We start from the raw sequence: 115,343 nt of genomic DNA, 5'->3' as shown, positions 1-115,343 counted from the left end.
TTCATTTAACTCATTTACGTAGTCAATAATACCATTGTCATATTGAAATTCCACTTGTGTATTATCACGTAAATCAGTTACTGAAACATAAAGCCCTTTGTTTAAGTGTGCAATTTGTTTAGCATGGTCAATAATTAATTCCTTATCAAAAGGAAGTTCTTCCATAACTAAGTAATCTGGGTGGAATTGAATTTTTGTTCCAGTTTCATTTGTGTTGCATTCACCTATGATGTGAGTTGATTGAATAGTTTTTCCACCATTTGCAAATTCAGCAAAATAGATATTTCCATTTCTCTTAACTCATGCCTTGAATGAATCACTTAAGGCATTTACAACAGAGGCACCAACCCCGTGAAGTCCACCAGAAACTTTATAAGCGTTAGATTCAAACTTACCACCAGCATTTAGTTTTGTTAAAACAACTTCTAGTGCAGAAATTTTAAATCTTTCATGCGTATCAACTGGAATACCACGCCCATTATCTTCAACAATAATAGAGTTATCAGAATTAATTGTAATATCAATTCTAGTAGCAAATCCAGCCATACATTCATCAACTGAGTTATCGACGATTTCTCAAACTAAGTGGTGAAGACCAGATTTTGAAGTAGAACCAATATACATTCCGGGTCTTTTTCTAACGTGTTCAAGTCCTTCTAGAAATTGTATATTACTTGCATTATAGTTATTTTGTTGTTGGTTTTGTTCTGCCATTTTAGCTCCAATTCTAATAAATATTTATATTTATTAGAATTATACCTAAATTTCAACTTTTTCCAAATTTCGCTTATTTTGTCTCTTGAACAAATAAGCCTATATGGTAGATAAAAAAATAGCAAAAATGCTATCTTTTATTTAACATGAAAAACATCATTGATGTTTTCAGCTCAAAATCCTTTTTTCTCACTTTGAGCTTGATTTTGTACCTTAACTATATATTTGTAATATTCTTTTTCAAGCTGCGTTTTTGTGTAAAAAATACTTTTCTTATTTTGATCATCTATATATCAAACACGTGCTAATCCATCTTGCACTTGTCTAACACCAAATTCAGTAGCAAAATCCTTAATTGAATTGGAGAATAAGAAAGTAACCCATCTGCCATAAGGATCAATACCTGTCTTATGGATATAAAATACTCAGTTTTCTTCATTTAAAATTTTAATTAAATTATGTTTAGCTTTTTGAGCGTATTCATTTTCTAAAGGCGCTAATTTGCTATCTTTTTCAGGTTTATTTTTAAATGTTTCAGGTGTATCAATTCCTCTAAAACGTAGGCCTAAAATTTTTCCTAAGTTTTCTTGATGTTTTGCTTCTTTAACAACTAATGGTTCAGATACGCTACTAATGTCTTGGCCATCATTTGGCTGTCCTAAGAAAATATTATAAATAGTATCGCCATCTGCTACACTGTTTTCAAGTAGAACTACATAATCTTTTGGTAAATTCTCTTTCATAAAAAATTTATATTGGTTTATAGCATCATTGTATAGTTGATTAAAATCTTCAGCTGTTTTATTAAGCACAAAATTAAATCTTTTGTCAGCATATTGTTTTTGGATTTCTTGAATAAAATTTTGATATTTTTGCTTACTTGCATCAAGCTTTAAGTCATTATTTAAAATAAAGTTTGATTTTTTAACAATATTATCCAAAGAATGATTAAAGTTCATTCATGCTTCTTTAATTTTAAGATCAAGCGTATTTTCATTTGAAAATACCTTGCTCATAGCTTTAAAGTTAGTTTCCTGTCCTGTGATAAATTCTATAGATTGTGCTTTATTTTGTCCACTATTGTGTGCTAATGCATCAATTTGTTCTACAGAGTGATTAAGATAATCTAATAATGGTTTATATTGAACAATTTCATTATGAGAAAGCAAGTTTGTTCTAGCATATTGAATTGTTTCATTGCTTAGTTGTTTAATTTGATCATTGTTGTTATCTTCTTTACTTGGGGGTATTACAACTGTATCATTATTTGTTTGTGAATGATTGCATTGAGTTGCAACAATAGGCAAGATTCCTAAAGAAACAGCACCAAGTGATAATAGTAATTTCTTAAATTGTTTCATACTTTAATTTTATAGTTTTTCATTAGAAGCAAAAGAAAAAGGCCTAAGCCTTATCTTGTGATCCAAATTCTAAAACTTTTTCTTTAATTACCTTGCACATAGCATCGTAACCAGGTTTATAAAGTTTTCTAGGATCATAATTTTTTCCTTCAAGATCTTTATTTGCAAGAATAAATTCTCTAATTGCTGTGTGGTTAGCAAGTTGAAGTTCTGTATTAACATTAATTTTAGTTACTCCTAGTGAGATTGCTTGAGCAATTTGATCTTTTGGAATTCCACTACCACCATGAAGCACTATTCCAATTCCGGTTTCAGTAGCAAGCTCAGTTAGCACTTCAAAATTAAGTCCTTTTCAATCTTTTGGATAGATTCCATGAATATTTCCAATTCCTGCTGCTAATACTGTAATTCCTTGTCTACTTAGCGCAACAGCTTCTTTTACATTTGCAATTTCACCAGCTCCAATCACACCATCTTCTTCCCCACCAATTGAACCAACTTCGGCTTCAACTGACATATTGCGACTTGCAGCTAGGAACACAAGTTCTTGTGTTAATTCTTTATTTTCTTGAAAAGGTAAATGTGAACCATCAAACATAATAGAAGTGAAAGCTTCTGATTTAATAGCTTCTACACAGCCTTCAAATGATCCGTGGTCTAAATGTAAGGCAACAGGAATTGATATTTTAAAATCTTTTATCATTCCAAGTACCATACCTGAGACAGTTTCAAATCCACCCATGTATTTTAGAGCACCTTCTGAAACTCCTAAAATAACTGGTGATTTTAATTCTTCACATGTAAGTAAGATTGCTTTAGTTCACTCTAAATTATTAATGTTAAAGTGAGGAACAGCATATTTACCTTTTTTTGCTTTTTTAAGCATGTCTTTTGCATTTACTAAAGCCATATTTACCTACTAAAATCCGGTGTTTTTACCTTGTCATTTATCGTTAGCTGTTCTTTGAAATCTCTTATCAACAGTTAAAAGACGATGTAATTCACCCATCTTTGTTTCTCTAACTTTTTCATAAGGTTTTTCTTCAGTAACGAAGCGTTCTTCTCAATCTGATTTTAATTCGTTTTCTACAGTATCAAAGATTTCGAAAAATGTAAATTCTGCTGTAGGATTAGAATTTACTTTATTAATTGCGATTTCTAACATTGTTCTTTTTGACATAATTATCCCCTTAAGTATTTTAATTATACTTGATTATTTTGTTATTACATTGATTTAGGAGCTGAAACACCAATAAGTTTAAGTCCTAATTCTAAAACTATTTGGACAGCTTGAACTAAATAAGCATATGTGCTTTCGTCTTGATGATTTAATAGTTTAGTTTCTGCATAAAAACTATTAAATAATTTAGCTAAGTTAATTAAGTATTGAGTCATTAAGTTAACTTTTGTAGTTGAAATAATAGTTTTGATTAATTCATCAAAGTTATCTAATTCAACTATAACTTTTTTAGCTTTGTCTGTGAATTCAATATTTTTGTTAATTGCATCTAAATTTAGACGTTCTAAAAGTGAAACTGCTCTAGAATGAGCATATTGAACGATAAAGACAGGGTTTTTTGAATCCTGTGAGTTTGCAAAATCAATATCAAAATCAAATTTATTATTGATTTCTCTAGTTAACATCATAAATCTAATAGCATCTGTTGAAGAAACATCCATCAGATCAGCTAATGTCACACTAGTTCCTGCACGTTTAGACATTTTAAATTCTTGACCATCTTTGATTAATCTAACTAATTGAATGGTTAAAATGTTTAAATTATCAGGATTAAATCCTAAATATTGCATAGCTATTTTCATTCTTTGTATATATCCTGAGTGATCAGCACCAAAAATGTTAATTAGGTTTGAACATTTATTAAATTTAATTTGGTGATAAGCAATATCAGGTAGGAAATATGTATAGTCCCCATTTGATTTTACTAATACACGATCTTTATCATCTCCTAAAGCTTCAGTTTTTAAGAATAAAGCCCCATCTTGTAGATATGTAGCATTTTTGAATTTTAAATCTGCTAATGTTTTTTCAATAGCGCCTGATTGTTTGATTGCTTTTTCACTTGAGAAAGTATTAAATGTAACATTAAATTTAGCTAAGTCATCTTTAATTTTTTCAAGCATGATTGCAGTTGCAATAGTAGCAAGTTTTTCACGTTTTGCAGCATCAAGTTCAATAAAGAAATCTCCATATTGATTCTTGATTTGTTGTGCACCTCAAATAATATCACTTCCTCTGTAACAATCTTCTGGCATAGGGTGAGCAATATTGAATAGTTCACAATATCTAACTCAAATTGAATCTGTTAAAACATTGATTTGATTTCCTGCATCATTAACATAATATTCAGCTTCAACATTATATCCTGCATGTCTTAATACTCTAACTAATGAGTCTCCGAATGCAGCACCTCTAGCATGACCCACATGTAAGAAACCTGTTGGGTTAGCTGAAACAAATTCAACATTAAGTTTTTCATCTTTAATATAGTTCCCACCAAAGTTATCTTTTTGTTCAATAACTTGTTCGATAGTTTGGATAAAAGTTTGATCTGCTAAAACAATATTTAAAAATCCAGGGCGAGCTACATCAATTTGCTTAAATAATGAATCTTTAGCTAAGATTTGAGCAATTTTTTCAGCAACTATTAGTGGATTTTTTTCAATTGCATATTGCTTAATAATGAAGGCAACATTAGTTGAAAAATCATATTGTATTTGATCTGTGTTTAAATTTTCAGGTACATTAGGTTGTACAACATTAAAATTTAAATCTTCAATTTGCAATTCAGAATTTAAAAACTTTTCATTTTGCAGTTGTATTAAAGCTTGATTTATTGCAAGCTTCACATTTTGTTTTAATGACATCATACTCCTTAAATATAGGTAAATTAATAATTTTTTATATTATATAAAATTATTAATTTTGTATAGTTTGAAACATTAAAATTTTTATATCTGATATATAGCTTTTTTCAAGTGTAAAAATGTAAATATAATATAATTACATAAATTAAAAAGGAGAATAAATGATTAAAGTTTATACATGTGGACCAACTGTTTATAATGATGTGCATATAGGTAATTTAAGACCTATTTTAACAATGGATCTAATTTTAAAAGCACATAGAGCTCTAGGACACGATTTTAATTTTGTGCATAATATTACAGACATTGATGACAAAATTATTAATAAAGCAATCGAAACAAATCAAAGTGAAAATCAAGTTGCAAGATTTTATGCTGACAAATATTTAGATATTCTAAACAAATTTCATGTTGACACAATTTCTCACTTAGAATATGTCACTGAAAATATAAATTTAATTACTGATTTTATACAAAAATTAATAGACTTAAAAGCTGCATACCAAGACAGTGAAGGAAATGTTTGATTTGATGTGTTAAAATATCAAAATGCCTATGGTACAGTTTCAAACCAAAAAATTGAAAACATGAAATCTGAAGAAAATGAATATAGTAATTTCAAAAAATCTCCATTTGATTTTGCTTTATGAAAGAAAACAAAAGTTGGAATAGTTTATGATTCGCCTTTTGGAAAGGGCAGACCAGGATGACATACTGAGTGTGCTGTGCTTATTTATAAACATTTTAATCAAGAAGGTGTTGATATTCACAGTGGGGGAATGGATTTAACTTTTCCACACCATGAAAACGAAAATATTCAGTTTGTTGCAGCCACTGGAAATGTTATTGCTCAAAATTGACTTAGAACAGGGCAAATTAATTTAAATGGTATGAAAATGTCTAAATCACTTCAAAATGTAATTCTACCAAAAGACTTTTTACAGACTTATAGTCCAGATGTTTTAAAAACTATTTTCCTTCAAAATGGTTTTACTAGTGAAATAAATATTGATGATAATACACTTGAATCAGTAACAGCTTTTATCAACAAAATTAAACGTATTTATTTTAATGCATATTTAGAAAAAGTTGATGAAAATACCTATGACAAAGAGCTATTTGAAATTGCGATGCAAGCAATTGCTAACTTAAGATTCTCTGATTTTAATAAATTAGTCAACGATTTTATCAAGCAAGCAAATAAAACTAAGGAAAGTAAATATTTAGCTACTATAATTAAAATTTTTAATATTTTACAATACGAATTTAATTCAATTGATTTTGAAAAATTTGCTGCTATCTATCACCAATGAAAAGAATTAATTGCAAAAAAAGATTATGCTGCAGCTGATAATTTAAGAGAAATCTTAATGAAGAATAATTTAATATAAGGAATAAAATGAGAAAAGAATTTAATAAAAAATCAAGACCTTTTAATAAAGAACGTCTTGATAACAAAAAACCTATTGAAAAAGGATCTAAAACAAATAATGAAACCTTAATTTGAGGTAAAAATTCTGTTATGGATGCTTTAAATAGCAATCTTAATATTTCAAAAATTTATGTAAACGAAAACTTTAATAATTTTCAAGTTGAAAAACGTAATTTAGCAATTGAATTTGTTTCAAAAGAAGTTTTAGATCAAATGTCTAATTATGCAAATCACCAAGGTTATATAGTAGCAATTAAAAGTGTCAATTATTCAGATGTTGACCAATTAATAAAAAGAAAGCCAAATATCATTTTAGCCTTAGATCATATTGTTGATCCTCAAAATTTAGGTGCAATAATTAGAACTGCTAATGCTGCTGGTATTAAAGATATCTTACTTCCTAAAGACAATGCAGCCGAAGTAAACTCAACTGCATTAAAAGTTTCTTCAGGTGGATTTGTTGGAATGAACTTTTATAAAGTTAATTCATTAAGTGCAGTTTTAACTAAACTTAAAAATAATTCATATTGAGTATATAGCACAACATTACAAGATGGCTCAATTGATTACAGCACTATTTCTTATCCTGAATATACTATTATAGTTATGGGGAATGAAGGTACTGGAGTAAGTAAAAGCGTTTTATCTGTTACGGATCAATTTATTCACATTAATCAATTTGGTACAGTACAATCATTAAATGTATCAGTTGCAACTGGAATTGTACTATTTGGTTATTTAAATTCAAAAAATAAATAAAAAAACACCTACCTTATATAAGGCAGGCTTTTTAAACTCAAATACACTATGTCGATACAAATGGACGGGAAGTATCTTGGATATTATCAAATAATGTATAATAGACATATATGTGTGCAAATGATTTATATCTTTAATATTGTTTATATTAAAGAACATTTCTAAAGGCAAATATTTATTTTGTTAAATATTTGTGAGATAACTTATTTGTTATCTCATTAATATTCTACCATACAACAGACAACAATATTATTTTTTTTAAATTTCCACATTTTTTTGTTTAGTTCCATTTTTTAGAGCTAAATGAGAAAAAAATGTGGAAATTTTTGAAAAATATTTATTTTTTTATTCAGAAAAAATAAATATTTGTTTAATTAGCCAATTTAGTACAATAAAAATATGACAATGAATTTACTTTATATAATAGCAATTATTTTAACTGTTTTACTATTTTATGTGGCTTTTAAAATGTATGGTTATTTCAATTTTATTAAAGCAGGATTTAATATAAATTGAATTCGCCAACAAACTTTTTGAAAATTAGGCTTTAGTAGTGCTTACTTTATAATATTAATTCTTATCTTTATTTTATATGCAACTGGAACTATTCAAATAAAAGTTTGAAATGATAAAGCTTACACTTTACAACTTTTTGATGTACTAGGAGTTTTTGCTCTAATTAGCTATTTTGCATTTGCCTTTTATTTTGTAGCTATCTTATTATCTGCTTTTATTTTATTTAGTAAGAAACCAAGAATTTCAATTACTTGAGAAGATGTGATGAATTTGAATGTTGAATCATTCAATTTAAATATAGATAATACTTATATTAAAAATAGAAGTAGTTATACTATGTTTAAAGATTACATCACAAATTCAATGATGTTTAAAAAATATCCAAAAATATACGCTTCAAAAGTGATTTACTATGCATTAATGTATATATATTCATCTCCAGTTTATGAAAATGCATTTAAAAAACAAGTTGATCTAAATTTAAATCAAAATGAAACAGAAAATGAATTTGATCGCTTGCTAGTAAGTGAACGTCCAATTGCTGAATTATTTAAGGATAATAAGGAATATATCACTTATGTAATTAAGACAGCATACCAAAAAGTTAACAGTTTTTACCCACTTGATGAAAACAGTTTTAAGAACGCAGTAATTAAGGCTTTTAAATAGCCTTTTTTCTTTATTTTTCTCACCTTTTTATAAATTAATATAGTAAAATAAAGCTATGGGTAAAATAGGTTATAAAACAAAACAATCTGCCCAAGAAATCCCCTCATTTCAAAGGTTAAAATATTTAGCCATTCAAGAAGATAAGCAACTTGAAAAAGAAGCGAAATGAATTAATAAGTTTTTTGGATCGGATTTAGTCGAAATAAAACATTTTAACGTCCAAGCTTGTCAAGAATGATGTGATGAGCAATCTTTTATAACCAATAGCAAACCAATAAAACACGTAGAAGAAGAATTAAATAAAATTGAAGTTGAATACTTGAAATTAACAGACTGCTTCATAAATAAATATCCTTTCTATCAAAGTAGTGAAAGAAATAAAATAATTTATGAATTAATAAATTCTCAGCCAAGTAACTCTCAAGTAGGCAGCTTAGAAGCAAAAAGCACAAATACTACTCGAGTTAAGGTGAATAAGCTCGAAATCTAATTTTGTGCATTTTTATTTATTTATTGTAGGAGAAGAAATGAAAGTTAATATTGCAATTGATGGGCCAAGTGGAGCTGGAAAATCTACTATTTCTAAGGAATTAGCAAAACGTTTAGGTTATACATTTATCAACAGTGGAAGTGCATATCGTGCAGTAGCATATAACGCTAATAAGCAAGGAATAGAATCTCATGATACCGAAAAAATAATTCAATCATTAGAACCTGGAATGATTGAATTAAAACCAAATGATGTGACTTTGCTTAGAGGAGTTGACATTTCTCATGATATTAGAGCAGACTATATTTCAAAAATAACACCAACTGTAGCTAAAATTCCTCAAGTTAGAGAATTTGTTGTAGATTTTATTCAACATATGACACTAAAGAGTAAAGGTTATATTATTGATGGTAGAGATACTACTTTCAAAATTATGCCACATGCTGAAGTAAAAATTTTCTTATGAGCTAGTGAAGAAGAACGTGCAAGACGTAGACTGGAACAAAACCAAGCTTTAGGCTACAATACTGATTTCCAAGAAGTGTTATATGAAGTGAAATTAAGAGATGCCCAAGACATGAATAGAGCAATCGACCCTCTTCATAAAACACCAGATGCAATTTATGTTGATTGTACAGAAATGACTTTAGATGAAGTTTTAGATCATATCCTACAAATTATTGATAATAAAATAAAAACCCTACAAGGAGGTAATAATGCGTAATACAGTAGCTATTATAGGAAAGCCAAATGTTGGAAAGAGTACTTTTTTCAATAAACTAATTGGAAGAAAAGTTTCAATCGTTCATGATGAACCCGGAGTTACACGTGATCGTCTTTATGAAAAAATTCATTGAGCAGGAAAAGAATTAAAAATTATTGACACTGGTGGAATTGAAATCGAAAATCGACCTTTCCAAGAGCAAATTCAAATCCAAGCTAAAATTGCTATCGAAGAAGCTGATGTTATTATCTTCTTATTTGATGGAACTAGTGAAATCACAAATGATGATTTATTTATTATGAACATTTTACGTAAAAGTCATAAACCTATTATTGCAGTAGCAAATAAACTTGAAGATAATCAACAATTTGACTACAGCTGATATAAGTTAGGTGTTGAACACATTTTTCCAGTTTCTGCTTTACATGGTGAAGGAATTGGGGATGTACTTAATAGATGCATTGAAGATTTAGACTTTAGCGAAGAAGAAGATGTTGAGACCTTTAATCTAGCTATTATTGGAAAACCAAATGCTGGAAAAAGTTCACTTCTTAACAACTTAGCTAAAGAAGAACGTTCAATTGTTTCTCCAATTGCTGGAACTACAAGAGATTCAGTTAAATCATTAGTTGAAATTGATGGGAAAGTTTATAATGTCATTGATACAGCCGGAATTACTAAAAAATCTAAATTAGTTGAATCTGTTGATCATTATGCTTTAATGAGAGCAATGAATTCATTGGCAGAAGCTGACTTATCATTAATTGTTATTGATGCTACTCAAGAAGAAGTTTCACACTTTGATTCAAGAATTATTGGTTATGCTTTAGAAAATGAAAAACCTATTATTGTAGTTATTAATAAATGAGATCTTGTTGAAAAAGAAACTAACACAATGGCACAATATGAAAAGAAACTTAGAAATAAATTCCACTTTGTACCATGAGTGCCATTTGTGTTTATTTCAGCTAAATATAACCAACGCTTAAATAAATTATATGAAACAATCAATATGGTTAGAACAAATCTTGAAAGAGATATTAAACCATCAATGCTTTCAAACTTAATTATGGAAACTCAACTTATTCAACCTGCTGTTCCATTTAATGGTGGTAGATTAAATATATATTTCGCTCGTCAAGAAAGAGCTAAAATTCCTACATTTACTTTCTTTGTTAATAATAAAAAATACTTACACTTCTCATATCAACGTTACTTAGAAAACCAATTAAGAGCTACGTTTGATTTTAGGGGTTGTCCAATCAAGATGAACTTTAAAAATAAACAAAATGCTATGGAATAAGTTTTATAAGTAACTGAAATAATTATTAATTAAAATCTGGACTAATACAAGTCCAGATTTTTAATATTGAGTATATATGTTATTTCAAATCATCTTTTCTCTCGATATGACTATAAAGTTTAAAATTCAACTGACTAGTGGGAAGAAAAATAAGAAAATAAAAGAAGCCCATAATAACGATTTATTATCAGAACTAACATATGAAGTTAATGAGGCTGTAAAAACTAACATAAGAATAGTAACTATCAAAGTTGCTAAATAAATTGATCCAGAAAACACTCTGAAAATCGTGTCAATTAATCAGAAATTGGCAGTTTGCACAATTATTGAAATTGAAAATCCAGTGGTTATTAAAAAGAGTATTAGATGAATAATGGTAGCAGTTTTTAATTGTTGTAATTTTTTTAGTTTGTTCATAAATCCTCCATTTTGTAATATTATAACAACTTGAGTCTAAAAATAATAAAAAATCAGTCTAAGCTGATTTAATTAAACTGCAATATTTGAAATATTTAGTAAGCTAATTTTATTGCCATTTTCTTTATCTAGAGTAATGAATACACCATTGATTTGAGTGTTATTAGGACTGACCTTGAAACGTTCATGTGCGTTGTAACGCATTTTGTGGTAGACTTCATCAAAATTTGCTCCAATTGCACAATCCATTGGCCCAGTCATTCCAGCATCAGTCACATATGCAGTACCTTTAGGTAAAATACGAGCATCATTAGTTTGTACATGAGTATGTGTACCACAGATTGCGTCTACTTTTCCATCTAGGTATAAGGCAAAAACATTTTTTTCACTTGTGGTTTCAGCGTGGAAATCCACAAAGTGAAAATCAGTTTTTTGCTCAACTTCCAATAATTGATCCATAGCATCAAAGAAGTTATTAGCTTGAGCTTGTTTTCAAGGAGACATCAGTTCATTAAAAGTTATTCCCATAATTGAAGTAACTCTTAAAGTGTGCCCCTTTACCTCAAACACCTTGCTGCCTTGACCTGGATAATCCAAATCGATGTTGTATGGTCTAATAACATTACTGTTATCAATAAAGTTTTCAATATCGCTATTTGCTCAAACATGGTTTCCCATTGTAAAAGCATTAACCCCAGCAAGTGAAAGTCTATCGTAATCGTTTTTATCTAATCCTTTTCTACCAGTTACATTTTCACCTTGTGCAATAGTGAAATCAACTGAAAAATCTTTGATTAGGGTAGGTAGAAATTTTTCTACAGTTTTCACACCTGGTTCTCCAAAAATATCTCCTAAAAATAAGATATTAATTGATTGATTTTTCATATCGTTCTTATTATAACAGCATTATTTAAACTAGTAACAGAATTTCTCTTTTGTCTTAAAAATATAATAAAAACAGCAATTTGACTTGCTGTTAAATATTATTTATCTTTCTTTTTGTCTTCTTCTAGATGTTTATTAATTTTTTCCATTAAGGCATTTATTGTTGCAGTAGCTGATTCTTCTAAAATACGCACTTGTTCTAATGTCTTAGTTTCAGTTTGCACTCTTTCTTTTGAAAAGATCATTTCACCAGCTTTATAATCCTGGTCAAAATATTTTAAGTTAAAGGCAACTTTTTCAGGATTTGCTACATCAATATGGTAAATGCGAGGTGAATCAGTTGAAACTGCATATGATTTAACTTCATCAATAAAACTACGCTCTAAAACATCTCTAACTATTAAAGTAGTTTCATCATTATTGATTTCAGCAATTGTATCAATGGTAAATTTCTTAGTATCCTTAAAAACAGGCTTTCCTTTAATGTTTTTAGGAACATAAGGTAATTTATCAGCTTTTATTTTAACAATTTGGCCATTATTTGAAGCTAAAGCAAGTAGTCCATCACTTGGAATAGTGGTAAAAGCTTGCACTTTATCATTAAGTGAAAGATAAACTCCTTTATTTCCTTTTGCTTTTGGTCCATATTGAGCTAAATCTGTTTCGCTATATCTTGATACACAACCATTTTCAGTCACAATAACTACATCACGTGAGCCATTGCAAATAGTTGCATTAAGTAATTTATCTCCTTTTTCTAATGCAATAGCTGTATAAGAACGATTGATTCTTGAGACAGAAAAGTCTTGTAGCAAGGTCTTTTTGAAATATCCATTCTTTGTTCCTAGCGCTACATAAATTAAAGAATCTCAATTATTAATTTCAAAAACTGACACCACTTCGTCTGCAAGTAAGAAATCAGCAAAATTAGATAAGTGTAAACCTAAGTCTTTTCATTTAGATTCTTGAATCTTATATGCAGGAATAATCATATAGTTTCCTAAAGCTGTGAAGATTAATAAGTTATTAATTGAGTTAACTTTACCAAAGAAAATTAAATTGTCATCATCTTTTAAGTTATATGTTTCAAAGTTATTTGAATCGACAACTCTTTGTGAAAGACGCTTAATATAACCTCCACGTGAAAGACCAATATTAATCATTTCTTCTTTAATAAGATCTGTTTCATTATAACTAAAGTCAAATTCTTCTTCAACAATTTCAGTTTTTCTAGGTTTAGCAAAAAGTAATTTTAGCTGACTTAATTGATCTATAATAAAATCATTAAATTTACTTTCATCACTAAGTAATAGGTTTATACGTTTAATTTCAGATACTAATTCAGCCTTTTCTTTTAAGTAAGCTTCTTTATCTGTTTTACTTAATCTGTAAAGTCTTAATTCAGCAATTGCTGTTGCTTGGTTTTTAGTGAATCCGAAAAAGTTAATTAAGTTTTCAATTACTCCGGCTTTTGATCCTTCACTTTTACGAATAACTTCAATAACTTTGTCTGTAATTTCTGAAACTTTTATAAACCCTTCCACAAGTTCTAAACGTAATTTGTATTTTTCTAAATCATAAACTAAAGTTTTAGTTTTGATGTCTTTAACGTGCAAGATGTAATTATCAATTAATTGGATAATTCCAAGTGTGCGTGGAGAATTTTGCACAATGCAAGTATTATTGTATGAATATGTAACTTGTAAATCAGTTTTTTGGAATAAGTAAGTTAAAATACTTTTTTCACTAGCATTAGCATCTAAAGTAATTAAAATATTAATTCCTTCACGATCTGATTGATCTTTAATTTCTAAAATACCATCAACATCTTTATTGTTAATAATATTATCAATATCGTAAACTAATTTTGATTTAACTACACCATAGGGGATTTCGGTAATTTCAATATATTTATATTTGTCTTTTGAATAAATATTATATTTGGCAAATAATCTAATTTTATCTTTTTGATTTCTTCCAGTATCAAAAGCTTCTAAAATCCCTTTAGTCCCACGAATAATACCACCAGTTGGAAAGTCTGGACCCTTAATAAATCTAACAATATCATAGAAATTAGCATGTGGATTTAGAATGCGATAAATAGTTGCATCAATAATTTCGCCTAAATTATGTGGTGGCATATCTGTTGCCATCCCAATTGCTATCCCCATTGATCCATTAACTAATAAGTTTGGAAATATTGAAGGCAAGACAGTTGGTTCTACTTCTGAATCATCAAAGTTAGGGGCAAATTTAACAGTATCTTTTTTAATATCGCCAATAATAAATTCTGAAATCTTAGATAATCTTACTTCTGTATAACGCATAGCAGCAGCTGGATCGTTGTCAATTGAACCAACATTTCCATGCATATCTAAAAGTGGAAGATTCATTTTTCATCATTGAGACATATTAACCATAGCTTCATAGACTGATGAATCACCATGTGGGTGATATTTACCAATAACATCACCAACTACTCTGGCAGATTTTTTATATTGTTTATCACTAAAAAGACCTAATCCATACATTGCATATAAAATACGACGTTGTACAGGTTTTAAACCATCTCTAACATCAGGTAAGGCTCTTTGCTGAATAACATATTTTGAATATCTTCCGAAACGATCGGCCATAATCCGATCAAGTGTTTCATTAATAATTTTTTCAGTTACTAGTGCTTCTTTTTCTTTTTTCATTTTATCCCCCTATTTTAGTAGTTACCTTTTAATTATAATTTATTTTATTAACATAGTAATAATTAGATTACTATTTAAAAAATAATTTTGATTTTTGCATTGTTGATAAAAAAGAATAAAAAGCAACTAGCTTACATCAATATTTTTTTACCCTTTTTTGAATTCAAAATCTGAATTTTGAATTCAGCAAAACATGAATTATTTGTTACAATTTGATAAGAATCTTATTTTTTATTACTATTTAAGTTGCTTAATAAGTGCTAAAAATATTTTTAAAATTTCAACTTTTATAGTAAAATAAATTCATAATTATTAATAATTAAATGAAAAGGATTAACATGCGTAAAGTAGTTAGATTAAAAAACAAATTACGTGCTGAAGCTCGTGAAAGAAAATTAGCTAAAGAACAAAAGAAAGCTGCTAGAAAAGCTGCTGAAGCTGAAGCTAAATAATAAGTCCATTGGACTTTTTTTATTTATGTTTCATAAAATGTGGAAAATTACTTTTATCCCTATTATTTAGGAATAGAAGTAATTTTTAGAATAATTTTTATTTATTTATATTAGCAATTTTTTTATTTGTTTATAATATAAAACATAGTAAGGAGCAAAATGAGTTACAAGACGTTATATAGAAAATATAGACCTAATACTTTTGAACAAGTTGTCGGCCAAGAACACATCGTTAAAACGCTGCAAAACATTATTCTTTCTGGCAAAGTTGGACATGCTTATTTATTCTGTGGTCCAAAAGGAACTGGAAAAACATCTGTAGCTAAGATTTTTGCTAATGTATTAAACTGTTCGCATAATAATAACAGTGCAATTTCTTGTCAAAATTGCTTATCACATTTCAATGACAGTTTAGATATTATTGAAATGGATGCTGCTTCAAATAATGGAGTAGATGAAATTAGAGATCTTAAAGAAAAAATTGAACAAGCACCAATTAATAGCAAATACAAAATTTATATTATTGATGAGGTGCATATGTTGACCAAAAGTGCCTTTAATGCACTTTTAAAAACTCTTGAAGAACCTCCAGTTCATTCGATTTTTATTCTGGCAACAACTGATGTACAAAAAGTTCCATTAACAATCCGCTCAAGGGTTCAAGCATTTAATTTTAACAGAATGAGTGATAAGGACATCATTCAACACCTAGCTCATGTTTTAAATTTAGAAGGTGCACAATATGAACCAGAAGCTCTTCGCATTATAGCTCGTTTATCAAGTGGTGGGATGCGTGATGCATTATCAATTGCTGATCAAGCTGCTTCTTTTAATGGTGGAAATATCACAGCTGATAGTTTATATGCTAACTTTGGTATTTTATCTACAAGCGAAACTATAGGGTTAATGAACTTAATATTAAATGCTAATGCTTATGAATTAATCAAAAAACTCAATGAATTAGAACAAAAAGGGATTGATCCAAGCCAACTAGTTTTATCTTTATTAAATCTTAATAAAGAAAAGCTGTTATATTTAAAAACTAAATCTAGTGATTTATTAGCTATTTATACTACAGCTGAATTAGAACAAGTTGCAACTTCAATTCATAATTGTTTTATTTTGGCTGATACTTTCTATGATATGTTTGTTAAGGTTCAAAGAAGTCCTTTCCCATTTGAAATTATTGAATTAGGTTTATTAAAGGCTTTACAAGAATTTGAAACAGCTGTTGCTCCATCTGCAACTGTCCAAGTCGAAATTAAGAAACAAGTTGAACCTGAGCCAAAAGTACAAATCAAAGAAGAAATAATATTGCCTTCTGAAGAAACCGAAGAAGAACCTGAGGTATTTATTAATTTAACTCCAGAAATTGAAGAAGAACCTCAAATTCAAAAACCTTCTGAGCAAGAGCTAAATATTCAACATCATACTACAGAAAGTGTTTTAAATTTAGTTTCTGAAAACTTTAAATTTGATATTGGCCCAAGTGTTGACATTGATTTAGTTTCTTCTAATTTAGATGATAATTTAATTGAAAGTAATGCAAGTGATGAATTACAAAATGTAGTTGATCAAAAAGTTCATGACTTTTTAAATGCTCCAGTGCAAGATTCTTTCTTAGCAAATAAGCTAATCAAAGAAGACGATGATACTTATAATCAAATTGACTTGTCATTTTCAAATGCTATTGAGCAAAATAACAAAACTCAAGCAATGGTAAATGAAATGTTAAGTAAAACTCAAGAATTCTTGCTTAATAATAATGATCAAGAAGGGGACATTAAAGATGTCGATTCTGAAATAATTAATGATCAAATAAATACTGGAGAGAAAGAAAATCTTATTTCTACAAGAGAGATAGACATAAACAAAATTCAAGATTTCACTAGTTTAGAATATAATAAAGAAACACCAATCGCCAAGAAAATTCCATACGAGGAATTCTTGAAGAAACGTGGAATTGAAGAATATGTTAATGATGCAAGATGAATTCAAATGAATGCTGAACATAACTTGACATCTATATTTAAAAGTGCACTGTCAAATATAGATTCAGTCTTGCTATCTAAACCAGAATTTAAAGAACAAGTAGCTCTATTTAAGCAACTTGTAATAATGTTTGGTTCAGATCGTTTTATAGTAGTAACATCTAATGACCAGGCTGCATTAGACCAAGTCGCTAAAAAAGGTGATAGTCAATGGCTACAAAGCTTTATTACCTACCTTTTTGGTGAGCCATATAAATATATCTACCCCATTTCACATGCTCGTGTGCAAGAAATTAAACAATATATTAGTAGTCACAATAAAGATGATTTACCACCAATTGTCGAGCCAGAATTTCTTGAAGAAATAGTGGCTGAGAACAATGATGATTGATTTATCAATCGTGCCAACTTATTTAGATAAAAATTAGGAGTATCTTATGAACATGTCACCAGACTTTTTAAGAAGAATTAAAACAATGCAAAAAGAACTTGAAGCTAAACAAAAAGAGCTTGAAGAAAAAGAATTTACTATCGAAAAACAAGGAATTAAACTAGTAATGAAAGGTGATTACTCAATCGTATCACTTGAATTAGATGAATTATTAGTTGATCCTGAAGATAAAGAATTATTACAAGATTTACTTGTAGTTGCTTTTAACGAAGGAATTGATTTAATTAAAGAAGAAACTGAAAAACTAGCTCCAGCAATGCCAGGAATGCCTTTTTAGTTAGCTAATTATGTTTTATACTGATGATATAAATACATTTATAGCTAAGGCTAAAAAAATTCCAGGTATCAGCAAAAAACAAGCTGAGAAAATTGTGTACTGGATACTAGAGTCAGAACAAAATGATGTTTTTGAGTTAAGTAAATTAATTCAAGATATAAAAAATGGAACAAAATTCTGCCCAATTTGCAGTAGTTTAATGCAAGAGGATAATTGTTCAATCTGTCATGATCCAAATCGAAATAATTCTTTATTGGTGATTGAGAATTTACAAGCTATGCAAAAGATTGAAGATGCAGGATTTTACCACGGAAAATACTATATCTTGCCTTTCTTAATTGAGAAAGAAAAAGATGTTGTAAAGTACCAAAAAGAAATTAAAGAGTTTGTTAAATATGCAAGCTCTTTTGATGAAATTATTTTAGCGATTTCACCAACATTAAAGGGTGAAATAACTAATCAAATATTAAAAATTGAATTAAGCAAGGACAAATTAAATGTTACTAAATTAGCCATCGGATTACCACTTGGTGCTTCCCTTGATTATATGGATGAAATAACAATTAAATTTGCACTAAATAATAGACAAAAATAGAGGAGTTGCTATGTTTATATCTTTTGAAGGACTTGATGGGTCAGGTAAAACAACAATCACACAAAAGCTAGTAGTTGAATTAGCTAAAATGCATCCTGAAATTAGTGTGCTTTGAACAAGAGAGCCAGGTGGAAGAGGAATTAGAGAAGCTGAAAAAATAAGAGAAATTATTTTAGATAAAGCTTCTGAGCTTTCACCAGTGGCAGAAGCCTTACTATATACAACTAGTCGTAGAATTCACTTAGAAAAGGTTATTTGACCAGCCTTAGAACAAGGACAAGTTGTAGTTTGTGATAGATACGTTGATAGCTTTTATGCATACCAAGGATATGCTAGAGAACTTGGAATCGAATTTGTTAAAGCTATTACAAATATTGTGATTAACCACACAATGCCAGATATTACAGTATTTTTAAATCTTACACCAGAGCAATCTAAAGAAAGAAGAGAAAGCACTAGACTAGTTGAAGATAGAATGGAACAAGAAAAGTTAGAATTTCATAATTTAGTGTACAAAGGATACTTATCACTAATTAATGAGGATCCAAATCGTTTCATGGTTATTGATGCTACTCAAACAGAAGAAGAAGTTCTTCAAGATATAATTAATAAACTTCACCAACACCCTAAATTCATTGCTTATCTAGAAAAGCATGCTGCAAAATAAAATACTTGAAAATATAAATGATTTAGCTTTAAATGGGAAGTTAAGTCATTTATTTTTATTACAAGGTGAAGAAAATTATCAATTTGATCAAGATTTAATTAATTTTATTAATGCTATTAACAATACCAATCAAGTTACTTCATTAGAATATTTAACTCCAAACGTAATGCTACTAGATGGTAGTGAAGAAAGTATTAAAAAAGATGAATTCGACAATGCTTTTTATGCTTTATCATTTGGAAGTACAACCAAGCAGTTATATAAATATTCAATTCTAGTTATTAAAAATATCGAAAATACTTCTTTAAATGGGTTAAATTCCATTTTAAAATCAATAGAAGAACCTAGTGAAGACTTAATTATTGTTTTAACCACAAATAATATTAATGCATTACTGGATACAATTATTTCACGGGCACAAGTTTTAAGAGTTGAAAGCTTGAGCTATCAAGAAATTTTGGCTACTTGACCTAGCGAACTAGTACAAAAACCTATATCTTTATTATTAGCATATTTATTTAGAAATCCTAATTTAAGTGAAGAAAGTGATTTTTTCCAAGCTGCTGAAGTCGAAATTCAAATGTTAATAAATGCAATTAAACAATCATTAAAACAACCAGAAGCATTGTTTATTTATTTAGATGGTGTGCTAAATAAAGAAGATTTATTAATGAGTAAATTTATTTTATTTACCTTAAAGGCAATGCTTTTAGGTAAAATGCGTTTTTTACCACAAGGAAATGAACTAACAGCTGAATTAAGGGATTTACGTAATAATTGATATAATCATTGTAATAACATTTTGAGCTTTGTGCTAGATATTGATGAATTTATTAATAAGATTAATCGTCAAGCTATCTTTGACTTGCAAAAGCAAATTATGCTAAATAAATTAATGGAGTATTATGGCTAAATTATATATAGTTGGAACACCAATTGGAAACTTAGAAGATATTACTTTAAGAGCTTTACGTATCTTAAATCAAGTAGAATATATTGCTTGTGAAGATACAAGGGTAACGCATAAGCTACTTGAAAAGTATGAAATCAAAAATAAAAAGTTATTAACTTATAATAACTTCACTGAAAAGAGCTCTTCAAAAGGATTATTAGAACTTATTAGAAATGGAAATGACATCGCTCTAGTTTCGGATGCTGGAATGCCTGTGGTTTCTGATCCTGGTTTTGAAGTAATAGCACAAGCAAAAGAAGCAAATATTGAAGTTGAAATTATCCCAGGAGTAAATGCTGCTATTACAGCTTTTGTTGGTTCTAATTTTTCAAATGAATTTACTTTTTTAGGATTTATTAAAGATAAAAGTCAGCAGCGGATTAATCAGCTTTCAACACTGGAAATTGGTACTTATATCTTTTATGTTTCACCACATAAATTATTAGCCACTTTGCAAGATATTGCAACAGTATTTCAAGGCAAAGAAAGAGTTTGTTTAGCTAAAGAATTAACCAAAATGTATGAGCAATGATTTTTTGGAACAGGTCAAGAATTATATGAACAATTTGCTGCATTAGATAGTATTAAAGGTGAATTTACTATGGTTCTTAATATTCCAAAATTAAAACGTGTCAAAGTAAATAAATATAAAAAAGACTAGTAGCTAGCTACTAGTTTTTTATAAAATATTTGAAATTTGTAGTTGAAGCAAAAGAATTATTCTTCTTCAATCACATCAGCATCTTGAATATTAGGTATTTCTTTCATTTTGTGCTCAATTTGAGCTACATCAGTATCATCTTTAATTCCTGATTTTTCATATTCTTTAAGTAGACTAAAGTTTTCAAATTTCTTTGTGAAACGTTTAAATCTACCTTGCAATTCGTTTTCAACAAGATCACGTAAGTTTTTAGTACTATTTTCTAAATTATCAATTTGTTTTAACATCTTATCGATGCTTTCATCAATTAAACGCACATGGAAGTCTTTTAATTCCTTTTTAAATTCTTCGAATTTTTGAAGTAAGACACTTTTAGCTTCAAGATTAATGTCTAAACGATTAAGTCTGCTTTTTTCAATAAATAAACGTTGAAAAATTCTAATCATTTGTGGCAAGGCTTCAAAACGCATTTGAATTAAGTCTTTATATTCAATAATATTTTTAACTAAATAGCTTTCATTTGGTTCTAAAGTAGTAACTAGGAACCCAACGTCAGCTTTATAATTTTTACGATCATTATCTAATTTCTTATAAAAACTAGAATTCTTTTGTTTTCCATCTTCACTTGCTTGATCTTTAGCTTCAATTATAATTTTTCCAATTACTTGTTCAGATTTATCAAAATCAGGATTGAAAAATTCGATTAAGAAATCAGGCTTAGTTCCTTCATCTTTTGCTATCGTATCTTTTCCTTCTTTATTTTTTGATAATGTTGTTTTTGAAAATCTAATATTTTTATCAAAACCAAAGTTTTCATTTAATGAATCCATAATTGATTTTTCGAAATCTTCTCCAAGCTCTTTTGTTGAACGCATATATTTTGCTTGTGTAAGCTTATTATTTTCTTCTTTAAATTTAACAACTTCTGCTTCTAGAGTAGAAATCTTTTCATTTAACTCAGTAATTTTTTGACCAAAAACAGCCTCATCTTTATCTTTTTGTAATTCTTGTCCTTCTGATAAAATTTCTTTTCTTTTCATCTCAAAATTCTTATCAAATTGTTCTTTTAATTCTTTTTCTAAAGCAAGTTTTTGGTTTTCAAGTTCAGTCTTAAATTGATCCTGAAAATTTGATAGTTCAACTTTGTAACCATTTATTTCATTATCTTTTTTCAAAATTTCTTTTGAATATTCTTGGTTAGCATCTTTTGCTTCATTTTCTAAAATATTAATTTTTTCTTTTAATTGAGACATTTCATCACGTAGTTGTTCTTTAACTTTATTGGCTTCGTTTTCTTTGTGTACATTAATATTTTGCTGTAACTGAGCTAATTCAATTTTTTTAGACTCTAGTAATGTTTGAATATTAAATAATTCATTTTTATAGTAATCTTCTTTTTCTCTTATTAGTTTTTGAACTTTTGGTTTATTTTCTAAATCACTTTCATAATCTTTAATCATTTCTTCCTTAATTTTAGTTATAAAAGTGGTGTTTTTTTCCTTGTACTTTTCAAATAAGATTGAAACGTTATTAGAATCTAAATCAAGAAGGGAAATATAATCCCCTATTTTTGCTTCGTTTAAAAGTTCGATTTCTAAATTTTCGAAATCTTTTATTTTAATATTTATTTTTTTACTCATTTATTGCCTCCCGTTATTTGTTTATAATTTAATTTTATCAAATCATAATTTAATGAATAATAAAAGTCGCTTTATCTGCGACTATTTTATTTTGAAATTAAGTTTGCAAACTTGAGCAAGTGCCTCTTCCCCATAAGTAAGAGCAAAGTCTTGAACTTGCTGTTTAACTTGTTTGCTTGCCCCTAGCAAGAAATGAAAATTTCAATTTTTTTCTTGTTCTTGCATATACTCTAATAATTTGTAACGAGCAATAATTGATGCACAAGCAACTGCTAAATGCACATCTTCAGCTTTTTCGATTAGTAAAGTTGGCAAGTCGTATTCAAATAAGTTTGCTCAATTATTTGCAAAAACTTTATTGTGATATTTAAGAATTGAATTTGTAGTTGAATATTTATCAATAATAATTGCATTAGCTTTTGTAGATCCTGCATGATATTGATGCAAGTTTGATAATGCACAAGCATGTGTAAAAAATTTAAGCTCATTATTGTTTAAATTCTTGCTTAATTTATTAAATCCAGCTTGAGACAAAATATAGGCTGAATATGGTAAAAACTCCATTAATTTAGGTGCCAAATCTTTGATTCTAGCATCAGTTAATTTTTTAGAATCCTTAACACCTAAATCTAAAACAAATTTTTTTAAACGATTTGGCAAATATACAGCACATGCTACTAATGGAGTGAAGTAATCACCAACACCGGTCTCATCGACACCAATAACTTCATGTGTTTCTAATTCAAATAACTTAATATCATCAATAAATTTCATGATTATTCTTCCTCAACAGCTTGAACTTTTCTTTTTCTAGCGTTTGATTTTTCAATTTCAGCTTTAGGGTTGTCTAAGAATTTGTGAATGTATTCACCAACTCCACCTTCTTTGTTTGTTTTTGTCATTTTGATTGAAGCATATTTTTTAACATCTTTAGATGCATTTGCCATTGCTACCGAAACGTTAGCAATTTTAAACATAGGCACATCGTTAAAACCATCTCCTAAAGCGATTGTGTTTTCAATTTTAATGTCATAGTAACGGATTAATAAACTTAATGCTTTACCTTTGTTAGCTTGTGTATTTGTAATATCAAATACTGGTGTAAGTCCTTCACCTTTTGATCAGTATGAGAATTCTGCTAAATCTCCATAACGAGTTTTTAAATATCTTCTTAAGAATTCAACATCTGTTGTAGCTTTAACATCAAAGATTACACCTGTTGGCATTAAAGGTAATTTGTGGTAGTCTAATCCGATTTGTAATTTTGAACTTGTTTTAAATCCAAACACTTTTTCTAGTTCTTCATCACGGTGATCAAGTTGAACTCAGTCTGGTCCTTCGATTGCTAAGTTAGTAAGTTCTTTTTGTACTAATGGATCTCCAATAATGTATAAAGCTTCATTTAAGTTTAAGTATTTGATGTAAGGGATAAATTCTTGATTATAAGGGTGGTGAATGTGTGCACCATTAAAGTTTGAAACAATTGTATTTAAACCTAAAGTATCATAGATAAACTTTGTACTTCTTCAAGGTCTTCCTGTAAGAATACATACAACGTGTCCTTCTTCTGTAGCTCTTTTAATAGCTGAAACTGTTCTATCGTGGATAGCACCTGTTGCACTAGATTGTAGTGTAGTACCATCTAAATCGATAGCGAATAAGTATCTTTCTTTTTGTTCCATATTAATAATATCCTTTCGAAATATAATTATTTGTATAACTTGAATAAAAATGGTTTAGGCCATTTTCTGCTAATTGTTATACAATTATAAACATTTTTTTAAAAAACAGAAAAATCCTAAATAATTTCCACATTTTGTTCCACATTTACTTTTTTAGCTTATTTTTACATATTTTTAAACTGTAAAGAAAAGTATTTTTCTTCCTAAAAAATTAAATGTTTATAATTAAATAGCTATTTTAGATTGCTTATAATGATGCGTTTAAGATAAAAAATGATGTTTATAACTATATGTATACAGTAAAAAAAGTAATTAGCATTTCATAACTGGCATATTTTAATATAAAATATAAGCGATAAAAATTAGAGGTGAAAAATGATCAAATATAAAAGAATCTTAATAAAACTTTCTGGAGAAGGTTTTGCAAATAAAGAAAAACATTTAGCAATTGATTATGATTTAGTATCAAAGATTGCTCATCAATTAAAAGAGGTTGTATCTCAAGGAGTTGAGGTATCAATCGTTATTGGTGGAGGTAACTTCTGAAGAGGTGCTTCTGCTGAAAAGAATGGAATCAACAGAAATAGAGCTGACTACATTGGTATGCTTGCAACTATCATGAATGGTCTTGCATTAGGAAGTGGTTTTGAACAAGTTGGATTAAAAGCTAGAGTGCAAAGTTCACTTAACATCGACCAAAGAGTTGCTGAAAACTATGTAAATGAAAAAACTTTAAAATACTTAGAACAAGGTGAAGTTGTAATTTTTGTTGGTGGTACAGGAAGACCATTTTTCACAACCGATACAGCTGCTACACTATATGCTTCTGAAATCGGAGCTCAAGTTATTTTAATGGGAAAAAATGGAACTGATGGAGTTTATGATTCAGATCCTAAAAAGAACCCAAATGCAAAACGTTATGACACTGTAACTTATGATGAAATTCTTGAAAAGAAATTACAAGTTATGGACTTAACAGCCACAAGTATGGCAAGAGACAATAATATTAATTTAATTGTGTTTAACTTACTTGAAGAAAATTCAATAGTAAGAGCACTAGAAGGTACAATTACTCATACGGAGGTAACAAAATAATGGAACTAGAAATGTACTTAATGGAACTTGAAGAAAAGTGTGATAAAGCTATTTCTCACTATCGTTTCGAATTATCTAAAATTTCAACAGGAAGAGCTAACCCTCAAATTATTAAAGGAGTTAGAGTTAACTACTATGACACTTTAACACCACTTGAAGAATTAGCAAACATTAGTGTGCCTGAGCCACAACAATTATTAATTAAACCTTACGACATTACTTCTGTAAGAGAAATTAATAAAGCTTTAGAAAAAGCAAATTTAGGAATTTTACCAGTCGATGAAGGAAGTCAAATTAGACTTACATTCCCAGCTTTAACAACTGAAAGACGTAAGGAAATGACTAAATCACTTGCTAAATTAACAGAAACTGCTAAAGTTGGTGTACGTAATGCACGTCAAGACATTAATAAAGCAATTAAGGCTGATGAAGAATTATCAGAAGATCTTCAAAAGAGCTATTTAGACGCAATTCAAAAAGAAGTTGATAAAGAGATTGCTAAAATTGATGTAATTACAAAAGAAAAGCAAGATGAATTAATGAACAAATAATTAAAAACCAGAGTTTCTTCTGGTTTTTTTATAAAAAATATTTTTGCATTATATTATTGCAGTAAGTGAAAAAAGAGAAATATAAATCATGAATAGTTATAGATTATTAGCATCAATATTTAGAAAATTAAAAATAATAAAGATTTGGAAAATGAGCAAAAAAGGTGTTGATTTTCTCAATAAAGGATTAACTGAAGCACCTTATGTTTGTTTTATTTTGCCAAATACTTTTAAAAGACATTAACACAAAATAAAATAGATCATGAAGCTGAACTAATTTATGAATTAGATTTAGATATTAATAGCTTTTAGTCAGGAATTGAGAATATGATGTAAATTGCGTGTTTCAAATTTGAGCAAATAAAAAAGCACATCATTATTTAAATAATTTAAGAAAAACAGAAAGTGATATAAGAAAATCTCCAGATTTTACAACTTTTATTTATAATAATACAAATAAAACACTAAAGTATTTTGATAAGAAAAAATATAAATGAGATTTTGCTATTGTAAGACTAGGTTTTTATAATTATAATGAGTTTATTTTCGATGAAAAAGACTTAAAAAGAATAGACAATATTTGTTTGTTAAATTAGAAAAACCAGAGTTTATAAAAAAATTTAATTTAATTGATTTTAATAAAATAATCAAAAACAAGACATCAATACCGGGCTTTTCATTATCTGATTTAATAAAGGAATATAACACTATTAAATATAGCGTAACTTTAATAGATGAGATGATTGAAGAACATGATAAGTTAAATAAGAAATAGTTTTGCTATTAATCTATAAGTACTTTCAGCTTTTTTATTATAATTTTAATGAAACTGTATTTAAAAAATTAACTTTTCATATGCATAAATTTGTGACTTCTTCTTTTCTTATACAAATAAATTAGTTTAAATTCATAAATAAAGTATTTACAAATATAAATACTTTTAAAACGAAAAGAAACATCATCATGAATTTCTTGCGCATATGACAATGCTTACTGGAGACAAAATGAATAAAGAAAATAGATTACTTAGAAAACATAAAATTTGAATTATATTATGAACAATAGTATTTAGTATAGTAGTATTGGGAGCAACAATTTCTTATTTAGTTTTATCTGTTGTGTATATAAAACAAAGTTATTCAATAGCTATTGCTTCAATATTATTAATTGTTAGTTTATTCGCAATTTATCAAGCAATGCGCGAAATAACATGAGGATTCCAGTTTTTCTACAAAGATTGTCGGAAGATTGAAAACTATCCCTTTTCTATTGAAACAAACAAAAAATGGATTAATTTTTTTAAGCACTTTTATATGAATAGATGGGATTGAATGAAAAAACAATATTCCAAGAAAAGATCTTAATCTTTTAAACTAGGATATAACTATATAAAGTCGACAATTTCTTGTCGACTTTTTTATAAATAAGAAATATAACTTATTAAAGTGAAACAAAAATACATTAATTATTAAAATGGTGAAGTTAAAAATTAAAAAATATATAAGAGCTACTATAATATAACCCATAAATTTAAGGAAATTACTTTTTATTATTCTAATTTTAAAATGCAAAAACACATTCATAATGAATGTGCTTTTAATATTAATTGTTAGAAATGATTAGTTGGCAAGTCAAAAGAAGTTTTTGAATATAAATAATTTCCTATATTAGAATGTAAACAAAAATATTATTTCAAGAAGAAAACTGATATTTTTATGTATAGCTAAAAATAAGAAAATAGATTATATAGCACTTAACCAAATACAAGTCCTTGCTATAACTAATTTTAAAAATGCAGACATTTCTTATTGATCTAATTGTTTTTCATACTTCAGTAAGTTTTTAATAGCCTTATTTAAAGCATCATAAGCTGCAGAACGTGTTGTAGCTAGTATTTCAGCAACTTCAGCATATGATAAATCTTGTTCATAATATAAACGAAAAACTTGTTGTTGATTTTGGGTAAGTAATTTACCATATTTATCAAATAAAGCTGTATATCTTTCGATATTTTCTATTGATTTATTATTCATGAATTAAATCCTTAGTCATTTCGTAAATAAACATTTCAAGATCAAATTCTTGTAAGTCATCTAGTCCTTCACCTAAACCGACATATTTTACATCAATATCATATTCATCTTTGATTGAAAGAACAATCCCACCTTTAGAAGTACCATCCATTTTGGTTAAAATAATTCCAGTTAAGTTAGCAATATCTTTAAAGTGTTTTGCTTGTGATAAACCATTTTGCCCTGTAGTTGCATCAAGTACTAATAATGATTCATGAGGTGCTGAAGGTTCAAATTTATGAATTACACCAATCATTTTTTCTAGTTCTTTCATTAAATTAACTTTATTTTGTAATCTACCAGCTGTATCAATTATCAGTAAATCATAATGTTCACTTGTAGCCTTATCCATAGCTTTATAAACCACACTAGAAGGATCGGCACCTTCTTTATCTGGTTTAACTATACTTGCACCAATACGTTGAGCTCAAACCCCAAGCTGATTAACAGCACCAGCTCTAAATGTATCAGCAGCTGCAATTAAAACCTTTTTACCTTCTTTGATATATTTATTAGCTATTTTAGCAATTGAAGTTGTTTTTCCTGAACCATTAACTCCAACAAAAATAAAGACATTTAATCTACCATCTTCATAATTTAAATTAGTATTAACAATAGAGTTATTAGCATAAATTGAAAACATCATATCAGCAACTAATTCTCCAATAAGCTTTGGATCATCAATGTTATTAGTCTTGATTTCTTGTTTAATTTTTTCGATCATAACATCAACTAAAGAAGCATTAATATCTGACATAATTAATAATTCTTCAAAATCATCAAAGAAATCTTCATCAATCTTGACATGTTTATTTTGAATTTCTAGAAGTTTCTTTCCGAATGAAGAAGCTGAATTAAGCCCTGTTTCATATTTTTTAAATTTTTCAGAAGCTAATATTTCTTTAGTTTCTTTTTCATCTAGTTCTTTATTAATTGTTTCTACATCTTTTTTCTTTGTAAAAACTTTTTCTTTTAATTTAGTAAAAAATCCCATATATGTATTTTACTAATTAAATCAAAAATGGTGCATGATTTTTTCAAAATACACCCCTTCTTTCGTTTCAAAAGACAATTAGTGTTTTGCAAGAAAAAAGATTTTCTAGTTTCTTATTTATTTCTTTTATTTTTTATATTATAATATTTACATTAAGCCCGAGTGGTGAAATTGGCAGACACGCTAGACTAAGGATCTAGTGGAGCAATCCGTGCAGGTTCAAATCCTGTCTTGGGCACCAGAATATGCGTTTAGCGCATTTTTTTTATTTCATTTTGGTATAAAAAAATCAGCACTTATGAGTGATGAAATTTACTATATTAAACCATTAGCTTCTAGTGCACCTTTGATAGCTTTAACTGCATCAGCTTCATCTTCGCCAGAAACTTTGATTGTGATTTCGGCACCGTGTTTAACACCTAAGGCCATAATGTTCATAATAGATTTTAAATTAGCTTCACGTCCGTTATAAATTAATTTAGAATCAGACTTGAATTTAGTTGCTGTAGAAACTATTAATGTGGCTGGTCTTGCGTGTAGCCCAATCGGGTCAATAATCTTTGATGAAAATTCTTTCATTAGACTCCTCCATAGGATTTACGTTCTATATTTATAAACTTAAATTCTTTTTTCGTACGTAATTATTATATCAGTGGTTTAGTAATATCGTATAGAAATTTTTCAATTACATTAGGCTTTTTATCAATTTCTGGAAAATTTTCCACTTTTTGGCTATCTTTTTCATATTTGTGGAAAATTCCACATAATTCTTTGATAGAATCACCTGTTAAAATGTCCATTGTTTCATATTGAGAAAACATACTGCGTGAATCTCAGTTGTTGGTGCCAACCCAACCATACTGATCGTCAATTAATCCAGCTTTAGTGTGCAAGAAGTGATCTTGATAAATTTTGACTTCTAAACCATAAGCTCTTAATTTGCTTAATTGATAAATTCCGATTTTATATACAAGTTTTTTATCAGGTAAACCAGGGAAAAATAATGTTACTTTTACGCCACTTTTGAGTGCTAGAATAATTTGTTTTTCTAAAGCACGTGTGATAGAAAAGTAAGGAGTGGCAATTTTTATACTTTTCTTAGCATTTGGAATCATTTTTAAGAAAAATAATTCTGCTTCTGAGTGTGAGTAAGATGGGGATTCGGTCACTAATAAAGCTGAATCCTTGTAATTTATATTAGAATCATCTATAAAAAGTGAGGCTTGCACATCTATATCTTGACGTGCAATAACTTTTCAAAACTTAATAAAATGGATAATATAAGCATTAATATAAGGGCCAGTAATTCTGTAATTCAAATCAATTCAGTGCCCATATTTTTTAGACATTGAGGCATATTCATCCGAAATATTATTACCTCCTGAAAATACTACATTATTATCTACAATAATGAATTTTTGGTGATTACGTGAAAAACTAGCAGCATTAATAAAAGGATAATAAATTTTACCAATTAATTTAATTTCAATATTTGGGTGCTTATTTAATTTGCGTAATAATCTTTTTTGTGAAGCCATTGCTCCAAAATCATCAACCAATCATTTGATCTTAACACCTTGGTTAGCTTTTTGCTCTAAAATGTGCAAGAATTCTTGAGAAATCTCTGATTGCTTAATGATGTAAGTAACAATATAAATACTACGTGTTGATTGATTAAGCGCTTGAAATAAGTCATCATAAAAACGATAGCCTTCTGCGAAAAACTCAAAGTTACATGGTAAAACCATATTTTGATTAATGTTTTGCATACGCTTTAGAATCGAAATATGTTTTGTAGTGTTATTAGTATTGATAATATCTTTATAGTTTTTTAATGAATATTTTGCTTCATCATTAATTTTTAATTCATATTTGTTTCTGAATAATAGCCCATAACCTATAAAAATCGCATGTCCAACAAATGGGACCAATAAAACTAGATAAATTCAACTAAATTTAGCCTCATGTTCACGATTTTGTGCATAAATTACAAAAACAAAAACAACATCAATTAGGTATAGTAAGAATAAAAGTAAATAAGCATAACGTCTATCTACATTTAAAATTAACAAGGTTATTCCTACAATAAACCCAATAAATAAGATAATTTGAATTAAGAAAATTACCACATTTTTTAAACTTATTTTGGTTTTATTCATATCTAAATTTTATATTATTAATAAAAATAACGCATAAGCGTTATTTATTATTTTTCTTTGAAGCTTTGACCAGCTCTAATTTTACCTTTTTGACTGTGGATAAGGTATCTACCTTCATTATTTTTTGCTAATTGTTTTGCATATTCGATAGCTTCTTTTTGAGTGTCGAATGTTTTAATAGCTTTTACTCCACCTTGTCTAATTACTTTTCATCCATCTGGATGTTGAGACACGTGTCAAACTGCTGCTAATTCTTTAGCTTCTTTTTCATTAATTTCTAGATTTTTATCAGCCATAATTATTCATCCAATTGATCAATTCTTATTTGGTGACGTCCACCTTCATATTCTGTTTTTAAGTATTCATCAACCATTGCTTTCGCTTCTTCGAAAGTAACTTGACGTCCACCAAAAACAAGAACATTAGCGTTGTTGTGTTGTTTTGCTAAATGTGCATCTTCAACTGATGTAACTCTTGCTGCTCTAATGTGTTTGTGTCTGTTTAGTGCATAAGAAATTCCTAAACCTGTTCCACAAACTCCGATACCAAATGTTGGTTTAGCTTCATCAACATAGTTAGCTAATTCTTTCCCCATTAAAGCGTATGATACAGAATTTGCATCTGTAGAAGGACCTAAGTCAACAACATCAAAACCTTTTTCTTTAAGGTATGTAGCTAGTTCATCTTTTAATTTGAAACCAGCGTGATCACTTGCTAGTGCTACTACTTTATTCATAATATATATCTCCTTTCACTTTTACACCTTAATTATATAGAAAAAATGACTTTTTGTTCATTTTTAGTACACTTATAGGTAAATTTAATTTATATAATGTATGAAAGAAAAACAAGTAGATGTAAGAGATTGCTCATTATTTGTACTAAAATGATTTTATGATCACTTTAATTTTAATTCAATAGATATTACTGAATTAAAATTAAATGCAAAATATACAGAAAATGGAATTTCAATCCCTGATTTTGAAACCTTAGCTAAAAATTACAATTTTGCAATTGAAGTTTTCAATTGTGACTTTGCCTCGCTTTTGCAATTAGATACCGAGACTTTTCCTATTGCAGCATTGATAAAAAAAGATACCAATACACATATGGTTGTGATTAAAAAGATTACTGATAATAAAATTAAGCTTTATGATCCTATTTTTGGCAATCAATCATATAACTATAATGATTTTAAAACGAATTTTTATGGATTAGTGATTAACTTTAAAAAAATAGAAGAAAGTCTACATATTAGTAAAGATTTTAAGCAAAATTCCTGATTTAAAATGGATAAATTTTCTTCCTTTTATCTTTTGGCATTATTATGTGAAATCTTGATACTTTTTTCACTACCTTACTTTAATAAAATTATTTTGGAAAAAATTATACCTAACAAATTAAATGTCCAATTGTTATACTTAGGAATTGTCTTTATATTTGTTGTTTTATTAAATTTTGCATTAAAAAATTTAGGTCAAAAAATATTACAGAAAATCCTTGCACGTAGGCGGGAAAATATTACATTAAACTTTATTAAAAATTTGAAATTTATTAATTATAAAGTCATTGATAAGCTTAGTGTTTTAGAAGCTAAAAATCGGATCGTAGTATTTGACAGTATTATTCAATTTAGTATTAGTTTTCTTCCAGAAGTAATTTCGAGTTTTTTAACATTATTTTTAGCTTTAGTTTTGCTTTGAAACATTAATTTATATTTAATGATAATAATTGTTATTTATTCAGTCCTAACTTTAATAATAAGTTTTATTACTAAAAATATTTATGATAAGGAAATACCTAAATTAATGCAAGAAAATCTTTTGGCTGATAATGCATTTAATAATTACTACAATCATATAAAAAACATTCCAAATTATTATTTAGAAGAAAGATTATTTAATACTTTATCCACAAGTTATCAAAATATGAATTTAAAGCTACTCACTTTTAAGGAAAAAACAATTTCTTTAAATTCCTTTTTAGCAACTTTAGATGTTTTGGCTCCTTTGTGTATATTAATTTTAGGTTCATATCAAATTTGAAATAACAAATTAAGTACTGTAAATTTAATTTTCTTCCTCACTGGAGCTAGTTTGTTTACTCGTCCAATAAAAAATATTTTACCTATAGTTAGTTTATATAGCGAATTTAAAAAAGCTTTTAGTTTGCTAAAAGTTTTTAAATTTGAAGAGGAAGATATTGAACAAAGTAAAAGCTTAGAATCCAAAATTACAACTATTAAACTTTCATCGGTGTCATATTCTTATACTGAGTCTAAGCTTAATAAAGCATTGAATATTCAATCTTGCTTAATTAATAAAAAATATCATTTAGTTGGTCCAAATGGTTCAGGAAAATCAACATTATGTGCAATATTAAATGGTGCAAAACAAGCAGATGATGGTGAAATATTAATTAATGATCAAAAAATTAATCCTTTTTTTGATGCAAGTTATAAAGAAAAAGTTATTTATATTGGAAAAGACAATGATTTAAATCTTTCAGTACTTGATTATTTATGTATAAGCAATTTAGAGCAGTTTTATGAGCTTATTAATCATTTGCAGCTTAATAAGTGCCTGCAACATTTAAATATCAATTTAACTCGAAATATTAGTTTAAATAATCTATCTTCTGGGCAAAAACAGTTTATTGCTTTATTAAGTTTATTTTTGCTTCCTTATGATTTAGTTTTATTAGATGAAGCATTCGAAAATTTAGATTTTGAAACTTTTGAAATTTTAAAAGCAAAATTAAAATCTGAATTAGATTCATCAATTGTGCTTGAAATTAGTCACAATAAAAGGTATTTATATCCTGAAAGTGAGGATTTAGATGTACAAAAAATTAGTGCATAATTATTTGCTAGAACTTTTTCTTGGATTTATATTACTTGGACTATTTATTTTAATTATGTACCTGATTATTACTGTGAAACTACAAGATTATAAAGATGCTTTATTACGCTATGAAGGTGATGATTTATATTTATATAACATAAAGCTCAGTGAATTAGACACAAATAATATAAGTTTAAATATCAATTATGATAAACATCTTTATACCTATGTTGTAGAGGTAAATAGTACAGAAAACAACTCTATGGTTATTAAAAGTGAAGCCTTAAAATTTTTCTTAGATCAAAACAATATTGCAGAAGTAAAAGTAAGTGTGAAGATGAAAGATATCGCTGTTTTAAGCTATCTCTTTTCGCTTTAAATTTAATTAGATAAATACTCTTTTAGCAAAATAAAAAAAGTATAATAATTTTATGAAAATTAACACAGATAAAGAGATTACAAAAGCACAGTCAAATACTGTAGATGAAATTTCAATTCATTCTCGAATTAAACGAGCAATTATTTACCAACAAGAAATGGAACAAATCGTAGCAAACTTAAAGAAATACTTCAAAATTAAAAAACCAGTTATTTTAGACGTTACAATAGTTTCCCCAGCAGCCATTAAAAAACTTAATGCTGAATATAGGGGAAAAGATTATGTTACTGATATCTTATCATTTGATTTTGGCTTTGATTCATTTGATATGGATTCTTTACCATTTGTTCAAATTGGAGAATTGGTAATTTGCTGAGAAAAAGTTGAAAAGCAAGCTAAAGAATTTGGACATTCAATTCGTAGAGAGTTCTGCTATCTATTTACACATGGTTTAGTACACTTAATGGGATATGACCATGAGTTAGAAGACGAAAGAAAAGAAATGAATGCGATTGTGGATGCAATTTTCGATCCACTTAAGATTACTCGCGAATCACTTTAAGAAACGAGCATGTCGGTTAAAGGCGACTAAAGTAAGGATTATATGCTCACAAATTTATTAAGGAGATAATACAATGACTTTTGAAAAATTAAGAGACTTATTAAAATATTCTTACGCACCATATTCTAAATTTCCAGTTGCAGCTATTTTAGTTGCTGAAGATGGAAAAGAATACTATGGAGTAAACGTTGAAAATGCAGCTTATCCATCAGGACTTTGTGCTGAAAGAAGTGCAATGTTTGGATCTGTAGCATATGGCGGAAAAGTTGGAACATTTAAAGAAATTCACATTATCAGTGGGAAAAACGAAATTATTAGTCCATGTGCTGGATGTAGACAAGTAATGACTGAATTTATGCCATTAGATGCAAAAGTTTACCAATACAGTAATGACGGAAAAAGTGTTAGAGTTAACACTGTTGAAGAACTTGTTCCATTCAGCATTAGAGCAGAAGAAATTACAATTAAATAATTATGAAAATTTGCTTTGCAAGTATCCTTGGTAGACCAAATGTTGGAAAAAGTTCATTACTAAATGCAATTTTAGGTTACAATGTGGCAATTGTAACTGATACAGCACAAACCACAAGAGACCAAATCACAGGTATTTATACTGATGATGACACACAAATTATTTTTACTGATACACCTGGAATTCACAAACCATTAAATAAACTTGGTGAAGCCCTAAATAAAAATGCATATGATGCAGCTAAAGATGTGGATGTTTTATTATTTTTAACACCTGCTGATGAAAAAATCGGAAAAGGTGATGAAATGATTTTAGAAAAAATAGGTAATACAAAAAACAAAATTGCTGTTGTTTCTAAAATCGACAAAATTAAAAGTAAACCAGAAATTTTAGTTGAAAAAATTGCTGAATTACATGCGCATGGTTTTGAAACCATTTTAGCTACTGATGTTAATGATTATCGTTCAATTAATGCATTAATTAATGAAATTAAAAAATACAGTTATGAAGGTGAAGCACAATATGATCCTGAATACTTAACTGATAAATCAATGAGATTTTTAGCTAAGGAAATTATTCGTGAATCAGCTATCAATGCATTATATGAAGAGTTACCTCATTCTATTGCAGTAGAAGTTTCTGAATTTATAGAAGAAGATGATCACATTACAATTGATGCTGTTATTTATGTTAAAAAAGCCTCTCAAAAAGGTATGGTAATTGGAAAAGGTGGAGAAAAAATTAAACAAATTGGTAAAAATGCTAGATTAAAAATTGCTCACCAATTTGATGCGCCAACCACTTTAACTCTTAAGGTTAAAATTGCTAAAAAATGAATTGATGATCCAGATGCTTTAGAAAAATTTGGCTACTCAAGTAAATAATCACCTATATATAAGGTGATTTTTTTCTTTAGCAAACTTTTAGCAAAAGAAAACTTTATTTGCTAAAAAATAAAATAATGTGGTAAAATTAGTCTATGAAAACAGTTAAATTAAGCGAAAAATATGAACCTGTACTTAAATATACAGTACAAGCTTATATTGAAACAGGTGAACCAATTTCATCATCATACCTACTTAGCAAGTATGCTCCAATTCATCCAGAAATCAATTTTTCAAGTGCTAAAATGCGCTACATTATGAATGATTTAGAAGAATTTGGATTCCTTAAGAAAGAAGCACACACTAGCGGAAGAATACCAACCATTGAAGGTTTAAATTATTATGCTAAACATTTAAGTGCTTTAGTGCCTACTCGATTTGAAGATAAGTTAGATGCAATCCTAGCAAATAAAAATGTTAGCATCGATCAAACAGTTGATCAAGCAGCACAAATTATTTCTGATATGACTGGCTTAACTATGATTACAACAGAATCAGATGTGCATGATATGGAACTTAAAAGTATTGAACTAGTAGCTTTAAGTGAAACTAGAGCAACAATAGTTATGGTTATTTCTTCAGGAGAAGTTTTTTCTAAAATTTTAAATATTAGTGATAAAGATTTTAAGATGAATGATGTACGGGTAGCGATTAAGATTTTTAAAGAAAGATTAATTAATACACCACTTCAAGAGATACCTCAGCGTTTAGAATTACTTAAAGATGTGCTAGCACAATCAGTTAAGAAATATCAAGAATTAATTAATTCATTTGTTGAAGATATTTTCCATAATATTGGCTTTAGAACAAAATCCAGAAATAATATTTATGGGAAAAATAATATTATTTTAAGTCCTAAAATTGATCGTGAAAACTTAAACAAAATGATTGAACTAATCGAAAATCATTCAGTATGAGAAAGTATTGAAAGTGAACTCGAGGAAAATGAAAAAATAAAAATTATGATTGATGATTCTGGTGCATACATGTCTAAAAAGATTGAATCAGGAGAAAAAATTACTGAAATCTCTGTAGTTGGAGCAACTACTTCAGACTATGACATGATGCGTTCAGCTTTAAAAATTTTAGATAATTATTTAAATAAAAAGAAGGAAGGTAAACATGAATAATACAAAATTAAATGTTGGCGATATATTAAAAGGTAACTTTACCTTATTTATAGGTGATCAAATTATTCCAGAATACACCAAACAAATTAGCATTGAATTAGGACAAGAACAATATCTTCCTAACTTTGATGAATATTTAATTAACCGTAAAGTAAAACCTACTTTAGAAGTTAAAATCAACTTTGCAAAAAATTATCCAATAGCAAACTTAGCAGGGCAAAATGTTAAAGTAGTTATTGAAGAAGTTAAAGTAACTCACATGAGTAAAAAAGGACATGCAAATAATAATGAAGTTGAAGCACTTAAAAATGAAGTAGAAACTTTAAAAGCAAAATTAGCTGAAAAAGAACGCAAAATTTTACTAGACGAATATATGTATAAAGAAAAGTTGGAAAATTTACAAGCTAAAGCGAAATCTCAACTTGAAACAGAACAAGCTAACTTACATGAAAAAATGAAACAAGAAAAAGAAGAAATTAAAAAGTATGCTTTACAAGGTTTCTTTGAAGACTTTATTGAACCATTTAATAATTTCCTAGCTGCAACAAATGCTGGTGTTAATTCAGAAAATGCAGTAGTTAAAAATTATTGTTATGGATTTAGTATTGTAGCAAAACAATTTACTAATTTATTAGAAAACAATGGTGCTATTATTATTCAACCAGAAGTGGGCAGTGAATTTAACCCAGAACAAGAAGAAGTTTTAGATTTTGTTGTAGATGAAACAAAAGCTAATAACACAATTGTTAGAGTAGTTCGTTTAGGGCTTTCAATCGACCAAAGACTGGTTAAACCAGCAGGTGTTGTAGTAGTAAAAAATAACTAAAAAATATTTTAAAAAAAATTAGCAAATAAATATTCTGTTTGCTAAAATGGTGGTATAATATTATCAGTTCAAGGGGATGATCAAAGAGAAATCTACCTAAACTTAAATAATTAATTTTATTTTAGGAGGCATATTATGGCGAAAGAAATAGTATTAGGAATTGACTTAGGAACAACAAACTCTGTTGTTACTGTTATGGAAAATAAACAACCAGTTGTGTTAGAAAACCCAAATGGTAAAAGAACAACTCCATCAGTAGTTGCTTTTAAAGGAAGCGAAATTATTGTTGGGGATGCTGCAAAAAGACAAGTTGAAACAAACCCAAACACAGTTGTATCAATCAAAAGATTAATGGGTACAGATAAAACTGTACATGTAAATGGAAAAGATTATAAACCAGAAGAAATTTCAGCAATGATCCTTTCATATATGAAAGATTATGCTGAAGCTAAACTTGGTAAAAAAGTTTCAAAAGCAGTTATTACAGTACCAGCTTACTTTGATAACGCACAACGTGAAGCAACAAAAATTGCTGGAAAAATTGCTGGACTTGATGTATTAAGAATTATTAACGAACCTACTGCTGCTGCATTAGCATTCGGACTTGAAAAAACTCATAAATCAATGAAAGTTTTAGTATATGACCTTGGTGGTGGTACATTTGACGTTTCAGTTCTAGAACTTGAAAATGGAACATTTGAAGTACTTTCAACAAGTGGAGATAACCACCTTGGAGGTGATGACTGAGATCACGAAATTGTTGAATGATTAATCAAGAAAATTAAAGACGAACACTCATACGATGTAAGAAACGATAAAATGGCTATGGCTAGATTAAAAGAAGCTGCTGAAAAAGCTAAAATTGATCTTTCAAACCAATCAACAGCTACAATTAACCTTCCATTCCTAGCTGTAACAGCTGCTGGACCTTTAAACGTTGAATTAGAATTAAAACGTAGTGAATTTGAAGCAATGAGTTCACACTTACTTGACAGAACAAGAAAACCTATTGAAGATGCTTTAAGAGAAGCTGGAATTACAGCTAAAGACCTTGACGAAGTCTTATTAGTTGGTGGTTCAACAAGAATGCCAGCTGTTCAAGAAATGGTACGTTTAACATTAGGAAAAGAACCTAACAGATCAATTAACCCTGATGAAGTTGTATCAATTGGTGCAGCTATCCAAGGTGCTGTGTTAGCTGGAGATATTAATGATATCTTACTTCTTGATGTTACACCTTTAACACTTGGAATTGAAACTCTTGGAGGTATTTCTACACCATTAATCCCAAGAAACACAACAATCCCAGTTACAAAATCACAAATCTTCTCAACAGCTGCTGATAATCAAACAGAAGTTACAATTAGAGTTGTACAAGGTGAAAGAGAAATGGCAAATGACAACAAATTACTTGGACAATTCAATTTAACAGGTATTGAAGCTGCTCCTAGAGGAATTCCTCAAATCGAAGTAAGTTTCTCAATCGATGTTAACGGTATTACAACTGTAACTGCAAAAGATGTTAAAACAAATAAAGAACAATCAATTACAATTCAAAATTCATCTAAACTTTCAGAAGCTGAAATTGAAAAAATGATCAAAGAAGCTGAATTAAACAAAGAAGCTGATAAAAAACGTAAAGAAGAAGCTGAAACAATCGTTAGAGCAGAATCATTAATTGATCAAATTAAGAAAGCTAATGCTGAACAAGGTGACAAGATGGATCCTAAAGCAAAAGAAGAATCTGACAAACTTGTTAAAGAATTAGAAGAATTAATTGCTAAAAAAGATATTGAAGCTTTAAAGACAAAATTAGACCAAGTTGAAGAAGTAATTAAAAACTTCGCAAATGCTGCAGCACAACAAAATGCAAATGCAGGAGCTAATGCTAATGCACAAGCTAACTCAGATGAAGATGTTGCTGAAGTAGTTGAAGAATAATTTTATAATGAGATGTACCAAGAGGTACATCTTTTTTATAAATCTTTGTTAAATTAGTTGCATCTAAAAATATATTGATAAAATTTAAGTTATTAGGAGAAAAATGAATCTATCAGGCTTAAATATTGAAATTAATCACTTACCAAGTGCGAAAAAAGATAAGAAGTTTGTACATGACTTAAATAAATTAGAAGGAATTTTTGAATTATTAGAAGGTAAAAACCCTGACTATGAATTTGATCTAGTCTCATATATGTCAAAATATTGAGATGAAAATCAAATGCAATTTTCATCTGCAGTTTCATTCCTCAAAAGCAATGGTATTAATAAATTAATAGTAATTGCTGACGGGGAATCTTATATTTTAACTAAAGCTATTTATGACATTTTTTATAATACATATAGTGGTTTAAACCCTGATATTGAATTAATTTTTACACAAGGAAACATTAATCCTGAAGAATTAGTTGCTTCATTATATCAGCTTAAAGATGAAATTTTTGCTATTAACTATATTTCAAAAACTGGTATCTCACTTGAAAGTGCCATTGCATTCCGTGAATATCGGAAACTGCTTACTGATAATTTAAAAAAGAAAGGCTTAGACCCTATTATGTTAATTGATTTAATTTACATAACTACTGATAGTCACGAAAACCTTTTAAATAAAATGGCGCATTTAAATAAGTATACGTTATTTAATATGCAAGCTCCTATACCATCTCGTTATAGTGCTTTATTTGAAGCTACAAGCATATTTCCTCTTTTGGCCAGTGGAATAAATGTTGCTGAAATGTTAAATGCCTATAAAGAAACTTTTCTTGAAATTGTAAATCAAAAAACTGTTGAAAATAACGCTGCATTATTACTAGCAAGCTATATTCATTACATTGGGCGAAATTTAAAACGCAATATTACTTACTTTTTATTAAATGATCCTAGTTTAACTGCACTTGGAAAATATTTTTGTTTATTAGTCAATACTTCATTAAACCAAAATCAAAAAGGCTTAGTAGCTTTTGAACAATTATTTAATTATAGTATTCTGGAGGAGTTTAAAAAACAACACAATTTTATTTTTACAACATTCATTTCACGTAGCAAAGATTTACAACAAGATAACATTGATATCAATATGCAACAGTATGATGTATTAGATTTTTTAGGAAATAAAAATGAACTTTTAGCGCTTAATGCAAAGAATAAAATTCATAATATTTCAAATGATTTTGATATTAAAATAGAATTAAATGATTATTCAGAAATAGCTCTTGCTAGCCTGATTGGACTAATACAAGTGGTTACGATCACAGTTGCTTATTTATATGATATTGATCCATTTTCACAACCAGGAGTAGAAGTGTATAAACGTAATTTATACAACTTGTTAATTAAATAATGGAAAAGAAAATTAGATTAGATAAATTTTTAGCTCAATGTTTAGGATTGACTAGATCTCAAGCAAGTAAAATTTTAAAAAGTAAACAAGTGAAAGTTAATAACAATTTAATTACACATAACATAGATTTATTAACAAATGATGTAGTAACTTACCAAGGCAATAAACTGACCCTTGCACCACAATATCGTTATTATGTGCTTAACAAACCTGCAGGATATATTTGTGCTAATTTTGATAATATGCATCAAACAGTTTTTGATTTATTTGATAGTAGCATTAGCAAATTAAAAGATATTCACACTGTGGGCAGATTAGATAAAGATACAACAGGATTACTTTTAATTACTAATGATGGTGAATTAACTCATGAATTACTAGCACCCAAAAAACATGTACCAAAAACATACTATGTTTGATTAAAAGAGCCTTGTGATCCTGAATTAGTATCAATCTTTGCAAAAGGATTTGATCTAGGAGATGGAGAAATCACAAAACCTGCAAAATTAATAATCATTAATTCAAATTATATCCACTTAACAATTAGTGAAGGAAAATATCACCAAGTAAAAAGAATGTTTGCTAAGTTTGATAACGAAGTAATCCAATTGCATCGTCAATCTTTTGGCTCATTATCACTAGATACATTGGATTTAGAATCAGGGCAATATAAAGAATTAAAACGTGAAGAAATTAAATAGTGCATAAATAAAAACCTAAATGGCTAAAAAATAGATAAAAAAGAATTTGGAAAATTAGCTCTTTTAGTTATAATATATGTACTAATTGGCGAATGTGGTGAAGTGGCTAACACAGCGGGTTGTGGTCCCGTCATTCGCGGGTTCGAATCCCGTCATTCGCCCCATATGTTAAAAGACTGTCTAAAACAGTCTTTTTTCTTTGCTTTTTTGCTCAAACATTATAAAAAAGAAATATTGCTAAATAGTAATTAAGATATAGTACAATTATATCTATACAAATAAGAGTCTTAAGGAGTATGAATGAAGAAAATTTTTAGTATTTTATCAGCAACTAGTTCAGTAGTTGTTTTAAGTACTGTTGCAGCCTCATGTAGCAAGCAAGAAAGCTCTCAGCCTGTAACTAGTCCAGAAGCAACACCTGATCCAGCACCAATGCCTGAGCCTTCAAATCAAGAAGATAAACAACTTCAAGAATTTCAAGCCAGAGTGCAAATTTTACAATATATTGATCCAACTCAATATGTAAAATATAGTGAACTTTTAAGTAAAATGAAAAAAGGGGATTCAGAGACCAGAGAATCACTTGTATTATATTTACATGAAGTTAATGAAATAATAAGCGACCATGAAAGAATAGTTATTAGACTCCAAGGACAAATTGGTTTAGCTGAAAAACAAATTGAAGACATTAAGCTAATAAAAATATTAGCTTTTGAACTAAATAATGCTATTAGTCAGATTAATGTTTTTTTAACAGAAATTAAAAAGTTGAATTTTGCTCAAAGCAGTATTAATGTCTTGAAAAATAAATTAACTCAACTTGAACAAAAAATAAATGAATTTACACAAGCTGAGCAAAAAGTCAATACAGAAATTACTTCTGAAACAAGTAAACTTAATACAGATATATCTTTATTACAAGCTCAACTTGAATCACTAGAAAAAACAAATCCAGCAGAAGCTGATAAATTAAAGGATCGCTTAAAGAGTGAAATTTTAAATGTTAAGGATAATGTTTCTTCGCTAGCTCAAATTAAAGAATTAATAGCTAAAGTAAAACAATTAGAAAGTGAAGCAAATAATAAAGTAGCAACCCCAGAAGAGCAAAAGGCTTTAAAACTTGCTACCTTTAATAATTTAAAAGGTACTGTTTTAGATTTAATTGAACAAATTAATCAATATGATCCAAATTATGCAACTAAATTAAAGGGACAAATTACAGGATTAGATAAAGATTTATCAAAAGCAACATTAAAAGAAATTGAAGGGAAGCTTGCTATACTTCTACAATTACAACAAGAGTTCAATAAATATATCTCTATACATAATCAACTTAAAAATCAAATTGAAAGTATACTATCAACTGCTAAAAATGATTTATTACCATCATTAAACTATGCAATTTATAAAACTGAAACAAATAATATTTATAAAGAATTAAATGACTATTTAAGTGGAATCACTAATTTAAATCTTTCTAATGATGATTTAAACAAGTTGATTGAAAAAACAAACAATGAAATTGCTAAAATTAAGCAACAAAAAGAAGCAATTACACAAGCTGAAATTCAACGCCAAAAAGAACTGAAAGATTTAAAAGCACAAGTTGAAACAAATTTAAATAATATTGGTCAAGTAACTAAAGAGATTGAGAAGTATGATAATGCTTATGCTCAAAGTATAAAAGATGAAACTAGTCGTATAAAAGAACAATTAAAAGAATTTGTGCCAGCTTCAACATTAAAAGAAATAGTAAAACAACTAACAGACATTTTAAAACCAGCTCAAGAAAATTTAGCAGCTAGAAATAGTTTGTTAGATAAATTAAAAAATACTAGCCAAAGAAATATCGAAACCTACATTAAGAAATTTACACGTGTATTATTTACAGAAGGTGAAAATAGTCTTTTATCCCAAGCTAATAAGATTAAAGACTTGTTAAATCAAGATTTTACAACTAAGAGTTTAGCTCAATTAAGAATAATAGATGATAAATATCTTGAAATGTTTAATAAATTTGTAAGCAACTATAATACTATAATGCAGCAAACAGATGAAATTAAAACAATTGCATTAGCATTAAAAAATATACTTGATCAAAAAGATGCAAAAAGTTTAACTGAAAAAGAACAAGAGATTAAACAATATATAGACTCATTGCCATTAGGAAACATTGAGTTACTTCCAGGTAATAATGTCATTAGTACACTACAAAAATTAAAAGGATATCAAGCTGAATTACAAGCATCCTCAAATAATTAGTATCCCAGTGATACTTTTTTATATGATGAAATAAATTTTTTTATAAAGCTTGAACGTATGAAAGTTTATAATTTATTTATACTGTATTATTAGGAGAAATAAGAAAAATGTACCATTCAAAATTAAATGTTAGACAAACACAGAGTGCAATTCAAGATTTAAAATTGTACTTCCAAGAACAACTTAAAGTTCACTTAAACTTAACTAGAGCTACAGCTCCATTATTTGTTTCTAAATCATCAGGACTCAATGATGGTTTAAATGGTGAAGAACCAGTTTGATTCTTGCCTAAAGATAAAGAAGAAAGACTTGAAGTTGTCCACTCACTTGCAAAATGAAAAAGAGATGCTTTAAAGCAATATAATTTCTTACCATATGAAGGATTATATACAGATATGAATGCTATTCGAAGAGAAGAAGACTTAGACTTGTTACATTCATATTATGTTGACCAATGGGATTGAGAATTAGTAATCTTACCTCAAGATCGTAATTTAGAATATTTAAAAAAGACAGTTAAACTGATATATGACTCATTAAAAGTGACTAAGAAACTTTTAAAACTTAAATATTATCAACTTGAAGAAGAAATGCCTGAAGAAGTTTTCTTCATTTCTGCACAAGATTTAGAAGATAAGTATCCAAACTTAGACATTAAAGATAGAGAAAATGCTATTGCTAAAGAAAATGGAGCTGTCTTTATTTATGGTATTGGATACCCAATGCAATCTGGTTTAGTACATTCAGCTAGAGCATTTGATTATGATGATTGAAAACTTAATGGTGACTTAATTGTTTATTCAAATGTAATAAATCAAGCTATTGAACTTTCATCAATGGGAATTAGAGTTAATGATGAATCAATGATTACTCAAAGTGGTTTAAGCAAAGAAGAAGTGAGAAAGCTTTCTCCTTATCATCAACATGTTGTAGATCACAAACTCCCTTTAACAATTGGTGGAGGAATTGGACAAAGTCGTGTTTCAATGTATTTACTTGAAAAAGCACACATTGGTGAAGTACAGGCATCATTTTGACCTGAAGATTATCGTGAAGAAATGCGTTCTAAAGGAATAGAATTATTATAAAAAAAGTCTAGTCTAATAACTAGGCTTTTTTATCACAATATGCAAATAATTTAATAAAATTAAATTATATATTTTGCAAAGAGGTAAAAATGAACAGCCAAAAGAAAGAAATTATTTTAAACTGATTAAGAACACAAGAAGAATCAGAAACATTAACCCAAGAGCAACGAGATATATTTGCTTTAATTAAAGAATCATTAAATACTAAAAAATATGGACTTGTTTTTGAAGAAAAAGAAGAAGATATTGTTAATGAAACCGAAAAATCTATTTTAGCTTTAAAACAAAAAGATTTAATAATTGGAAATAAGAATGCAAATAAATTAAATTATCTACTCGAAGGGGACAATTATCAAGCATTAAAATTACTTCAAAAAACACACAGAAATAGAATTGATGTAATTTATATTGACCCTCCTTATAATACAGGTAATAAAGATTTTATTTATAATGATACATATGTTGATTCAGAAGACACTTTTAGACACTCAAAATGATTATCATTTATGAAAAAAAGATTAGAAATTGCAAGAACATTATTAAGTGATAATGGAGTTATTTTTATAAGCATTGATGATAATGAATGTGCTCAGCTAAAGATCTTATGTGATGATGTGTTTGGTGAAAACAATTTTATCTCTTCCCTTCCTAGACTAACTACTACAGGTGGAAAAACACATGATAATATTCTAGCCAAACAACATGATTATGTTCTCTTATATATAAAAAAACATAATATTAAATCCAGAGAATTATTATTTAACCATGAACCATTAGATTCCAAGTCTTTTAATAAAGATGATAATGACGGAAGAGGGAAATATAGACTTGTAAAATTACTTGCTGAAAAGAACTTAGACGAAAGAACAGGTACACAGGCTGAACCTATAGAATTTAATGGTGAAATATTTTTTCCAATATTGCCTGATGGAAAAAAGTGATATTGACGTTGAGGAACTGAAAGAGTAGAACTGGGAAAAAAATTAGGATTAATTGTTAATGATAGAGGAGTGCTAAAAACAAAACTTTATTTTGAATATGATTTTAAACAAGGCGCAACCGAGCTAATTAAAAAAGAAAGGATTAAACTTTTTGCATCCACTGATTTAGTCTCTTATGAATTTTCAAATGATAATGGTACAAAAGAATTACAAAAAATTTTTGGTCAAAATAAATTATTTAGTTTTCCAAAAACTGTTAATTTAATATTTAAACTCCTTAAATTAATAAAAAACAAAGATGCCATAATCCTTGATTTCTTTGCTGGATCAGGAACTACAGGACATGCTGTTGCTAAGCTAAATGCTGAAGATGGCGGGAATAGAACATATATATTATGTACAAATAATGAAAATAACATTTGTGAAGACGTTACATTCAAACGTTTAAAAAATATACAAGAAGAGTTACCTCATAACTTGCTATATCAAAAAATTGAAATGATTAATAAGGATAAAATTATTAATTCAAATTATGATAAAAAATACTTTGATCAACTTGATGAATCATCAAAACAGTTAGCGCAGCTTGAACTCGGTAGATTGATTGATAATAAAGAAATTTTATTTATTCTTAATCAAGATGAATTAGACAAATTTTCAGATCAAGATTTACTTAATGCAAAAATCATTTTTATTAATGAAAGCAAAGTTAATTTATACTCTAGATCAATATATGATGAAATAGAAGAAAAAATAATTATTATTCCAGATAATTATTATAAAAAGGAATTGAAGGAGATTGATTATTTATGATAAATTCAATTTAATTATTAATTAAGTTTGTATTTTTAATAATAATTTAAATATTTTTACAATTTATTCCTTCACTTTTATTATCCAAAACACCATTAAGGTGTTTTTTATTTACTAAAAATTAGTTTATTTATACTATTTTTAGTTATTTTTTTTATAAAGTAAATAATTTAATAAAATTAAATTATATATTTTGCAAAGAGGTAAAAATGAACAGCCAAAAGAAAGAAATTATTTTAAACTGATTAAGAACACAAGAAGAATCAGAAACATTAACCCAAGAGCAACGGGATATATTTGCTTTAATTAAAGAATCATTAAATACTAAAAAATATGGACTTGTTTTTGAAGAAAAAGAAGAAGATATTGTTAATGAAACCGAAAAATCTATTTTAGCTTTAAAACAAAAAGATTTAATAATTGGAAATAAGAATGCAAATAAATTAAATTATCTACTCGAAGGGGACAATTACCAAGCGTTAAAATTACTTCAAAAAACACACAGAAATAGAATTGATGTAATTTATATTGACCCTCCTTATAATACAGGTAATAAAGATTTTATTTATAATGATACATATGTTGATTCAGAAGACACTTTTAGACACTCAAAATGATTATCATTTATGAAGAAAAGATTAGAAATTGCAAGAACATTATTAAGTGATAATGGAGTTATTTTTATAAGCATTGATGATAATGAACAAGCACAATTGAAATTATTATGCAATGAAATATTTGGAGAAAATAATTTTGTGACTGATTTTATCAGAAAAACAAAATCAACTACAAATGATATAAAAACAGGTGCAAACATACAGCATGAAAATTGCTTGTGCTATGCAAAAAATAAAGTATTAATTAATTTGTTGGGTGGAGAAAAAGATTTATCAAGATATATAAATCCAGATGATGATCCAAATGGACCTTGAATTGCAGATAATCCAAGTGCAAAAAGTGGCACACAGGCAAATAATTATTTTGCAATTGTTAATCCATACACAGGAAAGAAAGATTTTCCTCCAAAAGGTAGATACTGACTATTTTCAGTTAATACTATTGATAAGCACGTAAAATCAGGAATAATTTATTTTAAAAAAGAACATAAAATTAATGAACGTGGTTTTATCTATAAAAGATATCTCAACAATTTAAAATCAACCAAAAAAACCTTAAATAGTTTGGATTTTTCTGTAAATGAATATATGAATCAAGTCGCTACAAAAGAGGCTAAAAAGTTAAATTTTGTAAATGATTTTCAATATCCTAAGCCTATTATTTTTATTCAAAAACTTCTTATGCATTCTTCTGAAACAGATTCAATTATTTTAGACTTTTTTGCTGGCTCAGGAACTACAGGACATGCTGTTGCTAATCTAAATGCTGAAGATGGTGGGAATAGAACATATATATTATGTACAAATAATGAAAATAATATTTGTGAAGATGTTACATTCAAACGTTTAAAAAATATACAAGAAGAGTTACCTCATAACTTGCTATATCAAAAAATTGAAATGATTAATAAGGATAAAATTATTAATTCAAATTATGATAAAAAATACTTTGATCAACTTGATGAATCATCAAAACAGTTAGCGCAGCTTGAACTCGGTAGATTGATTGATAATAAAGAAATTTTATTTATTCTTAATCAAGATGAATTTGACAAATTTTCAGATCAAGATTTACTTAATGCAAGAATCATTTTTATTAATGAAAGCAAAGTTAATTTATACTCTAGATCAATATATGATGAAATAGAAGAAAAAATAATTATTATTCCAGATAATTATTATAAAAAGGAATTAAAGGAGATTGATTATTTATGATAAATATTAAATGAAAGAGATTTCAAGACAATGTCATTGAACAAACAATAAATTTTGTAATGTCAAATTTGAAAAGTAAATCATTGGTTATAAAATCACCAACTGGTTCAGGAAAAACATTAATGATGCTACAAGTAATTGCAAATCTTATTGATAAAGATTTTGATAAAGAATTTATATTTTTATGATTAGCACCTGGTACAGGTTCACTTGAAGAACAATCAAAAAATAAGATGATTAAATATTATCCTGAATATAATTGCGGTGATGTGCAAGATATTTTAATAAATGGATTTACACCAGATACTACTTATTTTATCAATTGAGAAAAAATTATTAAAAAAGGAAATAAAGCAACAGCTGATGCTGAATATTATAATATCCATGATCGCGCATTAGCAGCAAGAGAAAATGGATATAAATTTATAGTTATAGTTGATGAGGAACATATAAATCAAACAAAAAAAGCTTTCGATTTCTTACATACACATATCAAACCATTCAAAGAAATAAGAATATCTGCTACAGCTAAACCAGCTAAGGGACAAGAATACATAGAAATAAGAGATAAAGAAGTAATTGATTCAGGACTTATTACTAATTCTATTTATATTAATCCCGAGGTTTCAACTAAAGAAGCATTGGCTGACTTTGAAAACGAAGCTTCAATACTTATAAAAGCAGCAGAAAAAAGAAGAAAAGAAATAGTGGAAGCTTATCAAAATATTGACCCAAAATATCGAATTAATCCTTTAGTTATTGTGCAAATGCCTAACAAAAGCGATGATTTAATTAAATATCTTCAAGATGAAATATTTGCAGAAATGGGAATTTCAGTTGAAAATGGAAAATTAGCAATCTGACTTGATAGGGTTAAACAAAATATAGATGGAATAGAAAATCCTACTTCATCTGCAGAATACTTAATTTTCAAGCAAGCAACAGCAACAGGGTGAGATTGTCCAAGAGCCAAAATTCTTGTTAAATTAAGAGATAATATGGTTGAAAACTTTGAAATTCAAACAATAGGAAGAATCAGAAGAATGCCATTCCAAAAACATTTTGATGAGGATAATATAGATAACTGTTTCTTATACACTTTTGATGCTAAATTTAAAGAAAATGTCTTAATGCAGACTAATGGCGTTGAAATTGTTAGATTAAATCTTAAACCTGAGTTCAATGATTTCACATTAATAAAGGAAGAAAGAAATTTACGTATATCAACACATGATAATAATCAATGAGTAAAGACCTCTAAACTTCTTTATGAATTTTTACAAGAAAAGTATGGTCTGACAAGAGATTTAGAAGCTAATGCTAAAAAGTTAGCAAACAATGGATATAACATTGATTTAGAATATATTCATGATGATATGCGTCAAGGTCAAGTTCAAGAATTATCTGAAGAAATGGATAATACACTTGTTCGTAAAGATGTTAGATATCAATACAATACAGCTGCTAACCACAACGATGAAACACATGCAATTGATAAATTAAGAAACATTTTAGGCTTTGATGGTAAGCAATTAAAAAATCTAATCAATACATTAATAAGTTCAAAAAGGGCAAATGAATATCTTACAAAATATCAAATTATTGAAATAGGCTCATCAAGACCTCAAATATTTTTAATTAACAATGTAGATAAATTAGCTGCAGACTTTGAAGAATTCAATATAAAAACAGATATCGTAAATAACTATACCCTTTTTAGATCTGAAGATATAACAACAACTAATTGATACATTCCTATAAAGGATGATATTGTATATGATCCATCAGAAAAGAGCAAAAAACCATTAACAAAAAATGTTTATGAAGAATATGATACTAGCATGGCTTCGACAAATAATAGAATTCGTTCTATGTCTGAACACTTATTCGAATTATTCTGCGAAAAGAATAAACATATCAAATGATATTATAAAAATGGTGATAAAGGAAAGCCTTATTTTTCTTTAATTATTAAAAAAGAAGGTTTAGAAAGACTTCAAGCATTCTATCCAGATTATATTCTTGAAGATAGTGAAGGAACTATTTGAATCATAGAGACAAAAGGTGGAGAAAGTTTCCAAGGTGAAAGCAAAAATATCGATCCTTTCAGTGCTCAAAAATATGCTAAGTTAAAAAGCTATGAAAATTGATATAACAATCAATATAAAGACAAAAAATATAATTTAAAAACAGCTTTTGTTAGAGATAAAGATAATTCATTATATATAAGAACTGTTGAAACTTACGAAGAAAACCTTAATGATAATGACTGAGTAAACATACAACAATTCTTTAACATGAAAACAAATAAATAATATAATTATCATGTTTTTAGAAAGGATATAAATAAATGGAGAATTTATTAAATACAGACCTGAAGTCTGGTTTATCTCAAGAAGAAGCACAAAGACGTATTGCTTCTTTAGGAGAAAATACAATTAAAGCTAAAGAACGTAAAAGTATCTTTTTAATCTTTTTAGCACAATTTAAAGACTTTATGATTATCTTGTTATTAATTGCTGCTGCATTTTCGTTTGCAGTTACAATTTATGAACATGTGTCTGGTAAATTAACAACAAATGGACAAATTGCAATTGCATATATTGAACCATTTATTATTTTAATAGTTATTGCTTTAAACTCAATGCTAGGCACTTATCAAGAGATTAAAAGTGATCAAGCAGTTAGGGCTTTAGCTAAAAGCAACGAATTGTATGCTAAAGTCATTCGTGATGGAAAAATGATTTCAATTCCTTCTTCACAAGTGACAGTTGGTGATTTAATTGTCATTGAAGCTGGAGATATGATTTCAGCAGATGCTAAAATCGTAGAAGCATTCAGCTTTAGTGTAGTGGAATCTGCTATTACTGGTGAGGCTTTAGCTGTCGATAAAAGAGTTGGAGAAATTGCTAATATTGAACAATTACCTCTAGGAGATAGATATAATACTGTTTTCTCAGGTACATATTGTGTTACTGGTAGAGCAATTGCTTTAGTTCAAAAAATAGGAAAAGATACTGAGGTTGGTAAAATTAACTCAAGTATCCAAGAACAAGAAGTTCCAAAAACACCATTGCAAATTAAGTTAGATAAATTGTCTAAAATCTTTGGAATTTCAGGAATTATCTTATTATTTGCTTCAACAATAATCCAAATTATTTTAACTGGAGCATTTAGTAATGATTGAGCAAATCCACAATTATATTCAAATGCCTTTATTATAGGTATTTCCCTTGCGGTAGCAGCTATTCCAGAAGGATTAATTACCTTTACTACAGTGCTACTTGCAATCGGTGTTTCTCGTATGACAAAAGAAAATGCTATTATTAAAGCTTTCCCTGCTGTAGAAACACTTGGCTCAACAAGTATTATCTGTTCAGATAAAACTGGTACATTAACAGAAAATAAAATGACTGTGGTTAAATTCTATGATGCTCAAGGTGTTAAAGATTTAGCTAAGTCACAAACATTAGGTAGCTTTGTTGCATGTACTGATGCTGAAGTTACATTGAATCAAGATGGTAACTATGTAGAAGTTGGAGATCCGACAGAAACAGCTATTTTAAGATTTGGATTAGAAAAAGGCAATTCAAAAGAAGAATTTTATTCAAAATTTGAAAAGATTGCTGCCTTACCTTTTGACAGTGATCGTAAAATGATGTCAGTGCTAATAAAAGCACCAAATGGTCAAAAGATTTTAATTACTAAAGGTGCACCTGATGTAATCTTTAGTAAGTGCCATAAATTAGATTCACAAGTTCGCGAAATGAATGAAGAATGATCTAATGAAGCAATTAGAGTAATTGCTGTGGCTTATAAAATGATGCCAGAAACTGCTAACACTTTAACTTTAGAAGATGAAAATGATTTTGTTTTCTCTGGATTAATTGGTTTAATTGATCCACCTAGAGCTAATGTTAAAGCAAGTATTGAAGAAGCAAAACGTGCTGGTATTAAAACAGTTATGATTACTGGAGACCATTTAACTACAGCTGTAGCTATAGCTCGTAGTTTAAGTATTTATAGCGAAGGTGATAAAGCTATTGATGGTACTACTTTATCTAAGATGAGTGATGAAGAACTAACTCAACAAGTTCAACATATTTCAGTTTATGCAAGAGTTAATCCATCAGATAAACTTAGAATTGTTAAAGCTTGACAAGCACATAACCAAGTTGTAGCCATGACAGGAGATGGTGTTAATGATGCACCAGCTTTAAAAGCTAGTGATGTTGGTTGTGCAATGGGAATTACTGGAACAGATGTTTCTAAACAAGCAGCAGATGTTATATTAACTGATGACAACTTTAATACAATAGTACGTGCAGTTAAATCAGGTAGAGAAACCTTTATTCGTATTAAAACTGTTATTTTAAACTTACTAGTATCTTCATTAACTGAAATTATTGTTATGCTAGTTGGATTATTTGCTTTCAGATTTATTTTTAAAGAAGCAATTGGAGAGACAGAATTCATTGTATTAACAGCTGCACAATTATTATGAATTAACTTATTAACTCATGGATTACCTGCTATTGCTTTAGGTATGGTGCCAAGTGATGTTGATGTTATGAATCACAAACCAATTAATAAGAACCAAAGTATTTTTGCTGATGGACTTGGAAAACGCTTAATTATTCATAGTGTGATCTTATCATTAGCTGCTTTACTATCTTATTTAATAGTCGGTTTATATGCATCAAGTCAAGGTATTAAAGGTGAAGAATTTGTTAAATTAACTTCAAGTGCTTCATTTATTACATTAGGAGTTGGTTCAAGCATTAACTCACTTAACTTAATGTCAAAAAATAGTATCTTTAAATGTTCATTTGCTAAATATAAATTAGTTTACTTAGCAAGTAGCTTTAGTTTAATTTGTATGTTAGGTTCAGCTTTCATTCCAGGTATTAACCAATTATTTGGTAACATTGATTTTGTTTCATTTAATGGTCAATATTCAGTGGTATATTGATTAATTCCAATTTTACTTGCATTTACCTTAACACTTTGTGTTGAAGGATATAAACTTTATCAAACATTTCAAAACAAAAAAGCTAATGCACAAGTAGCAAATGCATAAAAAAAGTATAAGAAAACACCCTAAGTTTAGGGTGTTTTTTCTAACCTAATAAGTTTAAGCTTTCGATAAATGATGGGTGAGTATATATGAAGTTTACTAAATCATTAAATTTAATTTTATATGCAATAGCTAATGAAATAAAGTTGATCATTTCAGCTGCGGCGTAATTGAATAATGTCGCCCCAATTACATAACCATCTGTATCAACTAAAATTTTATTTCATCCAGCTGTTTCATGAATTGTTTTAGCTTGTGGAATTGATGAAGTGCTAATTTGTTTAACTTCATACTTAATTCCTTGTGCATCAGCTTCTTTACAGTTTAGTCCAACACGTGCGTATGCAGGATCAATATATAAACATCATGGAATAGGTGATCTATTTTCTGTAGTACGTACATTTACTTCATCTAGAAGTTGAGGTAAAACGATTCTTGAGTCATCAAGAGAAATGTATGTAAAGAATGGCCCTCCTTTACAGTCACCAACTGCTCAAATATTTGGAACATTTGTTCTAAGGTCTTTGTCAACTTTAATTACTCTATTTTCTGTTTCGATTCCAGCGTTTTCTAATTTTAAATCTGATATATTTGCATCACGTCCGATAGCTACTAAAACAGCATCAAACATTTCTTCAATAGGTTCGCCATTAACTGTTGCGTGTACTTTTGTACCTCTGCTGTAGTCTTTAATTGATTCGATATCAACGTTATCACGGAATGTAATTCCTTGAATTTGCATTGCTTCTTTAACATTTTCAGCATCATTTGAATCTTCAGTAGGTAAGAACATTGAACCTTTATTAAAGACAGTAACTTTACTTCCAAAATTATTAAATGTACTTGCATATTCAAGACCAATAAATCCTGTTCCAATTACTAATAATCTTTTTGGTAATGTAGTTAATTCTAAAATAGAATCTGAATAATATAAGTTTTTTGATTTAACTTCAATATCAAGTTTTCTAGTTTTTGAACCTGTGTTAATAACAAATTTCTTACCACGAACCTTAACAATTTTATTTTGTGATTCTACTACAACAGTATTTGTGTCAAGAAAACTTGCTGTTCCAAAATATATATCTATGTATTCATTGCTAATAAGACTATCATAGCTATCATTGTGCATTTTTTTGACAAAAGCCTTTTTATAACGTTGTGCTGTTCTGAAGTAAGCTTCCTTTTCTTTTCAAGTCATATTTAAATTATGTCTTGCAGCTTGTTCTCTTACTTTTGCACTGTGTACTAAAGCCTTAGTTGGTAAACATGCAACATTAATACATGCTCCTCCAGCCATTTCCACATCTTTTTCTATAAGAGCAACTCTCTTTTTATTTTTTGATAATTTAGCAGCTAGTGTTTTACCAGCCTTTCCTCATCCTATAATTACGACATCGTATTCTAACTCTAACATAATACGCCCCCTTTTGATAAGATCTCTTTTTTGATATCTTCTAGTGTTTTATTTTTTAAATTTTCGTATACAACATTATTTAATGAGTTTATTAAATCCTGTTCTACTGCTTCAATATTTCTTGAGATCACACATTCAGAATCCTTGAGACCACTTGCTCAAGTTTTGTTTATTAACTTAAGATTTAAGACATCAAGCAAGTCGCTGCATTTGATATCTTTTAAGTCCACATTCAAGGTATACCCTCCTTTACGACCTCGACTTTTTTTAATCCAATCATTATTGTTCATTGCTTGTAATATTAAACGAACTTTAACAGGATTAATATTTGCGTTTTCAGCAATCTCAGAGCTACTCATTGCTGTTTTTTTGTGCCCTAAGATTGTTAATATGTGTAATAGACTAATAAAGTCACTGAAACCATATTTTAATTCAGTTTTTTTATATGTTATGCTAACCATTACATATTAATTTTAGTACAAAAAAATTATATTTCAAGTTATTTTTTCTAAGTTTTTTGCCTAAAAATTAGCACTTTTAAAAATAAACTTTTTTTGTTTTTATCCAAAATTAATCAAATTTGTAAAATAAAATAAAACTTTTAAAGTTTTATATTAAAAAGAAGCAATTCTTGCAACTTATGATAAAATAAACATATGAAAAATAATAAAGTATCACTAGCTTGCGAATTGTGTCGTAAAAAGAATTATGTCACAGTTAAAAGCGCAGGTAATCCAGAGAGAATTGCAATTAAAAAATTCTGTCCACGCTGTAAAGTTCACTCACTACATAAAGAGGAAGTTTAATGAGTTTAGAAAATCAAACTGAAAACAATTTAACTGAGCAATCAGATACTAGTGTAGTGGTTGAAACAAAAGCTCCATCATTTAAAGAAAGATGGAAGAATCGTAAAAGAAGATATTTCCTTCGTAAAGTTATTAAAGACATCAAACGTGTTAGATGAGCTTCACCGAAAGAAAATTGAAAAAACCTAGCTAAAATAATTATCTTTACAGTAATATTTGCTTTATTTGTGTATGGTGTAACAATCGGATTTACATCATTATGATCTGCAATTGGTGCAGCAAACTAAGGAGACAAAATGAATACAAATTTTAAATGATACATGATTTCTACTATTCGTGGAAAAGAAGAGCAAGTTCTAGAAGCCTTAAAAAACAGAATCGTTGCTGAAAACGTTGCTGATTCATTTAACCAAGAAGCAACAGAATTTGGTGCTTTTAAAATGTACTCTAAACCAACATTAACACCTAAAGAAATGGAAAAGAAACGTATTGGTGAACCTTATAAAGTTAAATATGTTAACATGTACCCAGGATACATTTTTGCTAATATGGATATGACTGATGAAGCTTGATATGTTATCCGTAATACTCAATATGTTACAGGTATTATTGGTTCTTCAGGTAAAGGGGCTAAACCAACTCCAGTATCTGCAAGCGAAATTAGAAAAATGTTAAAAGCTGAATCTGAATACCTTAAATTATTTAATGAAGGTAAAAACTTACTTGGTCTTAAATTAGGTGATCTTGTTGAAGTTATTAATGGTCCATATAAAGGTGAAATTGGCCCAATTGCTCTAATCGATGTTGATAAAGATATTGCTGTTGTAGAACTTGAATCATTTGGTAAAAAGATTGTTGTAGAATTCGCTCTTGAATTACTAAAACCTAGTGAAACATACCTATAATAATTACAATGTGCCTTGGCACATTTTTTTATAAAAAAAATACTAGCTAAACTAGTATTTTAAAGTTCTTTTCTTTCTTTTTTGTAATGTTCAATTTTATCACTAGTAGCTTCTATTTTTAATTCAGCTCACATAATTGCTTCTTCTAAAGAAATAATATTTTCAGGTAAGCCTTTAATGAATTTTAAAAGTAAGTTACATTCAGCAACTTTTTCGGCAGCGTATTTACGTAGTGCTTGAATATCATCTTGATTTTTATTAATACTGTATTTTTCTGCATATTTTTTGAAATTAGCAAGCATTTTCTTTTGATTTGAAAGATAACTAGCGTTTTTGCTAATATTAGAATCAATTGTATCTAATTGATTTGAACGCTCTAAAATAATATCTTGATTACGATAACAGTAATCTAGTTTTAAAACATCATCTTTATTATAATTAACAATATCTGTATCAATTAAATGTAAATCTTTTAAACTTAAATTGATCTTATTTGCAGATTTTTTAGTCTTATTAAATAGCAGAAAACGAATATAACCTAAATAAGCAGCAGCAAATCCGGGATCGTTAAAAATATCTCGATCGACATCAGGTTGTTTCAGTGCAAATAGTTTACGAGTAGCTTTAAAATAATCGTCCCGATCTAAATGAGGCACAACTATTTTTAAAGAAAGCATTCTTTTTCCTTTGTATTTAGAAGCATTAAAACAATTTACTTGGAATAATCTGTTTAAAATGTCATTTTCCATCTGAGGATTTCAACCATAAAATTCTATTTTTTCATCTATATTTTGGAATGTAATTTTTTCTTTAGCTAAAATAGAAATATCATTTATCAAATTGCTTTTTAATTTCTTTATATAAGTGCGATAGTCAAAATCTTTAAATGACATTAATGATGTTTTTGTCATAAAACCTTTTTCAACATCATTATCGCGATACATACCAATAGTATAGCAATAAGGCAACATATCAGCTTTAATATTTCCTGGTAGACGTTTTAAAAAATTGAAAGTAATGGCTTCAAAATCAATAAATACTTTAATTTTATTATTTGTCATTGTTTGCTACTTCCAATATTATGTCAAAGAATTGTTCAACGTCTAATGAAGCTTTACCAATTAAAAACCCATCAATATCATCTTTATTTATTAATTTAGTTACATTAGCTTCAGTTACGCTTCCACCATATAAAATACGACAGTTTTTATCTACTAAAGAACGTATGTATTCAGAAATATCTTGTGCTTGACATGATGTGGCACATTTCCCAGTACCTGTTGCTCAAACAGGCTCATAGGCAATTACAAATTTATCATGTGGCAGACCTTTAGTTGATTCTAAAACTTGTTGTTTAATTACTTCTTTGGTTTTTCCACTTTCAAATTCTTGCAAGTTTTCCCCAACACATATAATAGGAACGATATCGCTTTCAATTAATTGTTTAGCTTTAGCATTTATTAACACATTGTCTTCTTGGTGTTGTGCTCTGCGTTCATTGTGGCCAATTATTGAATAAGCAACATTTAAGTCTTTTAACATATGAGCACTAACATCTCCTGTATAAGATCCTTGATTATATGCAGATACATCTTGTGCTACTAAGACAAAACCATCTAAACCTAAATTTCTAAAGGCTGCAAGACAAGTGTGTGGTGCAGCTATTCCAAAACTAACTTTATTATGAAATTGTGAACTATTTTTTTGATAAAGATCCTTAATTTTAGCAATATACATTTCTGCTTCTGTATATGTTAAATTCATTTTTCAATTACCAATTATTAAAATTTTATCCATTTCCACCTTCTTACTATATTTTATTAAATTTAAATTTAAAACCTAAATATTAATACGTATATTTTGCTTTAAAAAAGATTACAATATTGGCTCTTTTAATATCTAAAAGTGAACAAATTGAGCAAAAAGACTTTTTTAGTTCACTTTAACAAATTTGTAATTTATATTATGTATGAATAACAAAAATAGAGGAATGTTTTTAGAAACAATTATTAATCAAACTTTAGCTTATTACTGAAAAGAAGAAATTGCTTTTATTGAAAAGAAAGCAACACCTATTGAGGTAAAAACACTAGCACATAGAGAAAGAAATAATTATCAAGGTAGTTTTAATTTAAAGAAATCTACAGTGGATTATATTGGAATGTATAATGGACGCTTTATTTGCTTTGAAGCAAAAAGTACTAATGAGAATAGATTAGATTTAAATAATTTTCAACAACATCAATTGAACTATTTAAATTTAATTGATCAGCACAATGGTATTGCTTTTGTTATTGTTTACTTTTCACTTTATAATGAATTTTATTTAGTTCAAATCACATATATTTTACATTGTTATGAAGCACAAAAATCAATACCCTATATTGAGCTAAAGAAAAACTCAAGAAGATTGGATCTTGAGTTTCCTGGACATTTAAATATCTTATATTAAGCTTTAAAATCTACTAAATCACGTAAGTATTTAGATGGTGTATATTTAACAACACGTCTTTGTGGTACTTCAATATATTCTGGATCTCCAGCTTCTTTCTTGAATTTGTTTGACATTGTTCTTGCTGGTTTAATTGATGTTGAGAAGATTCCTAGGTGAGATAATCTTACTTTTTCTTCCATAATTAATTGTTCTTTAAGAACAAAAACCATAGCATCAAATACTTTTTCTACGTCTTTAGGTGTAAATTCTGAACGTTCTGAAACTTCGTTGATGAATTCTTTTTTTGTCATGTTTTTATTCCTCTCTAAGGTATTTTTTGTTGTTTATACCTATATTATAGAACAAAAAAACATTTTTATAAAAATAATTATTCTGAAATGTGGAAAAGTTAATTTTTTTCCACATTTATATATTTTTAGTCTTTTTGTATAAAAAATTATAAAAAAAACTAGTTACCTAGTCTTAAATGGCGGGACAGAGAGGATTTGAACCTCCGCGGGAGTTGCCTCCCCTATAGTCTTAGCAGGACCACCTCTTCAGCCTCTTGAGTACTGCCCCATATGCTTAATATTATATAGCATATTTGTTATAAAATAAGTACTTTTTATATAAAATTTTTCATTTTTAGACTCATAAAAGGGTGATAAAAGAAAATATTGTTCCCTAAGAAACAATATTACTTTTCGATAAACATATATCCATCACCTTTTTTTAAGTCAAGTATTGAGATAAATAAATCTTTATTAATCTTTTTGGTTACTAGAAAGAGATCTGCTGCATCTAGATATTGAGTATTTGTAGTGATCATATATTTCTTTGCACGAGAATATCCACCAATTACTTCAACAATTGAAAAAGTATAAGTACGATTTGAAAGTTTATTAATTTGTTCAATTAATTCAAAAGGGTGATCACAAAAGATTTGTGTTTGAACTAATTTATTTTTTGGATAAGTAAAATTAACAATAAAGGCATTAATCAATAACATGAAGAAGCCTGATACATAATTTAAGTTAAAAAAGATATCAAGTGATCATGGATTATTTCCTTGGAGTGGTTCTTGTTTCAATGACATAGAAGCAGGAATGTATGAACCCATAATATTAGCTAATGTAAGTGATATAAAGTTTAAAAATAGAAAGACTGTACCAATATCTTTTAATTTTGTTTTTGCAATATACATTCCATAAATATCAAATCCTCCAGTTGATGAACCTATTATTATGCAAGCAACTGCTGCAATTCCTTGCAACATTCCTCAACATAATGAATATAGGAAGATAGCCATATGTTTAATTGCATCTTTATCATAATTTCATAAAACAACTTGAACTTCATTTTGGACAAAAACAGAAGGTGAATTTGCTTTTAAATTTGTAAATAAATAAACATCATTGATCCCTGGTATAAATCCAAAAATAACACCAGCTAGTGTAAAGATTAGTAAATAATAACCAGTATAGATTGTAAAACTATGTGAGATTTTCTTTCATGACAATACTAATAAAGGAATATTTAAGATAAAGTAAATTAATCAGAAACAAAGGTTAAATACAATGTATCCCAGATTAGAATCAGGATTTTTTGATTGAATGTAGTATAAGAAAAAGCTACCAATTCCTTGTCCAAAAGCTTCTAACCCAAGCGCATATAATCCTGTATTTTGAAGTAATAACACTCCAAATAGTCCCATCACAGTACCAATAATAGTCATTACTAATATTTTTTGTCATGGTTTTTTAATGCGATATAAGAAAGCGAAAGCTAATAAAGAACTCTTGATTTTTTGTCTTGTGTATTCTTTTTTATTTCCCATATAACCTCCTTTTTAATGATGAAAAATTAAGTATAAAAACTGTTTTAATATTATTTAAAATAACAACTTTTAGAACAGATTTACTTGGTATTTAAATTATATCACTGTGCAAAAATAAAAAATTTTAAATGATTATAAAAATAATACTTTTTAGGTCTATATTATAAGTCTAGAAGGATGTGGAAAATTTCCACATGGTAGTGATATAAACTTCAAAAGATCTATAATTATAGATAGGATATTAAATATATAGTGAGGTATATCATGAAAAAGATAAAAAATATTTTATATTTAACAGCACTTGCTACTGCTGCAACTTTCCCAATGGTTTCATCTTCATGTAATCACAAAGATGAAAAGTTAGAATTAAATGGTCAAACCTTATATAAAAATGCTCAATTAGCTGCTAATTACAATCAGCTTAAAAAATCTAATGTTAACACCATCAATAACATTAATTTATTATTTCAAAAAAATAATTCAGCATTTAATAAAAAAATATCAATAAACGCATCTGCTTTTATTGATTGAACAAATGTTGAAAAAATACTGAAATATAATGAAAAATATAATAATAAAGAATGATATAACATGCTAGTTGGAAATTTATATCATGCTTTAATGAGTAATGGGAGTCTTAAAGACTCATTAATTTCCAATTTTAAAAATAAAAATGATGCACAAATTTTTATTTTTAATATAAGAGAAGATATTGTTTTTGATAAAAATAATAATTTAGCCAATGCTTATATATTGAATAATTACATAAAATATATTTTAAATATTATTGAATGAAATGAACAAGGCCAAAATACTAATAGTTTATATTGAATAAGCAATCTAAAAGACATTCTTCAAAAACTAGTGATTCCAAGTGCTTATATAATTGATCCGATTGCTGTTGAAAATAATTCTAATTTCTTAACGCTAAAAAATAATAATATATGAGACATTCTTAAAAACAAAAATCAGTATATGAGTACAATGTTATCTCCTTTTGATTTAACGGATGATGAGTTTGAAAAAATAAATGAAAAAGACAAAGAAGAATCCAAAAAGCTTGAAGGAAGAATTGATACCATTGATCCAGGAATCTATGATCGCAACCACGATGATCAAATAAAACATTTAATGTCTATTACAACACCGGGAAGTACTATTTTAAGCTGAAAACTTATTATTAAAGAACTTAATTTAAATGAAGACAATGCTCTGATTTCTTTAGAAAAAGAAAAAATTATAAAAGATGATAATTATTTTCTAAATATTAAATTAAGAATACCGAATTATGTAATTAAAAATTATAAAATTGAAAGTATAAATGAGAATGATAACAAAACAAGTGTTAAAATAAATTTTGATAATGCTATACCATTAAGCTTTGAAAGTTTCAAAGACAAATATGGAGAATTAATAAGATATGCAACTGCTTATACAATATGGATGAATATAACTGCATTAAAACCTTTTGATCCTAAACCAAAAGATATTGATGAAATTGATTTTAAATATTATTTATTACTTCAAGATTCATATAGTTCATTGTTTTTTAATGAATTGTTAACAAAATTTTCAAAAAGCAATGCTGATCAAACTAGTTTAGATGTAATCTTACCACTGGATAAGATAAAATACAGTAAAACCGAAAAACTACATGTCACAATTAATGTATTAGATCATCAATTACCTCTTTTCTATAAATACGAAGAATTAGAAAATGAGTATAAATAATTCTCACCATATCATAATAAACCTATGATATGGTTTTTTAATAAACTATAAGCAACTTTTAGTGTGAAAGAAAATATTTAACTAAATTGATTAATTTAATAAAATATAGCTATGTATGATAATATAGCTGCAATTAGTTCGGGTTCACATGTTAATCAACCTATCTCTATAGTTAGATTAGCTGGTCCTGACGTAAAAGAAATTATTTCTAAAATTTATAAAGGGAGACTAGGAAGTGACCATAATATTACTTATGGTCATATATATGATGGAGAAACATTAGTAGACGAAGTGCTAGTAATGTGATTTTTAGGCAAGCAAAATGAGGATGGAACAGTTACTTATAATAATTATGTAGGTGAACCATTAATTGAAATTAATTGTCATGGTGGTATTATAGTAACTAATAAAGTTCTAGAGCTTTTATTACAAAATGGCGCAAGATTAGCTGAAAGAGGTGAATTTACTCGTAGAGCCTTTCTTAATGGAAAAATGGATCTGGTCAAGGCAGAAGCTATTCATGATTTAATTATGGCTCAAACTGGTTCACAAGCTAGTGCTTCAGTTAATAAGTTCAAAGGAAAAACTTCATCAATGATTGATGAATTTCTAAACGACATTGCCCTTTTAATCGGAACATGTGAAGTCAATATTGATTACCCAGAGTATGAAGATGTAGAACAAATGGATAATGAAGTGATGATTGCGAAGTTAAATCTTTTAATTAAAAAATTATCTGATATAGTGAAAATTTCAGAGGATTCTAGATATGTCTTTGAAGGTGTGAAGGTTGCTTTCTTAGGAAAACCAAATGTTGGTAAAAGTAGTATTCTTAATAGTCTTTTATCAGAAGATAAAGCTATTGTTACAGATATTGCTGGTACTACTCGTGATTTAGTTGAGGCAACTTATAAAATTAATGACATGTTATTTAAATTAGTTGATACAGCTGGTTTAAGAAAAACAGATGAAAAAATTGAACAAATTGGTATAAAAAAATCACTTGAACAAATTGAAAAATCAGATCTTGTTGTTCATGTAATTGACACTGTGCAAGGCATGGATGAATTTGATGAGCAAGTTGAAGCTAGAGCAAAAGAACTTGGAAAGTTCTATATTAAGGTACTGAATAAAATTGACTTAAATAATAACTATAATGAACCTGGTTTAGTTAAAATTTCAGCCTTAGAAAATAATATTTCAGCCTTAGAACAAGCTTTAGTATCTAACTTTGCAAATATAGATATTTTTGATGAAAGAATTTTTTCTAATACAAGACAATTATCACTCATTAAGCAAGCACTAGAATCACTAAAAAATGCTAAAGCTTCATTGGAACTATATTATACATTTGATGTTATTATTGTTGATTTATATGCAGCATGAGATTCATTGCAAAATATAAAAGGAAATGTAAACAGAGAAGACTTACTTGATGTAATGTTTTGTAATTTCTGTTTAGGTAAATAGTATGGGAAAGAAACGTAACAAATTTGTAGATGCCCATAATCATATCAGTATCAATTACTATAAATCCCCTGATATTATTGATATGATTGTTGAACAAGCACATCATAATAGAATTGATTTCTTAATGGTAAATGGTGGGCATCCAGAAGAAAATAAAGAAGTATTGGAATTAGCAAAAAAATATGAAATTATTAAGCCAATAATTGGAATCCATCCTGAATCAGGAGTAGATGGAAATGATTATAAGCAAGTGGAAGAATTACTAACACCAGATGTTGTTGGTATTGGTGAAATTGGATTAGATTATTACTATGAAGATGCGCCAAGTCGTCAAAATCAAATTGATTCGATGACTAACCAAATTATTTTAGCTAATAAGTATAAGCTACCTGCTGTAATTCATATTAGGGATAAAGAAAATTGCGACTTAGCTTATCAAGATGCTTATGATATTTTAAGCAAGTATCCAGAGACTAAATGCATGTTACATACTTATAGTGGAACATTACAATGAGCTAAAAAATTTGCACAATTTCCAAATTTATATTTTTCATTTAGCGGATCAATTACATATGGAACAAATAACCAAGCAAGAGAAGTTATTTCTTATTTACCATTAGAACGTATGTTAACTGAAACTGATGCCCCATATTTAAGAGTTCACCCTTACACAGGAGAATTAAATGAACCTAATACAGTGCTTTTTGTTGCATACTATATGGCCGGAATTAAACAAGTGGGAATGGAAAAATTTGTCGACCGGATCAATCGTAATTTAAGAAATTTATTTGGATTAAAAGATGAAAAATAATCAACCTAGATTCGCAAAAAAAGAATTTGGTCAAAACTTCTTACAAGATCAAAATATTATTAATAAAATAGTTCAAGTTTTTCCAATTGCTAATGAAAATGTTTTAGAAATAGGTCCTGGACGTGGCGCTTTAACAAAAGCTTTACTACCTAGTGCTAAAAGTGTAATCTCATATGAGATAGACCAAGATATGGTTGATGTATTAAAATCAGAAATTAATGATCCAAAATTTCATTTAATACATCAGGACTTTTTACAAAGTGATTTAACTAATATTCAAGAATCTTATTTAATTGCCAACATTCCTTATTACATAACCACTGATATTTTATTTAAAGTTTTTGAACATAAAGAAAAGTTTAAGGGTGTTTTATTAATGGTGCAAAAAGAAGTGGCTCAAAGAATATGTGCCAAAATTAATACCAGTGATTATTCTAAATTATCAGTATCAGCACAATATTTAGCAGACTGTAAAATTGAATTTATTGTTCCAAGGGGATGTTTTATTCCTGCACCAAAGATTGATTCAGCAATTATTTCTTTAGTTTTTAAACCTAATGTTAGTTCTCAAGACTGAAATAAACATAAAGATTTTATCAAGTTATGTTTTGCTAATAGACGTAAAAAACTTTCATATGCTTTAAGCACAAAGTTTCCTAAAGATGAAATTTTAACTGCATATCAAACTATGGGGTATGATGATAATATCAGAATTCAACAGCTGACTGTAGAAGAAATTATTGCCTTACACAAATTGTTATTAAAAGAAGCTTAGTCTTCTTTTTATTTTTACCTTCTTTTAAAAATATTTTGTAGATTGAGTAAAATATAAATGTAAGTAAGAAAGGATAGTAATGGCAAAAAATGTAAAAGGAATAACAATATTGGAATCATTAGAAGAAACTAAACAAAAAGGTTTTCTTGAAAATGCAACTTTTCAATATGATGAAGTTGACTACTATTATGTAAAAAAATATTTTGAAGTAGTTGATAAACTAATTGAAAAATATAAAGGATTAAATCCCGATTATGATGTTTCAATTTTTAAAAAACTACAAATATCTAAATATTTTGAAAATTATAGATATCGTGATGAACAATGGTTTTATCAAAGACACCATATTGACGAAATTTTTATATCAGGTGCAATATTTAAATCTGATTTTCTAGAACAATATAAAAATTCTTTAGCAATTATTGTAGATATGAAAGAACATGCATTTTTACATTATTTAATAATAATGTCACAAGCAACTGGTCCTAATAATGGCATGGATATCCAGTTTTCTAGAGAAGCGTGAGATGAAATTATTAATGAATATTGTGAAAAATATGACTGTATCTATGATCAAGATTGAGAATCATTTATAAGAATTTCGGGTAGAATATAACAACCAATATCCTTACAATGTAGGGATATTTTTTTATTTGAAAAAGAAAACGCACCCTAAAGTGCGCAATTTTTACCTATAAATTTAGTTAAGTTCATATATCTATAATAGAAATAATAGTTAGTTCAATAATTATAAAAGACCTGATTGCAAAAGGTCAACAATCTAAAGATTTAAGAATTGCACTATAAATACCATAATATAAAATAATTAAATAGGAAAATTACATATATTAACAACTTATTATTATGTGAAAAAAATTACATAAGTTAGGTGCTCTTTGAAAATGGATATATATTTGAGAGAGTGAGAAAAAGAATACATATAATTATTTACTTTCATTAGAGTAAATTCCAAGTGATTTTGAAGACTACATTTATTAGCTTGTAAAGTTGTAATATATTAATTATTTGGAAATATAAGTAAAAATTTAATTATATTTTCTTCGATTTTAATGGTATCCTAAAATCGAAGTGTGTGGGGGAGAACACCCCACACTTTTATTATATTCTTTAAATAATATTAATTATTTTTTATTTAATTATTCACTAATTTTTTTCAAAAATTCCATAAAATGTGGAAAATTTTCATATTTCATTCTCGGTAATTTGATTAAATATATAAATCAGAAATGTAAAAACCAATATCCTTATATGAAAGAGATATTGGTTTTAATAGCCTATTATTCAGTAGTTTTGATCATGCAAGAATTTTACATAGCTATTTAATATATATTTGTTTATTGCATCTGTGGCTTGAAAAACATATGAATTTAAGTTGTGAAATGAGGATCATATACATTGCAATAATTTTATATCCATTAAAGGTTCTTCGCCTTCGTGCTTATAGCAAATAAACCCACCATATTGAACATTAAATGAAATGAAATTACGAGTAGTACCGCAAATGCGACATTTATTAAAATAATTGCAAAAACCTTGGTTTACTAAAAATTGAGCAATAAAGTATGTTAGGATTTTTTTATTATCATATTTCCCTATGTCATAGAAATAACGATCATATTCGGCAAAAATGTGATTTTGCGTTTTAATATATGAAAAAACTTTTGCTAGTTTAGTAAAAAACAATGAATTTTCTAAATTACTGATATCAAATAATTTTACTAATGTAGCTTTTTTCAACTTACCAACTTTTGTATCAAAGCGAGCTTTAAAGTATTCAAGTTCAACAATTGACCCAATAATTAAATTACTACGATTTTTAGATCCGGGCTTGTCTAAGCCTTGGGCGTAGAGCGAAAAAGTACCCCTAGGACTAAAGAAAGTCACTAGGAATTTATTATCTTCATATTCTGAAATATTCATAACAACTGCTTTTTCTATGCTTACCATGACTAAATTATAATATTTTGCTAAAAAACAACAGCTTTTTGCAACTTTTTTTGTCTAAAACATCTTGAAATATATACTATAGTATATATTAAAAATAAGGTAAAATATACATACTAATTAAAAATGGAGATAATATATGGAAATTTCAGAAATCAGACAAATATGTGTTGATTCATTATCTGCTGTTCCAGGGATTGTTAAGTTGCACAAACCGACACTTGACTTAGATAAATCTTGTGAGGACACAGCTGAATGTGACACACTCTTACCTGAACTAATTAATATCACAACTTCATCAGCGGGATTGAGCTTACAATTAGCTTTCTCAATTCTTGATGATGTCTCAGCTAAATTTATTGTTACACAATTGTTTAAACAAATTGACTTTGCTTTAAAGAAAAAGAAATTGAAATTATTAAATCTAACTGTAATTATTAAAGGAGTAAACAATGCAGGATAAAAAAATCTTAAATGGTGAAGTTTTATCAAGAGCATTAATTTCTGGAGCTAATGCTTTAATTAATGCAAAAAATAAAATTGATGCCTTAAACGTTTTTCCAGTGCCTGATGGTGATACAGGGACTAATATGGCTTCAACTATTGCAGCTACTGTTTCGAATCTTGAAGCAAATGCTAATGAACCTGTGTCTAAAATTTTAAGCAGCATGGCTCATGATATGATTTATGAAGCTAGAGGTAATTCAGGAGTTATTCTTTCTCAAATATTTAAAGGGTTTGCATTAGGTACAGCCAATAAAGTTGAACTTAATACTGCTGATTTAATTCAAGCCTTTGAAGGAGCTACAGCTAGAGCATATAAATCAGTCTTTAAACCAGTTGAAGGAACAATCTTAACTGTTATTCGTGAAACAACTGAAAACCTAAAACTTGAATTTGAAGGAAAAGAAGTTTCATATATCGAATTCTTTAATCAGGCTTTAGCATTTGCACGTAAAAGTTGTGATGAAACTCCAAACAAACTTAAAACATTAAGAGAAGTTGGGGTTACAGATAGTGGTGGTGAAGGTTTATATACTATTCTTTGAGGTATTAACGAAGCTTTAAATGATCGCTTTGTTGCTATATCTGAACAAAATGATGACATTAACAACTTTATTAGTGAAACAGAAGTTTATGAAGGTGAATTCGGATATTGTACAGAAGTTTTAATTGACTTAGATAATCCTGAAAAATTCGATAAAGAAAGTTTTACTAAGCGCCTTGAAAAAATTGCTAATTCACTTGTAGTTGTAAATGATGATAATTTAGTTAAAGTACATGGTCATGCTATTAAACCAGGTAAATTACTTAACTTAGCTCAAGAATATGGTGAGTTTATCAAAATCAAATCAGAAAATATGACTTTACAAGCCAACTATTCAAAAGCTAATGCAGAAAAAATGAAACAAGAAGCACAAAATAATGAAACACGTAAATTGTGCGGTGTAGTTTCATGCAACCTTGGAAGTGGTATTGTTAAACGCATGAAAGAATTAGGCTGTGACTTTATTGTTGAAAGTGGTCAAACTCAAAACCCATCAGCTCAAGACTTAATTAATGCAATTAATAATGTTAATGCTGAAACTGTTTTTGTGTTAACTAATAATTCAAATATTATTTTAGTTGCACAACAAGTTGCTCAAGTTATTGATAATAAAAATGTTTTAGTTGTGCCAACCAAATCTCAAATGCAAGGTATTACTGCTATGCTAAATTTCAATCATGATTTAAGCGCAGAAGAAAATATTGAAATGATTGAAGAATCAATTGCAACAGTTGTAACCGGTGAAGTAACTAAAGCAATTAGAAATACTACATTAAATGGTGTTAAGATCAAAAATGGTTCATATTTAGCAATCGTTGATGGAAAAATTATTTCAGCACATACTTCTGTGATGGCTGCTGTTAAAGCTATTTTAAAAAACAGTATTAAGCCAAGTAGTGAACTTGTCTCAATTTATTATGGTGATGAAAGTAATTTAGGTGAGGCTGAAGAAGTTTCAAATTACATTAATGCGACATATGATTGTGAAGTTGATATTGTTGAAGGTAACCAACCAACATATCAATTCTTAATAGGGATTGAATAATGAAATATAAATATACAATTGCTTTTGATGCCAATGGAAATGATAAAGGTGTCCTTGAATGTTTTTTAGGAGCACAAAGATTTGCTAGTGAAAATCCAGAAATTTTAGTTAAATTAGTTGGGGATGTACAACAAGTCTCAGAGCTAAATAATGCAGCTAACTTGGAATTAATTCAAAATGCAAATAAACCAAGTGATCCTAGAAATATTCGTAAATCTATGTCAGAAGATACTTCGATGAATCAAGCCTTAAATTTAGTACTAGATAATCAAGCAGATGCAATCTTATCAAGTGGTGATAGTGGGACATATATTTCTTCACTTACACTTAAAGCTAAACGATTACCAGGTGTTTCTCGCCCAGCTTTTATGCCTATAGCAACTGCAAGTAATAATCGTAAATTTGTAATTCTTGATGTAGGAGCTAACTTAGAAACCAAAACCGAATACTATTTAGAATGAGCTAACTTAGCTGCTACATATTGTAAAGAGATGTTTTTAGTTTCTCGCCCACAAGTTGCTTTAGTTAATATAGGAACCGAAGAATACAAAGGCAATACTACTGTACAAGAAGCAAATAATCTTTTAAAAGATGCAGTAGAGTTTGAATATGTTGGTTTTATGGAACCTAAATCCTTATTTAAAGGGCAATGTGATGTAGTCTTATCTGATGGATATGCAGGTAATATTATGATCAAAAGTTATGAAGGTGCTATTTCAACTTTTAAATATATGCTCAAACAAGAAATTCAACCAAGTTTTTGAAGAAAAATCGGAGCTTTATTATTAAAACCAGCCTTTAAAGCAGTAGCAAATAAATTAGACTATCGGTCAATTGCCAGTGCTTGGGTACTAGGTGTAAATGCATTAGCATTAAAAGCACATGGAAGTAGTGATTCTTTAGCCTACTATAATGCTTTAAACAATATGAAGCAAGCTTTAGAAGCTAATTTGTTACAAAAACTAAAAGAGTCAGTAACAGCGGAGGCTCCAGATGTCAATTAAGCAAACAAATACTTTAGAAGAGTTTTTAAGCGAGCATGATATTGTGCCTAATTCTTTAGAACCTTATATCTTAGCTATCACTCATTCTAGTTATAATCGCAAAAATTTTGATAATTATGAAAGATTAGAATTCTTAGGCGATGCTGTTTTACAATTATTAAGTTCAAGTTTTATGTATAAAGCTTATCCTAATTTAACACAAGGGCACTTAACTAGATTAAGATCACAAGCTGTTGGAACTGAATACCTTTCTTATCTAGCTAGAGAAATAGGTTTAGTTAATTTTATGAAAACTGGACCGGGTAAAATGCGTGATACAGTAATTCAAAGTGCAAAAGTTCAAGCAGACTTATTTGAATCAATGGTCGGTGCAATATATATTGATCAAGGACTAAAAAAAGCAGCAGATTTTGTTTATCGCTATTTAAAAGATAGAATTATTGATTTACATGATAATAACAACAAAGATCCTAAAGGACAATTACAAGAATACTTTCAAAGTTTGACGAAAGAAAGTATTACATATAATACAGTTCAAATTGCGCCATTTGATGCGCAAAATCATCCTAGTTTTCAAGCCCAAGCAATCCATGATGGTCAAATTTATGGTGTGGGATTAGGAACTAATAAAAAAGAAGCTGAAACTAATGCAGCAATTGATGCATTAAAAAAATTAAAGGATGAAGTTATATAAAGGAGTCCATATGAAATTAATTAAAATTGAAGCTCATGGTTTTAAATCATTTGCAGAACCTGTAGTATTACGTTTTGATGGTGGAGTTGCAGGAATCATTGGTCCAAATGGTTCAGGTAAAAGTAACATCAATGATGCTATTAAATGAGTATTAGGGGAACAAAGTTCAAAAGAAATGCGTGGTGATTCAATGCAAGATTTAATCTTTGCTGGATCTAAAACTGCTAAACCAATGGATTTTGCACGGGTAACATTAACATTTGATAACCGTGATTCAGATAACTCAATTGATGATGATACAGTTGTTATTACTCGTGAATTATTCCGTGGTAAAGGAATGAATAATTACTATTTAAATGGTAAACCATGTCGTTTTAAAGACATTAAATCAATCGCTATGGAAACTGGAATTGGAAAAAGCTCATTAGCTATTATTTCTCAAGGTACAGTTTCAGATATTGCTGAATCTTCTGATGAAGAACGTAGAGCTATTTTTGAAGAAGCAGCTGGTGTTTCTAAATTTAAATTTAAGAAAACCGAATCATTAAGACTATTAGAAAGTGCTGATGCTTCTATTAGTAAAATTGAACCAACTATAAATGAATTAGAAAAACAACTTGTTCCATTAAGAAAACAAGCTGAAAAAGCTCTTATATATAGAGATAAAAGTCGTGAACTTAAAAAAGTTGAAGTAGCTTATTTAGCTCATGAAATTAGAGAAAATGAAAAAACTTATGAACTCTTATCAAAAGAATTAACTGGTGTTCAAGAAACTAAAAATTCATATGAAACTCAAATTGATAGATATAAAGCTCAAATTGGTGATAAGAGAATTGAAAAGAATGAATTATCAAAAGAAATTGCTACCTTAAGTGGAAAGCAAAGTGGAATTAAAAGCAGACTTGAAAGCCTTGAAATTACCATTACAAAGCAAAACACTCGTATGGAACTTATTGCTAGCGGGGAAATGGCAGCAGATAATGAAGAAACTGCAAAAGCTTATGCTTTAAAAATTATTGAATTAGAAGAAAATCTAAAATATCATAAAGAAAGCTCTGCAACTTTAAATACTAAAGCACAAGAACACACAGATAGAATTAGAGATCTTTCAAACAAAGTTAATGCATTGCAAGTTGAACTCAATAATGCTAAGACTAAATATACTGAAGTTAATACAAATTTACAAATTTTAATTGAAACTAAAAATAAGAAAACCAACTTATTTAAAGGAACTAAAACTATTGTTGATAATGCCTCAAACTTTAGAGGATACAAAGGTTTAGTTAGAGATTTAATTAAAGTACAACCAGATTATACTTTAGCAATTGAAGCTATTTTAGCTTCAGCAGCTCAACACATCGTTGTTGACATTCCAAATACTGCTGTTAAAGCTGTTGATTTCCTTAAGAAAAATAATGGTGGAAGAGCTACATTTATTCCATTGACATCAATTAAAGAAAAATTTGTTCGTGATGACTATTTATTAGTTGCTTCAAATCACGCAGGTTACATTGGGGTAGCATCTGATTTAGTTGACTATGATCCTCAATATGATGTCTTAGCTAAATTCTTACTTGGTAACGTTGTAATTGTTCAAGACATTGAAAGTGCCAACCAAATTTCAAATATTTTAGAACGTAAATACATGGTAGTTACTTTAGAAGGAGACATCATCCGTGTTGGTGGAGTTATTGTTGGGGGAACTGCTCAAGAAAGTGATAATATCATTGGACTAGATGAAAAAATCGCTCAGTTCAAGCAATTACTTCCTTCTTTACAAAACATTATTAATAATAATGAAAGCTTAATTACAAAAAATAGTGCTGAAATAACTCGTGTTAATACAGCACTTAATGAATATAAATTTGAAGCAAGACAAGAAGATCTTACTATTGCACAAATTCAAAAAGAAATTGATGAATTTAAGTCTAAATCTGATATTTCAGGAATTAATAAAGAACAAGTCGCTCCTTCAGTCTTAATAGGAGAAAGAAATAATTTATTAAAAGACTACACAATTATTAAGAATGATTTAGCTATTAAAAATCAATTCTTAGAAACTGTAGATGCTGAGCTATTACACTTAACAGAATCTTTAGACAAAACTCAAACAACTTTAAATGAGTTAAATAATACTTTCACAAATAAGATTACAATTTATAAAAATGCTGAATTAAATCTTAAAAACTTTACTGAAAGACTTGCTAGTCAATATTCATATACTGTAGAATATGCAGAAGCAAACTACAAGTTAGAAATTCCAGTAGAAAAAGCTAGAGAGTTAGTTGCTGAATTAAGAGAACAAATTGATGAACTTGGTTCAGTTAACTTAGAAGCTATTGAGCAACTTGAATCTGTTGAAGAACGTTACGACAGATATGTTGCTGATAGAGATGAATTAGTATCAACTAGAAATATTCTAATGGAAGCTATTTCAGAACTTGACAAAATTATTGTTACTAGATTAACTAGTGTTGTAAACGATGTTAATAATGAATTTAACACTGTCTTCAAATCAATGTTTGGTGGAGGTAGTGCTGAAGTTAGATTTGTTGAACCTAACAATGTACTAGAATCTGGAATTTCAATCTTTGCTCAACCTCCTGGAAAAAGCATTAAGAATTTAAGACTATTTTCAGGTGGTGAAAAAGCCTTAATTGCTATTTCATTGCTATTTGCTATCTTAAGAGCAAGACCACTTCCATTATGTATTCTTGATGAAGTGGAAGCTGCACTTGATGAAGCAAATGTTATTAGATATGCTGAATATTTACAAGAACTTAAAAATCAAACTCAATTCATTGTTATCACTCACAGAACTGGAACAATGTCAAGAGTTGATTCACTTTTTGCAGCAACAATGCAAACACGTGGAGTTACAAACTTCTTTAGTGTGCAATTAAAAGATGCTGCAAAATATGTAGATCAAGAATCAAACAATCAATAATCTAAATATCCCTTTCTCATAGGGATATTTTTTTGCAAAGAAAAATACCTCTTTGAGGTATTATTCTGCAGCTTCGCCACTTAATTCAGGGATTAAAATATTTTTAATCTTATAAACTATTTGACTCTTAGTAATAGTTGTGCCATGAGAACCTGGAATCATGTATTTTCTTGTTTCATCATCGAACTGATCAATTTTATAATTGGTTACTAAATTTTTTACCAAATCCATAAATTCAGTTACAGGATATGGTACATCGTCTTCTTTTGGAAATTTGACCTTAATAGCTTTTTCTATCAAGTCATAGTTATCCTTTAATGTTAGCATAAGGGTTTTTATAGGTGTAGATTCATTAGCAAATTTTTTTAAAATAGTTATAGCTTCAGTAACTGAGTCATTTTTGCTATCTGTAGTTCCTTGACTTGGTTTATCACCTTCGTTAGTACCAGGTTTTTTATCTGAACCTTCGCTTGAATCTGTACCTGGTGTTGGATTAGTTTCAGTATTATTACCAGAATTTGCTCCACCTGTTGTAGCACCTTGCTGTGAATCAGAAGGATTGCTTTGCCCACTATTACTATCTGTATTAGGTTTTTCAGGGGTGCTTGTTGAAGGGTTTGACTCTGTATTTCCTCCTGAAGTTTCTGAACCTGTTGATGGATTAGGCTTAGAAGGTTTGTCTTGTGTATCTGTTGAAGGAGTTTGAGGTTTATTTGTATCTTTTTGTTCTGTACATTGAGCTGCTACTAATGGCAAGATTGCACTAGCTCCTAATAACGGAATAAGAGTTAATTTTAATTTCATAAATATCCTTTATTTTTATTGAGTTTTTGTATCTTGTTTCTTAATCATAAATGAATAAATAATTACATTGGCAGTAATTTTAATTTACTTAAGCCTCATTTCAATAAGACATAAGCACTTATGATTAATAATAATTATATCAAATCTTTAATTTCTTATACTACTAATTAGTAATAAAAGACAGTCTAGTTACAAATAAAAAAAGCATCAATTATTTAGATGCTTAAAATTTTTATTTTTTATCACTTTTTAATATTTCAGCTCCAGCTGCTACAACGCTAGCAACATCTGCTAAATTAGGTGGTAATATGATTTTTGTTGCTTGCCCATTGGCAATTTCACTTCATTCTTGAATTGATTTTAATCTTAAGAATGCTTCATTAATACCTGCTGAATTAATTAATTCAATAGCTTCTTTTTCACCTTGTGCTTCTAAAATACGTTTTTGTTTTTCAGCTTCAGCTTGAAGAATCTTTTGTTGTTTTTCAGCTTCAGCATTAAGAATAGTACTTTCTTTTTCACCTTGTGCTTTTAAAATTAAACTTTGTCTAATACCCTCAGCTTCTAGGATGTTTGCACGTTTATCTCTTTCTGCTTGCATTTGTCTAACCATAGCTTCTTGAACTTCACGTGGTGGAATAATGTTTTGTATTTCAATTCTATTAACTTTAATTCCTCATGGATCACTGGCTGCATCAAGTATTTTAGTAAGTTTAGCATTTATTATTTCCCTAGATGTAAGTGATTCATCAAGTTCAATTTCACCAATTAAGTTACGTAAAGTAGTAGCTGTAAGATTTTCAATAGCTAATCATGGTCTTTCTGCACCATAAGCAAATAACTGTGCATCCACTATTTTTAAATAAATAACTGTATCAACTTTAATTGTTGCATTATCTTTGGTAATAACGCTTTGAGCAGGAAAATCCATAACTTTTTCTTTAAAGTTTTCAACTAAGGCCTTACGATCAAGGAAAGGAATAATGAAATGTAGTCCTTTTCCTAATGTTTTATGGTATTTTCCTAGTCTTTGGACAATAACAAAGTTGGTTTCTTGAACAATAACAATTGACTTAACTAATCCGACAATTAAAATTATTAGGAAGATTAAACCAAATATTGAGCCAAAAACAGTTCCAATAATTGCACTTGTTCCCATTTTTCTCCTTATATAAATCTTTTTATAATTTAATTTTACTAAATTTAACAAAAAAATTAGCTGCTCGCTAATTTCTTTCATATGGCGGAGGTTAAAGGAATCGAACCCTTATCATCGGTTTTGGAGACCACTATATTGCCATTATACTAAACCTCCAAATTTTTAATCTTATAAATAATACCAAATTTTCTTTAGTTTAAGGATAAAAAGGAAATAAAGCTTATTTATCAAACAAAAAGAATTAGTCACTGACTAATTCCTATAAAGATATGAATGAAATCTCTTTACAATTAAATATTATCAAATTTTAAGAATCAATTTGCAACTTTTTATCTCTTAATTTAAGTATTCATTTTAAATTGCTTTAAATTAGTAATAAAAAATACTGCCGTGCAGTATTAAATTATTTTCTGAATTTAAAGTGACAAATATCACCATCTTTCATTATGTAGTTTTTACCTTCTGAACGTAATTTACCAGCATTTTTAGCGCCAGCTTCTCCACCATAAGCAATAAAGTCTTCATATGAGATCACATCAGCTTTAATAAATTTCTTTTCAAAATCACTATGAATAACACCAGCACATTGAGGTGCAAGTCAACCTTTGTGGTAAACTCATGCTCTAGCTTCTACTTTTCCAGCTGTAAAGTAAGTTTCAAGATTTAGTAAATCAAATGCTTCACGTGTTAAAACATCTAACCCACTAACTTCAATACCATACATTGCTAGTAATTCCATTTTTTCATTTTCATCTTCAACAGCAATTAGCTCAGATTCTAATTGAACACAAATTGGAAGTAATTTTTCTCCTGGTTTTAATGAAGCTTGCAATGCTGAAAAATGTTTATCATTTGCATATGAAGCAAATTGATCATTACTTAAGTTAGCAACATAAATAATAGGTTTAAAAGTTAATAAATGGTATCCCTTAATAAATTTTGTTTCATTTTCATCTAATTCAACTTCATGTGCTGGAATATTGTTTTCTAAAGCTTCTTTAATTTTACTTGCAGCATTGAATTCAATAATTCCATCTTTATCTCCAGATTTAGCTTTTTTAGTTACACGGTTAATAACATTATTAATGGTTTCTAAATCTGCAAGCATTAATTCAAAATTAATAACATCTTTATCACGTACTGGGTCAACTGAATTAGCAACGTGCATGATGTTTTTGTCTTCAAAACATCTTACTACATGAATAATTGCATCAACTTCACGAATGTTTGCTAAAAATTTATTTCCAAGTCCTTCTCCTTTTGAGGCTCCTTGAACTAATCCAGCTATATCGACGAAATCAAAAGTAGCTCAAACAATTTTATCTGGATTAACAATTTTAGCAATTTCTACTAAACGAGGATCAATTAATGGGACTGAAGAAATGTTTGGTTCAATAGTGGTGAAGGCATAATTTGATGCTTCAACTTGTTTTTTAGTAATAGCACTAAATAAGGTACTTTTACCAACATTTGGTAATCCAACAATTCCGGCTTTTAATGACATATTATCTCCTTGAAAAAATCTTAGTTAAAATATCTTATATTTTACATTAATATACTGAAAGGCATTTTTTTAATTTGATAAAATTAAACTAATTAGTAAAAGGATTTATATGCAACAAAAAAATGAACACAAATTAACTTCATGATACAACTTATATCAAAACAATAATTTAATTGATTATAGTTTTGAGCATTTTGTCCGTGAAATAGATAATTTATTTCCAAACAATAGTTTTTACACTCGTCCTAAAGCCACAATTTATGGAATTGAATTTGATTCCTTAAATATTTATGGTTTTGGTAATTTAAATATTTATACATTACTCAATTTAGCTGATATTTTTGATACTAATCATAATAAAAGTGGACTTTTCCGTAAGAAAGCGAGAATTTTATTTTCAAGTTCAAGTGAAGACATTTTTCCTTCAAGTTTAACTCAACATTTTATAAGCTATCTAAAGGATAAAAAACATTTTGTCTATGGATTTAATGTAGATCAAGTTAACCAATTTGTTTTTCAGTCAGCAATTAATTCACTAGATATTGATTATGCCTTTTATTTAACTTATAGTTCATCTAATAATAAATATTACTTGCAAATTTATTCAGGCAAAGGCTTAATTTCTTTGGATGAACAAGAAGAGCTAATTACACAACTTTATCAATGAAAAAAACATTTTATTTTGAGCAATAATCATGAATTAATTACTTTAAATATTAATAAAGTTATTGATAGTAACATTAAAAAAGTTCTCAATCGTTATGTGAACCGTGAAAATAAATTAGATTATTATTCTAATTTATCAGTTTATTTGATGGTAGAAGAACAAAGCGATACTTATATATTAGAACGTTTTTTTAATCAAGTAAATATCAAGTATTCAAAACTAAATCCTTTACTTAATAAAGACTTGCTGTCACCTTCACCAGTTGTATTTTGAAGATGACTTCGTACTGCAAATTATAAAGCTGATTTAATCATTATTTTAAATAAGAATAAAGAATTAAAATTAATTACTAAGACTAAAGAAGGATATGTAACCTTAAATGATGATGAAATAGCCTTCTTATATATCAATAGTCAATATCTTTATTGAAAACAAAAAGGCTTACTGGAAAACGAGCAAATTTTTATTCCAATGAATGCAGCTGACTTTATACTTTCAAACTTAGAAAACTATAAAATTAAATATCAATATGAAAATGAATTAACTGATCCTAATAATGTTCTTTTTGCCTATGGACAAGGCTTTTCTAATAGTTCGGAAATGAATTTAAATTATGATAATTTAGAGTTCTTATTTAATTTTTGTTTTATGTTACTTAACTACAAAGAAAACAATAATTTATTTACTTTTAAATATAAAAAAATGACTGAAGCTAGTCACTTTACTTCACTAAACTTATACAATATTAAAAAAACTGCTGCTGATATGAACACAGTTTTTGAATACTTATTAGCTAATCCAGATACTTTAGGAAAATATAAAATTGAAAAACTAAAAGCTATCAATTATGATAGTAATAAATATCAATATTTATTTAATTTACGCCTAAAAACTAAGCATAATAAGAGCAATATCTTTATCTCATTTGATAAAGCAAATAATCAAATTGAATGTAAATTTGAAACAATTATTAGCTTATATAAAATCAATCATTTTATTGAAAAGTGATACACAATTTATGTGCAAAAGAAAATTGTAAAAAAGCTTACTTATTTAGTTAATAAACTAAATAAGCCAAAAAAGAAATAATATATAATTACAAAAGCAAAAAAAGAGGTAAAAATGATAAATAAAATCAAAGGAACTAAAGACTTCTCAGTAACAGAAGCAATGTTAAAAGACTTTGTTTTAACATCATTTGAAAACGTTGTAAGTAAACACGAGTTTAAAATGATTGAAACACCTATAATGGAACAAAGCGCTTTATTTAAAAGATCAGTAGGTGAAAGTGAAATAGCTAAAAAAGAAATGTATGAGTTCAAGGATAAAGGAGATAGAGATATTTGCCTTCGTCCTGAAGGAACAGCTTCATTTGTGCGTGCATTTGTTGAAAATAAATGATATGCAGACGATTTTGATCGTTTTGCTTATTTTGGCCCAATGTTTAGATATGAACAACCACAAAAAGGTAGATATAGACAATTTTATCAAGCTGGTGTTGAATATGTAGGGAACAAGAATTATTTAAGAGATGCTGAAGTTATTTTAACTGCTAATGATTTATTAGAATTATTTAATTTAGATTACGAATTAAAAATCAACTCAATTGGAGATAGCATTTCTCGTGCTAACTATGAAGCTGCACTTTATGATTATTTAATACAATACCGTGACCAATTAAGTGCGATTTCACAAGAACGTTTAGCAAATAAAAAAGTTTTACGTATTCTTGATGATAAAGAAGACAGTAAAAAAGACTTCATGAAAAACATTCCTTTAATTCAAGACTACTTATCACCTGAATCTAAACAATATTTTGAAAATGTTTTAACTACTTTAGCTAACAATGGTATTGAATTCACAATTTCGAATGAATTAGTCCGTGGATTAGACTACTATGATGAAGTGGTTTTTGAATTTGTTTCAAAAGACAAAAATGCTGGAGCTCAATCTACTTTAATTGGTGGAGGAAGATATTCAAACTTAATTAAAGAACTAGGTGGACCTGATCTTTCAAGTGTTGGATTTGGTTTTGGAGTAGATCGCTTAATTGACCTAATTAGAGAAGATTTTAATGAAGTAACACATATTGAAACAGAAGCAAGACATGTTGATATTTATGTAGCTATGAGTGAAGATAGTAGCAATATTGATTATGCTTTCTGACTTGCTAATAATCACCTAAGAAACTTCTTTACTGTTGAAGTTGAACTTGAATTAATTAAGGCTAAAAAAATTATTGATAAAGCTAATAAACGAACAGCACAATTTATTATTTATGAAGACAAAATGCTTGGCAATGATTTATTAAATGTTAAATCATTAGTAACAAAAGATAAAATCTCATTTGGTAAGAATTTACATGGTATTGCAGATTTATTTACATTTCTAATTGAAAATGTAGAAGATGATGCAGAAATTGAAATTGATGAAATTGAAGAATATGTTGCAGAAGAATTGATGGGGAAAAATGAAAAAGACAATTAATAATAATCAATTAAGACTTGCTGATGCAGGTAAACAAGTTACTCTGTATGGTTGAGTAGCAAACAAAAGAAAATTTGGAGAAATTAACTTTGTTGACCTTAGAGATAAATTTGGTGTAACTCAATTAGTGTTTAATACACCAATTACCTTTACTAAAGAATCAGTTTTAGAAGTTAATGGAACAGTTGTAGAAAGAAAAGATAAAAACTTAGATTTAGCTACAGGTGAAATTGAAGTTGTTGTTGATTCTTACAATGTATTATCAAGTTCAAAAGAACAACTACCATTTCAAATTAGAGATGACATTGATGTTAAAGAAGAACTTAGATTAGAATATAAATTCTTAGATTTAAGAAGACCAGTGATGCAAAATACTCTTAAGTTAAGAAATGATGTAATTTTTGCAATTAGAGAATATTTACAAGGTCAAGGCTTTACTGAAGTTGAAACACCAATTCTTTCTAAAGCAACTCCAGAAGGAGCACGTGATTTCTTAGTGCCTACTAGAAATAAAGCAAATGCATTTTATGCTTTACCTCAAAGTCCACAATTATTTAAACAATTATTAATGATTGCTTCACTTGAAAAATACTACCAAATTGCTAGATGTTTCAGAGATGAAGACTCAAGAAAAGATCGTCAACCTGAATTCACACAACTTGACATTGAAGTTAGTTTCATGGATGTAGCTTCATTCCAAAGCTATATTGAAGGGCTATTTAAATACTTTATGAAAAAAGTTATGAATGTTGATCTTCAAATTCCATTTGAACGTGTTAAATATGATGAATGTATTGATAAATACGGAACTGATAAACCAGACTTTAGATATGGTAATGAAATTGTTTCAATTCCTGAATTCTGTCAAACAAGCGACTTTAATATCATTAAAAATGCAAATAGCATTCGTTTATTAAAGATTGATGAAACAATTACTAAAAAAGACTTTAAAAAGCTTGAAGAAATTGCTAAAAAGAATAAAGTTAAAGCTTTATTCTACTTCACAGTTGAAAACTTCCAAGTAGCAGAAAGCAATTTTGCTTCTAAAGTACCAGCTGATGAAATTGCAGCTTTAATTAAACAACAAAAGAATCAAAATGGTACTTACTTAATTTGTGCTGATAAATATGAAAATGCTTCTCAAGCTCTTGGTGCGCTTAGAGTTGAACTTAATTCATGATATGGATGAGCAAAAGAAGAATACAACTTTAAATGAATTGTCGACTGACCTATGTTTGAATATGATGAAGAAAATAATTCTTGAGCAGCAGCACACCACCCATTTACACAATTTGACAACACACTTGAAGAATTAGACACTTTACCTAAAGAACAAATTAGAGCACGTAGCTATGACTTAGTGCTTAATGGATTTGAACTTGGTTCAGGTTCAGCAAGAATTTATGATGAAAAAATGCAAGAAAAAATGTTTGAAATGATTGGTTTAAGTAAACAAGATCAACAAAACAAATTTGGTTTCTTCCTTAAAGCATTTGAATATGGTGTGCCACCACACTGTGGAATTGGACTTGGAATTGATCGTCTTGTAATGATTTTAAGTAATCATAAAACAATTAGAGATGTTATTGCATTCCCTAAAAACTCAAAAAATGAAGACTTAATGACTCAAGCTCCATCAAATGTAGAGCAAACTCAATTAGATGATGTTTACTTACAAATTAAAGAAGAAAAATAAGATTTCAAAAACACTCGGATAAATTCCGAGTGTTTCATTTTACAGTTATAAAAATATGTATAATTAAATGGTTATTAATTATATTGGAGGATAAAATGACACTATTAGAAAAGTATAAAATTAAAGTTGATGAATTACCTTCATACGACTTTAATTATGATCAAAAAGAATTAGTAAAGAAAATCTTAGAGAAAGCAGAAGAAAAAGATTTACAAAATATATATCAATTTTTAATCCAAAGAGTGAAAGTTGGATTTAAATTTGATTATGCACCTGAAAGCAACAGCAAGCAAGTTGTATTATTGCAAAAAGATGATACACTCAGCTTTAAAAATGATCCATTATCAAAAAATCAAAATATTTTAATTATTGGTGAAAACTATGATGCATTAAAGAACTTATTAGTACTCGAGAGAGAGAGAGAGAGATTGCGCGACTAATGCACGTTATGATGTAATGTATATCGATCCTCCTTATAATACTGAATCAGCAGGAAGTGATGGGAATCAAGTAGCTGATGATAAAGAAAATATAAAGTCTTCAAAATTTATTTACAGAGATAAATTCAGTCGAAATGGCTGATTAAATATGATGAATGAACGACTAAAAATGGCACGCGATCTTTTGAAAGAAGATGGTGTAATTTTTGTGTCCATTGATGATAATGAACAAGCATATTTAAAAGTTTTGATGGATGAAATTTTTGGAGAAGAGAATTTTGTAACAAATATTGTTTGAAATAAATTAAACGCGCAAAATGATGTTCAATTTTTCCAAGCTAATTATGAATATGTTTTAGTTTATAGTAAAAATAAAAGTATATTAAATGTTAATAAAATTTATGAAGAAAATACAAAAGGAAAAACAATTTCTTTATTACTAGGCAATACATCAGGTGGGTTATTAAATAATCGTTTCAAAATGGGCCAAACAGCATATTGAAATAAAGAAACAAACGATATGATTTTCGAACATGATTATGATCTGGAATTGGCAAAAAACTCGAATAATCCAAATATTTATAAAAATAATGAAAAGTTAATTTCTATGGGATATATACCTATTCGCCCTAAAATTTACAACAAAAAATTAGGTTGTTGAAAATGAAGTATTGAAAAAATGAATAACTGTAAAGACTTATTGGTTGTAAAAAAACAAAAAGATGGCAGTTTTACTCTGCACTATAAGGATATAAGAGAAGTAAAAGTTAAAAAATATAAAAATATTTTAGATTTAAGCTCTTCTAATGGTGCATCAATATTAAATGAACTGGGAATAAATTTTTCTTTTTCAAAACCTGTTAAATTAATCAAATTTTTAATCAAAACAGTAGAAAAAAACAAAGACATTCGGATATTGGATTTCTTTGCCGGATCTGGAACCACAGCGCATGCTGTTATGGAATTAAATAAAGAAGATGGTGGAAATAGAACATATACATTAGTTACTAATAATGAAAACAATATAGCTATAGATGTTACATATGAAAGACTTTTTAGAATTAATAACGGTAAAGGCACAAAAGGTGAAAGTTTTAAATGAGCTGATAAAAATCAACCATATAAACAAAATTTAGATGTTTTTTGGACAAAATACTTTGATACTAATATTTTTTCTGAAAAAATAGACAACATTGCAATTTTAAAAACTCTAGAAAAAGAACTAAATGATTTTGGTATTTATGGTCTTAATGATAATGTTCAAAAATTATTACTAGATTTAATTGCTTTAAAACCTGTTAAGGAATAAAATGAAACTTACTGTTACACAAAAAAATGCCGTAGATCAATTAGTTGAAATTTATACTAACAAAGATATTTATAAAAAAGAAATTGTTGAATTTAAGGCTCCTACAGGTTCTGGAAAAACTTTCATGATGGCTAATGTTATTGATCAAATAAATAAATTTTCATTAAAAAACAATCGCCCTATTATCTTTTTAATTGTTACTTTGTCTTCAAGTGAACTCCCAAAACAAATGGAGTCAAATTTAAATGAGTATAGATATTTTCTTCCTGATTTACCCGGAGTAATCAGGAAAGAATCCCCATCTTCAACAAAAATAAAAACAGACTCAGATTTTTCAATAAAACCAGAAAGTAATAAGATTTATATCTTTGGTGCTTCTTCATTTGGTGAAAAAAGAATATACACTGAACGTGGTATTTACAATGCATTTTTAAAAGAAATTAAAGATAATGGATGGGATATTGTATATATTAGGGATGAAGCTCATTATGGTGGTGATGCCATCAACAAAGGTAAAACTAGTGGTAAGTACATAGATATTGATAGTAAAGATAGTGAAAAGATATTAATTTCTGATGTTGCTAATTCAAATGTAAAGTTTGAATTATTGACACAAAAAACAGCTGATTATATAATTAAAATGACTGCAACACCCAATGGGATGCATAATCAAATTGTTATAGAAGAAACTGAATTAGAAAAAGACAATATTAAATTACTAAAAAATCAGCTGAAATTAAATGAAGGAATAGGGGAGCAAGAAGATTTAGAGCTAATTGATGATAATGTTTTACTGGAAATAGCATGTAAAAAATTTCTAGATGTAAAATATGCATATAGTGATTCTGAAAACGAAAAAGCACTAATTGGTATAAATCCAGCAATGTTAATTCAAATAGAAGATAAGTATTCTAACAAGCAAGAATCCTTTAATAATAAAATTCAAAATATTAAGAATATTTTGAATAAATACAATCTTTCATGAGTTACTTATTTTAGTGATGATAAGTCAGACAGTAATTTAAGAGGTAAAATTGATCTAAAATCTATTTCAGATAATTTAAGCCCGATAGATGTTATTATTTTTAAAATTGGACCAGCAACTGGTTGAAATATACCAAGAGCTTGTATGCTGGTACAATTAAGAGATGTTTCATCAAAAAATTTAAATACTCAAGTAATTGGGAGAATAAAAAGAAATCCAAACCCAGAATATAAGGCTATAGATGAAGATGAAGTTGAAGCTGATAAAAAGTCGATCCGTTGAAATTATTATATTTACAGCAATAGTATTAAACCTACTGAAAATATGAGAGTAAATATGAAACTTAGACCAAATTGCGATACAAATCGTTTCATAACAGGAAAAATTGACAAAGAAATTAAAAAAATAATTCTAAGTAAAGAATATTCTGAAAAAGTTCTTGAATTAGTGAGTCTCACAAAAGTAAAATCTGCTTATGAAGATTATAAAAAGGAATATGAAAAGTATGGTTTTATTACTCCAGATCAAGAAACGATTACAGATTTTAAAGGAACATCTAAACGTAAGATTTCAAGAGAACTTAAAAATGGAATTGATTTGCAAATCTATAATGAGGAACAGTTTGAAATTAATAAAAATTTAATAAATAAGAGAACTCTTGAAAATATTTATGAAAATATATTTACTAATTCTGGTGTTTCAAGGCAAATGTTTTATTTTATATTTTTTAAAAAATATCTTTCATTATTAAAAGAAGAAAGACAAAAACAAATCAAAAAAGTAAAAGCTGAAAGCAATGGTCATGAATATGTTTTATCAATTTCCAAAACATTGCCTTTAAACAATGACTTCATGATAAAGAAAGAATCATCCAACAAACTCAAAATTGACTCTGAAGAACGTTATAAATATGCCTACTATAATCCTATTAAAAAATATGAGCACTTACATTATTTCGATTCGAAAACAGAACACGCAGTTTTCCAATCATTTTTTGAATTTATCAAAAATAGCAGTAGGCTTGAACAAATAACAATTTGAACTAAAAATCCAGTCCATGATGGTCTTGAATTTGAGTATTATGACGTTGATTTAAATGTAACAAATTCTTATCCTGATATGGCAATCAAATATAAAAACCATTATGGAGAAAATGATATCACTGTTGAAATTAAGAATGCTACTAATGATTATGATAGAGAAAAAACTCAAAAAATTCTTGAATCATATCAGCAGTATATTGAGGAAACGATAAAATGAAATGACTTAAAACTATTAATTGATAATAATCCGCATTTACTAATTAATGCAACTTTAATAATTTGCCATTATAATTATGAAACTGGTGAAAAACAATTTTCAGGATACTCAACTAATAAACAATTAAGTCAAGCATTAGAAAAGGGTCAAGTTTCTGAGTTTAGAGAAATTTTTGAATACTTAGATATGTAGAAATTTCTTGTTGTTGATTTTAAAAAACACCTGACAAAATTGCTTAATTTAGTATCTTTTTTAAAAGCAAAATCCTTTTCTTTACCTTCAAAATAATACACACCACAATTAATAAAAGGTGTGTTTTTATATTTATAAATATATAAAATAATTGGATTCAATTAATAAATATTTAAACTCTAAATTCATATGTTATAAACCACAGTTGAATATCAAATATATAATAGTTTTAATAAAATGAATTAAAAAACAAAATGATAAATTAATTTTAAAAAATCCCATTTATTCCTAAAAAGTGGGATTTTTTGTATTTTTTCGAAAATTATACAAAAATTAAAAAAGAGTATAATAAAAATGATTTATTAATAATATAAATTAAAAATTAAAGGAGAAATATGTCTGAAAAAAATAAAAATGCTAAAGCGCGAAAAGTGCTTTTAACATTAGCAGCAACATCTGCTACTGTGATTGCCCCACTCGCTTCGCTTTCATTAACTGGAAATACAAGTGATGAAGCAAATGCTGTAGCAGGTTTTATTGCTGATAGAACTGTTGAAGGAAACCCAGAAGTAAAAGAATATACTGATATTAGAAGTAGATATTTTGGTGTCAAAAGAGATGGCGAAAAAATATACTACAAAATACCTGATGACCAAAGTAATAAAAATATGAACTCTTTAAATAAATTTGAAAGAGAAAATATAGAAAATAGTCTAGAAAAAGGTAGAAAAGAAGCTCAAAAGATGGTTAAATTCATTCATGAACCAACCGAAAATGATTGAAATTTAGCTGAGCAAACATGAGAAATAGCTTATGATACCGGCTTACTAGAAGGAGAAAGTGAATATTCACCAGGTCAAAGAGCTATAGGTTTTTCACTTTCAAATGATTTGGAAGTTATACCTGGAACAATTTCATTAAGACTTGAATACACAAATAGAAATTATCAAGGTAATATGACCTTTTATAATAATGGTGTCACTTGAGGAAATCCTGATACATTACCAGGATATGAAGATCCTGCTAAAAATGATTTCTTTAGTTATGACCATGATTCAAAAGTTAAACAATATGATAAATTAAAGGGATTTTATTTAAGATTTGCTGACAAAGACAAAAAATTTGATTTTTCTGCAGATCAAGCTTTTGACCATGAATCATATTGAATGAAAAATATGACTTTTGATATAGAATCAGGTTCTAAATCAAAAGGAAATCTTCTTTATTCTAGTGAAGATAGAGATCTGGCAAATAGAAAAATGGAAATAAATATTTTTCCTGCATTAACTAGCCACGCAAACAATTGAATAAACTATAGACCTAGAATTAATGGAATAGAGTTTTTAACATCTGATGTAGATAAAAAAGATAAGAATTTAGGTGCTTATTCACCATATGTTATGGATGAACTTTTATCTCGTAGTATAGCTGCTGATTTCGGGATTGATGGCTTATTACATGTTTTTGGATCCGCAATTGCAAAAGAAAAAAGTGATAATCCTAACTCTTGACCATCAAAAATATATTCTGCAAATGAAAAGATTGACGAATTTTATAAAACAAAAAATTTTAATACATACAATCAATTCAATCAAAATACTGGTACACTATTTTTAATTAATGTGGATAACGGTTATGAGTACTATCCAAATTGAGGGTTTGGATGATATAATGATGCCAAAAAAGCTTATAAAATATATTTAAAATTTAAAACAAGAAGAAAAATGGAAAATGTGTATTCTGCCAGTCTCAAAGGTGAAGACACTAGAAAACCAGAAATAAATTCATTTTTAAATAAATCCCAAATGAAGTCATATGTATCTGGTTTATATCATGCAGATTACTACTACAACAGATATGAATTTTCTAATGCAGATAATTCTCCAACTGTAAATGGTAGACAAGCTTATCAATATACTGCTGAAGCTACAAGCTTTGCTGAGAGAAGTGATAATAGAAATGTTACATTTAATATATCTGAAAAATTGCAAAGAAGAGAAGCTAGAAATGATAAATTCCCTAAGATTGCTGGATATAACATTTATAATGGTGAACAATTAATTGATACAGTACAAGTACCTTGAGAAGATGATAAAAATAGAGAAGTATACCTCCAAAAAGGAAGATTTAACACAAAATTAAATGTTAAATTAAATATATCTTCTCTAAATGATATTTCAAATTTAAACAATATATTTATAAAACCATATTATAGTGGTGATGCCTCTGAAGGCGCATTTAAATATAATGTCACACCACAAAAATTTACATTTAATAAAGATTTAGCAACATTAACAGGAACACTTGAATATGTTGTTTCTGATGAACAAAAAGCTAAAGAACTATTAGAAGATAAACTTTCTAAGAGTACTTTAGATTCTGACTTATTATACGATAACACACCTTTAACTATCAATCAACGTTCTGCAATTAGAGCAGCTTTAGGATTTGATTACGATAGAAAAAGATTTGGCGGAAGTAGAGCAAAACCACCAATTTCTACTAGATATAATGGTTTTTGATATGACTTAATTAAAGAAATTAGTAAAGCTAATAAAGATAAAGAAGAGTTATCAAAAGCAAATACTAATATAACTAATGATGTAAATTATAGACTTTCATCAAATCGTTCAACATTAGAGTCACTAATCAAAGAAATTGACAAGCTTAAAAAGAGCAATTTAGAAGGCTTCAAAATAGGAATTTCCTATCCAACTAATGAAGTATACTTCGAAAATGGGCTCGATCCTAGAAAAATGGACTTTAAAGGAACAATTGACAAATTCAACGATGAAGTAAATAAAATGAATGGTAAGTCAAAATATGATCAAATTGTTAATGAAATTGAAGTAGCTATTTCCAAATATGAAAATACTAGTCAATTATATAAATTAACAAAATATCTTGACAATAACAAAAAACAAGAAAATAAACCATTAATTGATTTACAACCACTGAAAGAAAACTGAACTTTATTAAAAGAATATTTACATGATAATGTCAAATATGAAGATTTAAATAGTTTTCAAAACGAATTAAATAATTATGTTAATAATTATGCTAATAATTCGGTAATTGAAAAATTATCTGCGATTTCAGGAAATGGTATTGAAGACTCCACAGTTAAAGAATTTTTAAAACCATTTGCACTATTTAATCAAAATCAAAATTTAGAAATTAGTACTGATTTAAAGAGTGGAATTGAAAATGTTTTAAATGATTTAAATCTTAACAATCTGAGAAATGATGCAAAAAATAATCAACTTAAGAGTGCATTATTTACAGAAAAATTCTATTCAGATTTTGAAAAAATGGCTACATCAGATTCAAACAATACTGAAATTAAAGGACTATCATATAGTTTAAAACCTGAAACTAAGACTTATATTGCAAGTAAATTTGCCACTTTAATTTCAAATAAAAATATCTTTGAATTTATCAAAGGAAAAAATGCAGCCAATAAAGAAATTTCAGACAAAATTAATAATTTATTAGTTGAAAAGAAATTTAATTATTGAAACAAAATAAAAGCTTTTATTTCACAAATTTTAACTTCAAATGTTGTAACAAATCAAGAAGTTGAAAACTTATTTGCACCTTTAAAACTAGTTGTTGAAGAAATTAATAATTTCGAAAATACCATTGTTCTAGCTGATTCAGGATTTAGTGATGCTTTATATGCTTATGCATTTAATACATGATTAATAAATAACGACAAATATTATTTATTAGAAGAAACCGATAAAAATACTATTAAAGCAAAAATAACAGCATTAATTAACGAAATTGCACAAATGCTCAAGACAGAAGCCAACAAAGAAGTTCTAAAAACAAAATCATTGGCTACAAATGATAAATATTTAGAATCTATTTTAAAAGCTAAAATTCAATTAAAAGACAGTAAATCTGTTGCTGAACAATTATTAAAAACTTCAAGCAACAATGAATTAATAAAAACTAAAGAAGAATTATCTAAATTAATTGAAGATAATATACAATATCAAGCTTTAAAAATTGCAGCAGCAAAAGCAAAAGAAAAACTTACAACGCAATATAATAATGTTCAAAATGCAGAACTCTTGAAAAAATTCAATGAATTAGTCAATAATTCTACTGCTAAGTATCTTTTAGCAAAAAAACGTATTGAAGCCGATCAAGGGGATTCGTTCTATAAAACAAATGGTGAAGTTTTAAATGATTGAAATTCATTTGGAAACTTCTACTCATTAAATGCTTTATCACGCGATAAATATGAAAAAGAAATTAATGATTTAAAAGTAGCTAAAGATGCTTATGTTGATCAATTTTACAAAAATGAATTAGATAAAATAGCTAATTTAAATAAAGCTATTACTGATTTAATTAATAAAATTAATTCAACACAATTAGCAAGCTCTTCTAAAGAAATTCTAATAAATATGACTAAGCAATCTGCTGATATTGATGAAGTAAAGAAAATTGGCGAAAAAATTGATGAGATAATAAGTCAAACTAATAAGCTTGATGATTTAATTAACAAAGTTAATAATATTATAGAAACTAATCAACCTGAATATAAATTTGCTTCTAATGATCCTAAAAATAAATTTGATGGAATAAAATCATGATTATTAAATGCAAAGAATCTAGTATTAAATAGAAAAATTGAAGATAATATATCAGAATTAGATAAATTAGCAAAACAACTTAATGCAGTTAGCGACCAAGGGATTAAAGTTCAAAATGCTTTAGATGGTAATGAAAAACTTAAAGAAGTGCAAGATAAAGTCACAAAAGAAGCACTCCCTAACTTTACAGATGAGCAAATTAAAAATTTAAAAGAAGCTTTAAAAAATGCAAATGACCTAGCAGATGCAAATGCAAAAGTTGAACAATATAAACAACTAAACGATTCTATTGCAACTGGAAATGGGCTTGCAAGTCAAATTGAATCTGTCAAGTCAGAAAGCAAATATATTAATTCTGAAACAACTCTTAAAAACAATTATGATACCTCATCTAAAGCATTAAAAGATATTTTAGACACATATAGCAACAAAATCGATCAATATAAAAATACTAATCCAGATACTTGAACAAATAACTTACCTTTATTAAAAAATGAAATAGATAGAATTGTTAACAAGTATAACAGCGATTTAGCAGCCTTAAATGGTGATACAGCTTTAAGAAATTTAATTGATAGCAAAAAAGAAGAAATTTCTAAATTCAATAATATTTCCGAAAGTTTAAAAAACACATTTAAAGATAAAGTTGGTCAAGAAAAAACAGTTGATGCTGTAAATTCAAAATTTGAAGAATTAAAAGCTATTGATCAAGAATATGGAAAAGCTGTTACTAAAATTACTGAGCTAAAAGGGCTTGTTCCAACTAGCGATAAATTTGAAGCCTTAAATGGTGAAGCTGAATTTGAAACATTAAAACAACACCTTGCTACATATGAAAATAATTTTGATAATAATAGTAAAGGTAATGTTGATCAAAGTAAAGAGAATATTACAAGTATTATTAATAATATCTCTAAAGATATTAAAACAATTGAAGACAAATACAATGAATTCTTGCAATATAAAGAAACTGTTAAAAATACAGAAATTAATAATCTAACTAATTTAACAGCAGCTCAAAAAGAAGAATTTAAAAAACAAATTGATGCAGCTAAAAATAAATCAGCAGTTGAATACATTGTAAAAGAAGTGGAAGAAATTGATAGTGTAATGTCAGACTTGCGCCAAGCATATACTGGTGCTACAGATGCAAAATCAACTCCAAAATACATCAATGCGTCAAATGAACCTAAAACTCACTTTGATAAAATTGTCGCAGAGCCAAGTAACAATCCAAATAATGTTTCAAGCGTCTCATTTGAAAAAATCAATTCAATTAAAGAAAGTATTCTAAATGCTACAAAAGCACTAGATGGTGATACACAATTAAATAATGCTAAGAATACTGCAAAAGAAGAAATCAAGAAGTTAAACAATATAACTGAAAAACAAAAAGAAAAGTTAAATAATTTAATTGATAATCAAACTGAAACTGAAAAAATTACAGATTTAGTTTCAAAAGCTACTTCATTTGATAAAGAAATTCAAGACTTAAAAGATCAAAAAGCAACTGATGCAACAAATAAAACTTCAATCAAATATACTCAAGCTGATCCTGAATTACAAAGTAAATTTGATACTAAAGCTGATGAAATTGTTGCCAAAATTGGCGAACTTGAAAAAATTGTGCTTGATGATGATTTATTAAATGCAACAAACACAAAAACTGAAGTAGATAAATTAATTCAAGATACTAAAGATGCATACACAGAATTAAATGGTGATACTAAATTATCAAATGCTAAATCTGAAGCTAATGGTACTCTTGGTGCCTTAAATAATTTAAATGATGCAGTAATCAATGCATTTAAAGAAAAAGTTGCTCAGGCAAACACACTTACTGAAGTAAATGATATTAAAAATAAAGCAGTTACTCAAAATGATCAAATAGCAAAAATTTTGGAATCATTAACTGCAGCTGATACATTAAAGAAAAATACTTCAGTATATAATAAAGCAACTGAAGAACAAAAACAAGCATTAGAAACAGCTATTAAAGATGTTAAAGATAATATATTAGATACTTCAGCTAAAAAGATGAAACCTAATAATTTAACAGATCAATTACAAGCTAAAAAAGAAGCAATTGATAATGCTATTAAAGCAATTAATGAGCTTTCAAATGAAATTTCAGCTGAACAGCAAAAAGCAAAAGACACTATTGAAAATCTTGAAAACTTAACTAAGGATCAAAAAGATGATTTAAAATCAAAAGTTGATTTAGCAACAACTAAAGATGCTATTGATGAAGTAGTAACTACAGCTACAGGATTAGATAAAGTTACAAAAGACTTAAAAGATCAAATTGATGCTGCTAAAAGTGTTAATAAAGAAGAAAATAATTATAAATTTGCTGATCCTGATAAACAAAATGCTTTTGAAAAAGCTTTAAAAGAAGCTACAGATGCTTTAGGAGCTGGATTAGCTAACAAAGATAAATCTGCAATTACAAAATTAGCTAATGACTTAAAAGAAGCTATTAGCAAGCTAAATGGTGATGAAAAACTTAAAACAAATAAAGAAGCAGCTAAACAAGCTATTGAAAAATTAGATCAATTATCAGGGGCACAAAAATCTAACTTAAAAGATAAGATTGCAAATGCAAAAGATGATTCAGAAGTTCAAAGTCTAAAAGATGCTGCTGAAAAATTAAATAAAGCTTTAAAAGATGCTCAAGCTGCTGCACAAGAAGCAGAAAAAGCTAAAAATACTAATAACTATACTCAAGCTTCACAAGATAAGAAATCTGCTTTAGATACTAATAAAGCAACTCTTGATCAAGAAATTAAGAAAGCTAAAGAAACTAATTCATTTAACGATGTTAATGAAATTAACAAGTTAACAGAAGAATTAAATAAGGCAACACAAAATTCAAATACAGCTAAAGACTCTCTTGATGGTAACGCATTATTATCACAAGCTAGAGATAAGGCTAATAAAGCATTAGAAGCAACAACACATTTATCTCCTGAATATAAAAAAGCTTTAAAAGATCAAATTACAGCTGCACAAGATATTGCAACATTAAATGAACTTACAGCTAAAATCCCAGCACTAGATGTAGCATCAGATAATTTAGACCAAGTTGCTAAAAAACTTGCTGAAGCAATAAAAGATCCTGAATATGCAAACGCTAGTGAAGAGACAAAAGTTAAAGTAGCTCAAGCTGAAAAATTAAATAATGAATTATTAGCAAATAGTTTATTAGTAAATGGAAAAGAACAAGCAGCTATTACAAGTGCAATTGAAACAAATAATTCTGCCTTAGAAGCGATTAAAGCTGACAAAGAAGCCTTAGCAAATGCTAGAACTAAAGCAAAAGAAGATTTAGCTAACTTAACCAATTTATCTCAACACCAAGTTGATGCAATTACACAAGCAATCGATGCTGCTAATACAACAGCTAAAGTAACAGAAGTTATAAATAATGCTCAAACATTAAATACTGATATGGGTGAACTTATTACTGCATACAACAAATTTGATAATGCTAAATCAGAAACTAAATATACTCAAGCTTCTGAAACAAGTAAAAATAATTTTGATAAAGAATATGCTAACAAGCAAACTTACTCAAAAGACACTCAAACAAGTACTCAACCTTCTGAAATTAAAAAAGTAACAGATACCATTAAAGGAATTTACAATGCCTTAGATGGTGAAGCTGAACTTGCAAAAGCTAAACAAGAAGCTAAAGATAAAGTTGAAAAATTATCAAATCTAGATCAAACTGCTAAACAAGCTGCTAGTGAATCAATTGATAAAGTTACAACTAAACAAGCAGCTAAAACTATTGCAGATAATGAGTCTAACTTAGATCATGCAATAACGGATGCAAATAATGTAATAAAACAATCTGAAACTATCAAAGACACTCCTCAATATAAAGAAGCTACAGATAGTAAACAAACAACATTTGATAAGGCTTTTGAAAGCTTAAAAGAAGCAATAACAGCTGCAAAAGCTCAAAATGATACAGACAAAATTGTTCCTACTACTAAAGAACTTAATGATAAAACAAGTACTCTAAAATCAGCAAATGATGCTCTTGATGGAGATACTAATTTAGAATCAGCTAAAAAAGTTGCTAAAGCTGTTGTTGAAGCATTAACAAATATTGATTCACCAGTTAAGAAGCACTTCGAGGATGAAATTGATACTAAAAAATCAACAAAAGAAATTAATGCTATTGCTGATCAAGCTAAAGCAGCTGACACAGCTACAAAAGAATTAATTGATGTAGTTGCAAAAGCAAATGAACTTAAAGCTAAAGCTGATTATAATGTTGTTCAAGAAGACAAAAAACAAGCTTTAGATCATGCTTTAGAAACTGCTAAAAATCTTTTAACAACTTCAGGAGATAAGCTTAAAGCTAATACTCCAACTGAAAGTATTAATAATGCTAAAGAACAATTATCTCAAGCTATTATTCAAGCCTCTGGACAAGCTGATGAAATTTTAAAAGCTCAAAATGCTGCTAAAGATCAAATTGATAAGTTAACTCATCTCACTGATCAACAAAAACAAGCATTAAAACATGAAGTTTCAGCTGCATTAACAAATGAAGCTATTGAAAAAGTAGTAACAAAAGCTCAAGAACTTGATAAAGCTACTGAAGAATTTAAAAAAGCGATTGCAGAAGCTGAAAAAGTTGATAAATCTGATAAGAAATATAAATATGCAGATGAAAACAAACAAAAAGAATTTGATTCTGAATTAAAAGATGCTCAACTTGAACTTGCTAAAGGATTAGCTGATAAAACTAAAGAGCAAATTAATGAATTAAGTAAGAAATTAGCTGATGCTCAAAAAGCACTTAATGGTGATAGTAAATTATCTGACACCAAAACAGAAGCTAAAAACAAAATTAATGATTTAAATAATTTAACTCAACCTCAAAAAGAAGCTATCAAAAATGCAATTGATAAAGCAACTAGTCCTGAAGATGCAAATAAATTAGCTTAAAAAGCAAAAGAATTAGATGAAGCTCTTGCTAAAGCAAAACAAGCTCAAACTGCTGCACAAGAAGTTAAAAAGACACCTAAATTTACAGAAGCTTCAAGCGAAACATCTACACCATTTAATTCAGCTGCAGGTGATTTAGATAAAGAAATTTCTGAATCAACCACAACAACTGATTTAGATAGTGAAGAAAAACTTAGTGCCTTAATTAAAGGTCTAAAAGAAAATACAACTAAGACAAATGATACAAATAATGCTTTAGATGGACAAAGTCGTTTAGAAAAAGCTAAAGCAGAAGCTAATGGTGTTATTGATGCTGCTTCTACTTTATCTCCAGCAGCCATTGATACTTTTAAACAAGCTGTAAACAATGCTCAAACAATAGCAACAGTAAATCAAGAAAAAGAAACTGTTATCCAAGCTAAAGAAGCTGCTAAAAGTCTAATTGACAATTTAGCAAAAGTCAAAGCAGCAATACAAGCTGCCGGAACCTCATTAAATAGTGCGATCGCTCAAGAAGCAAATAATGCTATAACAAAAGCTGAAGAATTCTTAGATGATAATAAATTAAAGAACCAAGCTGATATAGATGAAGTTAAGAAAGCTTCAGAAAAATTAGTCCAAGTTCTTGGCAAAATTCAAGATAATGTTCAAGCATTAAAGAATGCTCAAGATAGTGCAATTGATACTATTAACAAGTTGCCTAACTTATCTAATACTCAAAAACAAGCTTTAATAAATGAAGTTAAAGCAAGTGAAACACCAGAACAAGTTAATACAGCTGTAACAAAAGCAAAAGATTTAGATACTGCAATTGGTAAGTTAAAAGATGATCTAAATTCATTAACTGGACTTAAAACTCAAGATAATTACAAATTAGCAGATCCAAATAAACAAGCAGATCTTGATAATGTTGCAAATGATGCTGAAAATATTAAGAATCAAGCTGGTGCTGCTTTAGATAAAAAAGCTATCGAAACCTTAAACAAGAAGATAGATGATGTCAAAGCTGGATTAAATGGTGATGCTAATAAACAAGAGGCAAAAGCTCAAATTGATAAATTAAATAATCTTAACTCAGAACAAAAAACTGCTGCTAAAGATAGTTTAAATCAAGCTAATACAAAAGCTGAATTAGATAATAAAGTAGCTCAAGCCCAAGCGTTAGACTTGGCTAAAGGTGACTTAAAAATTGCCCAAGATAGTTTAGATAGTTTAATTAACCAATTTACTAAACCAAATGATAGTAATGAAGCTATCTTAGCTGGATTTAATAATCTAGTAAAACAAATACAAACTGCAAAAGCAAAATTAGAAGCTGCCAATACTCAAGCTAGTCAAGCTTTAGCAAGTGAAACTCTGAATGCAGAAGAAGTTTCTCAAGCTTCAAGTTTAATTACTCAAGCAAAAGACTTAGCTAATGAAACAATTCAAGCTGTGGTAAATAACAATAATGCTATTTTAACAGCAGCAAATGTAGCAAACTTTACTGATTCAAGTGATAAAGAAACTGCAACAAAAGCTGCTCAAAAAGCGCTTGATAAACAAGGAAACTTATATCAAGATATTGCCAATGCTCGTCAAGTGCAACATTTAGCTGCTATAGATGCATTAACTAAATTTAAAGATAGCTTACCTCAAGATCTTAAGGCTTCACAATCATTCCCACTTACATTAACAGGTGCAAAAGAAGAATTACAAGCATCAAATACAAAAGCAAGTGATGATACTATCTTAGCTAAGATTAAACATCAATTAAACAAAGATAAGCTTGCTAAAGCTTATGATGCTGCTTCTATAGCTACAATTAGCTCACAAATGCCTGAAAACTTAAAACAAGAATTTGCAACTGAAAAAGCAAATGCTTTAGAATTACTTAAATATGCTAATACAAATGTAGATACACCAAAAACTACATATGATGCACAAGCTGATAAATTAAATCTTTTATTAGCTAAAAATCATTTAGCAGATGTCATTGCTAAAGGAATGCTTGCACCTAGTTCAAAACAACTTCAAGATGCATTAGCTCAAGCTAAAGAAGCTTTAAATAATAACAATATTAATCAAGAAGCTGTTACAAGTGCTAGTGAAAAACTTGCTAATGAAATTGACAAGGCAAAACTATATGTTTCAATAAATGAAGCTCAAGACTTTGTCAAAGAGTTGCAAGAAGGAAATAAAGACCTTCACAGTAATTTAAGAGATCAAATTGTTAATAAGTTAAATACTCAAGACATTCCAACTGCTCAAAATGCTGCTAATGCTAAGGACACAGAAGCTGGATATAATACAGCAGCAGCTGCCTTAGACAATGCTGTAGCAAATGCTAAAAAGACAATTGCTGATGTTTACAAAACATTAGAAGAATTAAGAGCTAAAATTGCAGCAATGCCAGAAGAAGCTAAATCAGCTGAATTAAAAGCAGCATTAAATGAAACTAAAGATATAAATAAAAATAGTGGTGTAGTTGCTATTGAAAATGCCTTAGATATGTTACAACACAAGTATGCAACTAATGAACTTGATAAAGCTATTGCAGCAGCTCCTGAAATTAATGCTAAGTATGCAAAATTAGTACCAAGCATTATTGAAGAATCAAAAGCTGTAAGCAACAACTCACATGCTAGTTCCCAAGCTATTAAGGATCAATTTGATAAACAACTTTTAAATAATGCTAAAGGTAATGCTTTAAATGAATTAGCTAAATTAAATAACTTAAATAATTCACAAGCAAATAACTTAGCTAATGCTATTGCTCAAGGAAAAACATTGCAAGAAGTTTTACAAACAACCCAACAAGCAAACCAACTTGATAAAGCTATGTCACAATTAAAGGATAATTACAATAAAGTTGATGAAGCATATAAATCAGGTACAAACTTACCATATGAAGCCTTCTTTGTGCCAGCAGATAAACAACAATTTGTCAAGGACACTATTGCCAAAGTTGGAACAGTTGTTCCAATTAATGGCCAAGTTTACTTAAATAACTTACCAGTTGAAGTGGAACAATTAAATAATGATTTAACAAATGCATTAAACTTACTTGGCCAAGCCAAAGGACAAGCAAAAGAAATGGAAGATGAATTCACCAAGTTAAATACAAAAGCACAAAACATTCAAGTTAATGCTAATAAATTATTTAACTCACCAAAAGTAATTCAAGACCAAATCAAAGAATTAGATACTCAAATCAAAGACTTAAGCAAACTATACTTCAATGATCATGCAGCTTACATGCAAGCTGGAAACGCAAAAATGAAACAATTAGTTGAACAATTTAGTGCATTAAATGATCAAGTTGAACAATTCTCACCTCAAGTCTTTATGAAAGATAATGCTCGTATAACACAAGCTCAAGACTTAATTAACAATAATTCACAATATTTAAATGACAGTATTTCTCAAAATACTTTAGCTCAATTTAACAAAGCTACAACATTTGCACAAGCAAATGAAATATTAAACAACCAAGTAAAAGCCGATAAAGAACTAAAAGCTAAAATGGATCAATTAGTAACCAACTTAACAAATACATTAGTTGCCAATGCAACAAATGATCAAAATACTGCTCTAATGCAAGAAATCACTGCAACAGCTAAAAATGCAATTGTTAGCGAATTAAAAGACATGAAAGAAAAAACAGAAACTGTTGCAAATACAAAGAATGCAATCAATACATTATTAAGTAAAGATACTATTGATAAGAAGTTTAAATCAGACTTAGAAACCATTGACAAAGACGTAAAAGCTCTTCCAAGTACACTTAGATATAATTCGTATCCAGAATTTGTAACTGCATTGCAAACTGCTAGCGCTACAGTCAAAAAACATGTAGATGGAATTAAATTATTAATTTCAGCACATGATAACCGTAATGCAGATGAATTAGCTCAAGCTATTGAATTATTAAATAAAGTGGATCAAAAGAACGCTGCATTTGCACAATTGATGCAAGAAAGAAATTACATTGGTATTTTAAAAGATGCTGATAAAAAAGCAATCACAAATGACGAATTAGCCAGTGTGCAAGACTTAAAAGGTACAACAGAATACCAAATGGCCTCACCTGCAATTCAAGCTCTTGTAAATGATGAACTTAACAATAAGAAACCATTAAGATGATGACCATTTGCAGTAGCTGCGTCTGCTCTTGTATGATTAGCTGGATTATTAGCTATCGTCTTAAAAAGAAAATAATATTCAAAAATCTCATAGGTAAATCCTGTGGGATTTTTTATTTTTATCTTGATTTATTAAAATTAAAAAATACCTAATTTAGTTTGTTCAAAATTTTAAAAAAATTCAAAAAGTTAGTTTTAGCACTAAAATAAAGGGGTTTTATTTCTTTTTACTAAAATGATATGAGAAAATAAAAAGTGTATAATTGAATAGTTAATATTTTTTTTATAAATCTGGATACTTGAAGATTTATAGCCTCATAGATTAAAAAATATACAAATTACTTTAAAAAAATTTAAGGAGAAATATGTCGGAAAAACATAAAAATGTTAAAGCCAAAAAAGTGCTTTTAACACTAGCTGCTACTTCTGCAACTCTTGCTGCACCATTAGCTACGCTTTCATTAAATGAAGCAACAAGCGATGAATCAACAGCATCAGCAGCTTTTGCAGCTGATAGAATAGTTCAAGGTAACCCTGAAATTAAAGAATATACAGAACTTAAAAATAGATATTTCGGGTTTTACAGAAAAGACGAGACTATACTTACTTCAGATAGCGAAAGACAAAAACTCGCTAAGTTTACTAAAGAACCAACTTTAGAGGACTGAAATAAACCTGAACAAACTTGAGAAATTAAGTTTGACTCAGGAATACTACAAGGCCATGGCGGATATTCATATGGACAACGTGCTGTAGGTTTTGCACTTTCAAATGATATTGAACTAATTCCTGGTTCAATAACATTAAAATTAGACTATGTAAATAGTTCAACAGGTGGAAAATTTGATTATTATCCAGGGTATAGTTGACGTAACCCTGATAAAAAAGATTACAGCAGTAGTCAAGTAGGAGATAACTCACTATTTTATAATGATGAATGAGAACGTCAATGAAATACTAGAGAATCTTTTGAAGGTCAATTACCGAAAGGATTCTATTTAAGAATTGCTGATAAAAACAAACAATTCTATCCTGGCTCAGAGCAAGATTTTTCAGGAACAAATATCAGAGATTATTGAGTAAAAAACCTTCAATTTGATATTACAAATGGTTCAACCTCAAAAGGAAATATTCTTTATGACATAAATAGAAAGCCTGACAAGAAGTTATCAATCAATACTTTCCCATATCCATATCCTGAATGAAATTATTGATCAGGATACTACCCAAGAATTAATGCTATTGAATACTTAACTACAGATGTTAACAAATCAGCATCAGGTTTAGGTTCACACATTCCATACTTTATGTGAGCTTTAACAACAAGAAACTTAGCAGCTAACTTCGGGTTTGACAACTTAAACAATGTCTTTGGTGTTGCTATAAACAAAGAAAAAGGTGAAAGCCAAAGTTCTTTTGGAACTAAAATCTACAATTATTTAGCTGGTGAATATCGAGACGAAGCATCACGTAAATGAAACCTATATAATCAACTTACAGAAAACACTGGATCAATGTTTTTAATAAATATTGATAATGGAAAAGAAAATTGAGCAGGACAAGGTTATAATGAAGCTAAACCAGCTTATATTATTACTATGAAGTTCAAAACAAAGAAAAGATATGTAGGGGTATTAGAAAACCCAGATAACATTAATGATTATGCTACAAATTCTACTGTTACAAATGCATATCTAAACAATAGACACAATAAATCATTCGTTTCAGCCCTTTACCATGCAGATTACTACAATAATCGTTTTAGTGTAGATAACAATGCGGGTGCTAACCCTACTTCAAATGGTGAAATTGGAAATATGTTTTCAGCAGAAGCTACATCATTTGCTGTTAGATCAAAGAAAAGACATATTCAATTCAATATTACTGAAAACTTAAGAAGAAGAGATGGTAAGGATGATAAATTCCCTCAAATTGATGGATATAATGTTTATAAAGGTGATCAATTAATTGATACAGTTAAGGTATCATGAGATGATACAAAAAATAATGCTTTATATTTAGGAAGAGGTAAATTTAATACAACATTAAATGTTAACCTTGATACTACTAATTTACGTGATATTAATGATTTAAATAATATTACAATTAAACCATATTACAGTGATTCAAACTCATCACGTGCTCAATCATTATTTAAATATAATGTTTCAGGTCAAAAATTCAGTTTTGATATCAACACTGGAATTTTAAGAGGTTCATTAGAATATTCAATTTCTGAAGAGCAAAAAGCTAAAGAAGCCTTAGAGCAAGAATTAAGTAGAAGTCAACTAGATTCTAAATTATTATATGAAGGTACACCATTAACTAGTGTACAACAAGCTTCTATTAAAGCAGCAATTGGCTTTGATTATGATAGAAAAAGATTTGGTGGTTCAACCACTCCATCTACAACAAGATACAATGGATTCTGAAAAGATTTTATTAAACAAATTAGTAAGGCTAATAAAGATAAATTACAGTTATCTCAGGCTAATACTGATGTAAAAAATAGTGTTAACTTTAGATTATCATCTAATAAAACTACAGTTGAAAGCTTAATTAATGAAATTGAAACATTAAAGAGAAATGACATTGATTCATTCAAAATTGGTATCTCACATCCAGACAATGAAGTTTACTTTGTAAACGGGCTCGATCCTAGAAAAGTAGACTTTAAAGGTAAAGTTGAACAATTCAACAAAGAAGTTGCTAAAATGAATGGACAAAGTACTTTTGAGCAAATTGTGTCAGACATTGATGCTAAAATAGCAAAATATGAAAGTACAAATGATTTATATAAATTAGCTAAATATTTAAACAATAGTAAGGCTCAAAATAATGCTGCACTAATTGAATTGCAAGCTTTAAAAGATAACTGAGCTAAATTAAAAGATTATTTACATAATACTGTTGTATTTGAAAACTTAGCTGATTTCAAAACACAATTGGAAACTTATGTAAACAATTATGCTAATAATTCTGTGCTTGAAAAATTAGCTGCATTAGCAGGTAATGGAATTGATAATGCTTCAGTACAACAATTTTTAAAACCATTTGCCTTATCTGGAAAAAACCAAAATTCAGAAATTAATTCAGAATTAAAAAATGGTTTTGAAACAATTCTAAATCAATTAGATATTAACAAGCTATCTAACGCTCTTACAAGCAAGGAAAACCAATCACAAAAAACACAATTAACAAATGCACTATTCATGGAAAAATTCTATGAAGACTTTGCAAAAATTTCTAACTTAAACACTAATAATAAAGCAATTAATAGTTTAGAATACACATTAAGTCAAGATGCTAAAAACTATATTTCAAGACATGCAAATTCATTAGTTCCTAATAATAATGTTTTTGAATTTATTAAAGGAAAGAATGCTGCCACAAAAGCTCTTTCATCACAAATTAACACTTTATTAACAAATAAAAACTTTGACTACTGAGACAGAGTTCAAACATTTGTTTCTCAAGTGTTGCCTTCAAATACTGTTAATGCTCAAGAAGTTTCAAACTTATTTGCACCATTAAAATTAGTAGTTGAAAAAATTAATAATTTTGAAAATGTCATTGCATTAGCTGATTCAGGATTTAGTGATGTCTTATATGCTTATGCATTTAATGATTGATTATTAAACAATAACAAATACTACTTATTAGATCAAAATGATAAGAATACTGTTAAAACAAAAATGAACTCTTTAATGACTGAAATTGCTGAAATGTTAAAAGTTCAAGCAACTCCAGAAGCATTAAAAGCAAAATCATTAGCTTCAAATGAACAATATTTAGAAACAATTCTCAAAGCTAAAATTCAACTAAAAGATAGCAAAACAGTTGCTGACAATTTAGTTAAAACAACTAATACACAACCAATTAAATCAACACAAGATCTAGCTAACTTAATTGAAAATAATATTCAATATCAAGCTTTAAAATTAGCTGCCACAAAAGCTAAAAATAAATTAAATACTGAATATAGCAACATTAAAAATGAAGCTCTTTTAGCAAAATTTAAGAAAGCAGTTGATGATTCTGTTGTTAAATATGATTTAACTGCTACTCGTGTTGCTGCAGACCAAGGGGATGCATTCTATAAAACAAACCAAACTGTTAAATCAGATTGAGAAAAATTTGGAAATTTCTATACATTAAACAATTTAACACGTGAAAACTATGCTAAAGAAATTAATAATTTAAAAACAGCTTCTGATGCTTATGTAGATCAATTCTATAAAAATGAACTTGATAAACTAACAGAATTAAATACAGCTATTGCAAGTTTAATTACTAAAATATCACAATCACAATTATCAGAACAAAACAAAGAATTTTTAAACAACTTAGCTAAAAAATCTGCTGATGTAAATGAAGTAAATAATATTGAACAACAACTAGCAAGATTAAGCGATAAATTTAATCAAGTCGATAACTTAGTTGATCAAACAAATCAAACAATACAAGCTAATGATGTAAATTACAAATTTGCTTCACAAACTCCTAAAAATCAATTTAATTCAATCTTAACATCAGTACCAAAAGTTAAAGGAATCATTGCTGCAAAAGAAATTACAACACTTAAGGATTTAGGTGAATTATCAAAACAACTAGATTCAGTTATTCAATCTATAAATAATAAAAAAGCTGCATTAGATGGTGAAAGACAATTAAACAACTTAAAAAATCAATTAACAGCTAGTGCGCTTCCAAGCTTTTCAGATACACATATTGGATACTTAAAAGATGCTCTTAATAATGCAAATGATTTAGCTGATGCAAGTGCCAAAGTTGAGCAATATAAAGAATTAAATTCAACAATTGCCTCAGCTAAAGAACTTGAAAGTAAAATTAGTGAAACAAAAGCTAAATCTAAATATATAGATGCTACTGATAGCTTGAAAAAAGCTTATGATCTTTCTGCTGAAAAACTTCAAGATGCATTAAAAACATATAGTCCTAAAATTGAGAAGTATAAAGAAAGTAATCCAACAACTTGAACAAATAATTTACCTACTTTAAAAGAAGAAATCAAGCAAATTGCAGATAAATATCAAGCAGATCTTAAAGCACTTGATGGTGATAGCTTATTAACACAAGCAAGAGCAAAAGCACAACAAGCTTTAAATCAAGCTACAAACTTATCACCAGAAACTAAAAAAGCTTTACAATCACAAATTACATCTGCAAAGGATACTAACAGCTTAAAGAACCTTACAGATAAAATTTCTAACCTAGATAATGCTATTCATGGTTTAATTGAAAAAATTAACTCAACCGAGTTATCAAGTGCAAATAAAGATGTATTAAAAAATCTTGCTAAAAAGATTTCAGATATTTCTGAAGTTAAACCTTTTGAAGACAAGATTGATGCTTGAAAAGCTAAATATGATGAAATTGATAACTTAGCTAAACATGTTGATAAAGTTATTGCAGACAATGAGCCAAATTACCAATTTGCTTCAAAAGATCCAAAAGATAAATTTACTGCTTTATCTACAAGTCTTCCTAAAGCAAAACAATTGTTAAGTGAAAGAAAAATTGATGGTACTTCTAAAGAAGCTGCATTTAGGGATTTAGATGCTTTATCAAAACAATTTGAGTTCTTTATTAAAGACGCACAGAAAAAAGAAACAGCTTTAGATGGAAATGCTCAATTTGCTAAAGCAAAAGAAGATGCATCTAATGCTATTGAACAATTACAAAACTTAGATCAAGAAGCTAAACAAGCTGCTAAGGAAGCAATTAAGCAAGCTGAAAATACTCAAGACATTGATGATATTGTTGCTAAAGAAACAGCTTTAAATAACGCAATTGGTGAAGCAAATGAAGCTTTAACTCAAGCTAAAGCACAAAAAGAAACTCCACAATATAAACAAGCAGCAGATGATAAACAAGCAACATTTGATAATGCAATCGAAGACTTGGAACAATTTATAACTACAGCAAAAGCACAAAGCAATTTAGAAAAAGTTGAATCTAACACCCAAGAAATTAAGAACAAGAAAGATGCTTTAATAGCAGCACAAAGAGAACTTGATGGTGATGCTAAAGTAGCTGCTGCAATTGAAGTTGCTAAAGCAGTTATTGATAATTTAGATAGTATAGATACACCTGTTAAAGACTTTTTCAAAGATCAACTTAAAGGCAAAACCTCAATTAAAGAAATTGAAAATATCACAGATAATGCCAAAGCAACTAACGAAGCATCAAGAGAACTAGTTAAAAAGGTTAAAAAGGCTGAAGAACTTAAAAAGAGTCCTGAATACAATTTCATTCAACCAGATAAAGTAGAAGCTTTAGAAAACATGATAAAAGCTGGTAAAGATCTTCTTACAGCAACAGGAGATAAACTTAAAGAGGCTACATTAGTTGAAAATATTAATCGTGCTACTGAGAATTTATCTCAAGCCATTGTTAAAGCTTCAAGTCAAGCTGATTCAATCTTGTCAGCTCAAACTACTGCACAAAATGAAATTGATAAATTACCTCATTTAACAGATCAACAAAAAGAAGCTCTAAAAAGAGAAGTATCTTCTACATTAACCCAAGAAGATATTAATGCTGTAGTTGCAAAAGCTAAAGAATTAGACAAATACACAGATGCATATAAAACAGCAATTGACCAAGCTAAAGCACTTGATAAACAAGCTGATAAATATAAATATGCTGATGATAGTAAACGTCAAGAATTTGATGATGAATTAAAAGATGCTGAAGTTGCTCTTGCTGCAGGATTAGCTGATAAAACTAAAGAGCAAATTGATCAGTTAACTAATAAATTAAAGAATGCTCAAGAAGCCTTAAATGGTGATAATAAATTAGCTGATGCTAAAACAAAAGCACAAGAGAAAGTTCAAGCTTTAGAAAAACTAAGTCAAGAACAAAAAGACGTAATTAAGGATGCTATTAGTAAAGCTACAACACCAGAAGCAATTAACACATTGGCACAAAAAGCTGAAGAGTTAAATGATGCACTTGCTAATGCTAAAAATGTTTTAGAAGCTGCTAATGCAACTAAAACTCAACCACAATTTACAGAAGCTAGTGAACAACCTGCTCAAGCCTTCCAAGCTGCTGTAAATAAATTGCAACAAGATATTACTAATGCAAGTGGAACTGACTTAGATAGTAGTGAAAAATTAGATAATTTAATTAATGCTTTAAAAGCAGATACAAGTAAGACAAATGAAACAAGTAAAGCTCTAGATGGAACTAATCGTCTTGATCAAGCTAAAGCTGAAGCTAATGGTCTTATTACAGCTGCAAATAATCTTTCTCAAGCAGCTAAAGATGCTTTAAAAGACAAAGTAAATAGTGCTACAACTATTGCTGCTGTGCAAGCTCAAAAAGATGCTACTAACAATGCCCAAGAGGCTGCTAAAGAATTAATTGATAACTTAGAAAAAGTTAATAATGCATTACAAGCTGCTGGAAGTTCATTAGATAATGCTATTGTTTCAGAAGCAACAAAAGCTAAAGAACAAGCTCAAAAATTCTTAGATCAAGACAACAAACTAAAAAGTGATGCTGATATTGCTGCAGTTACATCAGCTTCACAACAATTAGGTGAAGTTTTAGCTAAGATTAAAGCAAATGCAAATGCATTGCAAGATGCTAAAACTCAAGCGCTTGAAGCTATTAAACAATTACCAAACTTATCTCAAACTCAAAAAGATGCTTTATCAAATGCTGTTAAAGCTAGTGAAAATACAGCTAAGGTTAATGAAGCTTTAACTAAAGCAAATGAGCTAAATGATATTATTGGAGAGCTAAATAACAATTTAGCTTCATTAGAAAAACAAAAAGAAAGCGTTAACTATAAAGCAGCTGATCAAGATAAACAAGCTCAACTTAATAATGTAGCTAATGATGAAGGAAATATCAAACATCAAGCTGCTGTAACTTTAGATAAAGATACTATTCAAGCTTTAAATGATAGAATTTCTCAAGCTAAAGATGCTTTAAATGGAAATGCTAATGTTCAAGCAGCTAAAGATGAAGTTGCTCAATTAAACAACATAACAGCTGAACAAAAAGAAGCAGCTAACAAACTTCTAGATCAAGTACAAAGCAAAGAAGATTTAGCAAATACATTAGAAAAAGTAAAGAATTTTGATTCTAATAGAGCTAAAGTAACTCAAGCACAAACTGATTTAGATGCTTTAATTAAACAATTTACAAAACCACAAAACCTGAACGATACCCAATTAAGTGAATTTACAAACTTTGTTCAACAAGCTAATGCAGTGAAAGAAGAATTATTAACTGCAAAAGCTGCTGCTACAAGTGCTCATGATGCAACTAGTGAATTAAACTTTGATGCAATAAAAGAAGCGTTATCAAAAGTGCAAGCTGCTAAAACAACTGCTGCTAGTGCACTTGAAGCTATAAATGTAGCAAACCAAGCTATTGTTACTGAAGCAAATATTGCCAACTTTACTCAAGATAATGACAAAGCAACAGCAACACAGGCTAGCCAAAAAGCACTTGATAAAACTGCTAATGTTTTTGAAAGTTTATCTAATGCACGTCAAGTACAACATTTAGCTGCCTTAGATAAGTTAGCTAAATTTAAAGAAAACTTACCACAAGAGTTAAAAGATTCAGCTGCCTTTGCATTAACATTAAATGGAGCAAGTGAAGACTTACAAGCTTCAAGTACAAAAGCTAGTGATGATGCTATCTTAGCTAAAGTTCAACACCAATTAGATAAAGCAAAATTAGCTAAAGCTTATGATGCTGTAACTGCAGCTGTAATTAGTGACCAAATGCCTGAAAACTTAAAACAAGAATTAGAGGCTGAAAAACAAAAAGCTCTAAATATGTTGCAATATGCTAATACAGATGTAAATACACCAAAAGCTACATATGATGCACAAGCTGATAAGTTAAATGTTTTATTAGCTAAGAATGATTTAGCAGCTGCTATTGCTAACGCATCTAATGCTCCTAAGTCAGAACAATTAACTGCAGCCATGTCTCAAGCTAATGAAGCCTTAAATAATGCTTCATTAGATCAAGAAGCAATCAAACAAGCCCTTGATAAACTTGTAAATGAAACAAACAAAGCAAAATTATATGAAGCTATTAAGAATGCAAATGCCTTTGTCAAAGAGTTGCAAGAAGGAAATAAAGACCTTCACAGTAATTTAAGAGACCAAATTCTTAATAAATTAACTACTCAAGATATCCCAACAGCTCAACAAGCAGCTGAAGCTCAAAATAATGCAGCAGGATATAACATGGCAGCTGCAGCTTTAGATAACGCAGTTTCACAAGCTAAAAAGACAATTGCTGATGTCTATAAAGCTTTAGAAGAACTTAGAAGTAAAATTACAAGTATGCCAGAAGCTGATAAATCAGCACAATTACAAGATGCATATGAAGACACTAAAGATATTAATCAAAACAGTGGTGCAGTTGAAATTGAAAATGCTTTAGATAAGTTACAACATAAATACTTAACTAATGAACTTGATAAAGCAATTGCCTCAGCTCCTGTAATAAATGATAAGTATGCAGCATTAGTACCAAGCATTACTAATGAATCTGAAACTATAAGCAATAATTCTCATGCAAGTGAAGCTGAAGTTAAGTCTCAACTTGAAAAACAACTTTTAAATAACGCTAAAGGAAATGCTTTAAACACTTTACCTGGATTAAATAACTTAAATACTGATCAAGCTAAAGCGTTAGCTAACTTAATGGCCCAAGCTAATAATGATGAGCAATTAGCCAAGGTGCAAACACAAGCACAAGAGTTAAATAAAGCTATGGGAGAATTAAAAGAAACATATGCTAAAGTAGAACCTGCTTATACAACAGGAAATAACTTACCATATGAATTCTTCCTAACTCCTGCAAATAAACAAGAATTTATTAAAGATACTATTGCAAAAGCAGGAAATATCATTCCAGCTAATGGTGAAATTTATTTAGACAACTTACCTGCCCAAGTTGTTGCCTTAAATAATGATTTAAAGAATGCTTTAGACTTACTTGGAGCAGCTAAAGGAAAAGCTGCTTCAATGCAAGAAGAGTTTGCTCAATTGAAGAATAAAGCAAATAGTATCCAAGTTAATGAAGATAAATTATTTAACTCACCAAAAGCATTGCAAGAAAAATTAGCTACAACAAAAGCACAAATTACAGAATTAAGTGATAAATTTGAAAATGATCATGCTGCTTACATGCAAGCAGGAAATGCTAAAATGCAAGAATTAGTTGATCAACTTAGTGATTTAAACAAGCAAGTTGAACAATTCTCTGCTGAAGTCTTTATGAAGGATAATGCTCGTATTACTCAAGCTCAAAATACAATTAACAGTAATTCAGAATACTTAAATAATAATGTAGCAAAAGAAACTTTAGCTGCCTTCGATAGTGCTACAACATTTGCACAAGCAAATGAAGCTTTAGCAAGCCAAATAAACACAAATAATGATATAAAAGCTAAAATTGATAAGTTAGTGGCCAACTTAACAGATTCATTAACAACAAATACCTCTCATCCAGATAACAATCAATTAATGGCACAAATCGCATTAAAAGCTAAAGAAGAAATTGTAACTCAGCTTGAAAACATGAAAATCGCAACAGAAAATGCAATTCTTATTAGAGACAACTTAAATGGATTATTAAATAGTAACAATCTTGATAAGTCATTTAACACTGAATTAGAAAATGTATTATTAGCAGCAAATAATTTCCCTGCTACAAGATTTGATTCATATCCAGAATTTAATACAGCGCTTGAAAATGCAAGCGAACAAAATAAAAACCATGTTAATGGAATTAATTTATTAGTTTCTGCAGTTAAGACACGTAATGCTGATCAATTAGCTGAAGCAATCACATTACTTGAACAAACTGATAAAAAGAATGCTAAATTAGCAAAACTAATGCAAGAAAATAATTACCTCGCAATCTTAACTGATGCAGATCAAAAGGCTATTACTAAAGATCAATTAGCAACTGTAGCTGCAATGAAAGATTCAGAACAATATCAAAATGCTTCACCAGCAGTCCAAGCCTTACTTGGAGAAGACTTATCTGGTAAGAAACCATGAATTTGATGACCAATTGCAGTAACTGTGTCAGCTATTGCATGAGTAGCTGGTATGTTAGCTATTCTTTTAAAAAGAAAATAATAAATCTTAAATCTCATAGGTAAATCCTGTGGGATTTTTTTATATCCCTATGGTAAAGGCATAAAAAAACAGCCAAAAGGCTGATTTTTTACATAATTGAATGTATTTTCACGTTTCCTAAAATTTTAGCTGCTTGTAATTCTGGAATTTCAGCTAGTACAACTAAATCAGTGACTTCAATTCCTTGATTTTTTAATAAATCAATAATTGCTTTAGTTGTTCCTCCAGTAGCTAAGATGTCATCAACAATAACTGCTTTCAGTCCTGGTTTAAGAACTTCAGCTTGAATTTCAAGAGTGTTATTACCATATTCTAAATCATAATTTTGTTGAATTACTTTACCTGGTAATTTACCTTTTTTTCTAACCATAACAAATGGTTTTTTAGCTTTATAAGCTACTGGTGTTCCAAAGATAAATCCTCTTGCATCTGGTGCAACAATAATATCAGCATCTGCTACATATTGAGCCATTTGATCAATAACATAATTAAATGCTTCAGGATTATTTAATAATGGAGCAATATCTTTAAATATAATACCTGGTTTTGGAAAATCAGGAACGTGATTAATAAATTTATTTAAGTTCATAGTATTAGTTTACCCTTACATCTTCGTAGAATTCTAAAACATCATCTTCAACAATATCATTGAATCCTTTAATATGTGTACCGAAGTCTTTTCCTTTAACAACTTCTTTAGTGTCATTTTTATCACGTTTAAGTGTTTCGATAACACCTTCATAAATTGTTTTGCCAGCTCTAATAACTTTAACTTTAGAGTTTGCTTTAACTACACCTGAATCACACATACATCCAGCAATCTTACCAACTTTTGAGTAGAAGAATACTTTAATAATGTGTGCTTCTCCAATTTTACGTTCTTCATAAACTGGGGCTTTTTCTCCATCTAACATTGTTTGACAGTCTTCAATAATTTTGTAAATAACGTTATGTACAATTAATGAAACGCTGGCACTAGCAGCATTTTGTTTAATGTTTGGAGAAACTTTTAAGTTGAAACAGAAAATAGTTGCGTTTGAAGCTTTAGCAAGTAATAAGTCAGTTTCATTAACATTACCAGCACCAGCTGAAATAACTTTAATGATAGCTTCATCATTTTCAAGTAAGTTAATTTGATCCTTAATTGCTTGTGAAGTACCATAAACGTCTGACTTAACAATTACGTTAATAGCTTTTTTACCATCAATATTTTCTTCAACATTACTTTGTGAGTATAGTAAGTCCATTTTATCTGCATTAGCTTTTTCTTGTGCTAATTTTTTAGCGAATTTCTCATCATTAAATCCGATAAAACGATCTCCAGCATCAGGTACATAGTTAAGTCCTGAAATAATACCTGGAGCACCTGGTGTAACTTTATCAATTGTAGCTCCGTTTGAGTCAAAAATCATTCTAACTCTTCCGTAACGTGAACCAGCAACTAAGAAGTCACCTTTGTATAAGGTACCATTTTCAACAATGATTGTTGAAACTGAACCAATTCCTTTATCGATTCTTGATTCAATAACAGTACCAATAGGATATCTATTAGGGTTAGCTTTGAGATCTAAAATATCTGATAATAACATAATTGCATCAAATAATTCATTAAGACCTTCACCCTTCATAGCTGAACCATACACGATTTGTGTATCACCACCATATTCTTCAATAAGTACGTCATTTTCAGCAAGTTCACCTTTAATTCTGTCTAAGTCTTTATTAGGTTTATCCATCTTGTTAACGAAAACAATCATTGGCACACCTGCTGCTTTTGAGTGTTCAATAGCTTCCTTGGTTTGTGGCATAACACCATCATCTGCTGCAACTACTAAAATAACTATATCAGTTACTTTAGCTCCACGTGCACGCATTTGAGTAAAGGCTTCATGCCCTGGAGTATCAAGGAATGTAATTTTATGCCCTTTATAATCAATTTGATATGCACCTGTATGTTGTGTAATTCCACTGCTTTCAGTAGCAACAACATTTGAGTGTCTAATTTTGTCAATTAAAGTAGTTTTACCGTGGTCAACGTGTCCCATAACTGTAATGATTGGAGATCTACGAACTAAATCTTGTTCGTCATCAGTAAAGTTAACTTCATCTAAGAAGTTTGAACCATCAATATTGGTTTCCTTTTGGAAATCGTAACCATAGTCTAAACAAATTTCTGCAATTTGTTCTTCATCAAGAATTGTATTTACGTTGCACATTTTTCCTTGCATGAACATTTTCTTGATAATTTCATTAGCTGAAATGTTAATTTTTTCAGCGAAATCAGCAATAGTCATTTTCTCTGTAAAGATAAATACACCATCTTTTAATTCTGTTTTTGTGTTTGATAACTGTTCTTTAATTTCATTTATGTTTGAAATTCTATTATTTTTCTTTGTCATAAAGCACCTCCTTTAATTGTTCTTCTATTTCTGTGTATACTTCTGGCTTTATATTAGTACGGAATACACGATTTAGAGCTCTGGTTTTCTTTATGTAATTTCAATTTTCTTGAGTAGGGATGAAATAAGCCCCTCTTTTTAGTTTGTTATGATCTAAATCCAATTCAACTAGATTAGTTTCTTTATCAAAGCTAAATCTAACTAATTTATCAACTTCAATTATTTGATTAGTTGCAATACATTTACGAGTGTAAATTTTATTCTCAATCATCATCTGCAAGTTCTGAAACATCTAATGAATTAGCTAATCCATAAGACGCTAGATCATCATCAACTTTGAAATCTTTAAGTTGCACTTTAGAATTTTTGAATTCATTAAGTACTTTTTGAGTTTTAGCACTAGTTTCTTCTTCTGATTCTGGTGCATATTCTTCTTCTAATTCATCTGAATTTTCATCAGCA

85 protein-coding genes, 4 tRNA genes and 1 pseudogene (2 of these 90 cut by a window edge) are annotated in these 115,343 nt (G+C 28.4%); 58 read left to right on the top strand and 32 right to left on the bottom strand.

The annotated features are described in order from the left end of the window. The 5 genes from gyrB to argS form a co-directional block, all read right to left on the bottom strand. A protein-coding gene (gene gyrB, locus ACM0L0_RS02705; protein ID WP_416738447.1) for a DNA topoisomerase (ATP-hydrolyzing) subunit B crosses the window boundary here: on the bottom strand, nt 1–714 show its beginning. The gene continues 1,239 nt to the left of window position 1, outside the view; 714 of the gene's 1,953 nt are visible here — the first part of the coding sequence; the start codon lies at nt 712–714; its stop codon lies off the left edge, out of view. A gap of 137 nt (nt 715–851) precedes the next feature. Further along, nucleotides 852–2,075, bottom strand: coding sequence for a thermonuclease family protein (locus ACM0L0_RS02700; RefSeq protein WP_416738446.1), 1,224 nt, complete (start codon nt 2,073–2,075; stop codon nt 852–854). A gap of 43 nt (nt 2,076–2,118) precedes the next feature. Continuing rightward, nucleotides 2,119–2,985 (bottom strand): class II fructose-1,6-bisphosphate aldolase, encoded by an 867-nt coding sequence (fba, locus tag ACM0L0_RS02695; RefSeq protein WP_416738445.1) that lies wholly within the window; start codon nt 2,983–2,985, stop codon nt 2,119–2,121. Between the two features lie 9 nt (nt 2,986–2,994). Continuing rightward, nucleotides 2,995–3,255, bottom strand: a complete 261-nt coding sequence (gene rpoE / locus ACM0L0_RS02690) for a DNA-directed RNA polymerase subunit delta (RefSeq protein ID WP_416738444.1) — start codon at nt 3,253–3,255, stop codon at nt 2,995–2,997. Nucleotides 3,256–3,299: 44 nt separating this feature from the next. Beyond that, nucleotides 3,300–4,961: an arginine--tRNA ligase gene (argS, locus tag ACM0L0_RS02685; protein WP_416738443.1), complete on the bottom strand. Its 1,662-nt coding sequence runs from the start codon at nt 4,959–4,961 to the stop codon at nt 3,300–3,302. Nucleotides 4,962–5,122: 161 nt separating this feature from the next. On the opposite strand from argS, the gene ACM0L0_RS02680 reads away from it, so the two are divergent. The 7 genes from ACM0L0_RS02680 to ACM0L0_RS02650 all read left to right on the top strand — a co-directional run bounded on the left by ACM0L0_RS02680 (nt 5,123) and on the right by ACM0L0_RS02650 (nt 11,116). Next, nucleotides 5,123–6,352 (top strand): class I tRNA ligase family protein, encoded by a 1,230-nt coding sequence (locus tag ACM0L0_RS02680; RefSeq protein ID WP_416738442.1) that lies wholly within the window; start codon nt 5,123–5,125, stop codon nt 6,350–6,352. Between the two features lie 8 nt (nt 6,353–6,360). Then, entirely contained in the window at nt 6,361–7,152 is a 792-nt protein-coding gene (gene rlmB, locus ACM0L0_RS02675) for a 23S rRNA (guanosine(2251)-2'-O)-methyltransferase RlmB (RefSeq protein ID WP_416738441.1), read from the top strand. Nucleotides 7,153–7,551: 399 nt separating this feature from the next. Continuing rightward, nucleotides 7,552–8,337 carry a hypothetical protein gene (locus tag ACM0L0_RS02670; protein WP_416738440.1) on the top strand — a complete coding sequence of 262 codons (786 nt, stop codon included), beginning with the start codon at nt 7,552–7,554 and terminating at the stop codon, nt 8,335–8,337. Nucleotides 8,338–8,392: 55 nt separating this feature from the next. After that, nucleotides 8,393–8,827: a hypothetical protein gene (locus ACM0L0_RS02665; protein ID WP_416738439.1), complete on the top strand. Its 435-nt coding sequence runs from the start codon at nt 8,393–8,395 to the stop codon at nt 8,825–8,827. Nucleotides 8,828–8,864: 37 nt separating this feature from the next. Further along, on the top strand, nt 8,865–9,551 hold the full coding sequence (gene cmk, locus ACM0L0_RS02660) for a (d)CMP kinase (protein WP_416738438.1): 687 nt from the start codon (nt 8,865–8,867) through the stop codon (nt 9,549–9,551). Continuing rightward, nucleotides 9,544–10,854 (top strand): ribosome biogenesis GTPase Der, encoded by a 1,311-nt coding sequence (der, locus tag ACM0L0_RS02655; protein WP_416738437.1) that lies wholly within the window; start codon nt 9,544–9,546, stop codon nt 10,852–10,854. Before cmk ends, der begins: the two co-directional genes overlap by 8 nt. A gap of 106 nt (nt 10,855–10,960) precedes the next feature. After that, nucleotides 10,961–11,116: a hypothetical protein gene (locus ACM0L0_RS02650; RefSeq protein ID WP_416738436.1), complete on the top strand. Its 156-nt coding sequence runs from the start codon at nt 10,961–10,963 to the stop codon at nt 11,114–11,116. Nucleotides 11,117–11,343: 227 nt separating this feature from the next. Here ACM0L0_RS02650 and ACM0L0_RS02645 read toward each other — a convergent pair whose 3' ends face one another. Together ACM0L0_RS02645 and ACM0L0_RS02640 are read right to left on the bottom strand one after the other, a co-directional pair. Beyond that, nucleotides 11,344–12,156 (bottom strand): TIGR00282 family metallophosphoesterase, encoded by an 813-nt coding sequence (locus tag ACM0L0_RS02645; protein WP_416738435.1) that lies wholly within the window; start codon nt 12,154–12,156, stop codon nt 11,344–11,346. A 98-nt stretch (nt 12,157–12,254) separates the two neighbouring features. Continuing rightward, nucleotides 12,255–14,855, bottom strand: coding sequence for a DNA topoisomerase IV subunit A (locus tag ACM0L0_RS02640; RefSeq protein ID WP_416738434.1), 2,601 nt, complete (start codon nt 14,853–14,855; stop codon nt 12,255–12,257). A 611-nt stretch (nt 14,856–15,466) separates the two neighbouring features. Here ACM0L0_RS02640 and dnaX point away from each other — a divergent pair. From dnaX to rsmI, 6 genes are read left to right on the top strand one after another with little or no spacing between them, the layout of a single operon-like run. Continuing rightward, on the top strand, nt 15,467–17,719 hold the full coding sequence (gene dnaX, locus ACM0L0_RS02635) for a DNA polymerase III subunit gamma/tau (RefSeq protein ID WP_416738433.1): 2,253 nt from the start codon (nt 15,467–15,469) through the stop codon (nt 17,717–17,719). Between the two features lie 22 nt (nt 17,720–17,741). Next, nucleotides 17,742–18,026: a YbaB/EbfC family nucleoid-associated protein gene (locus ACM0L0_RS02630; RefSeq protein WP_416738432.1), complete on the top strand. Its 285-nt coding sequence runs from the start codon at nt 17,742–17,744 to the stop codon at nt 18,024–18,026. Nucleotides 18,027–18,036: 10 nt separating this feature from the next. Beyond that, nucleotides 18,037–18,621 (top strand): toprim domain-containing protein, encoded by a 585-nt coding sequence (locus tag ACM0L0_RS02625; RefSeq protein WP_416738431.1) that lies wholly within the window; start codon nt 18,037–18,039, stop codon nt 18,619–18,621. A gap of 10 nt (nt 18,622–18,631) precedes the next feature. After that, entirely contained in the window at nt 18,632–19,288 is a 657-nt protein-coding gene (tmk, locus tag ACM0L0_RS02620) for a dTMP kinase (protein WP_416738430.1), read from the top strand. Further along, complete coding sequence (locus tag ACM0L0_RS02615) at nt 19,275–20,201, top strand: hypothetical protein (protein ID WP_416738429.1); 927 nt, start codon at nt 19,275–19,277, stop codon at nt 20,199–20,201. The genes tmk and ACM0L0_RS02615 overlap by 14 nt, the downstream gene beginning before the upstream one ends. Further along, nucleotides 20,194–20,901, top strand: a complete 708-nt coding sequence (gene rsmI / locus ACM0L0_RS02610; RefSeq protein ID WP_416738428.1) for a 16S rRNA (cytidine(1402)-2'-O)-methyltransferase — start codon at nt 20,194–20,196, stop codon at nt 20,899–20,901. The genes ACM0L0_RS02615 and rsmI overlap by 8 nt, the downstream gene beginning before the upstream one ends. 56 nt (nt 20,902–20,957) lie before the next feature. On the opposite strand, the gene ACM0L0_RS02605 is transcribed toward rsmI, so the two are convergent. The 3 genes from ACM0L0_RS02605 to ACM0L0_RS02595 all read right to left on the bottom strand — a co-directional run bounded on the left by ACM0L0_RS02605 (nt 20,958) and on the right by ACM0L0_RS02595 (nt 24,223). After that, complete coding sequence (locus ACM0L0_RS02605; RefSeq protein WP_416738427.1) at nt 20,958–22,541, bottom strand: DUF2130 domain-containing protein; 1,584 nt, start codon at nt 22,539–22,541, stop codon at nt 20,958–20,960. An 81-nt stretch (nt 22,542–22,622) separates the two neighbouring features. After that, on the bottom strand, nt 22,623–23,315 hold the full coding sequence (locus tag ACM0L0_RS02600) for a ribonuclease HIII (RefSeq protein ID WP_416738426.1): 693 nt from the start codon (nt 23,313–23,315) through the stop codon (nt 22,623–22,625). A 2-nt stretch (nt 23,316–23,317) separates the two neighbouring features. Then, nucleotides 23,318–24,223, bottom strand: coding sequence for a Cof-type HAD-IIB family hydrolase (locus tag ACM0L0_RS02595; RefSeq protein WP_416738425.1), 906 nt, complete (start codon nt 24,221–24,223; stop codon nt 23,318–23,320). A 375-nt stretch (nt 24,224–24,598) separates the two neighbouring features. On the opposite strand from ACM0L0_RS02595, the gene pyrH reads away from it, so the two are divergent. The 3 genes from pyrH (at nt 24,599) to ACM0L0_RS02580 (ending at nt 27,233) form a co-directional block, all read left to right on the top strand. Continuing rightward, the gene (gene pyrH, locus ACM0L0_RS02590) at nt 24,599–25,318 is read left to right on the top strand and encodes a UMP kinase (protein ID WP_416738424.1); all 720 of its coding nucleotides are present in this window, start codon (nt 24,599–24,601) and stop codon (nt 25,316–25,318) included. Beyond that, on the top strand, nt 25,318–25,869 hold the full coding sequence (gene frr / locus ACM0L0_RS02585; protein WP_416738423.1) for a ribosome recycling factor: 552 nt from the start codon (nt 25,318–25,320) through the stop codon (nt 25,867–25,869). The genes pyrH and frr overlap by 1 nt, the downstream gene beginning before the upstream one ends. 1,004 nt (nt 25,870–26,873) lie before the next feature. Next, nucleotides 26,874–27,233, top strand: a complete 360-nt coding sequence (locus ACM0L0_RS02580) for a hypothetical protein (RefSeq protein WP_416738422.1) — start codon at nt 26,874–26,876, stop codon at nt 27,231–27,233. 441 nt (nt 27,234–27,674) lie between these two features. Here ACM0L0_RS02580 and ACM0L0_RS02575 read toward each other — a convergent pair whose 3' ends face one another. Continuing rightward, entirely contained in the window at nt 27,675–27,902 is a 228-nt protein-coding gene (locus tag ACM0L0_RS02575; RefSeq protein ID WP_416738421.1) for a sigma factor-like helix-turn-helix DNA-binding protein, read from the bottom strand. Next, a complete protein-coding gene (ftsY, locus tag ACM0L0_RS02570; RefSeq protein ID WP_416738420.1) occupies nt 27,895–28,935 on the bottom strand; it encodes a signal recognition particle-docking protein FtsY in 1,041 nt (346 codons plus the stop codon). Before ftsY ends, ACM0L0_RS02575 begins: the two co-directional genes overlap by 8 nt. Before the next feature lie 156 nt (nt 28,936–29,091). On the opposite strand from ftsY, the gene ACM0L0_RS02565 reads away from it, so the two are divergent. Beyond that, nucleotides 29,092–29,176, top strand: a tRNA-Leu gene (locus ACM0L0_RS02565). 74 nt (nt 29,177–29,250) lie between these two features. Here ACM0L0_RS02565 and ACM0L0_RS02560 read toward each other — a convergent pair. From ACM0L0_RS02560 to ACM0L0_RS02545, 4 genes are all read right to left on the bottom strand, one after another. Next, nucleotides 29,251–29,514: an HPr family phosphocarrier protein gene (locus ACM0L0_RS02560; protein WP_416738419.1), complete on the bottom strand. Its 264-nt coding sequence runs from the start codon at nt 29,512–29,514 to the stop codon at nt 29,251–29,253. 65 nt (nt 29,515–29,579) lie between these two features. Continuing rightward, nucleotides 29,580–31,094 carry a phospholipase D-like domain-containing protein gene (locus tag ACM0L0_RS02555; protein WP_416738418.1) on the bottom strand — a complete coding sequence of 505 codons (1,515 nt, stop codon included), beginning with the start codon at nt 31,092–31,094 and terminating at the stop codon, nt 29,580–29,582. Between the two features lie 47 nt (nt 31,095–31,141). Continuing rightward, nucleotides 31,142–31,390: a DUF2188 domain-containing protein gene (locus ACM0L0_RS02550; RefSeq protein ID WP_416738417.1), complete on the bottom strand. Its 249-nt coding sequence runs from the start codon at nt 31,388–31,390 to the stop codon at nt 31,142–31,144. 2 nt (nt 31,391–31,392) lie between these two features. Then, on the bottom strand, nt 31,393–31,830 hold the full coding sequence (locus ACM0L0_RS02545) for an RpiB/LacA/LacB family sugar-phosphate isomerase (RefSeq protein WP_416738416.1): 438 nt from the start codon (nt 31,828–31,830) through the stop codon (nt 31,393–31,395). A gap of 100 nt (nt 31,831–31,930) precedes the next feature. Here ACM0L0_RS02545 and ACM0L0_RS02540 point away from each other — a divergent pair, with 100 nt between their 5' ends. The 17 genes from ACM0L0_RS02540 to ACM0L0_RS02460 all read left to right on the top strand — a co-directional run bounded on the left by ACM0L0_RS02540 (nt 31,931) and on the right by ACM0L0_RS02460 (nt 54,247). Next, nucleotides 31,931–33,955, top strand: a complete 2,025-nt coding sequence (locus ACM0L0_RS02540; RefSeq protein ID WP_416738415.1) for an Mbov_0121 family peptidase domain-containing ABC transporter — start codon at nt 31,931–31,933, stop codon at nt 33,953–33,955. Further along, entirely contained in the window at nt 33,933–34,316 is a 384-nt protein-coding gene (locus ACM0L0_RS02535) for an MAG1140 family protein (RefSeq protein WP_416738414.1), read from the top strand. Before ACM0L0_RS02540 ends, ACM0L0_RS02535 begins: the two co-directional genes overlap by 23 nt. 52 nt (nt 34,317–34,368) lie before the next feature. After that, the gene (gene ybeY / locus ACM0L0_RS02530; RefSeq protein WP_416738413.1) at nt 34,369–34,878 is read left to right on the top strand and encodes an rRNA maturation RNase YbeY; all 510 of its coding nucleotides are present in this window, start codon (nt 34,369–34,371) and stop codon (nt 34,876–34,878) included. A 73-nt stretch (nt 34,879–34,951) separates the two neighbouring features. After that, nucleotides 34,952–35,350 carry a cytidine deaminase gene (cdd, locus tag ACM0L0_RS02525; RefSeq protein WP_416738412.1) on the top strand — a complete coding sequence of 133 codons (399 nt, stop codon included), beginning with the start codon at nt 34,952–34,954 and terminating at the stop codon, nt 35,348–35,350. A 2-nt stretch (nt 35,351–35,352) separates the two neighbouring features. Continuing rightward, nucleotides 35,353–36,234 (top strand): GTPase Era, encoded by an 882-nt coding sequence (gene era, locus ACM0L0_RS02520; protein ID WP_416738411.1) that lies wholly within the window; start codon nt 35,353–35,355, stop codon nt 36,232–36,234. A 95-nt stretch (nt 36,235–36,329) separates the two neighbouring features. After that, a complete protein-coding gene (locus ACM0L0_RS02515; protein WP_416738410.1) occupies nt 36,330–37,364 on the top strand; it encodes a heat-inducible transcriptional repressor HrcA in 1,035 nt (344 codons plus the stop codon). After that, nucleotides 37,357–38,190, top strand: coding sequence for a nucleotide exchange factor GrpE (gene grpE, locus ACM0L0_RS02510; RefSeq protein ID WP_416738409.1), 834 nt, complete (start codon nt 37,357–37,359; stop codon nt 38,188–38,190). The genes ACM0L0_RS02515 and grpE overlap by 8 nt, the downstream gene beginning before the upstream one ends. A 135-nt stretch (nt 38,191–38,325) precedes the next feature. Next, nucleotides 38,326–40,131: a molecular chaperone DnaK gene (dnaK, locus tag ACM0L0_RS02505; protein ID WP_416738408.1), complete on the top strand. Its 1,806-nt coding sequence runs from the start codon at nt 38,326–38,328 to the stop codon at nt 40,129–40,131. Nucleotides 40,132–40,234: 103 nt separating this feature from the next. Continuing rightward, nucleotides 40,235–41,530, top strand: coding sequence for a hypothetical protein (locus ACM0L0_RS02500; protein ID WP_416738407.1), 1,296 nt, complete (start codon nt 40,235–40,237; stop codon nt 41,528–41,530). Next, nucleotides 41,530–42,231, top strand: coding sequence for a pseudouridine synthase (locus ACM0L0_RS02495; RefSeq protein ID WP_416738406.1), 702 nt, complete (start codon nt 41,530–41,532; stop codon nt 42,229–42,231). The genes ACM0L0_RS02500 and ACM0L0_RS02495 overlap by 1 nt, the downstream gene beginning before the upstream one ends. A gap of 88 nt (nt 42,232–42,319) precedes the next feature. Next, nucleotides 42,320–42,395, top strand: a tRNA-His gene (locus tag ACM0L0_RS02490). Nucleotides 42,396–42,531: 136 nt separating this feature from the next. Beyond that, entirely contained in the window at nt 42,532–44,493 is a 1,962-nt protein-coding gene (locus ACM0L0_RS02485; protein ID WP_416738405.1) for a hypothetical protein, read from the top strand. Between the two features lie 107 nt (nt 44,494–44,600). Next, nucleotides 44,601–45,581, top strand: coding sequence for an aspartate--ammonia ligase (asnA, locus tag ACM0L0_RS02480; protein ID WP_416738404.1), 981 nt, complete (start codon nt 44,601–44,603; stop codon nt 45,579–45,581). A gap of 89 nt (nt 45,582–45,670) precedes the next feature. Further along, nucleotides 45,671–47,338: a site-specific DNA-methyltransferase gene (locus ACM0L0_RS02475; protein WP_416738403.1), complete on the top strand. Its 1,668-nt coding sequence runs from the start codon at nt 45,671–45,673 to the stop codon at nt 47,336–47,338. Nucleotides 47,339–47,544: 206 nt separating this feature from the next. Then, complete coding sequence (locus tag ACM0L0_RS02470; RefSeq protein WP_416738402.1) at nt 47,545–49,170, top strand: site-specific DNA-methyltransferase; 1,626 nt, start codon at nt 47,545–47,547, stop codon at nt 49,168–49,170. Then, nucleotides 49,164–51,482: a DEAD/DEAH box helicase gene (locus ACM0L0_RS02465; RefSeq protein WP_416738401.1), complete on the top strand. Its 2,319-nt coding sequence runs from the start codon at nt 49,164–49,166 to the stop codon at nt 51,480–51,482. Before ACM0L0_RS02470 ends, ACM0L0_RS02465 begins: the two co-directional genes overlap by 7 nt. Before the next feature lie 35 nt (nt 51,483–51,517). After that, entirely contained in the window at nt 51,518–54,247 is a 2,730-nt protein-coding gene (locus ACM0L0_RS02460) for a cation-translocating P-type ATPase (protein WP_416738400.1), read from the top strand. 40 nt (nt 54,248–54,287) lie between these two features. Here the strand turns inward: ACM0L0_RS02460 and ACM0L0_RS02455 are convergent, their stop codons facing one another. Both ACM0L0_RS02455 and ACM0L0_RS02450 read right to left on the bottom strand, forming a co-directional pair. Next, nucleotides 54,288–55,658 carry a dihydrolipoyl dehydrogenase family protein gene (locus ACM0L0_RS02455; protein ID WP_416738399.1) on the bottom strand — a complete coding sequence of 457 codons (1,371 nt, stop codon included), beginning with the start codon at nt 55,656–55,658 and terminating at the stop codon, nt 54,288–54,290. Beyond that, nucleotides 55,652–56,119 carry an Rrf2 family transcriptional regulator gene (locus ACM0L0_RS02450; RefSeq protein WP_416738398.1) on the bottom strand — a complete coding sequence of 156 codons (468 nt, stop codon included), beginning with the start codon at nt 56,117–56,119 and terminating at the stop codon, nt 55,652–55,654. Before ACM0L0_RS02450 ends, ACM0L0_RS02455 begins: the two co-directional genes overlap by 7 nt. A gap of 195 nt (nt 56,120–56,314) precedes the next feature. Between ACM0L0_RS02450 and rpmG the strand changes: the two genes are divergently transcribed. The 3 genes from rpmG to nusG are packed head-to-tail and all read left to right on the top strand — an operon-like array spanning nt 56,315 to nt 57,369. Continuing rightward, nucleotides 56,315–56,464: a 50S ribosomal protein L33 gene (gene rpmG, locus ACM0L0_RS02445; RefSeq protein WP_416738397.1), complete on the top strand. Its 150-nt coding sequence runs from the start codon at nt 56,315–56,317 to the stop codon at nt 56,462–56,464. Next, entirely contained in the window at nt 56,464–56,751 is a 288-nt protein-coding gene (secE, locus tag ACM0L0_RS02440; RefSeq protein WP_416738396.1) for a preprotein translocase subunit SecE, read from the top strand. The genes rpmG and secE overlap by 1 nt, the downstream gene beginning before the upstream one ends. Nucleotides 56,752–56,760: 9 nt before the next feature. Next, nucleotides 56,761–57,369, top strand: coding sequence for a transcription termination/antitermination protein NusG (gene nusG, locus ACM0L0_RS02435; protein ID WP_416738395.1), 609 nt, complete (start codon nt 56,761–56,763; stop codon nt 57,367–57,369). A gap of 59 nt (nt 57,370–57,428) precedes the next feature. On the opposite strand, the gene ACM0L0_RS02430 is transcribed toward nusG, so the two are convergent. Next, nucleotides 57,429–58,430 carry a hypothetical protein gene (locus ACM0L0_RS02430; RefSeq protein ID WP_416738394.1) on the bottom strand — a complete coding sequence of 334 codons (1,002 nt, stop codon included), beginning with the start codon at nt 58,428–58,430 and terminating at the stop codon, nt 57,429–57,431. Continuing rightward, nucleotides 58,420–59,166, bottom strand: a complete 747-nt coding sequence (tpiA, locus tag ACM0L0_RS02425) for a triose-phosphate isomerase (RefSeq protein WP_416738393.1) — start codon at nt 59,164–59,166, stop codon at nt 58,420–58,422. The genes ACM0L0_RS02430 and tpiA overlap by 11 nt, the downstream gene beginning before the upstream one ends. 172 nt (nt 59,167–59,338) lie before the next feature. Between tpiA and recU the strand changes: the two genes are divergently transcribed. Next, entirely contained in the window at nt 59,339–59,821 is a 483-nt protein-coding gene (recU, locus tag ACM0L0_RS02420; protein ID WP_416738391.1) for a Holliday junction resolvase RecU, read from the top strand. Here the strand turns inward: recU and ACM0L0_RS02415 are convergent. From ACM0L0_RS02415 to ACM0L0_RS02405, 3 genes are all read right to left on the bottom strand, one after another. Further along, nucleotides 59,818–60,114, bottom strand: coding sequence for an HU family DNA-binding protein (locus ACM0L0_RS02415; RefSeq protein WP_416738390.1), 297 nt, complete (start codon nt 60,112–60,114; stop codon nt 59,818–59,820). The genes recU and ACM0L0_RS02415 overlap by 4 nt on opposite strands. A gap of 177 nt (nt 60,115–60,291) precedes the next feature. After that, nucleotides 60,292–60,382 (bottom strand) — tRNA-Ser (locus tag ACM0L0_RS02410). Between the two features lie 118 nt (nt 60,383–60,500). Further along, nucleotides 60,501–61,640: a YitT family protein gene (locus tag ACM0L0_RS02405; RefSeq protein WP_416738389.1), complete on the bottom strand. Its 1,140-nt coding sequence runs from the start codon at nt 61,638–61,640 to the stop codon at nt 60,501–60,503. Between the two features lie 264 nt (nt 61,641–61,904). On the opposite strand from ACM0L0_RS02405, the gene ACM0L0_RS02400 reads away from it, so the two are divergent. The 5 genes from ACM0L0_RS02400 (at nt 61,905) to ACM0L0_RS02380 (ending at nt 67,043) form a co-directional block, all read left to right on the top strand. Next, complete coding sequence (locus tag ACM0L0_RS02400; protein WP_416738388.1) at nt 61,905–63,371, top strand: hypothetical protein; 1,467 nt, start codon at nt 61,905–61,907, stop codon at nt 63,369–63,371. A 111-nt stretch (nt 63,372–63,482) separates the two neighbouring features. Continuing rightward, nucleotides 63,483–64,841 carry a tRNA uridine-5-carboxymethylaminomethyl(34) synthesis GTPase MnmE gene (gene mnmE / locus ACM0L0_RS02395; RefSeq protein ID WP_416738387.1) on the top strand — a complete coding sequence of 453 codons (1,359 nt, stop codon included), beginning with the start codon at nt 63,483–63,485 and terminating at the stop codon, nt 64,839–64,841. A 1-nt stretch (nt 64,842) separates the two neighbouring features. Next, on the top strand, nt 64,843–65,652 hold the full coding sequence (locus ACM0L0_RS02390; protein WP_416738386.1) for a TatD family hydrolase: 810 nt from the start codon (nt 64,843–64,845) through the stop codon (nt 65,650–65,652). After that, on the top strand, nt 65,642–66,427 hold the full coding sequence (rsmA, locus tag ACM0L0_RS02385) for a 16S rRNA (adenine(1518)-N(6)/adenine(1519)-N(6))-dimethyltransferase RsmA (protein ID WP_416738385.1): 786 nt from the start codon (nt 65,642–65,644) through the stop codon (nt 66,425–66,427). Before ACM0L0_RS02390 ends, rsmA begins: the two co-directional genes overlap by 11 nt. A gap of 79 nt (nt 66,428–66,506) precedes the next feature. After that, nucleotides 66,507–67,043: a hypothetical protein gene (locus tag ACM0L0_RS02380; RefSeq protein ID WP_416738384.1), complete on the top strand. Its 537-nt coding sequence runs from the start codon at nt 66,507–66,509 to the stop codon at nt 67,041–67,043. A 671-nt stretch (nt 67,044–67,714) separates the two neighbouring features. Here ACM0L0_RS02380 and recO read toward each other — a convergent pair. After that, nucleotides 67,715–68,395: a DNA repair protein RecO gene (recO, locus tag ACM0L0_RS02375; RefSeq protein WP_416738383.1), complete on the bottom strand. Its 681-nt coding sequence runs from the start codon at nt 68,393–68,395 to the stop codon at nt 67,715–67,717. 136 nt (nt 68,396–68,531) lie between these two features. Between recO and ACM0L0_RS02370 the strand changes: the two genes are divergently transcribed. From ACM0L0_RS02370 to ACM0L0_RS02350, 5 genes are read left to right on the top strand one after another with little or no spacing between them, the layout of a single operon-like run. Next, complete coding sequence (locus ACM0L0_RS02370; RefSeq protein ID WP_416738382.1) at nt 68,532–68,855, top strand: hypothetical protein; 324 nt, start codon at nt 68,532–68,534, stop codon at nt 68,853–68,855. Then, on the top strand, nt 68,845–70,485 hold the full coding sequence (locus ACM0L0_RS02365; RefSeq protein WP_416738381.1) for a DAK2 domain-containing protein: 1,641 nt from the start codon (nt 68,845–68,847) through the stop codon (nt 70,483–70,485). Before ACM0L0_RS02370 ends, ACM0L0_RS02365 begins: the two co-directional genes overlap by 11 nt. Further along, a complete protein-coding gene (gene plsX / locus ACM0L0_RS02360; RefSeq protein ID WP_416738380.1) occupies nt 70,485–71,489 on the top strand; it encodes a phosphate acyltransferase PlsX in 1,005 nt (334 codons plus the stop codon). Before ACM0L0_RS02365 ends, plsX begins: the two co-directional genes overlap by 1 nt. Beyond that, on the top strand, nt 71,479–72,183 hold the full coding sequence (gene rnc, locus ACM0L0_RS02355) for a ribonuclease III (RefSeq protein ID WP_416738379.1): 705 nt from the start codon (nt 71,479–71,481) through the stop codon (nt 72,181–72,183). Before plsX ends, rnc begins: the two co-directional genes overlap by 11 nt. 10 nt (nt 72,184–72,193) lie before the next feature. Next, nucleotides 72,194–75,130: an AAA family ATPase gene (locus tag ACM0L0_RS02350; RefSeq protein ID WP_416738378.1), complete on the top strand. Its 2,937-nt coding sequence runs from the start codon at nt 72,194–72,196 to the stop codon at nt 75,128–75,130. 60 nt (nt 75,131–75,190) lie between these two features. On the opposite strand, the gene ACM0L0_RS02345 is transcribed toward ACM0L0_RS02350, so the two are convergent. The 4 genes from ACM0L0_RS02345 to ychF form a co-directional block, all read right to left on the bottom strand. Next, the gene (locus tag ACM0L0_RS02345) at nt 75,191–75,934 is read right to left on the bottom strand and encodes a hypothetical protein (protein ID WP_416738377.1); all 744 of its coding nucleotides are present in this window, start codon (nt 75,932–75,934) and stop codon (nt 75,191–75,193) included. Nucleotides 75,935–76,166: 232 nt separating this feature from the next. Next, complete coding sequence (locus ACM0L0_RS02340; RefSeq protein ID WP_416738376.1) at nt 76,167–77,093, bottom strand: SPFH domain-containing protein; 927 nt, start codon at nt 77,091–77,093, stop codon at nt 76,167–76,169. An 82-nt stretch (nt 77,094–77,175) separates the two neighbouring features. After that, nucleotides 77,176–77,249 (bottom strand) — tRNA-Trp (locus ACM0L0_RS02335). Between the two features lie 247 nt (nt 77,250–77,496). Next, nucleotides 77,497–78,597: a redox-regulated ATPase YchF gene (ychF, locus tag ACM0L0_RS02330; protein ID WP_416738374.1), complete on the bottom strand. Its 1,101-nt coding sequence runs from the start codon at nt 78,595–78,597 to the stop codon at nt 77,497–77,499. Between the two features lie 109 nt (nt 78,598–78,706). Here ychF and ACM0L0_RS02325 point away from each other — a divergent pair, with 109 nt between their 5' ends. The 10 genes and pseudogenes from ACM0L0_RS02325 to ACM0L0_RS02280 all read left to right on the top strand — a co-directional run bounded on the left by ACM0L0_RS02325 (nt 78,707) and on the right by ACM0L0_RS02280 (nt 112,482). Next, nucleotides 78,707–80,353: an MAG5620 family putative phospho-sugar mutase gene (locus tag ACM0L0_RS02325; RefSeq protein ID WP_416738373.1), complete on the top strand. Its 1,647-nt coding sequence runs from the start codon at nt 78,707–78,709 to the stop codon at nt 80,351–80,353. A 33-nt stretch (nt 80,354–80,386) separates the two neighbouring features. Then, entirely contained in the window at nt 80,387–81,751 is a 1,365-nt protein-coding gene (gene hisS / locus ACM0L0_RS02320) for a histidine--tRNA ligase (protein ID WP_416738372.1), read from the top strand. Next, nucleotides 81,735–83,447 carry an aspartate--tRNA ligase gene (gene aspS / locus ACM0L0_RS02315; RefSeq protein WP_416738371.1) on the top strand — a complete coding sequence of 571 codons (1,713 nt, stop codon included), beginning with the start codon at nt 81,735–81,737 and terminating at the stop codon, nt 83,445–83,447. The genes hisS and aspS overlap by 17 nt, the downstream gene beginning before the upstream one ends. Nucleotides 83,448–83,542: 95 nt before the next feature. Beyond that, on the top strand, nt 83,543–83,887 hold the full coding sequence (locus ACM0L0_RS02310) for a hypothetical protein (protein WP_416738370.1): 345 nt from the start codon (nt 83,543–83,545) through the stop codon (nt 83,885–83,887). A gap of 16 nt (nt 83,888–83,903) precedes the next feature. Continuing rightward, nucleotides 83,904–85,196, top strand: a complete 1,293-nt coding sequence (locus tag ACM0L0_RS02305; RefSeq protein WP_416738369.1) for a site-specific DNA-methyltransferase — start codon at nt 83,904–83,906, stop codon at nt 85,194–85,196. Between the two features lies 1 nt (nt 85,197). After that, nucleotides 85,198–87,633, top strand: coding sequence for a DEAD/DEAH box helicase family protein (locus ACM0L0_RS02300; protein WP_416738368.1), 2,436 nt, complete (start codon nt 85,198–85,200; stop codon nt 87,631–87,633). Between the two features lie 395 nt (nt 87,634–88,028). Further along, complete coding sequence (locus ACM0L0_RS02295) at nt 88,029–97,205, top strand: hypothetical protein (RefSeq protein ID WP_416738367.1); 9,177 nt, start codon at nt 88,029–88,031, stop codon at nt 97,203–97,205. A 12-nt stretch (nt 97,206–97,217) separates the two neighbouring features. Then, nucleotides 97,218–97,550, top strand: a pseudogene (locus ACM0L0_RS02290) (hypothetical protein); the annotation flags it as partial. A gap of 351 nt (nt 97,551–97,901) precedes the next feature. Further along, nucleotides 97,902–101,405, top strand: a complete 3,504-nt coding sequence (locus ACM0L0_RS02285; RefSeq protein ID WP_416738366.1) for a GA module-containing protein — start codon at nt 97,902–97,904, stop codon at nt 101,403–101,405. Between the two features lie 289 nt (nt 101,406–101,694). Then, complete coding sequence (locus tag ACM0L0_RS02280; protein WP_416738365.1) at nt 101,695–112,482, top strand: hypothetical protein; 10,788 nt, start codon at nt 101,695–101,697, stop codon at nt 112,480–112,482. Nucleotides 112,483–112,570: 88 nt separating this feature from the next. Here the strand turns inward: ACM0L0_RS02280 and ACM0L0_RS02275 are convergent, their stop codons facing one another. The 4 genes in view from ACM0L0_RS02275 to ACM0L0_RS02260 are tightly spaced (at most 4 nt apart) and all read right to left on the bottom strand, a layout consistent with a single transcriptional unit that may run on beyond the window. Beyond that, entirely contained in the window at nt 112,571–113,071 is a 501-nt protein-coding gene (locus tag ACM0L0_RS02275; protein ID WP_416738364.1) for an adenine phosphoribosyltransferase, read from the bottom strand. 4 nt (nt 113,072–113,075) lie between these two features. Then, a complete protein-coding gene (gene infB / locus ACM0L0_RS02270; RefSeq protein WP_416738363.1) occupies nt 113,076–114,881 on the bottom strand; it encodes a translation initiation factor IF-2 in 1,806 nt (601 codons plus the stop codon). After that, on the bottom strand, nt 114,865–115,152 hold the full coding sequence (locus tag ACM0L0_RS02265) for a YlxR family protein (RefSeq protein WP_416738362.1): 288 nt from the start codon (nt 115,150–115,152) through the stop codon (nt 114,865–114,867). Before ACM0L0_RS02265 ends, infB begins: the two co-directional genes overlap by 17 nt. Then, a protein-coding gene (locus tag ACM0L0_RS02260) for a NusA N-terminal domain-containing protein (RefSeq protein ID WP_416738361.1) crosses the window boundary here: on the bottom strand, nt 115,139–115,343 show its final stretch. It continues 1,475 nt past the right edge of the window; only the last 205 of its 1,680 coding nucleotides appear in the window; the start codon falls outside the window, past its right edge; it ends in the stop codon at nt 115,139–115,141. The genes ACM0L0_RS02265 and ACM0L0_RS02260 overlap by 14 nt, the downstream gene beginning before the upstream one ends.

Source organism: Mycoplasma razini (assembly GCF_048076865.1).
GTDB lineage: Bacteria > Bacillota_I > Bacilli_A > Mycoplasmatales > Metamycoplasmataceae > Mycoplasmopsis.
Note: the sequence above shows the minus strand (reverse complement) of the source record. Positions and strands in the feature narration are given on the sequence as shown.